This is a genomic window from Mycobacterium sp. BK086, assembly GCA_004362315.1.
GTDB lineage: Bacteria > Actinomycetota > Actinomycetes > Mycobacteriales > Mycobacteriaceae > Mycobacterium.
The window spans coordinates 56012-168394 of record SNWL01000004.1 but is presented as its reverse complement, the minus strand read 5'-3'; the positions used below and the strand labels follow the sequence as shown (position 1 = coordinate 168394).

The following is a 112383-nucleotide window of genomic DNA, read 5'->3' as shown; positions in this document are numbered from 1 at the left end:
GGAGGCCCGCCTTGCCGTGCGTGCGCTGGCCGGGCTGCACGGTCCGACGTGGTGCGATCCGCAGTGGCAGACCTTTCCCGGCCTGGCGATGTCGGTCGTCGGGGAGGACGCCATCCGCGGTCTCGGCGACATCTCCAAGATGGCCGCGGGTATCACGGTCGAGAAGCTCGGGTCGCGGCTGAATGCCGAGGATGCCGAAACCCTGGTCGCCGCCATGGATTTGGTGACGCCATGGCTGCTGAACGCGCCCGAGCGGTTCGCGTTGCTGCATGGTGACTACCGGCTGGACAATCTGCTCTTCGACGGCGAGCGGGTCAGCGTCGTCGACTGGCAGACGCTCGGTGTCGGGCTGGCCGGCCGCGACCTGGCGTACTTCACCGGCACGAGCCTGGAACCCGCCTTGCGGGCGCACGCCGAGAAGGACCTGGTCGCCGAATACCATCGAGCGCTGCTGGACACCGGCGTGAGCGGCTACGACGCCCAGACCTGTTGGCATGACTACCTGTTGGGCATGATCCAGGTTCCGCTGATCTCAGCGCTGGGCTGCGCGTTCGCGGTGGAGACCGAACGTGGCGACGACATGATGGCGGCGATGCTGCGCCGAGGCTGTGCGGCCATTCGCGATCTGGGCACCCTGGAACTGATCACAAGCTAGGAGCACACGTTGGGAGAATCCCTGCCGCGCACCGCGATCATCGGCGCGGGCATCAGCGGGCTGACCTCGGGCAAGATGCTCAAGGACTACGGCGTGCCGTACACCACCTTCGAGCTGTCCGACCGCATCGGCGGTAACTGGGCGTTCGCCAACCCCAACGGAATGAGCAGCGCCTACCGGTCCCTGCACATCGACACCTCCAAACAGCGGCTGTCGTTCCGGGATTTCCCGATCCCCGAACACTTTCCGTCGTTTCCGCACCACAGTGACATCAAGACCTACCTGGACTCCTACGCCGAGACGTTCGGACTTCTGGAGAACATCGAGTTCAACAACGGCGTCCAGCACGCCGCGCGCAACGGTGACGGGCGATGGGACATCACCGACCAGAAGGGGACGACCCGAGAGTTCGACCTTCTGGTCGTCGGCAACGGCCACCACTGGGATGCCCGGTACCCGAATTTCCCTGGCGAATTCACCGGCGAGACAATCCATTCCCATCACTACGTCGATCCGCAAACCCCGCTGAACCTGACCGGTAAGCGGATCCTGGTCGTCGGTATCGGCAACAGTGCCGCCGACATCACGGTGGAGCTGTCGTCGCGGACCCTGCAGAACACGGTGACGCTGTCGACGCGCTCGAGTGCCTGGATCGTGCCCAAGTACATCGCCGGGCGCCCCGGTGACAGCGTGTGGCAGACGTCGCCGCACATCCCGTTGTCGTGGCAGCGCAAGGCGGTTCAACTGCTGGCGCCCGCGATGGGCATCAATCCGGAGCTGTACGGCCTGCCCGCGCCGAATCACAAGCTGTTCGAGGCGCATCCGACCCAGTCGGTGGAACTGCCGCTGCGCCTGGGTTCCGGTGACGTGATCCCGAAGCCGAACGTGAGCCAGCTCGACGGGGACACGGTCCACTTCGATGACGGCACCAGCGGACAGTTCGACGCGATCGTCTACGCCACCGGCTACAACATCACGTTCCCATTCTTCGACCCCGACTTCATCAACGCGCCCGACAATGCCATCCGGCTGTACAAGCGAATGTTCAAGCCGGGCATGGACAATCTGGCATTCATCGGTTTCGCCCAGGCTGTGCCGACCCTTTTCCCGTTCATCGAATGCCAGGCGAAACTGCTGGCCGCCTACGCGGTGGGCCGCTACGCCCTGCCGCCGGCCGCCGAGATGGAGCGGGTGATCGACGCCGACCAGAAGCTGTACACCGGGCACTGCACCGACCGTCCGCGGCATACCCAGCAGGTCGACTACTTCCACTACGACCACGACATCCGGACCAGGGAACTGCCGGCCGGGATGAAGCGGGCCGAACTTCGCCGCCACCGGGTTAAGGAAACCGTATGAGCCGCAACGACATCACCTTCGACTCGTCCGGGGTGCGGTGTAGCGCATGGCACTTCCCCGGGCAGGGCGATGCCTTCGCAGGGCCGGCCGGGCGCCCGATCGTGGTGATGGGCCACGGCTTCGGCGGAACCAAGGACTCCGGGCTGGAGCCGTTCGCCGAGCGGATCAGCGCCGCAGGCGTCGACGTGCTGGCCTTCGACTATCGCGGCTTCGGGGCATCGGAAGGCACACCGCGGCAGACGGTTTCGGTAGCCGCCCAGATCGGTGACTTCGAGGCCGCGGTCACCGCGGCCAAGCGGCTGCCCGGCGTCGATCCGAATCGGATCGTGCTGTGGGGGTCGTCGATGTCGGGCGGTCACATCTTCCGGGTCGCCGCCGACCGCGACGACATCGCGGGCGTGATCGCCATGACGCCGCTGACCAGCGGCGTGGCCGTCAGCCGCGCGGCCGTCGAACACCGCGATGTCGGGCAGGCACTGAAATGGACAGCGGTGGGCCTCAAGAGCCGTATCGACGTGGCCCGCGGCCGTCGCCCGACGCTGATGCCGCTGGTCGCCTATCCCGGTGAGCCCGGTGCGCTGGCGTTGGACGGGGCCTACGAGAGCTACACCGCGATGGCCGGACCGACCTGGCGTAACGAGGTCGACTCGGCGGTCGGCCTGCAGATCGCCTCGATCCGAACGGCGGACGCCGCCAAGCGGTTACGGTGCCCGCTGCTGGTGCAGATCGCCGACTTCGACCGGTACGTGCCCGCCGAGTCGGTGGTCAAGACCGCCGTGCTGGGCAGGGGAGAAGTGCACCACTACCCGTGTGACCACTTCGACGTGTGGCCCGGGCATGACTGGTTCGAGAAGGCCGCCGGTGACCAGGTGGCCTTCCTGACCCGCCACCTCAGTACTTCGTCGAGCCCTGATCCACGGAAATCGCTTCAGCGGTAATCAGTTTCGCATCATCGCTGGCCAGGAAGCAGACCGTGTCGGCGATGTCCTCGGGCTCGGCGATGTAGACCGGCAGGAACGGCATCATCATCTTTTCCAACGCCGGGTTGGTCTCCATCGCCTTGCCCAGCGCCGCCACCATGTCGCCGGTGCCCATATCGCTGTTGACCGGGCCGGGGTGCACGCTGTTGACCCGGATGTTGTGCTTGCCGAGTTCGGCGGCGAAGGCCCGGGCCATGCCGGTCACCGCGTGCTTGCTCGCGGTGTAGTGCACCATGAACGGCTGCAGCTTGATACCGGCCGCCGAGCTGATCAAGATTACCGATCCACCGCGCCCGGCCTCGACCATTGTTGGCGCCCCGGCCATCACGGTGTTCCACGTCCCGGTCACGTTGACGTCCATGACATCCCGGAACGCCTCCGGGGTGATTTCATCCCACGCGGCCGGCGAGGTGATACCCGCGTTCGCGACGATGATGTCGAGGCGGCCCAGCTTGGCGACACCGTCGGCAACCACGTCCTTGAGGCCTTCGAGGTCGCGGGTGTCGACGACGGCCGACACGATCCGCTGCCCGGTGGCCTCGACAAGGCGCACGGTCTCGGCGAACTCTTCGGGGGTGGCCGGGTTGTAGGGGACGCAGTCCGGCAGCTTGCCCGCGATGTCGACGGCGATGATGTCGGCGCCTTCGGCGGCCATCTTCACCGCGTGCGCGCGGCCCTGGCCGCGAGCGGCTCCGGTGATGAATGCGACCTTGCCGCTGAGCTTTCCTGTCATGCTTTGCGCTGCGCTTCCTTGACTAGTCCGCCGCCCACGATGAGGCGCTGAATTTCGCTGGTGCCCTCATACAGTCGTAGCAGACGCACTTCGCGATAGATCCGCTCGACCGGCACACCGCGCATGTAACCCGCTCCGCCGTGCACCTGAACCGCGAGATCGGCTACGTTGCCTGCCATTTCGGTGCAGAACAGCTTGGCCACCGACGGGGCGATCCTGCGGTCCTCGTTGTCGACCCACTTGCGTGCGGCGTCGCGCACCAGCGCGCGCCCGGCCATCACCCCGGTCTGCTGATCGGCTAGCATCGCCTGCACCAGTTGGAAATTGCCGATCGGGGTGCCGCCCTGCGTCGCGGTCGCGGCGTAGGCGACCGACTCGTCGAGCGCCCGCTGGGCGGAGCCGACGGCCAGCGCGGCGATGTGGATGCGGCCGCGCGCCAAGGATGTCATAGCCGCCCGGTAGCCGATGTCCTCGCTGCCGCCGACCAGGGTGTCGTCGCCGACCCGGACGTCGGTGAAGTTCACATCCGACGTCCAGGCGCCCTCCTGGCCCATCTTCGCGTCCTTGGCCCCGATTTCGACGCCCGGCGTGTCCGCGGGCACCAGGAACACCGCGATGCCCGCGCCGTTCTCGTCTGCGGGCCGGGTGCGGGCGAACACGATGAACAGGTTGGCCACCGGCGCGTTGGTGATGTATTGCTTGCGTCCGTTGATCACCCAACTGTCGCCGTCGCGAACGGCTTTCGTCTTCAGGCCGGACGGATTGGAGCCCGCGCCCGGCTCGGTGAGCGCGAACGACGCGACGACCTCGCCCGACGCGATCGGCTCCAGCCAGCGTGCCCGCTGTTCGTCGGTGCCGAACCCGACCAGCACCTGGCCGGCGATGCCGTTGTTGGTGCCGAACATCGACCGCAGCGCCAGGCTCGTGTAGCCCATTTCCATCGCAAGCTCGACGTCCTGAGCGATGTTCAGGCCCAGCCCACCCCAGTCCTGGGGGATCGCGTAGCCGAACAGGCCCATCTTCTTGGCCTGGTCGCGCAGATCGTCGGGGACCTTGTCCTCGGCCATGATCTCCGCCTCCCGTGGCACCACGGCCGACCGCACGAAGTGGCGGGTCTGGGCCAAAATCTCGCGGAAGTCGTCGTCGCTGACGTCAGTCATCAGGCTCCTTGGGTCGGGGGCACTGGCTCCGGCGATCATATATGAAATATGATGTTGCCAATTCGGGGGTCCGTCGAAGGAAGAGGGAGATCAGATGTCGTTGCTGGCCGGCCAGACCGCGGTCATCACCGGTGGAGCGCAGGGCCTCGGCTTTGCGATCGCCGAGCAGTTCATCGCCGAGGGTGCCCGTGTGGTGCTCGGCGATCTCAATCTCGACGCGACCCAGGAGGCGGTCAACAAGCTCGGCGGCGCCGACGTCGCCCGCGCCTTTCAGTGCAATGTCACCGCCTACGCGGATGTCGACGCACTCGTCGACTCGGCCATCGAGCAGTTCGGCAGTTTCGACATCATGGTGAACAACGCCGGGATCACCCGCGACGCCACCCTGCGCAAGATGACCGAGGACGAGTTCGACCAGGTGATCTCGGTACACCTAAAGGGCACCTGGAACGGCCTGAAGAAGGCTTCGACGGTGATGCGTGAGCAGAAGCGCGGCGCGATCGTGAACATGTCCTCGATCTCCGGCAAGGTCGGCATGATCGGGCAGACCAACTATTCGGCAGCCAAGGCCGGCATCGTGGGTATGACCAAGGCCGCGTCCAAGGAACTCGCGCATCTGGGTGTGCGGGTCAACGCCATTCAGCCGGGCCTGATCCGCTCGGCGATGACCGAGGCCATGCCGCAACGCATTTGGGATTCCAAGGTGGCCGAGGTGCCGCTCGGCCGCGCCGGCGAGCCGTCCGAGGTCGCCAAGGTCGCACTGTTCCTGGCTTCCGACCTGTCGTCCTACATGACCGGCACCGTTCTGGAGGTCACCGGCGGACGGCACCTGTGACCACCGAGGTCGTCATCTGCGAACCGGTACGGACTCCGATCGGCCGCTATGACGGCATGTTCAAGTCGCTGACCGCGGTGGATCTCGGCGTGGCCGCGTTGACCGGTCTGCTGCAGCGCACCGGTATCCCGGCCGACGCGGTCGAAGACGTGATCGTCGGGCACTGCTACCCGAGCATGGAGGCGCCGGCGATCGGCCGGGTGATCGCGCTGGATGCCGGTCTGCCGGTGACGGTTCCGGGCATGCAGCTCGACCGGCGCTGCGGGTCGGGACTGCAGGCGGTCATCCAGGCCTGCATGCAAGTGGCAAGTGGCAACAACGATCTCGTCGTCGCTGGCGGCGCCGAGTCGATGAGCAACGTGGTGTTCCACTCGACGGATATGCGGTGGGGTGGAGCCCGCGGCGGAGTCAAGGTGCACGACGCGCTGGCACGGGGACGCACCACAGCGGGCGGTAAGCATTACCCGGTCCCCGGCGGAATGCTCGAGACCGCAGAGAATCTGCGTAAGCAGTACGACATCGGCCGCACCGAGCAGGACGAGCTCGCGGTCCGATCGCACCAGCGTGCGGTCGCCGCCCAGAAGGACGGACTGCTGGCGGAGACCATCATTGGAGTCACCGTCACCAGCCGTGCTGGCGACGAGGTGATCGAGACCGACGAACATCCCCGCGCCGACACCTCTGTGGAGACCTTGGCGAAGCTCAAACCCGTTCTAAGTAAATCGGATCCGGACGCGACGGTGACGGCAGGCAACAGCAGCGGGCAGAACGACGCGGCCTCGATGTGCGTGGTGACGACCCGGGACAAGGCCGCCGACCTCGGGCTGACCCCGTTGGTCCGGATGGTGTCGTGGGGTGTGGCCGGTGTTGCCCCGAACGTGATGGGCATCGGGCCGGTCCCAGCCACCGAGGTCGCGCTGGCCAAGGCCGGCCTGACGCTGGCCGATATGGACCTCATCGAACTCAACGAGGCGTTCGCCGCGCAAGCTTTAGCGTGCACACGCGAATGGAATTTCACCGCAGCGGATTTCGAGCGCACCAACGTGCACGGGTCCGGGATCTCGCTGGGTCACCCGGTGGGCGCCACCGGTGGGCGAATGCTGGCGACGCTGGCCCGCGAGCTGGTTCGTCGGGATGCCCGCTACGGGTTGGAGACGATGTGCATCGGCGGCGGCCAGGGCCTGGCCGCGGTGTTCGAAAGGGTGGGCGCATGACCCGTATTGCTCAAACGCTCGGCCTGACCGAGGTCCAGACCGAAATCGTCTCCACCGTACGGCAATTCGTCGACAAGGAGATCATCCCCAACGCCCAGGAGCTCGAGCACTCCGACACCTATCCGCAGGCCATCGTCGACCAGATGCGGGAGATGGGCCTGTTCGGCCTGATGATTCCCGAAGAGTACGGCGGGCTGGGGGAGTCGCTGCTCACCTACGCGCTGTGCGTCGAGGAGCTGGCCCGCGGCTGGATGAGTGTGTCCGGGGTGATCAACACCCACTTCATCGTGGCCTACATGATCCGGCAGCACGGCACCGACGAGCAGAAGCAGCGCTTCCTGCGCCGGATGGCCACCGGCGAGATTCGGGGTGCGTTCTCGATGTCGGAGCCCGAGTTGGGTTCTGACGTCGCCGCGATCCGCACCAAGGCGAAGAACAACGGCGACGGCACCTACACGATCGACGGCCAGAAGATGTGGCTGACCAACGGCGGCAGCTCGACTCTCGTCGCGGCGCTGGTGCGCACCGACGAAGGTGCGGACAAGCCGCACCGCAACCTGACCGCCTTCCTGATCGAAAAGCCGTCCGGCTTCGGCGAAGTCGCCCCGGGCCTGACGATCCCCGGCAAGCTCGACAAGCTCGGCTACAAGGGCATCGACACCACCGAGCTGGTCTTCGACGGCTATGTCGCCAGCGCCGACGACGTGCTGGGCGCCAAGCCGGGGCAGGGCTTCTTCCAGATGATGGACGGCGTCGAGGTCGGCCGTGTCAACGTCTCGGCCCGCGCCTGCGGGGTGGGCATTCGCGCGTTCGAGCTGGCGGTCCGCTATGCCCAGCAGCGCAGCACCTTTGGCAAGCCGATCGCCGAGCATCAGGCCATCGCCTTCCAGCTGGCCGAGATGGCCACGAAAGTCGAAGCGGCACATCTGATGATGGTCAACGCCGCGCGGCTGAAGGACTCCGGTGAACGCAACGATGTGGCCGCCGGTATGGCGAAGTACCTGGCCAGTGAGTTCTGCGCGGAGGTCACCCAGCAGAGCTTCCGCATCCATGGCGGCTACGGATACTCCAAGGAGTACGAAATCGAGCGGCTGATGCGCGACGCACCCTTCCTGCTCATCGGCGAGGGCACCAGCGAGATCCAGAAGAACATCATCAGCAAGCGGCTGCTTGCCGACTACCGGATCTGACATGAGCGCGCCCGATTTCGCGCCACGCCCGCAGCTGGCCGAGGACGTCGCCCGGTTCGTCCGGACCCGGATCTTCAACGGCACCTACCCGGCCGGTGAGTACATCCGGCTGGATCAGCTGGCGGCCGAATTGGGTATCAGTGTCACCCCGGTGCGCGAAGCGCTGTTCGAGCTGCGCGGCGAAGGCCTGCTGGATCAATTGCCGCGGCGCGGTTTCGTCGTCCTGCCGTTCACCGACCGGGATATCAACGACGTCTCGAACCTGCAGGCGTACGTCGGCGGCCAGCTGGCTGCCCGGGCAGCGCTGAACATCACCGACGAGCAGCTGCGGGAGTTGTCCGCGATCCACGACGAGCTGGTCGAGGCCTATGCCGCCGACGACGCCCGCGCGGTGCGGTTGAACCACGAGTTCCACCGGGCCATCAACGTCGCGGCGGATTCCCCGAAGCTCGCCCAGTTGATGTCCCAGATCACCAGGTACGCACCGGAATCGGTGTTCCCCACCATCGAGGGATGGCCGGCGAAATCGATTGCCGACCACAAGCGGATCCTGGCAGCCCTCAAGGCACACGACGAGGATCGCGCCAGAGCGGCGATGTCACAGCATCTGGCGGCCGGGGCCGCACCCCTGATCGAACACTTGGTGAAACAAGGTGTGGCGCAGCGGTTTCACACTACCGAATAGCCGGCCGGGAACTGGCCACGGCCGGTGAGCGCACACATCAGCGCCTGACCGTCACCGCGGCGCTGCGCCACCTGGACAGCGAGACCCAGGATGCTGTCGACGATCTCGGGCGGCAGTGTTTCGGCGACACCGATGGCCCGGGCCAGGTCCACGCTGTGCAGCCCGAGTTCGAAGATGCGGGTGGGCAGGTAGTCCGACAGTCGCATCCCGCCGGCGATGGTCGCGATGACCCGATCGTCGGTCACCAGTGCGGTGGCCGCGCCATCCTGCAGTTCCCGAAGGGCGGTCACAGGGTCATCGCCCAGCGCCAGCCCGGCCTGCACGGCGCGGGCGTCGATCGCCGCCGGGTCGGTCAGCATCGGGGCGATCGCCAGGTAGTACTGCGCCGAGTCCGCAACGTCCACGCGATCGGCCGGCCGAGCCGAGTAGTCGACGACGGTGGTGAACGACCGGCCGATATGACCGACCAGCGTGCGCACCGTCCACGTGCCGAGGGCAGGGGTGTCCCACCGGTCCGTGGGTACCTGGGCGGCCACCGCGATGGCGTGGTCACCGGCGAGCCGATAGAGGTCGATGCGCTCGGCGAGGGTCACGCCATGAAAGTTACGCCTCTCCGGCCAGCAACTCACGCAGGCGCTGGACGTCGACCTTTCCTGTGGCGCCACGGGGAACGTCCTCGTCGGAATCGAGCAGCAGCCAGACTGTCGGCACCTTGAACGAGCTCAGCATCGACCGCGCCTGGGTGCGCAACTCGTCGGTCGAGTGACGGCTGATGACGGCAGCGCCGACCCTTCCGCCGACGTCGGTGACGTACGCCGCCCGCACACCGTCGATCTCCCGGAGCGCGGCCTCCACCTCGCCGGGGTAGACGGTGGCGCCGCTGACCTTGAACATGTGGTCGGATCGGCCGTGGTAGAACAGGAACCCATCGTCGTCGAGGTGCCCGAGGTCGCCGGTCGGGTAGAAGCCGTCGGCGGTGAAAACCTCCTCGCGGCCGCGCCGGCAGACACCGCGCAGCGTGTGTGGTCCGCGGATCTGGATCATGCCGATCGCGCCCGACGGGACCGGAGCGCCTGTGCCCGTATCCACGATGCGAACCTCCATGCCGTCGAACGGCTTTCCGCAGCTGCCCCATGCCGACCGTGGCATATCGGTGTCGGCGCGGTAGCCGCAGTACGGCCCGAAGGCCTCGGTCATCCCGAAGAGCTTGGCTCGTGCCCCTGCCTCGGCGCGCTGGTCGGCGGGCAGCAGCGCCTCGAGGCTGCCCGGCCTCAACGCGGACAGGTCGGCCCGTACGTCGGCGGCACGGCGGGCCAGGGTCTCGGCCTGATCGGGCCATCCGCGGAACAGAGTGACCTTCTCGCGCTCCAGGAGTCGCAGGGTGGCAACGGGAGAGGGGATCTCCTCGGTCACGAGGGTGGCCCCGGCAATCAGAGCGGACAGGATGCCGCCGGCGAAGCCGCCGACCCAGAAGAACGGCATCGGCAGGTACAGCCTGGTGCCGGCGTCGATGCAACGGGCGGCCAGGCCGGATCGGACGGCCGCCAGTGCGCTGCCGTGCGAGTGGATCACTCCCTTGGGCGGACCACTGCTACCGGAGGTGAACATGATGGCCATCGGGTCGGCGGGTACCACGGTGCCGGCCAGTTCGCCGATGCCGGAAACGGGAGTGCCGGTGGGCAATTCGTCGGCACGCCAAACCTGCCGCAGCGCCGGGAGCCCGGACAGATCGTCCAGGTATCGGTGGCCGCGGAACTCCTCGACGGCGATCAGATACTGCACCGAGGCCGTCCGGAGCTGGGCGGTGAGTTCGCGTGCGGTCAGCAGTGTGCTCAGCGGAACCAACACCGCGCCGACGCGGGTCAGCGCCAGGGCCAGCTGTACCCACCGCACGTTGTTGGGCATGATCAGCCCGACCCTGCTGCCTTTGCCGATTCCGGCTCCGACCAGTTCTCTGGCGAGAGTGGCTGTCACGGAATCGAGTTCGGCGTAGCTCATCCGGCCCGTGGTGTCGATGACGAACGGCTTGTCGCCGAGGGTCGCCTGGATCCGGATCAGAGCGTCGACGGTCTCAGGCATCGAACACCGCCGCGAGCCGGGCGAGGTCGACCTTGCCGCTGGATCTCAGTGGCAGCTCGTCCGGCCTGAGGGTGGCGAACCGGCGGGGGATCTTGTACGACGAGAGTTCGGTCTTGAGCCTGTCCCGCACGGCGGCTTCGTCGAACGTGCCGCCGTCGGGAACGAGCACCGCCGCGGCGACGAGTTGGCCGCGCCCCGGGTCGGGGAGTCCGAGCACGTGGGCCACCAGTCCACCGGTGACGGTGGCGATGGCCTTCTCCACCTCTGCCGGAAAGACATTGGCCCCGGCGGTTTTGATCATTGATCCGCTTCTGCCGACGAAGTAGAAGAACCCGTCGTCGTCGGTCCGGAACAGATCACCGGTGTGGAACCAGCCGTCGGCGTCGAAGCATTCCTCGCGGCTGCGCTTGTAGTACCCCTGCATGAGATAGCGGCCCCGGAGGCACAGCTCACCGTCGACGATCGTCGCCTCGAACCCCGGCGCCGGCTTGCCGAACGACCCGCGGCGGTGCTCGGGCTGGTCGGTCTCGTCGCCGCTGAGCAGGACGACACTGCCTGCCTCGGTCATCCCCAGCATGTTGTGGCGCAATTCCGGGTCGGCCGGGCGGGCGGCGGGTGCCATGATGGGATAGAGGTTGCCCCGCCGCATAGACGACAGATCCCGGTCTCCGAAGCTCTCGTGGCGTGCCAAATGCTGTATGCCGGAAGCAAATCCGTTGGTCATCGTCGGGCGCACCTCTTCCAGCAGGTCGAGGGTCGCGCCGGCGTCGGCGTTGGAGCACACCAGGGTCGCACCCGCGACCAACGTCGCGAGCAATCCGAAGCCCAGGCCACCGATCCAGAAGAACGGTGAATTGCAGAACAATCTGTCGTCGGCGGTCAGTCTGCGAATCGCGTTGAGGTTGCGCTGATGTCCGACCAGCGCCTCGTGGGTGTGGACGACCCCTTTGGGCGTACCGGTGGATCCCGAGGTGTACACGATCACCAGCGGATCGCAGCCGTCGACGTCGTCCTCGATACCCGCGGCCAACTCCGGTGCGGCGGTATCGGCGATCTGGTTGTCGAATACCACATGACGCAGCCACGGGGTCGTCATTCCGTCGAGTCGCGCGACGTAGTCGTGTCCACGGAAGGACGTTGTGGCCAGCAGGATCTCGGCATCGCTGTGCACGAGTTGGTCGCGAAGCTCGCGTTCGGTGGAGAACGTGGAGAACGGGACCACGACGGCGCCGATGCGCGCCGCGGCCAGCATCGCCACCACAAACGCCGAGCCGTTGGGGTAGAGCAGTCCGATGTGGGTACCCTTGCCGGCTCCCAGTGCGATCAGTCCCCGCGCCAGCACCGCCGAACGCTGCTCTGCCTCGCGGTAGGTGAGCCGGTCGGTGTCACACACCAGCAGGAGATGATCGCCGCGGGTGGTGGCCCGCTCGCGCAGCAGCTGCCCGACGGTGTCAGCGGTCACGGCCGGAGAAGTGTTGCCGGACCGCGGTCAGGTCGGCCTTTCCGGACGGCGTCCGCGGAATTGTCTCGACGATCGCGATCTCCGAGGGAATCTCATACGGCGCCAACCGGCTTCGCAGGTAGTCGGCCAACTCGATATCGCCGACCGAGCCGCTGTCACGCAGCTCGACCATCGCGACCGGGGTGTCACCAAGACGCTCGTCCGGCCGGCCCACCACCGCGGCTCCCAGCACGGCGGGGTGGCTCTCCAGCGCGGCACGCACATCGTCTGGCAGGACCTTGAACCCGCCGCGGATGATGGCCTGATCGGCCCGCCCGAGAATCCACAGGAAGCCGTCGGCGTCGATGCGGGCAAGGTCGGTGGTGCGCACCCAGTCCGCATCACGGCCGAGCTGGCCCGGCTTGACTTCGAGCAGGCCCTGCTGGTCCGGCTCCAGCGGCGTGCCGTCCTCGGACACCACCCGCAGTTGGGCGCCCAGGCTCGCCCGGCCGACGCTGCCTCGCTTGGACTTCCAGTACGTGCGGTGGTCGGCGAAGGTCCAGCCGGCCACGCCGCCACCGAATTCCGTTGCCGCGTATGACGTCAACACCGGAATACCGAACTTCTCGGTGAACGCGTCGGCGTCCTCGGCGGACAGCGGCGCGGTGCCGGAGGTGACGGCCCGTACGCCGTCGAGGTCGTCGGGACCCAGATCGGAGTGCAGCACCATCCGCAACGCGGCGGGCACCAGTGACACCGCCTTGGGCCGATAGCGGCGCACCGCCTCGGCCCACGATGTCAGTTCGAAGCGTGGCAACAGCACGAACGGCCTTGCCTCACAGACGCATTGCAAGACCCGGTACACCCCACCGATGTGGACCAGCGGGGCGTTGACGATAGCCACGCTGCCCGATACCCCCGACGGCGCGGGGGTATCGGTGAAGTCGGTACCGATGACCGACACGGCCAGCATGTCGTAGGTGAGGTCGACCCGTTTGGGCGGACCGGTGGTGCCACTGGTCAGCATCCGGACGGCCACCGTCGCGACCCCGGGGTAGCGCGGCACGCCGGCACGGATCTGCGGGATGTCGTCGAGATTGCCGATCGTCACCACGGTGGTGGTGTCGGCGGGCTCGGCCAGCTGGGTGATGTCGTCGGCGGTTCCGATGATCACCGGCAGGTTCAGCGCGGCGATATCGGCCCGGATGCGTTCGTCACCCCGTGATGGGTTGATGACGACCACGCATGCACCGGCTGACAACACACCCAGAAGTGTCGCCACGTGGGCGGGGGTGTTGCGTAACAGGATTCCGACCTGGGCGCCCGGCTGCACCGTTGCGGCGATCTGACGGCTCAGTGTGCCGAGCTGGTCCCAGCCGAACCACACGCCCTCATACTCGATCGCCCTCGCCTCGGGGTCCAGCTCGAGGACCTCGCCGATGCGCCGGCTCAGTGGATGCATCAACGAACCCGAGGGGTGGTCCGGGTCTTCTCTTGCGCGGCCAGCTCGGCCTGCCCCAGCGGATTGCCCAGCCGGGTGTAGATCAGGTTCTGCTCCATCGCCGCCCGGTACGGCTTGTCCAGTGACTCCCAGATCGCCTTGACCGTGCCCTGAGTCGCCGACGGCGGTTTGGCGGCGATGGTGGCGGCGATCTCGTGCGCACGCGACCAGAGGTCATCGGGTGCGGTGACTTCCGAAACCAGCCCGATCCGCAGCGCGGTGTCGGCGCTGACCCGTTCGTCATTGCCCATCAATGCGATTCGCAGCGACTCGCCGAGGCCGATCTTGCGCATCAGCCCGATCGGCTCGAGCGCGCACACCAGGCCGGCGCTGACATGGGAATCGAAGAACGTGGCCTCTTCCGAGCAGATCACCACATCGGATTCGTTGATGAAATAGAACGCCCCGGCCGTGCACATGCCGTGCACCGCGCACACGACGGGTTTCCACATCTTCTGCCACTTCGGGCTGAGCAGCTCGCCCGGATCTTCGTGGTTCCAGACGTTCTGCGGCTGCCCGTACGGGGTCTTGATGTCGAGACCGGCACTGAACGCCCGATCCCCCGCGGCGCGCAGCACCACCGCGTTGATCGCGTTGTCGTTCTTCACGATCCGCCAGGCGGCAGCCACCTCTTCGCACATCGTGCGATTGAACGAGTTGAGCTGATCGGGCCGGTTCAGCGTGATAGTGGCGACGTGATCGGTGCGATCGAAGTCGAGAAGGATGGTCTCGAACGCGGCGGTCATCGGCACAGCCATTCGGGGGCGCGCTTCTCGACGAAGGCCTTGGGGCCCTCCAGCGAATCCGCGGTGTGCAGGTTGCGCTCGCGGAAGGCCTCGGCGAGCATCTCGGCCTCGTGCATCGGGATCTCCCGGCCCTTGATGATCGCCAACCGGGTGCCCCGAACGGCCAACGGCGCGTTGCGGGTGACGATCTCGGCGATCTCGTGGGCTCGCTCGAGCAAGCGGTCGTGCTCGACGATCTCCGTGATCAGCCCCAAGTCGTAGGCGCGTTGAGCGTCCATCCGTTCGTGCTTGCCCATGATCGCCATCCGCAGGGCCACCGTGCGGGGGAGCACCCGGGCCAGCCGCACCATCTCGCGCCCCGCAACGAGGCCGATCGACACGTGCGGGTCGAAGAACGTCGCCTTCTCGGAGGCGATCACGATGTCACCGGTGGTCACCCAGTCAAGTCCTGCGCCACAACAGATTCCGTTGATCGCCACGATCACCGGCTTGGCCATCCGCCGGAACGGCGGGGTGCCCTCCTGTGGCGCCTCCCACTGCTCGTAGGTGGACAGGAAGGGCCGTTCGTTGATCACCTTGCCGTCTTCGGGGATCTCCTTGACGTCGGCGCCGGTGCAGAATGCGCGCCCGACCGCCGTGACGATCAGCAGCCAGATGTTGTCGTCGTTCTCCGCCTCGTCGTAGGCCGCCCGCAGTTCGGTGATCATGTGCGGGCTGAGCGCATTGAGCGCTTCCGGACGATTCAGCGTGATCGTGGCCGTGTGACCCTCGACCTCATAGCCGATGGTGTCGTATGACATCGTGTGTTCCCTCATCTCTCAACGACCGGTGAAGTCGGGGGCGCGGCGTTCCCGGAACGCCGCCAGTCCCTCTTTGAAATCGGATGTCCGGCAGGATAGTTCGAGGTTAAAGAGTTCCTGCATCATGGCCTGGTTCAGGGTGGCGTGCTGGCTGTGGTTGATCGCCTGCTTGGCCAGGCCGATCGCCACGGTCGGACCCGACGCCAGCTTCTCCAGCAGGGCGGCGACGGTGGCGTCGAGATCGGCGTCGTCGGCAGCGCGATGGATCAGGCCCCACTGTGCTGCCGTCGCGCCATCGACCTTCTCGCCGAGCAGCAGCATCTCCTTGGCGCGGGCCATGCCCACCAGCCGGGGCAACAGCCACGTCGAGCCGGAGTCCGGGCTGAAGCCCCTGTCCAGGAACGGCTCCCAGAACACGGCGTCGGATGCGGCGACGGTGAAGTCCGCGGCCAGTGCCAGGTTGGCACCCATGCCCGCGGCCCAGCCGCGTACCGTGCACACCACCGGCAGATGCAGGGTATGTACCAGCTCGATGACCCGGTGCGCGGTGTGTGGAATGCGGCGGACCAGGTCGCCGGTGCGCGGACGGCCGCCGGCATTGTTGGAGCCCACCCAGTCCACGCCCGCGCAGAAGTCCGAGCCCGCTCCGCGCAGATGCACCGCGCGCAAGTTGTCGTCGCTCGCCGCTTTGGCCAGCACATCGACAAGGGTGTCGATCATGCTGTGGCTCAGTGAATTTCGCCGACCGGTGCGGTCGAGCATGATGTGCAGTATGGCGCCGTCCCGTGATGTCGTCACGACACCATCGGCCGACTGGGCCTCGTCACCCACCGAAGAATCCGCCCTTCCGCCACTTTACGGATAGCCATACAGTAGTGCTATCTTGTACAAGATAGCAAGGATAGGTCGGCGAGGGGACACATGGGCGACGGTGAGGACCGACGGTTCGGTGAACTGCCGCTGCCGCAGACGGTCGAGGCTGCGGCAGCGATGCGCCGGCTGACCACCATGATGGTGTCGCTGGAACAGCCTCACGCCGTCGTCGATGCCATGGTCGCGCAGTTCGCGGACTGGGAGCGTGAGCTCGTGCCCGCGCTGCCTGCGGACCCGGCGCCCCGAATGGGCACCGATGACGATTCGAAGCGGATCTATGTGCAGCGGGCCTTCGACATCGGCAGGTACAACCCGTGCTTCCCCGAGTATCAATTCGAGCAGATGGGCCCCGACGCAGCCTCGGGCCGGGTCAATTTCCCGGTGGCGTACGAGGGTCCGCCGGGCCTGGTGCACGGTGGCTTTCTCGGGGTGTTCTTCGACTGCGTGATCCAGCAGCACAGCTGCGCGGTCGGGCGGGCCGGCGAGACCCGGTCGCTGACCGTGAGCTACCGCAAGCCGACCCCGCTGAACACCGAGTTGACTTTTGACATCGCGCGTACCGAGGGGGAGCGCGGGATCACCGCCACCGCCCGGCTGGTACTGGGCGACAAGGTGCTCTGCATCGGCGAGGCCGACACCGTGTCGAGGCACCAGGATCGGCTGGCGGCCAGCCGGTTCGGCCAGCGCAGGACCGATTGACGATGGCCACCCCCCGCATCCGCCAGCCCCGCGTCGCCGAGATCGTCGCGTCCCGGTTGCGTGACGACATCCTGTCCGGACGGCTGCGTGAAGGTGATGTGCTGCCCTCGCAGGAGAGCCTCTTCACCGAATTCGGGGTGAGCCCGCCCGCGTTGCGGGAGGCGATCCACATTCTCGAGATCGACGGCTTGGTGTCGGTGCGCCGCGGCAACATGGGCGGCGCTGTCGTGCACCTGCCCTCGGCCGATCGCACGGCCCACATGATCAGCATGGTGCTGCAATCGCGTTCGTCGACACCGGCCGACGTGAGTGGGGCACTGATGCACCTCGAGCCGATCTGCGCGGGCATGTGCGCCGCGCGCGAGGACCGGCTGACCGAGGTCGTTCCGTACCTGCAGGCCGAAATAGACCGGCAGGAAGAACAATTCGAGGACACCACGCAATACGTTCCCAACGCCCGGCGCTTCCACGAGGCGCTGGTCTCCCGCTGCGGCAACGAGCCGATGATCCTGCTGATCGGGTCCCTGGAGCTGATCTGGTCGGCACATGAATCGTCGGTGTGGAGCGACGAGCCGGACCCCATGCGACACAAGACCATGCGAGCCGCCCTGCGCGACCACCACAAAATGCTCGACGCGATCCGGGACGGCAACGCCGACCGTGCGGTGCGGCTGGCCCAGGACCACCTCGCCGCCGCGCGGCGCAACACCCTGGCCTTCGGCCGGGACAGAACCATTGAGGCCAAGCTCATTTCCAATGCAGACCCCAGATGAGGAAAAGACGATGACAGACGACGATCGGGTGTTGTTCGAGGTCGACCGCGACAAGCGGATCGCCACGATCACGCTGAACAACCCCGCCCAGCGCAACTCCTACGACGCGGCCATGCGCGAGACCGTGGGTCGGTACCTCGATGTGGTGGCCGAGGACGACGACCTCACCGTCGTGCTGTTGCGCGGCGTCGAGGGCGTGTTCTCCACGGGGGCGAATATGAACAACGCGTACGGCTGGTACGGCGACAAGTCCGAAGAACAGGCCAAACGCCGCCCCAGTCAGCGTCGTCGACTGACGGTGGACCGCAAGTCATTCGGCTTCTATCACAACCTGATGGGCTTTCCGAAGGTCACTGTTGCGGAGATCAACGGGTACGCGCTCGGCGGTGGATTTGAGATGGCGCTGATGGCTGACATCTCAGTTATCGCGCGCGACACCAAGATCGGGATGCCGGCCACTCGATTCCTCGGGCCCGCGCTGGGCAGCCTGCACATGTTCTTCCACCGGCTCGGCCCGGTGCTGGCCCGGCGCATGCTGCTGACCGGCGACATCATCACCGCGGGGGACGTCGAGCACCTCGGCGTCTTCACCGACACCTGCGATGCTCAGAAGGTGACCGCACGGGCGCAGTACTGGGCGGAGAAGACGGCCAAGATGCCCGCCGACGGCGTCGTCATCGCCAAAGAAGCTTTCCGCTTAGTTGAGCAGAGCCAGGCCTATCAGGGCGAAGAGGTGGCCAGCTACATCTTCCATGCGTACGGCACCAACCTGCAGTTCTCGCCGGGGGAGTTCAATTTCGTCAAGACCCGGGCGCAGGTCGGAACCAAGGAGGCGTTCCGACTGCGAGACGAGCATTTCCACGTGCCCGAACCGGAGTGACGCGGACCACTTACCGTCAGCGCTACAGTTCCTGCTACTTTTGTAACGTCTCAACGTCGAAGTGAGGTCGTAATGCCCGAGCCAGTCATTGTTGGTGCCGTCCGGACCGCGATCGGTCGTTCGTTCAAGGGCACGCTCGTCAACACGCCGCCCGAGGTCCTGCTCGGCGCCGTGCTGCCCGAGGTCGTGCGCCGCGGCGGCATCGACCCGAACGCCATCGACGACATCATCATCGCCGAATCGCACTACGGCGGCGGCGATCTCGCTCGCTATGGCGCGCTGGTCGCGGGCTTCGAGAACGCACCCGGCCAGGCCGTCAACCGGCACTGCGCAGGCAGCCTGACGGCGATCGGTAACGCCTCGGCACAGATCGGCTCCGGTATGGAGAAGGTGCTCGTCGCCGGTGGTGTGCAGTCGCTGTCGATGACGCCGCTGATGAACCAGCGCATTCCCGGCCCCGAGCTGAAGTTCGAAGAGCGCTGGCTGCCGCCCATCCACGTCGAGACCCCGGATGCACCGGCCCGCGACATGTCGATCACGGTCGGCTGGAACACCGCGCAGTCGTACGGCATCACCCGTGAGCAGCTCGACGAATGGGCCGCCCGCTCACACCAGCGTGCCGTCGCCGCCCAGGACGCGGGCAAGTTCGCCGACGAGATCATCCCGCTGAAGGTGGAGCAGTTCGACGGCTCGGTCACCGAGTTCTCCGTCGACGAGCACCCCCGTCGCGACACCACCGTCGAGAAGCTCGCCGGCCTCAAGGTGCTGCACCCGGAGATCGAGGGCTTCTCGATCACCGCGGGTAACAGCAGTGGCACCAACGACGCCGCCGCCGCCGTCGCCCTGACCGAGCGCGACTACGCCTCGGCCAACGGACTCGATGTCATGGCCACCGTGAAGGCGTGGGGAGCCGCGGGCGTGCCCGCCCGCGACACCGGCCTGGGTGCGGTCGCCGTCATCGGCAAGGTGCTCGACCGGGCAGGCCTCAAGCCGTCCGATGTCGCGCTGTGGGAAATCAACGAGGCCTTCGCCTCGGTGCCGATCGCGGCGTGCAAGGAGTACGGCATCGACGAGGAGCTGGTGAACTTCTCCGGCAGCGGTTGCAGCCTGGGCCACCCCATCGCGGCGTCCGGCGCCCGGATGATCACCACCCTGATCTACGAGCTGCGTCGTCGCGGCGGCGGCATCGGTGTCGCGGCGATGTGCGCCGGCGGCGGTCAGGGCGGCGCCGTCATCATCGAGGTCTAGGGCCTCGACACACTAGGCCTTGCGGCGCGCCTTCGCGGCGGGTTTCTTCCCGTCTTCGATGAGCGCGGCCGCGTGGTCGAGGATGCACTCCAGGCCGAACTCGAAATTGCGCTCGTCGGCGGCACCGATCCGGTGCCCTTCACCGCTCACCTTGGCCAGCAGCGGTGTGCTCTCGGCGTTACCGATGATCGCGTCCTCCAGGGGATGCGCATCCTCGTTGGCGGCCACGTTCTTTTCGTAAAGCCGGTGCAGCACAACCGAACCCCGCACATGCACGGACACCGCGGAGTAGGTGTCGAACGCATCCTCGGTGGACAGCCCCGCCTCGACCAGACTGGAGATCGCCTTCTCCACCTCGAGCTCGCCGGCGCGCACGGCCCGCGGGGACAGCGCCGAACGGATCAGGATCAGATCGCACAGGATCGGGCTGCCCATGAAGGTCTTGCGCATCGCGCGCGCGTGGTTGGCCAGGGTCGTCCGCCAGTCGGCGGCTTCGACGTAGGGCGTGGCGAAGACGTACTGGCTGAGCGCCCGGTCGGTCATCGCGTTGAGCAGGTCGTCCTTCTTGCGGAAGTACCAGTAGATGCTCGTGACGCCGACACCGAGATGCTTGCCCAGCAGCGGCATGCTCAGGTTGTCGATCGACACCTGTTCGGCGAGTTCGAACGCGCCGGCGATGATGTCGTCAGGATTGATCGACCCACGCTCGCGCCGGGGGCGCTTGGTGGCGGTCGCTGGCTTGGCCACTGCTATCCACCTTCCGTTCGGATTTCACGCCCAGTATTCACAATCGGCCGGAGCGCAATCTACCGGGCATTGCGGTGTGAACTGCGTCTCCGCTCCGTATCCGTTGGTCCCTAGCCGTTACTGTAAACCCTATAGTAGGTTTTACCGATACCAGCGAACATAGAGGAGCACGGGTGTCGGACGCAGTGTTGCGCGAACGTCAAGGCCGGATTCTGGTCATCACGATCAACCGCCCCGAGGCGCGAAATGCAGTGAATCTTGCTGTGAGCCAAGGACTTGCCGACGCTGTCGACGAGCTCGACAACGATCCCGACCTGACCGTCGGTGTGATCACCGGCGCGGGCGGTAACTTCTGCTCCGGCATGGACCTCAAGGCATTCGCAGCGGGCGAGGTCGTGGCCATTCCCGGGCGTGGCATCGGTTTCACCGAACGTCCCCCGCGCAAGCCGCTGATCGCGGCCGTCGAGGGCTACGCCGTGGCCGGCGGTACCGAGGTGGTGCTGGGCACCGACCTGGTGGTTGCGTCCAAGACGGCCAAGTTCGGCATCCCCGAGGTCAAGCGTGGTCTGGTGGCAGCCGGTGGCGGTCTGCTCCGGTTGCCTCAGCGCATCCCCTACCAGAAGGCCTTCGAGCTCGCGCTGACCGGCGAGACCTTCTCGGCCGAGCAGGGTGAGGCGTGGGGATTCGTCAACGTCCTCACCGAAGAGGGCGGGGCGCTTGCCGGGGCGATCGAGCTCGCCGGGAAGATCAGCGCCAATGGCCCGCTTGCGGTCGCCGCCACCAAGGACGTGCTGATCCAGTCCGCGGACTGGAGCCAGGCCGAGATGTGGAAGAAGCAGTTGGAACTCATTATCCCGGTCTTCTCCTCCAACGACGCCCGCGAAGGCGCCGTCGCGTTCGCTGAGAAGCGCGCGCCGAATTGGACCAACACGTAGGCCAAGTCGGCCGTGGATCTCGGACTCGGTCACGCCACCGCCGTCGTGGTCGGCGGTGGTCGCGGAATGGGATTGGCCGCCGCCCGGTGCCTGGCCGACGACGGCGCCCGCATCGCACTCGTCGGCCGCACGGCGGCGCTGCTGGATGCTGCGGCCGACGAACTGGCTGGACGCGGCAGCCCCGATGCCGTCGGCCTGGTAGCCGACACCGGCGACGATGCGCAGGTGCAGCGGGTGTTCGAGCAGATCGGCGAGCGCTGGGGTGGCCGGCTCAACATCCTCATCAACGCTGTCGGGCCAAGCGTGCAAGGCACTTTCGACGACCTGAGCGACGATCTGTGGCGCACCGCCATCGACGAAGGCGCGATGGGCATGGTGCGCTGTGTGCGCGCGGCGCTGCCCCTGTTGCGGGCCGCGGAGTGGGCGCGCATCGTCAACTTCTCCGCGCAGTCCACCCAACGGCAGAGCCCGCGGCTGGCGGCCTACACCGCGGCCAAGGCGATGGTCACCAGCGTCTCCAAGAATCTGTCGCTGTCGCTGGCGCCCGACGAGATCTTGGTCAACGTCGTATCGCCGGGCAGCATCGCGTCGGAAGGGCTGACCGGCTGGGCCGCATCCGTCGGAGTCGACGGCTCCGACCCCTACGCTCTGATGGCCGCGATCGACGAGCATTTCGGCCACCCCGCACATCTGCCGCGGGCCGGGCTGCCCGAGGAGATCGGACCGGTCGTCGCTTTCCTTGCCTCCAAACGCAATTCGTACATGACCGGCGCCAACATCAACGTCGACGGCGGCAGCGATTTTACTTGAGCTTGAGACCAAGGAGCAGTGATGGCGACAGCGCGCGATGCCCGGGAGTGGGCGCGAACCTCATTGCGTGGAATCGGCAACAGCCTCTACACGCCGTTCGCCGGAACCGACGGCGACGATATCGACTGGGACGCCTACCGGACGTTGGTGCGGTACTGCGTCGGCGAGCTCAAGCACCCGATGCTGTGGTGCACCAGCGGTATCGCCGAGTTTTGGTCGCTTACCCTCGATGAGCGAAAGCGGTTGCTGGAGATCGCAATCGAGGAAGCGCGGCGGATCAATCCCGACGTCGTCGTCCAGGCCTGCACCGCGGCCACGGCCGCCAAGGACTGTCTTGAGCTCACCCGGCACGCTCAAGAAGCGGGCGCCGACATCGCCTACATCCAGACACCGATGATGGAGACCCACGGCGGCGAAGGGGTATTGCGCTTCTACCGGTACGTCGCCGATCGCACCGATATCGCGCTCGGCATGTTCAACTCGCCGTCGTCGGGCTACGTGCTGACCCCGGCCGAGGGGGCGCGCATCTACGCCGAGATCCCCGCGGTGTGCGCGACCAAGGAGGGTGCGTTCCGTCCGGGCAGCAGCCGACTGCTGCATGAGCTGGCACCCGGGCTGGTGATCTGGGAGTGCGATCTCACGGTCTACCGCGCGGGATGGTTGCGGGCGGGGATCGTCGGTCCCGCCCAACTGGGCACCGCGGGCTACCTGCACGAGACCCCGCAGCAGCCGATCATCTCCGAATACTGGGAGCTGGTCTGGGCCGACAAGCTCGTCGAGGCGATGGACTACGCGCAGAAGTCCGGGCTGGACCAGTTCGGCATCGACATGGGCTCGTGGTTCACCTGCTACCCGGGGCGACCGGACTATTTCACCCACTGGGGCAGTGCCTTTAAATACGCCGCCTCGCTGCTCGGACTTCCGATCGGCGACTATCCGCATTCGCGCCCGCCGCAGACGGAATTGCCCGACGCTGGAAAGGCCCAGATTCGGCAGGCCTACCAGCGGCTCGGGCTCATCGCACACTAATTGCGGAAGGTGATACCGATAGGTGTACAGTATGGACATATCCGCATGCTGGCGCGCCATTCCGGGAGGTACGCGTAGGTGACCGACACCCAAGCTGATGTCACCGCGAATTCCGCTGCGGCACCGGCCGTTCTCTACGAGGTTCTCGATAGCGGCGTCGCGGTCTTGACGTTCAACCGCCCGGAGCGAATGAACGGCTGGGGCGGTGGCCTGGCCGCCGGCTTCTACGCGGGCATGGACGCCGCCGAAGCCGACCCGGATGTCCGGGCGATCGTCGTCACCGGATCGGGCCGCGCGTTCTGCGCCGGCGCCGACATGGGTGACCTGTCGTCGATCAGCTCGGCCACCGTCGACAGCGACGGCGAGACCGACATCAGCAAGATGGTGGGGGAGCGGCATCCGCTGTTCGTCACGACCGTGAGCAAGCCCGTCATCGCCGCGATCAACGGTGCCTGCGCCGGCATCGGGCTCACCCAGGCCCTGATGTGCGACATCCGGTTCGCCGCGGCAGGGGCCAAGCTCACCACCTCCTTCGCCCGTCGCGGCCTGATCGCCGAATACGGAATCTCCTGGATCCTGCCGAAGGTCGTCGGATGGGGCGCCGCACTGGACCTGCTGATGACCGGCCGGGTGTTCTACGCCGAGGAGGCGCTCGAACTCGGCATGGTCAAGGAAGTGGTCGCACCCGACCAATTGCTCGATCGCGCAATCGAATACGCCGCGGACATTGCCGCCAACTGTGCGCCCAGCTCGCTGGCCGTCATCAAGCGGCAGGTTTACGGCGACGCGCTGCGCGAGGCGGCTGACGCGAGCGGGCGGGCCGAGGCACTCATGCACGAATCCATGCAACGCCCCGACTTCATCGAGGGCATCACCGCTTTCTTCGAGAAGCGGCCACCGAACTTCCCGCCCCTGAGCTGAGAGGACGACTCCGATGACTTTGGATTACAAGGCGATTGACGTCGACAATCACTACTACGAGCCGACCGATTCGTTCACCCGCCACCTGCCCAAGGAGTTCAAGCGCCGCGGCGTGCAGATGCTCACCGAGGGCAAGCGCACCTTCGCCGTCATGGGCGGTGTCATCAACCAATTCATCCCCAACCCGACGTTCGATCCGATCATCGAGCCGGGCTGCCTGGACCTGTTGTTCCGCGGCGAGATCCCCGACGGCGTCGACCCCGGGTCGCTGATGAAGGTCGACCGGTTGGCCGATCACCCCGAATACCAGAACCGCGACGCCCGGGTGAAGATCCTGGACAAGCAGAACCTCGAAACCGTCTTCATGCTGCCGACATTCGCGTGCGGTGTCGAGGAAGCCCTCAAACACGACATCGAGGCCACCATGGCCTCGGTGCACGCCTTCAACCTGTGGCTGGACGAGGACTGGGGCTTCGACCGGCCCGACCACCGGTTCCTCTCCGCACCGATCATCTCGCTGGCCGACCCGGACGTCGCGCTGGAAGAGGTCGAGTTCGTGCTCGGCCGGGGCGCCAAGATCGTCTGCGTTCGACCGGCACCGGTACCGGGGCGGGTCAAGCCGCGCTCACTCGGCGACCCGCTGCACGACCCGGTATGGGCGCGGCTGGCCGAGGCCGGAGTACCGGTGGTCTTCCACCTGTCCGACAGTGGCTACCTTGCCATTTCGGCGCTGTGGGGTGGCACCGGGACCTTCGAGGGCTTCGGGAAACGGGATCCCCTCGACAGTGTCCTGCTCGACGACCGCGCCATCCACGATTCGATGGCGTCGATGATCGTGCACCAGGTCTTCACCCGGCACCCCAAGCTGAAGGTGGCCAGCATCGAGAACGGTTCGTACTTCGTCTACCGCCTGATCAAGCGGCTCAAGAAGGCGGCCAACACCGCGCCGTACCACTTCAAGGAAGACCCGGTCGAGCAGCTCAAGAACAACGTCTGGATCGCGCCGTACTACGAGGACGACGTGAAGCTGCTGGCCGACACCATCGGCGTGGACAAGATCCTGTTCGGTTCGGACTGGCCGCATGGCGAGGGCCTGGCCGATCCGATGGCGTTCACCGCGGACATTCCCCAGTTCCCCGAGTTCAGTGCCACCGACACCCGAAAGGTCATGCGGGACAACGCGTTGGACCTGCTCGGCATCTCGGTACCCTCGGTGGCCTGAGCGATGCCCGAATGGACGATCGGCGCGGTGCTCGACGCCATCGCCGAGGTTATCCCCGACCGGCCGATGACGATCTGCGGTGACCGCACCAGCACCTACGCCGACTCGGCAGATCGCACGCGCAGGCTGGCGAACTTCCTGGCCGGCAAGGGTTTCGGGGCGCACCGTGAGCGTGACGAGCTCCGCAACTGGGAGTGCGGCCAGGACCGGATCGCGCTCATCATGCACAACGACCTCTACCCCGACATGGTCATCGGGTGCCTCAAGGCGCGGGTGGTGCCGGTCAACGTCAACCATCACTACACGCCCCGCGAAGTCGCCGAACTGCTCGACTACGTCAAACCGCGCGGGGTGATCTACCACCGGTCGCTGGGCGCCAAATTCGCCGACGTGCTGCCGCCGGAGAGCGCCGAGCTGCTGATCTCGATCGACGACGGCAGCGGCGCTGCCGACCTCTCAGACGCCGTCGATCTGGAAGACGCTCTGGCACAGGGCGATCAGGACGCCGATATCGCGCCCTCACCGGACGATGTGCTGATGATCTGCACCGGCGGGACGACGGGCCGACCCAAAGGGGTCATGTGGCGCCAGGCCGACACCTATGCCATCTCGATGAACGGTGCCGACCACGAGTCGGTCACCGAAATCCACGACAAGCTCGGCACTCCGGGTGCGCCGTGGTTCGCGGTGTCCCCGCTGATGCACGCGGCGGGGATGTGGACGGCGTTCGCCGCCGTGCTCAACGGGCAGACCGTCGTGCTCTACGACTCACCGAAATTCGACCCGCAGCGGGTGCTGTCCACCGCGCAGCGGGAGAAGGTCGGCATGATGACGATGGTCGGCGACGCCTACGCCGCCCCGCTCGTCGAGGAGCTGCAGCGCGGCGACTACGACCTGTCCTCGTTGTTCGCGCTGGCCACCGGGGGAGCGGCCACCAACCCCAAGCATCAGCACGCACTGCTCGAACTGCTGCCCAACATCATCTTGATCAACGGCTATGGGTCGTCGGAGACCGGCAATGTCGGCTTCGGCCGCAGCATGCGCGGCGAACACAAGGACACCTTCGAATTACGCGAAGGCGCACTGGTTCTCGCCGAGGACTACAGCCGATTCCTGGACGCCGGTGAGGACCAGGTCGGCTGGGTGGCCCGCGCGGGGCGGATCCCGCTGGGCTATTTCGACGACGCGGATGCCACACAGAAGACGTTCCCCGAGGTCGACGGCGCGCGGGTGGTGATCTCCGGTGATCGCGGCTCGCTGGCACCGGACGGCACGTTGCGCCTGTTCGGTCGAGATTCACTAGTGGTGAACACCGGTGGGGAGAAGGTCTTCGTCGAAGAGGTCGAGGAAGTGCTGCGCGCCCATCCCGGTGTCGCCGACGCCCTGGTGGTGGGCAGGCCCAGTGAGCGATGGGGTCAAGAGATCGTGGCGCTGGTCGCACTGCACGACGAGGTTGCGCACGGCGACTTACATGATCACTGCACCGAGCAGCTGGCCCGGTACAAAGCACCGAAGGAGTTCATCGTCGTCGAACAGGTCAAGCGCCTCGGTAACGGCAAGGCCGACTACCGCTGGGCCAAAGAAACTGCCGCCAGCAAGGTTTCGCTCTCATGACGCACCGAGTCATAGATTGTCTGGCCAACGTTCACTTCGGCGAGACGGAGAACCAGCCCACCTTCATGAAGAAGGTGCGCGACGATTACTTCAAGGGGCCGGCGTCGATGTACGACCCGATCGATCTGGCCGCGCTCCTCGATGAGATGGACACCCACGGGGTCCAGCGGGCCATTTTGATGGACTCACTGGTGAAGCCGTCGGTGACAGCGCGCAAGTTCGTCGACGCGCACCCTGACCGCTTCGCGCTGGCGATGGGCGGGGTCAACCTGCTGCGGCCCATCCCGGCGCTGCGCGAGCTGGCCGCGATCGCTGCCGACCTGCCGGTCGCCTATGCCGTTGTAGGGCCGAGCTTTTGGGGAGACGGTCAATACCCCCCGAGTGATGCCGTGTACTACCCGCTCTATACCAAGTGCGCGGAGCTGGAACTGCCGCTGTGCGTCAACACCGGGCTGCCGGGGCCGCCGATCCCCGGTGAGGTGCAGAACCCGATCCACCTCGACCGGGTATGCGTGCGGTTCCCCGAGCTGCGGCTGTGCATGATTCACGGTGCCGACCCCTGGTGGGACGTCGCGATCCGGCTGATGATCAAGTACGAGAATCTCCGACTGATGACATCGGCGTGGTCACCGAAACGCCTGCCGGACAGCCTGTTGCACTACATGCGCACCCGCGGCAAGAACAAGATCATCTTCGCATCTGACTTCCCGGTGCTGCGGATGCAGCGGGTGGTGCCCGAGGCCCTGGCCCTGGACCTGCCTGCCGACGTGATGGACAACTATCTCTACAACAACGCCAACGAATTCTTCTTCAGGGAGCGCTGAATGGACCGTTACGAACTGCGCAGGCTCGACTACAGCCTCTCGGAGGATCATAAGGATCTGCAGAACGCCTACCGGCAGTTCTTCAAGACCCACAGCCCGATCGACACCGTGCGAGCCGCCGAGGCCACCGGATTCGACAAGAGCCTGTGGGAACGCCTGTGCGCCATGGGTGCAACCACGATGGGCGTGCCGGAGTCGGCCGGAGGCGACGGTGCCACCCTGGTGGACCTGACCCTGGTCGCCGAGGAGCTCGGCCGTTCGCTGGCGCCGGTGCCGTGGATCGACCACGTCTGTGCCGCCCGTCTGCTCGCCGAGCTGGGTGCCTTGTCCGACGAGATCATGAGTGGTAGCCAGATCGTCGGACTCGACGCATCTCTGGACAGCGCCGCAGGGACGCGGCTGATCCCCACCGGTTCGATCGCCGATCACATCGTCGTCCGGGATGGCGACGATGTGGTTCTGCTGACCTTCGGAACCCGGCCTGCGAAGGTTGACAACATCGGTCGGCTGCCGATGGCCTGGGTGGATCCCGCGGCCGCGGACACCCGCACGGTACTCGGTAGTGGAGAAGCAGCCCTCGCCAAATATGGCCGGGCACTGGATGAGTGGCGCCTGTTGACCGCGTCGGCCCTGGTCGGGCTGGTCGAGGAGACCATGACCATCGCCGCCGAGTTCGCCAAGTCGCGCTACACGCTGGGTGTGCCCATCTCGACCCTGCAGGCGATCTCCCACCCGTTGGCCAACATGGTGATCACCGTCGAGGGCGGCCGCAACCTGTCCCGGCGGGCCGCATGGTTCCTCGACAACGAGCCCGATGCGCGCCGTGAGCTGGCTCCGTCGGCGTTCGTGTTCATGGCCGATGAAGCATCGAAGGCGGCCACGATGGCCGTGCACATCCAGGGTGGTCTCGGGGTCTCGTCGGAGGCAGCCGCGACCGCCTACCTGGTGCGGGCGCGCGGTTGGCCGCTGGCCGCCGGCGATCCGGGTGCCAGCGCCAAGCAGATCGCGCACATCCTTGCCGACCGCGAAACTGCCTAGGAGACAACCGCAATGGATTTCTCACGCGTCGAGCTCGACGCCGGGGATCAAGGCTTCCTCGACGAGGTCCGGGCCTTTCTGACGGAGCACGTCACCGACGAAGTGATCCGGCACGACCGGGAGACCGGTGACAACTTCCACGAGGCGGTGCACCTGGCGCAGGGCGCCGCCGGATACCTCGAGGCGGAGTGGAAGACGCAGGCCGAGGGCGGGTTCACTCGGACGCGAAGGCGCATCTGGGAGCTGGAGAAGCGGCGCTTTCATGTCCCGTGGGTCACGTGGGGCACCACCGCCATGGTGGCGCGCTCGGTCAACAGCTTCGGTTCCGAGGAAGTCAAGGCCGAAGTGCTGCCGAAGGTTTTCAGCGGACAGGTCCGGCTGTGCCTCGGCTACACCGAGCCCGAGGGTGGTTCGGACATGGCCACCTGCAAGACCCGTGCCGTGCGGGACGGCGATCACTGGATCATCAACGGATCGAAGATGTTCACCACTGGCGCGCACAATTGCCAGTACGTCTTCTTGTTGACCAATACCGACCCCGAGGCGCCGAAACACAAGAGCCTCACCATGTTCCTCGTTCCGCTGGACACCCCGGGGATCGAGATCCAGGGCATCCGCACAGTGGACGGTGACCGCACCAACATCGTCTACTACAGCGACGTGCGGGTGGAGGACAAGTATCGCCTGGGCGAGGTCAACGACGGGTGGACCGTGCTGCGGGAACCGCTGTCCGTCGAGCACGGTGCGGTCGCCGCGGCCGCCGACGGGCTGGCCGACGTGTCGATCATGATGCACCAGGCCAATTTCATGGCTACCGCCGTCGACAAGGTGGCCGCCAACGTCGGCCGGCCCGGCCCGAATGGCAGCCGTCCCGTCGACGACGGTGCAGTGGCCTACCGACTGGGTCGCAGCGCGGCTCGGATGGAAGCCGCCCTGAGCTCGCAGACCCTCTACGGGCGGGTCGCCATCGCGCAGACGATGCGGGATATCTCCCCGGACCTGATGGACATTCTCGGTGCGGCGGCCGCACTTCCGGTGGAGACCGACGGTGCCGCCGACGACGGGGCGTCCGAGTACGTATACCGCTTCGCTCCGCTGTCGGGCATCTACGGCGGCACGCTGGAGGTGTTCCGCAACATGATCGGCCAACACGTTCTCGGGCTGGGCAAGCCGGCCTACGCACCCCAGGTGAAGAAGGCATCATGACCGACCCGCAGCTGCGCGATGTGCCGATCTTCGATGCAGATCAGCACATGTACGAGACGCCCGAAGCGCTCACCCGGTATCTGCCCGAGCGCTACCGGTATGCGGTGCAATATGCGCAGATGGGTAGGCAGACCCGGCTGGTGATCAACAACCGGGTCAGCGATTTCATCCCGAACCCGACGTTCGAACGGGTCGCCGCTCCGGGTGCGCACGAGAAGTTCTTTGCCGGCGAGAACACCGAAGGGCTGACGCTGCGCGAAATGCAGGGCCCCGCAATCGAAGCGCCGACTGCCACCAAGCACCCGGCGGACCGGATCGCCGAACTCGACCGCCAGGGTGTCGTCGAAGCACTCAACTACCCGACGCTGGCCAGCCTCGTCGAGCATTCTTCGGCCGACGATCCCGAGCTCACGCTGGCCATCATCCACGCCCTCAATCAATGGATGGCCGAACACTGGTCGTACGTGTACGACGACCGGGTGTTCTCGACTCCGATCATCAACCTCTCCGAAGTCGATGGCGCGCAACGGGAACTCGAGTACATCCTGTCCCAGGGGGCCAAGGTCGCGCTGATCAAGCCCGGGCCGGTCCGCGGTGTGCACGGCTGGCGTTCGCCGGCGCTACCGGAGTTCGATCCGTTCTGGCGCGATGTCGAGGCCGCCGGCCTGCCGATCGTGCTACACGCCAGCTACCCGCCGCTCGACGACTATGTCGGCAAGTGGGAGCCGCCGCACACGCAGAACTTCATGGCGATGAGCGCGTTCCGGTGGATGGTGCTTGGCCATCGCGAGATCGCCGACATGATCACCAGCCTGATCTGCCACGGCACGCTGACCCGGTTCCCGCGCTTGCGGATCGCCAGTGTCGAGAACGGCAGCTCCTGGATCTTCCCGCTGTTCAACGACTTCGAAGACCTGGCCAAGAAGATGCCGCAGAACTTCCCCGAGCACCCGCACGACGTGTTCCGGCGCAACATCTGGGTCAGCCCGTTCTGGGAGGGCAGCGTCTCGGATGTGGTGAACACCGTCGGCTGGGACAAGGTTCTGTTCGGGTCGGACTATCCGCACCCCGAGGGACTCGCCGAGCCACGCGGCTTCTGGAAGTACGCCGAAGGCATGGACGAACGCCGGACGTATGACTTCATGGGCGACAACGCCCGCCGCTTCATGGGGCTGCCCCTGGCCAACCCGGACCCGGCCGCCGCCGAGCCGCCGGTGCTAGCCGTCCCGTCCTGATCCGAGGAGCCGTCATGGATTTCACCGAAGTCGAGCTGAGCGCCGACGATGCAACCTTCCAGCGCGAGCTGCGGGCATTTCTCTCCGACCTGGTCACGCCCGAAGTCATTCTGCGAGATCGGCAGACCGGGGACAACTTCGACGAGGGTGTGCACCTGGCTCTGGGCGCCCGCGGATATCTGGAGCAGGAATTCAACACCGGCACCGACGCCGGATTCAGTCGCGTTCAGCGTCGCATCTGGGATCTCGAACGTCGCCGGGCACATGTGCCGTGGGTGACATGGGGGACCACGGTGATGGTGGCCAGGGCGGTCGCCGCCTTCGGTAAACCGGAACTGGTCGCCGAGGTGATGCCCAGGGTCTTCGACGGCACCGCGCGAATGTGCTTGGGCTACACCGAACCTGAGGGCGGCTCGGATGTCGCGACCTGCAAGACGCGTGCCGTGCGCGACGGCGACCACTGGGTCATCAATGGGTCCAAGATGTTCACCACCGGTGCACACAACTGCCAGTACGTCTTCCTGCTGACCAACAGCGATCCCGATGCGCAGAAGCACAAGAGCCTGAGCATGTTTCTGGTGCCGCTCGATACGCCGGGTATCGAAATCCAGGGCATCCGCACGGTCGACGGCGATCGCACCAACATCGTGTACTACACCGATGTCCGGGTGGATGAGAAGTATCTGCTCGGCGAAGCCAACGGGGGCTGGACGGTGCTGCGCGGACCGCTGGACGCCGAACACGGTGCGGCGCCCACGGAAGCTGACGGGCTCTCCGACGTGTCGATCATGGCCCATCAGGCCGGCGTGATGGCGGCCGCCGTCGATGCCGTCGCCGCCCGGGTCGGACAAACCGGTCCGTCGGGAACACGGATGGTCGACGACGGGGCGGTCGCCTACCGGCTCGGTCGCGCCGCGGCTCGGCTGGAGGCATCCCTCTCTACGCCAAGCATTTTCGGCCGGGTGGCGCAGGCGCAGGCCATGCGTGACATCGCACCGGATCTGATGGATCTCGCCGGTGCGGCGTCGGTATTGCCCGTCGACACCGATGGGGCGGCCGACAACGGCGCATCCGAGTACGCCTTCCGGTTCGCGCCGCTGTTCGGGATCTATGGCGGCACGCTGGAGGTGTTCCGCAACATGATCGCGCAGCACGTCCTCGGACTCGGGAAGCCGAACTATTCACCGCCGGCGAAGAAGGTCTCGACCGCCACATGACGACGACATCGGTGGTCTTCGATCCGTTCTCGGAAGACTTCTTCGTCAGCCCGTACGACACCTACCGGCGGATGCGCGATGAGGCCCCTGTCTATTACAGCCAGGAGTACGACTTCTACGCGCTGACCCGGCATGACGATGTTGCGGCGGCGTTCAAGGACTTTGAAACCTACTCCTCGGCATACGGCGTGGACCTCGGTCAGGTGCGCACGGGCGAGGTCACCAAGCACGGATCGATCATCGCGATGGACCCGCCCGCGCACCGGCGGATGCGCAGCCTGCTCAACAAGGTGTTCACCCCCAGGGCGATCGAGGCGCAGCGCGCGCTGGTCATCGAGCTGGTCGACAAGCATCTTGCCGCCGTCGACCCGTCCGGGTTCGACTTCGTGCAGGACTTCTCGGCGCTGTTCCCGGTCGACGTCATGACCTCCATGCAGGGGGTTCCCGCCGAGGACCGCCAGCAGATCCGGCTATGGATCGATGAACTGCTGCACCGCGAGAACGGCGACGTCGAGATGACCGAGGCGGGTCAGAAGGCCGCCGTCGACATGGCCATCTACTACTTCCGGCTGATCAAGAAGCGCCGTGATGATCTGGGTGACGATCTGCTGAGCAAGCTGATCTGTGCCGAGATCGAACGCGAAGACGGCCAGATGGAGCCGCTGGACAATATCGAGATCACCGAATTCGCAACATTATTGGGTGGCGCCGGTGCGGAGACTGTCACCAAGTTGATCGGCAATGCCGCGGTGGTGTTCGCGCAGAACCCCGACCAGTGGGAGATCCTGCAGCGCGACCGCGGCAAGATTCCGCTGGCTGTCGAAGAACTCCTGCGCTACGAGGCTCCGGCCCAGTACAACGTTCGCTGCTCGCTGCGCGAGGTCACGCTGCACGGCGTCACCATTCCGGCGGGCAAGCCGGTCTTCCTGGTCGGCGGATCGGCAAACCGGGACGGCGCGGCGTGGACCGACCCGGACCGCTTCGACATCGATCGTGACCGCACCCAGGCCCAGAATCTGGGACTGGGCTACGGAATCCACAGCTGCCTGGGCGCGGCCCTGGCACGCCTGGAGAGCGCCATCGCACTGGACAAGATGCTCGACTTCATGCCCCGCTTCGAGGTGGACTTCGCCGGCTGCAAGCGAGTCAACATGCAGAACGTCGCCGGTTGGAGCAACGTGCCGGTCAAGGTGTTGAGCTGACCCCGTATCTCTGTGGAATTATCAAGGTACACTGTAGTTTTCAGTATTGACCGCTAGGCGGCATCGTCGAGTCGCATGGTGCGCCGGTTGTATGCGGGCAATGGTGTTCGCTCTCGGTCGACCGTTGCGGGCGGGATGAGCCACGGATGTTTGTCGTAGCCGAGGATGACGTTCCAGCCGTTGTGGTGGACATCTGTGTGGCAGCCCGGGCAGAGTAGGCAGCCGTTGTTCAGGCTGGTTTCGCCTTGGTGGCTCCAATGCTGAATATGGTGACAATGGGTCCTGCTGGCAGGGGCACCGCACTTGATACAACACCGATCCCGCAGATACAGCGCCTTGCGCAGATTTGCTGGGAAGAGGCGTTTGTCATGCCCCATGTCGAGGGGCACCTGGTGTCCGTCCACGATGATCGTGGTGACGCTGGTATCGCAGGACAACCTGCTCAGGCTGGCGAGGCTGATCGGTCCCATGAATTCGAGCTCTGCAGCATCGGGGGTGTTGGCAGGCACGGTCAACAACAACTGCGTGCGCGGCGGTGAGGCGCTGTCACCGGCGCGCGAGGCGGTGTCGAGTACCGCTTCCAGGGCATCGGCGCGGCGTCGCTCGGCAGGCCGGAGATCGGGTGTGCCGTCGGGCTCGGGGCGTGGTGCCGACCCCTCCTCCAAGGCGGCGGCGAGTTTGACGCCCACTTCGGCGTCCAGATCCCCTCGTACCCGCCAGCGCCCCTCGCTCGTTTTGACGCAGTGGATTTCGTTGGTCGAGCGGTCCTCGGCCGCCGGTAACCCATCCTGCTCCTCGGCGAGTTGGTTGCCCAGCTTCCTTGCCCGATCAGCGATCTCGGCCGGAGTGGCCCTGGACAGAGCTTGGCCCAACAGGTCGACCTGATGTCGATACCGGGCGTCCTCATCGACCGGCTCTGCCGACCGTGTCCGAATATGGTTGGCGCCCTTGACCACTGCATCCACATGTTCGCCGGACAACGCTCCATCAGCGGCGTGGGCCATTACCACCGGCAACGTCTCGGCAGCAGCGCCGACACGGAGCATCCGCAGGGCTACCGACGGTGCACACCCCAACGCCATCAGGACTTCTCGCGGTCGTCTCCCGCCGCGGGCCGCGACATCCAGACGTGCCAGAGCGCCGGCCAGCATTGCAGCTCGGTGATCGGCGAGATGAACCACGGCGAGTGCTGCCCGTAGTTCACTGATCACGTCACCATCATCGAGCTCCAGATCACGCAGTTCCTCGGCGATCCGGATGAGTTCCGCGGTTGCGGCGTTCATGCATTCAGATTATTCGAACATATGTTCGATGTCAAGTGTGGCACGCAACTGATTGCCCACCTGCCAACATCCCCCTAGCTCACCGCTGGGATGCGATCGCCGCCTTGAGTGCGGCGTTGGGATCGGACGCGCCGTGGTCGTGCTTGCTCAGCGCCTGGATCGACACATCGTGTCCCTCAGCGGCTTTGCGTAGCGCACCGACATTCGCCTGTTCCTTCGAGATGTGGGTGAAGGGGTCCCAGTGGTACCAGCGCATCGCGTTCTCGTAGGTCATCTTGTTGATGTCGTCGTCGGGCACGTTGTGTTCGCGCAGCACCTCGTCGAGCTGCTCAGGCGCGCCGGGCCACATCGAATCCGAGTGCGGGTAGTCGGCTTCCCAGCAGATGTTGTCGATGCCGACGTCGTTACGTAGTTGCACGCCAACGTGATCGGAGATGAAGCAGGTCAGGAAGTGGTCGCGGAACACCTCGGAGGGCTTCTTGCCCTTGAAGTCCTGCCCGGTCCAGGTCGAGTGCATCTCGAAGGTGCGGTCGGCGCGCTCCAGGAAGTAGGGAATCCAGCCGGTGCCGCCCTCACTCAGGGCGATCTTCAAATCGGGGTATTCCTTGATCGGGCGCGACCACAACAAGTCGGCGGCGGCCTGCACGATGTTCATCGGCTGCAGCGTGATCATCACGTCCATCGGCGCATCCGGCGCGGTGATGGCGAGGCGGCCCGAGGACCCGATGTGCACGTTGAGCACGGTGTCGGTATCCACCAGGGCGTCCCACATCGGCTTCCAGTGGTCGAAGTCGTGGAAGCTCGGATAGCCCATGGCTGCCGGGTTCTCGCTGAACGTCAGCGAGTGCACGCCGCGGGCGGCGTTGCGTCGGATCTCGGCGGCACAGGCCACCGGGTCCCAGATCACCGGCAAGGTCATCGGGATGAACCGGGCCGGATAGGCGCCGCACCACTCCTCGACATGCCAGTCGTTGTAGGCCTGCACCAGCGCCAGCGAGAACTCCGGATCCTCGGTCGCGAACAGCCGGCCGGCGAAACCGGGGAACGACGGGAAGCACATCGAGCCGAGGATGCCCCCGGCATTCATGTCCTTGACCCGCTCGTCGACGTTGTAGCAGCCCGGCCGGATCTCATCGAGACCCTGGGGCTCCAGGCCGTACTCCTCCTTGGGCCGACCAGCCACCGCATTCAACGCGACATTCGGGATCACCACATCGCGGAACTGCCAGCAGTCCGACCCATCGGGGTTGTGCACCAAGCGAGGAGCCTCGTTGATGTACTTCTTCGACAGATGGTTGGCGAACATATCGGGCGGCTCGACAATGTGGTCGTCGACGCTGACCAGGATCATGTCCTCTTTGCGCATGGCCGTTCCTTTCGTCAGATGATGCCGTCGCGGCGTAGATCCGCGATCTCGGAAGTCTGGTAACCGATTTCGGCCAGCACCTCGTCGGTGTGCTCGCCGAGCAAGGGGGCGCGGCGCCGAATCGAACCCGGGGTGGCCGAGAGCCGGAAGGGTGTCTCGATGAGCGGCACGGGTTTCGACGCGCCGGGAAACGGCACCCGCTTGAGGTAGCCCATTGCCTCGACGTGCGGATCGTCGAGGACTTCTTGCGGCGAATTCAGCGGCGCGGCAGGTAATTTCGCGGCCTCGAGCTGGCCGAGCACCTCGGCCTTGGTCTTGCCCGTGCACCACTGCTGCATCAGATCGTTGAGGACATCGCCGTGCTGCCAGCGGGAGTCGTCGTCGGCGAAGCGTGGATCGTCGAACAGATCCTCCCGGCCGATCAGCCGGCACCACCGCTTGAACATCGGCTGGCCGGCGATCTGAAGGAGGACCCAGCCGTCACTGACCTCGTACAGATCACAGGGGGCCACCGACGTGCCGCGGTTGGCCGCCCGGGGCTTGTCCACACCGAGCAGCTCACGTTCGATGAGGAACGCGTTGGACAGCATCAATGCCGTTGGCAGCAGCGCGCCTTCGACGTGCTGGCCCTGGCCGGTCTGGCTGCGGTGGTAGAGCGCCATCATGACGCCGATGGTCAACGTGAGTGCGGTGCCGAAGTCGGCTTGGGGGACCACGGTACGAATCGGCAGGTCGGGCAGGCCCTGTCGGTAGACCGCACCGGACATCACCTGGCCGGCACCGTCGAATCCGATGCGGTCGCTGTACGGTCCGCCTTCGCCGTAGGCGGTTGCGCTGGCCAGGATGATGTCGGGCTTGACGGCGCGCAGCGATTCGTAGTCCAGCCCGCTGGCCCGCATACCCGCTGCGGGCATGTTGGCGATGACGATGTCCGACCGGGCGACCAACCGGCGGGTGATGTCGGCGCCTTCCGGCGTCGTCGAATCGAGGGTCAGCGAGCGCTTGTTGCGGTTGCACTGCAGGAAGGTGCCGCCTTCACCGCCATCGGTGACCGACTGCACCCAGCGGTCCTCGCCGCCTTCCCGCTTCTCGACGCGCAGGACGTCGGCGCCCATATCGGCGAGGATCGCACTGCACCAGGGCGCGGCGATGAACCGGCCGTAGTCCAGCACCCGTACGCCGTCGAGAACGCCCATCGATCTACAGCGTCAGCACGGTGGCCGCTGCGGTACCCGGGGCGCCGTAGAGCTGGGTGAAACCGACCTTCGGCTCACCGGGCACCTGGCGATCACCGGCCTCGCCGCGCAGCTGGCGGACGATCTCGTGGATCTGCCGCAACCCGGACGCGCCGATCGGCTCACCGTTGGCGATCAGGCCGCCGTCGGTGTTGATCGGCATGGAGCCGCTGATCTCGGTCTCGCCGTCGGCCAGCAGCCGCTCCTGGTCGCCGTCGGCGCAGAACCCGCACTCGGCCATGTGGATGATCTCGGCGCCGGCGTCGGTGTCCTGCAACTGGATCACGTCGACGTCTTGCGGTGACACACCGGACTTTTCGAACGCGGCTCGGGCCGCATGCACGGTGGGTGCGACGTCCTCGTTGACCGGGCCGAAGGTGGTGTTGACCTCGTACGCGCCGTAGCGGCGGGTGCGGACCTCGACGGCCTTGAGGTATACCGGCTTGGACGTGTAGCGGTGCGCGATGTCGGCGCGGCACATGATGACCGCGGCGGCGCCCTCGTCGGGAGCGCAGAACATGTACTGCCGCAGCGGGTAGTTCAGCACCGGCGAGGCCATGATGTCCTCGACGGAGATCTCCTTGCGGCGGAACGCATTCGGGTTCAGCACCCCGTTGCGGAAGTTCTTGTTGGCCACCTTCGCGAGCGTTTCCTCGGAGATGCCGTGATCGTGGATGTAGCGGTTGGCCTTCATGCCGAAGAACTGGGTGGTGAGGTACTGGCCGTTCTCGGCGTACCAGCGCGGCATGCCGACCAGCGCGGGGTCTTCGGTGAAGGCGCCGCGGGGATGCTTGTCCAGGCCGATCGCGATGCCGATGTCGTAGTCGCCCAGCCGGATTCCGTCGGCACAGGCCTTGGCGGCGCTGGCAGCTGTCGCGCAGGCGTTGAACACGTTGGTGAAGGGGATCCCGGTCAGGCCGACCATGCCGACGATCGCGTCGGGGTTGGCGACGGTCCAGCTGCCGCCGGTGGCGAACTGGACGTCCTTCCACTCGATGCCGGCGTCGGCAACGGCGGCGAAGATGGCGTCGACGGCCATCGCCATCGCGGATTTACCTTCGAACCGGCCGAACGGGTGCAGGCCGACGCCGATGATGGCGACATCGTTCATGTGCGCGGATCCCCTCTGTAGACCGGCACGAGCATATACGAACTGTAATTCTTACAGTAGACCCTGCAGTTCGGGCGTTCGGCCGCGTCGATTCTGGGGTGAACTCCTCGGTACACGGAGATGTCCTTCCACTATCCTTATGGCGTGGATCACAGCGACGGCGCCGAGCTCGTGTCGTCGCTGTCGGATGCGCAGGTGCAGGCTCTGCTGGCCGGATTGCGATCGCTCATCCGCCCGACCTCAACCGACGCGCGCGCCGTGGTTTCCGACGCATGGTCATTGCTGGCCGACGCGCTGTCCGAGGCCCCCACGGCGGAGACCGCGTTGACCGCGTTGCTGACCGTACGCCGCGCGGACGCATCCTTGCGGGCCGCGCAGGACAGCTCGCGCCGGCTTGGCGCTGTGTTGGGTCGTCTGGAGGCAGCGCCCTGTACCGTCGCCGGCCTGGCCGACGTGGCCCCGCGGCTGGTGGTGGACCTCGGCTTCGACCGGGCGATCTTCTCCCGCATCGTCGACGGCGTCTGGGTGTCGCATTCGGTGTGCATACCGGAGGATCCGCAGTGGGCCGCCGAGATCAACCGGGTCGGTCAGGAGCAGCCGCAGCCGTTGGTGCCCGGCTTGCACGAAACCGAAGTCGTCCGTCGCCGGGAGGCCCGGATCGTCACCGATGTCCAACATGACCGACGCGTGCACCGGCCGATCGCGGATGCCTCGCGGTCGACGTCCTATGTCGCGGCGCCGGTGATGTCCGGCGGCCGGGTTGTCGGACTGCTGCACGGCGACTGCTATCTGCACGACCGGGACATCGATGCCGCCGATGTCGAACTGCTCGCAGGCTATGCCAACGGGTTGGCGCTGGCGCTCAGTCGCGCCCGTGCCGTCGAACAGCTCGACGCGTTGGGGTCCGCACTTCGGTTGGCCGCCAACGACTGCGAGGAGGCCGTCGCAGGCGCGCACGAGTTCACGCTGGACGACGATGCGCAGACCCAGGCCGATATGCCGTCGGCGCCCAGAGTTGTTCGCCGGGCGCTGAACTCGATCAGAGATGTCCTGACGCCACGGGAAACCGAGATCCTCGAGCAGATGGCACATGGCCGGACCAACGCCGCCATTGCCGCGAAGCTGTTCATCTCAGAGGGCACGGTCAAACAACACGTGAAGCACATCCTGCGCAAGGTGGGTGCGGAGAACCGGGTCGAAGCGGTGTCGTTGCTCTACCAGTCGGACCAGGCCTGACTCAGGCGAGCGCCTCGACTGTGAGTGACTGAGTCGGGCAGTTGGCGACGACGGCGTCGAGCTCGGCCAGTCGTGAGGCGTCCACCAGATCGCCGATCAGGTGCGCGCGACCGTCGTCCCCGACCTCGAAAAGATCGGGTGCCAAGCCCTCACAGATCCCGATTCCCGCGCACCGGGTGGCGTCGATCGTCACCCGGCACCGGCTCACCGGTTCTCCCCGGGGTCGAACGGCATGCTCAGGACACCGCGAATGAAGTTGGTGCGCACCAATTCCGGCTCACCAGTCGTGAAATTCGGAGTCTGATCCCGCAATTCCCGGAACAGTGAACGCAGCATCACCTTGGCCAGCTGGCTGCCCAGACAGTAGTGGATCCCACCGCCGCCGAACGCCATGTGCGGATTCGGATTGCGCTGCAGGTCGAAGGCGTTAGGGTCGGTGAACACCGTCTCGTCGCGGTTGCCCGAGGCGTACATCATGACGACCTTGTCGCCGGGCAGGATCTGTTGGCCCGCCAGCTCGTAGGGAGTCACACACGTGCGGCGGAAGTTCTGCACCACCGAACCCCAGCGCAGGAATTCCTCGGTCGCAAGGCCGATGCGGCCGTCGAAATCATCCCACAGCCATTGCCGCTGATCGGGAAAGTCGTTGAGGGCTTTGGCCGCAAGACTCGTTGTGTGGCGGGTGGTGTCGTTGGCGGCCACCGAGAACAGCACCATGGTGGCGCCGATTTCGAAGTCCGACAACTGTTCGCCGTCGATCTCGGCCTGCACCAACGCGGTCAACAGGTCTTCCGCCGGCTCGGCGCGGCGCAATTCGATGATCTCTTCGGTGATCTCGTGGATCCGCAGCGCCGCCTCGACTTGCACCTCGGCCGGATCCCTGCCGGCCAACAGCACCGGGTCGGCCCAGGCCTGTGTCTCGTCGGCGGCGTGCACCACCGTCGCACGCAGTTCTTCGGGGAAACCGAACATGTAGCCGAACATCTCGGTGGGCAGGTGCCGGGCGATATCGTCGACGAAGTCCACCTCGGCGCCATCGCGGGCCTTGTCCACGGCGGCGGCGACGATCCGTTGTGCGCGTTGCGCGATGTCGGATTCGATGCGGCGCACCTGTCGCGGGGTGAACACCGATGACACCAGCCGGCGCACCTTGTGGTGCTGCGGGTTGTCCATCGCGAGGAAGGACATGGCCATCTCCAGGAAGACGGGCGGCAGCATGTCGAACATCACGCCGTAGCGGGAGACGAAAACGTCTGAATTCTGGCTGATCTCGACGATGTCCTTGTGCCGGGTCACCGCCCAGAAACCGGGGTCGTCGGGATCGGGGGACACCGCGGTCTCGATCGGTGGCTGCCAGCTGATCGGCCGGTCGCGCCGCAGTTCGGCGAAGATCGGTTCCCGCTCGGGCAGGTCCAGGTCCCAGAACGCATCTGACGATACGTTGAGCGGATCGTAACGACGGTTGGCCGCAACGTCATTGGTGGGCGGCAGATCGACGCTGTCGTCGTCCTCGTCGAAAGACAGGTCAGCGCAGAAGAGTTCGTTTTCTGTGGTCATCAGATCGCCGGATCCAGGATGATCTTCGTGGCTTCGCGGGCTTCGAACATGCGGTAGGCCTCGGCCGCCTGGGACAGTCCCATCCGGTGCGAGATGATCGAACTCGGCGTCAGCTTGCCGGCTACGGTCAAGGCGATGACCTCGTCCATGTACTCGGTGATGTGCGAGACGCCCATCTCGAGTGTGATGCCCTTGAGGTAGAGCTCGCCGAACGGGATCGTGATCGCGTCCTCGGTGTACACCCCCGGGATGGACAGCGTGCCGCCGGCGCGCACCAGTGAGATGGCGGACAGCAGTGCCGATTCGTGGCCGACGGCATCGACGACGACATCGGCGCCGCGCCAATCGGTCAGGTCCAGCACCACGTCGGCCGGTTCGACCTGACCGGCGTCGACGGTGATGGCGCCGTGATTCGCGGCTTCCTTCAAGCGGGTGTCGACCTTGTCCACGACGATCACCTGAGCCGCCCCCAGTGCGGTGGCGGCCATGGCCGCGCACAGGCCGACCGGGCCGGCACCGACAACTGCCACGGTGTCACCCGGCCGCATGGCCCGCGCCACCGCTTCGTATCCGGTGGTCATGATGTCGCCCGCGAACAAGATGTCCTCGTCGATTCCCGCGTCGGGGACGCGGCGCGCGGTCAGGTCGGCGTTGGGTACCGCGACGTATTCGGCTTGCCCGCCCATCAGATCGCCGAGGGCCAGACCCAGACCGAAAATCCTTGAACCCGCACAGTTTCCGGGCTGATGACGTCGGCACTGATAGCAGGATCCGCAGCTGACCACACACGAACTCACCACGCGGTCACCGACGGAGAACTGTCCCACCGCATCCCCGGCGGCGACCACGGTCCCCAGGAATTCGTGTCCGAGCACGATGTCGGGCTCGACCTCCAGGCGGCCCTCGTACGGGTGCAGATCGGTCCCGCAGATGGCGGTCTGCTCCACGCGAACGAGGACGTCGGTGGGGTTGGTGATCGTGGGGACCGGGACCTCGGCCACCTCGACCTCATGCGGTGCTCGCAGCACCGCGGCTCGCATGACGTCAGGCATTGGCGGCGGCGTCCTTCTCGGCGATCTTGCTGCGGTACATCGGAAACAGCGGCTTGGTGAGCGGAACGAGCTTCAGGATCTTGTTCACCGGCCCCTTGGCCTTGACCTGGCCCTTGGCCAGTCCGATCGCCAGGTTGTAGTCGCCGCGCCAGAACTGGTCTGCGGTATCCCCGCGCATCAGCAGTGTGACATCGGCCTTGACGTCGGTGGGGCCGGAGATGACCTGGTAGTCGTCGCGAAACGCCATCGTCATCTCGCAGTCCGGGTCGGTGTAGATCACTCGCATGACGATGTTGGCGGCCTTGAGCTTGGGACCCGATTCCGGGTGTTCGCCGGCCTCGCGGAACACCCCGCCGATGTATGTGTCGAGTTCTGCCTGATCGGTGAAAAAGCCCATGGTCCCAGTCGCTTTCAGCTCGGTTGTCGCGATGCTCACGATGCAACCACCGACCGTGGCCTCCCGGTCAGACCCGAGTGGGGACTGTTTGTATCCCCGAAGGGGTACGGAGGCCCTCCTGTCCGAAAAAGAGAGAACAACTGTAAGACTCACAGTATTGTCGGGAGTGTGGCGTCGAACATCGAGCACAAGACCACGTTCTGCCGGATCTGCGAGCCGCTGTGCGGCATGGTGGCCACCGTCGAGGACGGCCGTCTGACGGCCCTGCGCCCGGACAAAGACCACCCGCTCTCCGCGGGTTTCGCCTGCCAGAAGGGCATCGCGTTCACCGAGGTGCAGAACGATCCGGACCGGGTCACGACGCCCCTGCGCAAGACCCCGAACGGGTATGTGCAGGTCAGTTGGGACGAGGCACTCTCGGATATCGCCGCCCGGCTGACCGCGATCCTCACGGCCCGCGGATCGGGGGCGGTCGGCTGGTACATGGGCAACCCAGGGGCCTTCAGCTACGCGCATACGTTCGCGGCGCTGGGCTTCATCAAGAGCCTCGGGCGCGACAGCCACTACTTCACGGCATCGTCTCAAGACACCAACAGCAGGCTGATCGCCAGCCAGATGCTGTACGGTGCGCCGACGTCGGTGCCGATTCCCGATCTGACCCGCACCGAGCTTCTGGTGATGATGGGAGCCAATCCCGTTGTCTCCCATGGCAGTTTCCTGACCGCGCCGCGGATCAAGGACCGCATGCACGATATCGTCAAGCGGGGCGGACGAGTCGTCGTGGTCGATCCTCGCAAGACCGAGACCGCGGCCCAGTTCGAATGGCTGGGTATCGTGCCCGACGCCGACTCCTTCCTGCTGCTCTCGCTTCTGCAGGTGATGTTCGCCGAGGGCCTGGTCGACACCGCGCGGGTGAAAACACAGGCCGACGGCCTGGAATGGCTACAGTCGCTGTGCGCGCGGTTCACCCCGGAGTTCACCGCGGCCCACACCGGCATCGACGCGGACAGTGTCCGCGCGCTCGCGCGGGACTTGGCGCGCGAACCGCGAGCGGCCGTCTACGGCAGGCTCGGGACCTGCGTCGGCCGGTACGGCACGCTGACCACCTACCTGATCGATGCGGTGAACCTCGTCGCGGGCAATCTCGATGCTCCTGGCGGGTCGGTGTTCAGTTCGATGGAGACCGTCGGCGGTCGCTGGCAGGCCACGATGATGGGCCTTGCGATGCGCCGGTCGTATCGCAACAGGTCTCGGATCGGCGGGATCCCCATCTCCGTCGCGATGGAACCGGCCGCGCTGATGGCCAAGGAGATCGCCACGCCGGGCGATCGGCAGATCCGGGCGATGTTCGTCTCAGCGGGCAACCCGGTGTTGTCGGTGCCCAACGGTGACGAGCTCGAAGCGGCCTTCGATTCCCTGGAACTGTCTGTGGCCCTTGACTTCTACGTCACCGAGACGACCGGCCGATGCGACTACATCCTGCCGGTGACCACGATGTACGAACGCGACGACTTCCCGTACACATTCCAGGCCTTCCAGGCCACGCCGTTCCGGCAGGCCACCGAAGCGGTCGTCGCGCCGGCCGGCGAGGCCCGTTCGGAATGGGACATCGTCTCCGATCTCATGGTCCGGATGGCCAGCGATGTGCGCGCGTTCGCAGTACTCGGGGGCATGCGAAAGATATTGGGCCGCTTCGGGGTAGCTCTCAAACCTCGACTGATGATCGACGCTCTGATCAGGACGTCACAGGGTGGCGACCTGTTCGGGCTGCGTCGCGGCGGCCTCACGCATCGCCGACTGACCGAGGAACACCCGCACGGTGTGGTCGTGGCACCGCATATCCGCACCGGGGTGCTGCGCAATTCGGTGGCCTACCTGTCGCGCCGTATCCGGCTGCGCCACAGCGGGATAGCCTCCGAGGTCGACAAGCTGTCGCGCGCAGGCCATCCCGACGGCTATCCGTTGCGGATGATCGGTATGCGGGAGCCGCGCTCGGAGAACTCGTGGATGCACAACTCGCCGCTGCTGATGCGGGGCGAGCGCGGGCACCGCGCACTCATCCACGCAGACGATGCGGCCGAGATGAGCATCGCTGACGGTGATGTGGTGCGGGTGTCGTCGCCTTACGGCGAGATCACCGTCGAGGTGATGATCACCAAAGATCTGATGGCCGGTGTGATCGCCGTGCCGCACGGCTGGGGGCACACCGGAACCGGGACGTGGAAACTGGCCAACCGGGCGGGTGGCTCCAACGTCAACCGGCTGACGTCGAGCGCGCCCGAGGACGTCGAGGCGTTGTCGGGCATGGCGTGGCTGACCGGCGTCCCGGTTCGCGTCGAGAGGGTCCGTGAGGCCGTGACCAGCTAAGCGATCGCGCCCGACTCCTTGAGCGCCTCAATCCGGTCCCAGTCGATGCCGATCTCCATCAACACGATCTCGGTGTGCTCGCTGGCCTGAGGCGCGCGGGTGGTCTCCAGCGGCTCGTGGTTGAACTGCACAGGTCCGCGGACCACCTTGAACGGCGCCCCGCCGTCGGCGGACTCCACTTCGACGATCATGTCGTTGGCGATGGCCTGCTCGTCGGTGGCCAGATCGACCAGGCTTTGGAAGGGCGCCCACTGACCCTTCATCGTCTTGAGGTGCTGGCGCCAGTACTCGAACGGCTTGGCGGCGATCGCCTCGGCGATGAGTTCCACGCCGGCTTCGGCATTCTGGATCAGCGGCATCACATCGGAGAACCGTGGGTCGTCGGCGAGTTCGGGCAGGCCGAGATGCTCCCACGTGTCCCGGATGTATCCGGTCGGGCTGACGATGCACAGGTTGATGGTGCCGCCGTCCGAGGTCAGGTAGTTGGCCATGAACGGGTTGACCGATGTGGTGGTGCCCGGCATCAGCGACCGCATGGTCTCCCCGGTCTCCATACCCTGGGTGACGCTGGCACCCGCGGCCCACCACGCGGTGCTCAGCAGCGACACGTCGAGCTCGACCGCTTCGCCGGTGCGTTCCCGGTGGAACAGTGCCGCGGAGATGCCGCCTGCGATGTTCATGCCGCCGATCGAATCACCGAACGCCGGAATGCCTTGGGGGAGTGCGCCTCCGAGTTCCTCTGGAGTCAGGGCATGGCCGACGCCGCTGCGCGTCCAGAATGCGGTGCCGTCGAAGCCGCCCACCCCTCGCTCGGGGCCCTTGTCGCCGTAGGCGCTGCCGCGGGCGTAGATGATGTTCGGATTCACCGCGCGGATGTGCTCGATATCGAACTTGTTCTTCTGGCGCTGCGCAGGCATGTAGTTGGTCAGGAAGACGTCGGCCGTCTTGGCGATCTCGTAGAGCACCTCCTGACCCTCTGGCGTGGACACGTCGATGCCGACGCTGCGCTTACCCCGGTTGGGGTGCTCGATCAGGGGGTGCCGGTTGGGGTCGAGCTGAAAGCCGCCCATGTTGATGAAGCCGCGCTGGGTGTCCCCGCGAACCGGGTGCTCGATCTTGATGACGTCGGCGCCCCAGTCGGCCAGGATCGCCCCTGCCGCCGGCACGAACGTGAACTGCGCGACCTCCAGTACTCGGATGCCATCCATCACCTTGATCAACGCGATCTCCCATTCTCGTGCGGTGGTAACCACATTCTCACACTCCGGCTTCCGCGGGCCGGGGAATGGGCCCCGAGACTGCTGCAGTTTCCTACTGTAACCTTTACAGTTGACCGTCCCAGAACATGAAGGTGGTGCCTGTAGTGGGCGAGCAGGGTGCGACGAGCGTCGAGCTCGGGTTGCGTGCGGCGCAGCGGGCCGAGACCCGGATGCTGATCGACGGAAAACTGTCCGCGGCGCAGGACGGCGCGGAGTTCGACAATCTGAGCCCCGCCACCGGCCGGGTGCTCGGGGTCGCCGCCGCCGCCGGGCCCGCCGATATGGACCGTGCGATCGGCGCGGCCCGACGCGCCTTCGACGAGACCGACTGGTCCACCAATGCCGAGCTGCGCAAGAGGTGCCTGGCCCAGCTGCAGTCCGCGCTGGAAGCCGAGAAGGAAGATCTGAGAGAAGAACTGGTCGCCGAGGTCGGTTGCCCGGTGATGTCGACGGGCGACGCCCAGCTGGAGTGGCCGCTGGCCGAGTCGCTACGCTACCCGGCCCGTCTGATCGACGAATTCGACTGGGAGCGAACCCTCGAGGGCGGCGGGTTGTTCGGTGAGCGCAATGTGCGCACCGTGGTCAAGGAACCGGTCGGGGTCGTCGCCGCAATCACACCGTCCAACTACCCCGTCGAGGTCATCCTCAACAAGCTGGGTCCCGCGCTGGCCACCGGCAACACCGTCATCCTCAAACCGGATCCCAACACACCATGGAACGCCACTCGCATCGGCCGGCTCGTCGCCGACCACACCGACATTCCGGCCGGCGTCCTGAACGTCGTCCCCACGCCATCCAACGAGGTCGCAGGCCAGCTGGCGACCGACCCACGGGTGGACATGGTCTCGTTCACCGGTTCCACCGCAGTCGGTAAGCAGCTGATGCGCGACGGCGCCGACACCATGAAGCGCACCTTCCTGGAGTTGGGCGGTAAGTCCGCGCTGATCGTGCTCGAGGACGCCAACCCGGCCCACGTCATCGGCGGTGCGGTCGGGGTGTGTGTGCACGCCGGGCAGGCCTGCGCGCTGACCACCCGACTGGTGATCCACGAATCGCTCTACCCGGAGGCACTGGCCGCCATCACCGCGGCCTATCAGGCCATTCCGGTCGGAGATCCGGCGCTGCCGGGGACCTTCGTCGGCCCCGTCGTCAGCGCGAAGCAGAAGCAGCGCGTTCTCGACGCCTGCGATCGGGCTCGCCGCGACGGCGCCGAAATCGTGGTCGGGGGAGGAGCTTTCGACGGCCTGTCCGACTATCTGGCCGGCGGACATTTCGTTCAGCCGACGGTGATCATCGGCGCCGAACCGGATTCCGCGATCGCCCAAGAGGAGATCTTCGGGCCCGTCCTGGTGGTCCTGACGTTCCGGGACGACGACGAAGCCGTCCGCATCGCCAACAACAGCGCCTACGGACTGGCAGGCGCGGTGCTGTCGGGATCGATCGACCGCGGCATGTCCGTCGCACGCCGGATCCGGACCGGGTCGATCGGTGTCAACGGGGGAATGTTCTACGGTGCCGACGCGCCGTTCGGCGGCTTCAAGAACAGCGGTGTCGGACGCCAGTGTGGCATCGAGGGTTTCCAGCAATACCTGGAAACCAAGACCGTCGCATACCGCGCTCCGCGCACGTCCTGACTTTTGAAAGGAACCCCAGTGGGCAAGTTGGACAACAAAGTCGCCGTCGTGTCGGGAGCCGCGCGGGGACAGGGCCGTTCGCACGCGATCGCGCTGGCCGCCGAGGGCGCCGACGTCATCATCTTCGACATCTGCGCCGATCTCGACGGCAACACCTACCCGCTGGCTCGGCCCGAAGACCTCGACGAGACCGCCCTGTTGGTGGAAAAGGAAGGTGCGCGGGTCTTCTCGACGATCTGCGATGTCCGTGAACGCGGTGCGGTGTGGCAGACGATCGCCGAGGCGGTCGAGGAGATGGGCCACCTCGACATCGTGGTCGCCAATGCGGGCATCTGCCCGATGGGCAAGGGCCAGACCCTGCAGTCGTGGTCGGACACCATCGACACCGACCTGGTCGGGGTGTTCAACGTGATCCAGGCCAGCATGCCGCACCTCAACGACGGTGCGTCGGTGATCGCCACCGGATCGCTTGCCGCGCAGTTGGGGAGCGCCAGCAACCAGGGCCCCGGCGGATCGGCCTACAGCCTGGCCAAACAGATGGTCGCCCACTACGTCAACGATCTGTCAATCCAATTGGCCAAGAGGATGATTCGGGTCAACGCGCTGCATCCCACGAACGTCAACACCGATATGCTGCACAACGAGGGTATGTACCGGGTGTTCCGGCCAGACCTGGCCTCGCCGACCCGGCTCGATGCCGAGCTGTCCTTCCCGGCAATGCAGGCGATGCCGGTGCCCTACATCGAGCCCTACGATGTGTCGGCCGCCGTGGTCTTCCTGGCCAGTGACGACGCCCGCTTCATCACCGGTACCCAATTGCGTATCGACGCGGGCGGATTCGTCAAAGCCAAGCCTTGGAAAGGTTAGCGAACGGCGTCGAAGGTCACCGGAAGCGATGTCGGTGACCGGAACGGTTGCCCGTGAATGTGTGGGTCGTCGTCGGCGAGCAGCGTGATGTTCGTCAGCCGGTCCAGCAGTGACTCGATGGCCACCCTGGTCTCCATCCGCGCTAGGTGCAGACCCATGCAGGTGTGCTCGCCCGCGGCGAACGAGATGTGGGGCGTGTGCTTGCGGGAGATGTCGAAATCCTCGGAGTTCGGCCAGCGGTTCTGATCGCGGTTGGCCGACCCGATGCACAGGTCGATGACCGAACCAGCCGGTATCGCAACACCTTCCAGCTCACTGTCCTCGGTGGCGAACCGTTGCACCGTGGTCAGCGGCGTCTCGTAGCGCAGACCCTCCTCGATCGCGGGTCCGATCAGATCCCGATCGGCTTGGACTGCGGCGAACTGTTCGGGGTGGGTGAGCAGCAGGTACAGCAGGTTGCCCGATGACCGGTAGGTGGTCTCCAGGCCGGCGGGCAGCAACAGTCGCAGGAATGAATAGATGGCCTCGTCGGAGAGCTTCTCGCCGCCGATGTCGGCGGTCACCAGATCGCCGATGATGTCGTCGGTGGGCTTCGAGCGGCGCTTGTCGATCTGGTCCATGAAGTATTCCTTGAGTGCCGCCGACGCCTCGAATGCCTTCTTGTAATTGACCGCATAGCTGATCAACTGGACCGCTCGCCGCCGGAAGTCGGCCAGATCCTCCTCGGGCAGCCCGAGCAGTCGGGTGATGACACGGGTGGGGAACTCAAAGGTGAATGCCTTCACCAGGTCGGCCTGCCCGTCGGCGATGAACTCGTCGATGAGCCCGTTCACGATCGGACGCACGATCTCAGGCTCCCAGCGCGACAACGACTTCGACTTGAACGCCGCCGAGACCAGGTTGCGGTGGTCCCAGTGCGTCTTGCCTTCCATCGCGAGCAGCGACGGGCCGATGAACAGGCCGATGGTGGCGTCGTAGATCTTGGAGTTGAACACCTTGCCGTCGCGGAACACCTTGTTGACAGCGTCGAACGACACCGCGGCGAAGGTGTTCGTGGGACGCAGCGACTCGGGTGTCTTCGAGTAGTCCATGACGGTGCCGCGGAAAACCCCAGGGCCGTCGCGCATCTCGGCGAAGAACGGGTACGGGTCACGCTGGTAGCCGGTGGGCAGTTGTGGCACGGCGGTGTCGGTGTCCATCATGCCTCCCAGGCAGCGATCAGCTCGTCGGTGGTGGTGAGGGTGGTCAGCAGTCCCAGCGTGTTGTCGATGATCGCCGCGCCGTACTCGGCGGGGACGCCGGCCACCGCATCGCGCGGCAGGACGACCCGGTACGCGGCGTTAACGGCGTCCATGACGAGGTTGGGGATCGCGACGTTGAGGGACACCCCGACGGCGACGATCGTTGTCACGCCGAGGTTGCGCAGGATCGCATCGAGGTCGGTGCCGCCCATCGGGCCGAGACCGTGCCAGCGGGCCAGCGTGAGATCGCTGGGCTCCGGCCCGAATTGGGGAAGCAGTGTGGCACCCGGGCTGCCCGGTGCGATGTCCACGCCGCTGGCGCCGATCGCGAACAGCTTGGCGTTGTGGTTGGCGCCCAGCCCGTCGGGGCGACGCTGCACCAGGCAGTGCACCACCTTCACCCCGGCCGCGCGTGCGACCGGGAGCAGGCGTGCGATATTGGGCAGCGCCTCGCGCTCGGCCTCGCGGGCCAGCGCGGCCAGCCCGGCATTGGGCCCGACGACCGCGCCCTGCAACTCCTGGGTCACGATCGCGGTGTGTGCCGGGTTTACCAGATTGGTCTTCATACCGGTGCTGCTGCCGTCACGTCGTAGAACTGCAACGCCCACTTCCGCATCGCCATATAGGGTTTCGCGTCGATCTTGGCCAGTGCGGGGTGCTCGACGTACTTCTGGTAGCGCCAGATCTCGAGGTCGTCCCACACCGTGCCGAGGTACTGCTTCTCCACCCGCTCGCGGACGTCGTCAGGCGGAATATCACTGGTGTCACCGTCTTTTCGCGGCCACCAGATCGAATAGAACATGTTGGACACCTCGTCGTCGACGGGTGTGCAGGCGAAGATCAGCCGGTGGTTCGACGAGCCCTCGAACACACTGATCGCGAAACCGAGCCCGGAGAAGTGGCTGTGGATGCGCAGCGCCATCTTGTTCGGGTCGTCGCTGCGGGCGTCGGGCCAGCCGGTGAGGAACCGCCATTCTTCGTCGACCGCCTCCCACTCCAGGCACACCGGCGTGACCGTCGCCTTGTGGACGTAGTGGAAATGCGCACTGTCCGGGCCATTTTCGGCCACGATCTGCGGATGCACCGGCTCGTTCTCGGCGAACCGGGAGAATTCGGGGTAGGGCCGGTAGTACGCGTCGGGGGCGGCGGTGAATTGCGGGAACTTGGTGAACATGTCGGGCAGCTCCCACCGTGGTGGCTCGCCACCGGGGTGATGCCACATGAAGATGCAGCCATGCTGCTCTTGAACCGGGTAAGCCCGCAGCCGCAGACCCTTGTTGGGCCGGTCCGGCTGATAGGGGATGTAGGTGTTGGCGCCGTCGGGGCCCCACCGCCAGCCGTGGAACGGGCATTCGACGCAGTCGCCGACCACGGTGCCGCCGTGCCCGATGTGCGCGCCGAGGTGCTTGCAGTGGCCCTCGAGCAGGTGCAGTTCACCGGCCTGGTCGCGGTAGATGACGAGGTCCTCGCCGAAGTAGCGCAGCGACCGGACGTCACCGACCTCGTACTCAGCTGACCAGCCGATCATGAACCAGCCGGTGACCTTCCAGGTGAACGGGACCTTCACGTGGATCCTCCTCGAACTCAGGGCCGTACTAAGAGTATTACAGTAGTGCTTTCCGGCTGATGCTAATGGGAGGCGTTCGATGGGCGATGGCAGTGACGAGCTCGAGGCGATTCGCCAGCTCAAGGCGCGATATTGCCGATTCCTGGACACCAAGGATGTCGAGTCGTGGCGCAGTGTCTTCGCCCCTGATCTGACTGTGCTGCTCGACGGCGCGGTATCGACCGGCGGGGCGGACCCGAAGACCGGCCCGCCCATCCAGGGCGTCGACGAGTTCGTGCCGATGGTGATCGGGACGCTGGAGGGTGTGGCGACGGTGCATCACTGTCACACGCCGGAGCTCGCGCTCACCTCGGCGACCACGGCCAGCGGCATCTGGGCCATGGAGGATCTGCTGTTCTTCCCCGACGGCACGCAACTGCACGGCGCCGGCCACTACCACGAGACCTACGAGAAGCGGGACGGCCGATGGCAGATCGCGTCGCTGCATCTGACCCGCACCCTGTTGCGGTTCAGCTGACCAGATTGCCGGCGATGACGGCCTCGCCGAACGCGTCGATGTAGTCTTTCGCCTCGCGCGGGGTGGGCGCTTGGACGTGGGCGACGGCCCAGTTCGCGCCGTGCTCGGCCAGTTCGCCGAGCACGTCCTGTGCCTGCCGCAGCGAGGCGTCGTCGTCGAGGTCGATGAACGGGCAGATCACCTGGACGTCGAGGGACAGCGGATCGCGCCCGGCATCGGCGAGCGCGTCCCGCAGCCGCGTGAGCTGGGCGCCGAACTGCGCGGCTGTCTCAAGCGCCGCGGTGCCGATCGCCGATGCCATGCCGGCTGGCGCGATGAGCGGCATCCAGCCGCTGCCGTACTGGACTACCCGGCGCACCGAGGCCGCGGTGTTGCCCCCGATCCAGATTGGCGGATGCGGACGCTGTACCGGCGGCTGCAGCCACATCGGGCTGGTCGCGCTGAAACCCTTTCCGCTGACCGGTGTCTCAGGGTCGGTCCAGATCGAGGTCAGTGCTGCGAGCGCTTCGTCGAGCAGCTGGGCGCGGTCGTCGACGTCGACGCCGAGCGCGGCGAACTCCGAACGCAGGTAGCCCGCTCCCACGCCGGCGATCAACCGTCCCGCCGACAGGATGTCGAGGCTGCCCAGGGACTTGGCGGACAGGTACGGGTTGCGGAACGGCAGCACGTACAGGTTGGTCATCAGCTTGATGTCGGTGGTCACCCCGGCCATGAAGCTCAATGCCGCGATCGGGTCGAGGGTGTCGTGGCCGCCGTTGCGCCGCCATTTCAGCGAGGGTGCCGGATGTTCGGACAGCGCGATCGCGGAGAACCCCGCAGCCTCGGCCCGCGTCACGACATCTCGGATGACGTCGGGTTCCAGGAATTCGTCGGGCGCGGTCGGTAGCTCGCTCGGATATTCCAGGGTGTACCGCAATTGGCCTCCAATACTGTAATAGTTACAGTAGCATCCGCTGTGCGAGGAAGAGAAGGGTCCGTGAATGGACAATGCTGATGTGCTGGTGATCGGTGCCGGGTTCTCCGGTCTCTACATGCTGCACCGGTTGCGCGAGCTCGGCATGCGGGTCCAGGTGCTGGAGAAGGCCGAAAAGGTCGGCGGCACTTGGCTGTTCAACCGGTACCCGGGCGCGCGCTGCGATATCGAGAGCATCGAATACTCCTACAGCTTCTCCGAGGAGATCCAGCAGGAGTGGGTCTGGACCGAGACCATGCCGGCCCAGCCCGAGATCGAGGCGTATCTGAACTTCGTCGCCGATCGGCTCGACCTGCGCCGCGATATCCGCTTCAACACCGATGTCACGGCGATGACCTTCGACGAGGACAGCGCGACGTGGACACTACAGACCGACACCGGCGAGACGTTCGTCGCGCCGTTCGTCGTCGCGGCCTCGGGCATCCTGTCGGTCCCGCTGGAGCCCGACATTCCCGGCATGGCAGCCTTCGCGGGGGAGTCACTGTTCACCAGCCGGTGGCCCGAGGGTGGGTTCGATCTCTCCGGCAAGCGTGTCGGCGTGGTCGGGACGGGTTCGACCGGCGTACAGATGATTCCGGTGATCGCCCGGGATGTGGAGCAGCTCTACGTCTTCCAGCGTTCGCCCGCGTTCACGCTGCCATGGGAGGTGCGGCAGTTCGAACCCGGTGAGCTCGACGAGATGAAGGCGAACTACGCCGAGATCCGCGACGCCCAGCGGCAGCATCCGGTGGGTGCGGCCCGGCTGTCGGCATTCTCGGTCCTGATCGACATGCTCGTGAGCCCGCCGATCAAGTCCGCGACGCCGGAGGAGAAACTGCGCGCGGTCGAGGAGCGCGGGGTGATGGGCGCACTCAACTGGGGCGACATCTTCTTCGACATCGAGGCCAACCGGATGGCCACCGAACTGTACGGCGAGGCGATCGCGCGGATCGTTGACGATCCCGAGACGGCGGCGGCGCTGGTGCCCAGCCACCCCTTCGGCTGCAAGCGCCCGATCATTGACCAGGGCTACTACGAGACCTACAACCGCGACAACGTGACTCTGGTCGACCTGCGCACGGACCCGATCACGTCGGTGACCCAGGATGGCATCGACACGTCGGCGCAGCACTACGACCTCGACGTGATCATCTACGCCACCGGGTTCGACGCCATGACCGGTGCGCTCACCCGCATGGATGTGCGGGGCCGTGGTGGGGCGTTGTTGCGTGACGTGTGGGCCGACGAGGGGCCGGTGTCCTACCTGGGGCTTGCGGTCGCCGGGTTCCCCAATCTCTTCACGGTGCAGGGTCCGGGCAGCCCGGCCGCGGCCACGAATTTCGTCTCCGCGCTCGAGCAGCACATCGAGTGGATCGGCGCCTGCATCGCGTACCTGAAGGCGAACGGTTACCGCAGCATCGACGCGCTGCCTGATGCGCAGCAGGACTGGATCGAGCTCACCACATCCCTTGTGGCGCCGACTGTCCTGGTGCACCCGAGCTGCAATTCGTGGTACAACGGCGCCAACGTTCCCGGCAAGAAACGGATGTACATGGGCTTCACGGCAGGTATTCCCGAATACCGTCGGCGCTGCGACGAGATCGCCGACGGCGGTTACGTCGGCTTCAAGCTGGCGTGATGCGGCTGAGCAACGCGCACCGGCTGGCCACGCAGCTCGGGGGAGTCTTGCCGCGGTCGGTGTCCGCGCTGCAGGGTGAGGACTGGAATCCACTGTCCGGGCGTGGCATGCGTCAGGTCGCCGAGGTCGCGCTCGACGAGCTGGTGGTCACCGGCATGACCCTGATGTCGTCGCCGCCGAAGATGGAGCGGCAGGTCGACGACTACGCAGGAATGGCCGCGGAGTTGTCGTCCCTCGGGGTCACCGGTGTGCATCACGATCCGGAGCCATTGCAGGTCAAGGGGATTCGTCCGGTCAAAGCCGGGGTGCTCTCCTACGAGCGGATGAGCTACGACCACGACCCCAAGCTGGTGCCGGTGCTGGCCGAGGAGCACGACGGGCCCGCGGGTGCGGAGGTGGTGTTGTTCCGCCACGACGACGGGCCGCGGCCGTGGCTGGTGTGGGTACACGGTGCCGGCCAGGGCGGTATGTCGGACATCCTGGTGGCCAGGGTCGGCCGCATTCATCGGGAGCTCGGCTTCAATGTGGCCCTGCCGGTCCAGCCCGGGCACGGGCCACGTCGTGACCGCTGGCCCGCCTATCCCGGAACGGATCCGGTGGCCAACGTCGCGGGCATGGTTCGGGCCGTCTCAGAAGTGCGGGCGGTGATCGGCTGGATCGAGCCCGACTCGACGGCGATCGCGGTCTCCGGATTGTCGTTGGGCAGTGCGGTCGCGGCATTGGTCGCCGGCCTGGACGAGCGAGTCGACGCGGTTGCGCTGTACACGCCGATCCTCGGCCTCAACGGGATGATCGCCCGGCATCTGCATCGGTGGGGTCCGAGGGCCGATACCGTCGGCGCGGCAATGGCATCCGACATCGTGTCGGATCTGACGTCGGTGATCGATCCTCTGGCGCTTGACCCGTTGCCGCCGCCGGAGCGCCGGCTGATCGTCGGTGCCTGGCACGACCAGATGGCGTACCGGCAGTGCGCACTGGCCATGCACGAGCGCTGGGGCGGTGAGTTGTACTGGCACGACGGCGGTCACGTCGGGCACCTGTTCTCGGGGGCCGTGCAGGCGGAGACCGAACGGTTCCTTGGCGCGCTCACTCAGGCGCCGTAGTCCCGCACGATCTTCTGGCGGGCGTGCGCCAGCTCGGCATCCAGGTCGAAGCCGGACGGGAGCGCGACCCACAGGAACGCGATACCAAAAAATACCGCGGTGATATCGCTGACCGCGCGATCCAGGTCGATACCCTTGCGAACCGACTTGTCCCGCTGACCCTTTCGCAGACCATCGGCAACATTGGCGATCCCACCCTGCAGTTGGTCGGTCATCCGTTCGCGCAGTGGAGACGTGGTCTTCATGGCCTCGAAGCTGGAGACGAACATGGCCCGCAGCACGTCGGGGTCATGGGCGTACAGATCGCGGATGCGGTCGAAGTGGGCGACCACCTGGTCCATCCCCGTGGCCTTGGGGTTGGGGTGCGGGTTGAGCCTGCCGACATACTCTCCGAGGAAGTCCTCCAGGATGGCTTCCTTGCCGCCGAAGCGGGCGTGCACCATCGTGCGGCTGTACCCGGCCCGGCGGCCGATCTCGGCGGCGGTGGTTGCGTCCCAGCCCTTCTCGACGATGAGCTCGGCGGCGGCCTCCATCAGCCGGCGACGGGAGGTCTCGACCCGTTCGGGTTGCGTCAATCCGCGTGCGGGAGAAGGCACCCTTGCATATTAAACACACGACAACTATCTTTGCGAGCGTGACTTCAGCCACGGCAGCGGTGCCGTCCGGCATTGACGCCGTCGATCCGGCGTGGCTCACCGACGCGCTGGGCGTGACCGTCACCGCGGTCGTCGCCGAACAGATCGCCCAGGACAGCGGATTCTCGTCGCTGCTGTATCGCCTGCACCTGACCGGTGAGGGTGTTCCGGAGACGATGATCGCCAAGCTGGCTGCGCAGTCGGAAGCGCGTGGCGCCATGGAGCTGCTCGGCGGCTACCGTCGCGAGCTGGCGTTCTATCGCGATATCGCCGGCCGGGCGCCGATGGACGCCCCGCAGGTCTACGCCGCTCGGATGGCCGAGGACTCCGCGGACTTCGTGCTGTTGTTGGAGGACTTGAAGGACTGGGACAACGCCGACCACCTCGCCGGCTTGTCGCTCGAGCGCGCGCGATTGTGTATTGCGCAGCTGGCGGGCCTGCACGCCTGGTCGGTGCTTCCAGCGAACAGCCCAGTGCTGCAGGCATTTCCGAGCTTCGACATGCCCGCGGTGCGTGATCTGCTGGTGCCGGCGTTCGGTCCCGGGTGGGATATCTACCGCACGCATTCGCGGCAGCCTGTTCCCGATGCGATCGCGGGGTTCGCGGAACGATTCACCGAACACGCCGCCACCGCGCTGGATGGCCTGACCGAACGGTCGATGCTGCTACACGGCGATATCAGGGCCGACAACATGTTCTTCGCCGGTGACCGGATGAAGGTGGTGGACTACCAGTTCGCCTGCGTGGGCGCGGGTGCGGCCGATATCGCGTATCTGGTGAGCCAGGGACTGCCCACGGACGTGCGTCGGGGCCAGGACGAAGCACTGCTCCGCGACTATCTGAACAGCCTTGGTGACATAGGGTATTCGTTCGACGAAGCGTGGCGGCACTACCGCTTGGCGGCTGGCTTCCTGATGGTGCTTCCGGTGATCACGCTGATCGGCTGGGACGCGCTACCGCAACGGTCACGTGACCTGTGCCTGACGCTCACCGACCGGGCGGTGGCCACGATTGCCGATATCGACGCACTGGAGGTGTTCTGATGAGCCGCACGGCGCGCGAAGTCGTCGAGCTGTACAACCTGGTGGTCTGGAATACGCGCGACGTGGCGCTCGCCGAAGAGTTGCTGGGCGACAGCGTGATTCGCCATGAGGTCGGCGAGGCAGTGGTGCTCACCCACGACGAGGCCGTCAAGCGTGTGGTCGACCACTTGGAGATGTTCCAAGAGATCCGGTTCGATCTGAATCTCGTAGTGGCGGGTGACGACGGTGTGCACGTTGCGATCGTCTACCAGTCGCCGATGACTCTCAACGACGGCACGAAGGTGGACGTCGGCAGCATGGAGATCTTTCGGGTGATCGACGGCAGGATCACCGAGGTCTGGAATTGTGGCTACAAACAAGGAGTTTGGGCATGACCCGGGTATTGGACGAACTTGGCTATTACCTATTGGCCGGCGCGGGCGGTGAAGGGCCCGCCACTCTCATGGACGAGGCGCGGCGCGGTGAGGAACTGGGTTTCGGCACCGGGTTCATCTCCGAACGCTGGAACGTCAAGGAAGCGTCCTCACTGGTGGGTGCGGCCCTCGCGGTCACCAATCGCATGCAGATCGCCACGGCGGCAACGAATCACAACACGCGCCATCCGCTGATCATCGGCTCGTGGGCCACCACCATGCACCGGCTCTCCGGCGGCCGGTTCACCCTGGGTATCGGCCGGGGTATCGCGGCGATCTACGGGGCATTCGGCATCCCGCCGGTCACCACCGCGCAGATGGAAGACTTCGCCCAGGTGATGCGCCGGCTGTGGCACGGCGAGCTGATCTTCAACCATGATGGGCCGCTGGGCAAGTACCCGATTTTATTCCTTGACCCGGACTTCAACGAGGACATCCGGCAGGCCATCGTGGCGTTCGGCCCCGAGACCCTGAAGCTGGGTGGGCGGGAGTTCGACGACGTCATCCTGCACACGTACTTCACGCCCGAGACGCTGACGCGTGCGGTCAAGACCGTCAAGGATGCCGCCGAACAGGCCGGCCGTGATCCGAACAGCGTGCGGGTGTGGTCGTGCTTCGCGACCGTGGGAGACCACCTGCCTGAGGAACTGCGGTTGAAGAAGACCGTTGCACGCCTGGCCACCTATCTGCAGGGTTACGGCGATCTCCTGGTAAGCACCAACAACTGGGATCCCGCTGTGTTGGAACGTTTCCGGGCGGATTCCGTGGTGCAGTCCGTCGGTGGCGGTATCGATCACAAGGCGACCGCCGAGCAGATCGAGCACATCGCGACGCTGATCCCCGAGGAATGGCTGGAACCGTCGGCGACGGGTTCGGCGCAACAATGTGCCGACCGGATTCGCAAGGAATTCGACTACGGTGCCGACGCGGTGATCCTGCACGGCGCCACACCCGACGAACTGGAGCCGGTCGTCGCGGCTTATCGCCAGTCCGACAAATAGCCGAATTGTCCCGTCTGCGTGTGGGTCTGATGGACCCGGTGATGGCCGCGCGCGCGAGGGCCGACGCGTTCAGCCGGGCCAACTATCTGTCCGCGGTGGCGGGCCGGGTCGATTCGTACTGGGTGCCCGACCACATCAATGGTCAGACCCCGCGACCCCTGTGGGATCCGAAATACACAGCGGCGGCACGGCTTCTGCAGTCGCCCGACGCCGCGATGGAGGCCTGGACCCTGCTCGGCAGCCTCGCGGCACGCCGACGATTCAGCCGGATCAGCCTCGGGATCGGAGTCACCGACACGGGCAAGCGTCACCCCGCCGTCACCGCACAGTCCGCCGCGACGCTGAACCTGCTGACCCGCGGGCGTGCGGTGCTCGGCATCGGTCCGGGGGAGCGGGTCGGCAATGAACCCTACGGGGTGGACTGGTCCAAGCCGGTCGGCAGATTCGAAGAGGCGCTGGCGACCATTCGTGCGCTGTGGGATTCCAAAGGGGATGTGGTAAACCGGGATTCACCCTTCTTTCCACTACGTGACGCGATCTTCGACCTGCCGCCCTACAAGGGAAAGTGGCCGCCGATCTGGGTGGCCGCCCACGGACCGCGGATGCTCCGGGTAACAGGTCGTTATGGCGACGGCTGGTTTCCCGGGTTCGCGCACCGGCCGCAGGATTACGCACAGCGCCTCGAGGTGATCCGGTCGGCCGCATCAGATGCCGGGCGTGACCCCATGTCGATCACGCCCGCGTTCTGGATACCGGTGTTCGCAGGCCGGAGCCGAGCCGCGGTCGCCGAGGGTCTCGACACCACGGTGGTCAAAGCGTGGGCCCTCAATACGCCGGCCCAGTTCTTCGCCGACCACGGGGCATCACATCCGCTGGGGCCGGATTGCACGGGCATGCAGGATCATTCGAACTTCACGATGGACGAGGCCGCGGTGCACACGGCTGCCGCGCAGGTTCCGCTATCGGTCGTGAAGGCGATGATGCTGACCGGCACCGTCGACGACGTCGTCGAACAGGCCGCGGTATGGCGCGACCACGGCGTGCGCCACCTCGTCGTCGTGAATTTCGGCCCCATGCAACCGAATGTGCGCAAGGGAGTGGCTACCATGCTGCCGTTCAGCAAGGTGCTGCGCGGGCTGCGGCGGCTCTAGGGCGTGATGACGGTCCGGCTCACGGGCTCGGCGACTTCCTGACGGCTGAAGATGCCGCGCTGCAGTGCCAGCAGCAGGGCGTTACGGGTCTCCTCCGGTGAGATCAGCTCGTCGAAGCCGAGGTGCCCCGCCGAGCGGTACGACGCCTCGAGTTCCATGTTCTTCAGGATCTCGGTGACATCCTCGTCGGCATGGGAGGCGCGACTCAGCGCGGCAGCGCTCATCGCCCCCATGGTGGCGCCGGGGAAGGCGAATGTCGCCAGTTGGTTGTCGAATCCCAGCAGTGACATCACCATCGAGCCAAAGCCGAAGGCCTTGCGCAAGGTGACATGCAGCTTCAACGTCGTCGCCGCCGTTTGCGCGGCGAACATCCGTGCGCCGCTTCGCAATACGCCGTCGCGCTCGGACTGGCTGCCCGGCAGCATGCCCGGGTTGTCGGCGAGGAACACCAACGGCAGGTGGAACGAGTCGGCGACCATGATGAAATGCGCGGCCTTGTCCGCGGCGTCGGAGTCGATCGACCCCGCGATCTGGGTGGGCTGGTTGGCGACGACCGCGACCGGATAGCCACCCAGGTGAGCCAGCGCGCAGATGATGGCCTGGCCGTACTTCGGCTGGATCTCGAGCCAGTCGGTGTCGTCGAAGACCACGTCCAAGACGGTGCGCATGTCGTAGATGTTGCGGTTGTCCCGCGAGATGATGTCGAGCAACTCAGGGGTGGGACGCAGACCGGCCTCGTCGTCGTACAGCCGGGTCGGGGGATACGACCATGCGCTGGAAGGGAAGTAGGACAGGTAGCGCCGAATGTCGTCGAGCACCTCTTCGTCGGTCTCGGCGACGTTGTGGATGACGCCGCTGGGCAACGCAACCGTCGGCCCGCCGAGGTCCTCCTTCGAGATGTCCTCTCCGGTGGCCTCTTTCACGACCGGGGGGCCTGCGGTGAAGATGGCGCCCTGGCTGCTCATGACGGAGAAGTCGCAGACCGGTGCGACGAGGGCACCGTGACCGGCCGACGGGCCGAGGACCGCGGAGATGGTGGGGACCTTGCCGGAACACTGTGCCTGCGCGATCAGGTCGGTCGGGGTGCGGCCGTAGTGCTCACCGCCCGCGGCGCGGAAACCGGCGCCCTCCAACAGCATCACCAGCGGGATCTTGTTGCGCAGGGCCAACTCGGCAAGTCGATAGCGCTTGGCGTTGCCGCCCGGGCCGATGCTGCCGGCCAGGGTGGTGAAGTCCTCGGCGCCCACCATGACCGGTGTTCCGTTGATGCGGCCCGCGCCCGAGACGAGTCCGTCGGAAGCGATGTCCCCGCCGACCAGGGTGCCGAACTCCTGGAAGGTGCCCGGATCGAGGAGATGGTCGATTCGGCCCCGGGCGTCGAGCTTTCCCTTGCCGTGGTGCTTGGCGACGCGCTCCTCACCGCCCATGCCGTGCGAGTGCTGACGCCGCCGGCTGAGGTCGTGGAGCGTCTCCTGCCAGTCCTGCGCGTTGCTCATCGACGTGTCCTAACCGTGGCGGCGTTGACCATACTGAAGTGCTTACTGTAGCGTCTGCCGCCATGGGCGAGGTCGGCGGTCTCAAGGTCGACCGGGGTGTCATCAGCAGGCTCGGCGCCGTCGCAGACGCGGCGCGTGAGGTGGAGCGGCTGGGCTACGACGGCTGCTGGACCGCCGAGATCAGCCACGACCCATTCCTGCCGCTGACGCTGGCCGCTGAGCACACCACGCAGGTCGAATTGGGCACGTCGATCGCGGTTGCCTTTGCGCGTACCCCGATGACCGTGGCCAATATCGGCTGGGATCTGCAGGACTTTTCGCAAGGGCGTCTGCTGCTCGGCCTGGGCACGCAGATCAAGCCGCACATCGAGAAGCGATTCAGCATGCCGTGGAGCCAGCCGGCACGGCGGATGCGGGAGTTCGTCCTTGCGCTGCATGCCATTTGGGATTGCTGGCGGGACGGCACCAAGCTCAGTTTCGACGGGGAGTTCTACACCCACCGGCTGATGACGCCGATGTTCGTGCCGGAGCCGCATGGCTACGGGTCGCCGAAGGTCATGATCGCGGCGGTCGGTGAGCTGATGACGGAGATGTGCGGCGAGGTCGCCGACGGCCTGATCGCGCATGCCTTCACCACCAAGCGGTATTTCGACGAGGTGACGATCCCGACGCTGCAGCGGGGGATGGCCAAGTCGGGGCGTTCGCGAGACGACTTCCAGGTGATGGCGCCGGTGTTCGTGGTCACCGGCTCGGACGAGGCGGAGCTGGCCACTGCGGCGGCCGCCTCGCGCAAGCAGATCGCCTTCTACGCGTCGACTCCCGCGTATCGGAAGGTGTTGGATCTGCACGGCTGGGGTGATCTGCAGACTGAGTTGCACCGGCTGTCGCTGGAGGGCCAGTGGGACACCATGGCCACGCTGATCTCCGATGAAATCCTGGAAACCTTCGCCGTCGTCGCGCCGTTGGACGGACTGGCCGGCGCGTTGCGGGAACGCTGCGACGGCATCATCGACCGGGTGATGGTCGGGCTGCCGTCGTCGGCCTCGGAAGACACCGTGCGCGCCTTCTTGGATGAGGTTCGCGCGGTCTGAGTTCGGTTGGGGGGATTGGGTTTATCCCCAGACTCCGATTCATCCACAGATTTGATCCCGCTGCCGCTTTTTGTCAGTTGTTCGAACTAGTGTTCGATACATGGGTTCGATCGATGTGGCACTGGATGCGCTCGATGCCGCGGTCGAACTACTGGGTGCCGCTGATATCGAGGAGCTGCCCGCGCCGAAGCGCTTCGCGGTGATCGAACGGCTGGAACGTGCGGTGCGTCGTCAGGTTGCGGTCTCGCACGATCAGATCACCCATCTGGAGTGCTACGAGGGCTGCCCGCCGATCCCGATCGTGTTGGCTGACGTGTTGAGGATCAGCCGGGCGGCGGCCAAGCGCCGGGTTCGTGATGCCGAGCAGTTGACGCCGCGCATCACGTTGACCGGTGAGTCGCTCGCACCGCCGTTGCCCGAGACTGCCAAGGCGTGGGAGGCCGGTCATCTCGATGGTGAGCATGTGCGGGTGATTCAGAGATTCTTTCGCGAGCTACCCGATCATGTCGGTCCGGTCGAGATCGAGAAGGCCGAACGCGCCCTGGCCGAGCATGCGCAGACCATGCGGCCTGATCAGTTGGAGAAGGTGGCGGACCGGCTTGCGACTCATCTGAATCCCGACGGGACCTTCTCGGAGGAGGACCGAGCACGCAAGCGCGGCTTCCAGTGGTGCGGGGGTCAACGACCGGACGGCATGAGCGTCGCAAAGCTGATCGCTGATCCACTGCTGCGAGCGCAACTGGATGCGTGGTTCGCGAAATTCGCCGCACCGCAGCCCGACGATCTGCGCAGCCATGCCCAACGCCAGCACGATGCGTTGACAGAGTTAGTGGGCAGCCGCCTTGGCGATCCGAAACTGGGGCAACACAACGGACTTCCGGTCACCATGATCGTCACCACCACGCTGCAAGACCTTCAGAAGGGCGCCGGACAGGCCGTGACCGCGGGCGGGACGCTCATCCCGATCACCGACCTGATCCGAATGAACGCTCCCTCGAACAACTACCTGGCGGTGTTCGACGGCATCACCGGACAGTCGCTATGGCTGGGGCGCAGCAAGCGGCTGGCGTCGGCGGATCAGCGAATCATGCTGTTGGCCAAGTATCGTGGCTGCACCGCACCGGGGTGCACGGTCAACGGCTACAACAGCCAAGTGCACCATGCTGCCAAAGACTGGAAGCACGGTGGTGCCACCGACATCGACGACCTGACCCTCGCCTGTAAATGCGACAACCTGTTGGTCGAGAACGACGGGTGGGCCACCCGCCAACTCGCAGATGGCCAGACCCAATGGATCCCGCCATCCGACGTCCCGCTACGCGGTGGCACCAACGACTACCACCACCCTGAACGTTTCCTGCCGAAGGACGACGACCCGTGACCCGAGGGAATGAATCGGCACGGTCGTGCAGTTCCAAGCAAGCATGACGTTCACGCTGACCGACGACTCAGCCCTGCTCCAGCCGATCACCATCGGGGCCAACACCGCCCGGAATCGGCTGTTCATGGCACCGCTGACCCGCTCGCGTGCGCAGGCGGACGGCACCCCCAGTGACCTGCAGGTCGAGTACTACTCACAGCGTGCATCGGCCGGCGTGATCATCACCGAAGCCACCGCCATCTCGCAGGTCGGCAACGGCGCCTACGTCAACACCCCGGGCATCTACACCGACCGCCACCAGGAGAAGTGGGCCGAGGTCGCTGCCGCCGTCCACGCTCAGGACGGGCTGATGTTCATGCAGATCTGGCACGTCGGCCGGATGGCGCACCCGGACATCAACGGCGCTGAGTCGGTGGCTCCCTCGCCGATCGCGGCGAAGATGCTCGCCCACACGCCCGACGGCAAGAAGCCGCTGCCGGTGCCGCGGGCATTGGGTGCCGACGAAATCGCCGGCGTTGTGGGCCAGTTCCGCAAGGCCGCGCGCCGCGCCATCGATGCAGGGCTCGACGGCGTCGAAATCCATTCTGCCAACGGCTATCTCCTGCACCAGTTCCTCTCCGACACCACGAACACTCGCACCGATCGGTACGGCGGGTCTGCGGAGAATCGTGCGCGGCTGGCCGCCGAGGTCGTCGAGGCGGTGGCCGACGAGATCGGTCCTGATCGCGTCGGGCTGCGTATCTCGCCGGGAAACTCCGCGGGCGATATGCACGAGATCGACACCGTCTCGGCCTATGAGGCTCTGCTGCAACGGATCTCGCATCTCGGACTGGCCTACCTGCACGTCTTGATCGACCCGGACGCGCCCGAGTTCGGCGTTGTGCGGGCGCTGTGGCCCGGGCCGTTCGTCCTGAACACCGGCCGCGATGTCGACACGACGTTCTGCCAGCTGGAGAACATGACCGACTGGGGTGCCATCAGCGCGGCAGCAGTCGGGCGGGCCTACCTGGCCAACCCCGACCTGATCGAGCGGTTGCGCACCGGCGCCGAGTTGACCGAGCCCGATGTGGCCACGTTCTACTCGCCGGGTCCCGCCGGCTATGTCGACTACCCGACGCTGGCGCCGATCGGCTGACCCGACTTCTCATGCAGCCGCTGGCGTTCCACGGTGGCGAGATAGAACGCCCAGGCGAACGCGAAGCTGGTGAACAGGCTGGACACGAAGAACAGCCACGGCCGGCGAATCCCGCGCCGGTAGCCGTCGATGATCGTGAACAACGGCAGCAGGATCACATTGCCGATCGTGTAGTCCTGACTGGCTGATGCCGCGGCCGGGTTGGCGTACCCCAGCGTGATGAACTGCCACCAGCTGCCTGCGCCCGTGAAGACGTTGCCGCTGCCATCGGCGTACTGGTGCACGAACTGGATATTGAAGTACCAGCCCAGAGCGATCGACGCCAGGCCGACGACGTAGTAGAGGATCTCGAGCGCACTGACGGCGGGTCCGGTGGCCGGCCGTTTGAAGATCGACGAGTTGGATCCGATGATCCACGCGATGACGAGCACAGCCAGCACTGCATGAACGAGAAGCGTCATGGCTTCGCAACTGTAGTGAAGATCGGCCTACGTTTTGTCAATTTTGACAATTAATTGTGCGGTACGTTACCCCCGTGGTTCGGCCTGCTCAGACGGCGCGCAGCGAGCGCACGCGCGATGCGCTGCGCCGTGCTGCTCTCGTGCGCTTCCTCGCCCAAGGCGTGGAGGACACCTCCGCCGAACAGATCGCCGATGACGCCGGGGTCTCGCTGCGCACGTTCTATCGGCACTTCACCTCCAAACACGACCTGCTGTTCGCCGACTACGACGTCGGCCTCGAGTGGTTCCGCGCCGCGCTGAACGCCCGCGCGCCGGGGGAATCGATCATCGAGTCGGTGCAGTCGGCCATCGACGCCTCGCCCTACGACCCCGAGGCCGTCGCGCAGATCGCTTCGCTGCGGGCCAAGGAGCTCGACCCCGGCCGTATCGTGCGGCACACCCGGCAGGTGGAAGCGGAGTTCGCCGATGCGATCGCCGACCAGCTGTCACTGAGCACCCCGCCGACCACTCCCGACGAGCGCCTGCGTGTCATCGTCACGGCCCGGTGTATCGCCGCGGCCGTCTTCGGCGCGATGGAGCTGTGGATGGTCGGCGAAGACCGGTCGCTGGCCGAGCTGGCGCGGCTGTGCCGCACCGCGCTCGAGTCGCTGCGTGGCGGGATCATCGAAGGGTAGATCGGCCCCGTGGCATGCTGAGGCCATGCATGCTTTTCGCGCCGCCGTCGAAGCCGGTGATTTCGATGCTCTGCCCGCCCTGTGCACCGAGGACGTCGTCTTCCGCAGCCCGATCGCCCACAAGCCGTACCAGGGCCGCGATCAGATCGGCGTCATCCTGCGGGCAGTGTCGCGGGTCTTCGTCGATCTGACTTACATCAAGGAGATCGGTGGCGAGGGGCAGGCCGACCACGCGCTGGTCTTCACCGCCAAGGTCGGCGGCCTCGACATCAACGGCTGCGACTTCCTGCACGTCCGTGAAGACGGCCTCATCGACGAGTTCACCGTGATGCTCCGCCCGCTCAAGGCCGTGACCAAGTTCGCCGAGCTGATGGCCGTGGAATTTGAAAAGGAAATGGCCGCGGCCGGATTGGCGTAAATCCCGGCGTGTGCTTCCGCACTTCGGCCGCCGACCGGAGGACGATCTAATGCATGGCGAGGATCGGTGACGACACCCTGATCGTCTGCGGGGAGCAGCGTCCTGACGGCACTTGGCTTTTCACCATCCGCTATATCGTGTACTTCGAGCCCGGCGAGCTCGGCACCCGCTTCGCGGACTCGGTGCAGATCTGTGCTGACAACGGAGCGACCCCGGTGCCGTTCATCGCGTGCGGTCGCTCGGTGCTCCGCAAGAAACGCATCATCGTCGACGACGACTTACTGACCGACAACGCGTGCGCCACGGTCTGTGTGCGCAGCGGCGCACATGCGCTGACTCAGTCGGCGCGGTTGCGTAGGAGCTCGGCCCAGTCGGCAGGTACCCGCCCGCGTGGGCCCGGCGTGGTCTCCTCGGCCGGGCGGCTCTCGGGCGGCGCCAGGTCCGGCCCGTCGTAGTACTGGCCAGTCTGGTAGTCCCAGAACCAGTCCTCGCCCGGTTCGAACGACCGGATGATCGGATGCCCGGTCTCCCGCCAGTGCGCGGCGGCGTGCCGCATCAGCGAATCGTCGCAACAGCCGATGTGACCGCAGGCCGCACAGCGTCGCAGGTGCACCCACCACCCGCCGTTGGCATCGCATTCGACGCAACCCGTGCCGCTCGGTGGAACCGATGGATCGACCGCTTCACCCATGTCTGTGAGCTTAGAACCCGTATACGGGTCTGGTTCGGCAACTAGGGTCACGCCATGGCAACTAAAGATTCCCGTGAGGTCGTGATCGAGGCCAGCCCTGAGGAGATCCTCGCGGTGGTCGCCGACGTCGAGTCGACGCCGGTCCGCTCACCGCAGTACCAGAGTGCGGAGGTGCTGGAGGCCTACGACGACGGCAAGCCGCACAAGGTCAAGGTGAAGATCAAGGCCGCCGGTCTGACCGACGAGCAGATCGTCGAATACCAGTGGGCCGACAATGTGGTGACCTGGACACTGGTCAAGGCCAGCCAATTGCGTTCCCAGGACGGCAAATACACGCTGACGCCCGACGGCGACAAGACCAAGGTGCGCTTCGACCTGTCCATCGACCTGGCGGTGCCGCTGCCCGGATTCGTCGTCAAGCGCATCATCAAAGGCGCGATGGAAAGCGGTACCGACGGACTGCGTAAGCAGGTGCTGGACCTGAAGAAGAACGGCTGAGTTACCTTACGGCCGTGACGAATACCGGACCCCTGGCCGGGGTGAGGATGATCGAGCTGGGTGGGATCGGCCCGGGGCCGCACGCCGGCATGATCCTGGCCGACCTCGGCGCCGACGTGGTGAGGGTGCGCAGGCCCGCCGGTGGACTGACCATGCCCGCCGAGAACATCGATCTGCTACACCGCGGCAAACGAGTGGTGGACCTCGACGTGAAATCCGAACCGGCTGCCCTGCTGGACCTGGCGGCCAAAGCCGATGTGCTGCTGGACTGCTTCCGGCCCGGCACCTGTGAGCGACTCGGCATCGGGCCCGACGACTGCGCTGCGGTCAATCCGCGGCTGATCTTCGCGCGGATGACCGGGTGGGGGCAGGACGGCCCGTTGGCCTCGACCGCCGGCCACGACATCAACTACCTGTCCCAGACCGGTGCATTGAGCGCCATCGGATTCCGCGACCGCCCGCCGGTCGCGCCGCTGAACCTCGTCGCCGACTTCGGTGGCGGCTCGATGCTGGTGGTCCTCGGTATCGTCGCCGCCCTCTACGAACGGGAGAAGTCCGGCCAGGGCCAGGTGATCGACGCCGCCATGGTCGACGGGGTCAGCATCCTGTCGCAGATGATGTGGACGATGAAGGCGACGGGAAGCCTGAAGGACCAGCGCGAGTCCTTCCTGCTCGACGGCGGCGCGCCGTTCTACCGGACCTATGAGACCGCCGACGGCGGATACCTGGCGGTCGGTGCGATCGAACCGCAGTTCTTCGCCCAGTTGCTGAAAGGACTCGGGTTGTCGGCGGACGAGGTACCGGGCCAATCCGACGTCGCCCGCTACCCGCAGATGCGGGAGCAATTCACCGCGGCGTTCGCCAGCAAGACCCGCGACGAGTGGACAGCGGTCTTCGAGGGCACTGACGCCTGCGTCACGCCAGTGCTGAGCTGGGCCGAGGCCGCCTCCAACGAACACCTTTTGGCCCGCCGAACGCTCGTCGACGTCGACGGCACCCGGCAGGCCGCGCCCGCGCCGAGGTTTTCCCGCAGCGCCGCCGGACCCGTCGGAGCGCCGCCACAGGAAACAACTCCACTGGCCGAGATCGGCTGGTAATCGGCGAACTGCGTCAAAGCCGACACGGTCGGCCGTTTCGGTGGTTATGTTTGCTGGTATGGCGGTTCGGGCATCGCGGGAAATCGTGATCGACGCCCCGCCGGAGGCTGTTCTCGACGCGCTCGCCGATGTCGAGTCAGTGCCGACGTGGTCGCCGATTCACAAGCATGCCCATGTCGTGGATCGCTACGACGACGGCAGGCCGCGGCGCGTCAAGGTCACCATCCGCATGCTCGGGTTCCTGGATCACGAGATCCTGGAATACCACTGGGGCCCGGACTGGGTCGTCTGGGACGCCGATCGCACCGTGCAACAGCACGCCCAGCACGTCGAGTACACCCTGCAGCGTGAGGGAGACGCCACGCGCGTCCGCTTCGACGTCACCGTCGAGCCGTCCGCGCCGCTGCCGCAATTCCTGGTGAAGCGGGCCAAGAAGACGGTGCTCGCCGCCGCGACCGAGGGTCTGCGCCGGTTCGTCCTCAACGGCAGAACGTCAGCCGCGCCGGGGTAGATCGGCCGCACCGAGGCGCCGGATCGCCTCGTCGAGGGTGTCGTCGCGTTTGCAGAAAGCGAAGCGCACCAAGTGATTCCACGCCCCGATGTGCGGAGACGACGGGTCGCAGAACGCCGACATCGGGATGGCAGCCACCCCGGCCTTCTCCGGGAGTTCGGCGCAGAACGCGGTGCTGTCGGAGTAGCCCAGCGGTCGCGGGTCTGCGCACAAGAAGTAGGTGCCCGCACTGTCGTGAACCCCGAAGCCCAAGTCCGCCAACGCCGCCGCCAGCCGGTCGCGCTTGGCCTGCAACGAAGCACGCAGCGAGTCCACCCACGCCTCTTCGGCGTTCAGCGCGTAGGCCACCGCGGGCTGGAACGGAGCACCGCCCACATACGTGAGGTACTGCTTGGCGGCGCGCACCCCAGCGATCAAATCCGGAGCGCCACAGGCCCAGCCGATCTTCCAGCCGGTGCAGTTGAACATCTTGGCCGCACTCGAGATCGTCACCGTGCGCTGCGCCATCCCGGGGTAGGCCGCCAGCGGCAGATGCTTCTTGTCGTCGAACACCAGGTGCTCGTAGACCTCGTCGGTGATCACCAGCAGGTCGGCTTCGACGGCCAGTGCCGCCAGGGCCTGAAGGTCGCGATCCGCCAGCACCATGCCCGTGGGGTTGTGCGGTGAGTTGACGATCAGCGCTTTGGTCTTCGGTGTGATCGCGGCCCGGAGCGCCTCGATGTCGAGGGCGAAACCGCGTCCGTCGGGCACCAACGGCACCGCCACCCGCTGGCAGCCGGCCATCGCGACGACGGGGGAGTACGAGTCGTAGAACGGCTCGATCAGCAGCACCTCCGAGCCCGGCTCGACAAGGCCGATGACGGCGGCCGCGATCGCTTCGGTGGCGCCGACGGTCACGATCACCTCGGACTCGGGGTCGTACTCCACGCCGTAGCGCCGCTTGCGCTGACCGGCGATGGCCTCGCGCAGCGGGGCGATGCCCAACCCCGGCGGGTATTGGTTGACGCCCTCGGCGATCGCCTTCTGCGCCGCCTCCAACATGCCGGCCGGGCCGTCCTCGTCGGGGAAACCCTGGCCCAGGTTCACCGCGCCGATGCGCGCGGCCAGCGCCGACATCTCGGCGAAGATGGTGACCGCGTACGGCTGCAGCCGTTGGACCGTCATAGCGCGCGAGCTTAGCGGGACACCGATTATCTGCAGGTTGGTCAATTACCATCGCCCGATGGCTTCACTTCTGCGCTCGGGTGTGGCGGTGATCGTCGCGGTACTGGCGATCGTGCTCGGGCCCGGTATCGCACAGGCCGATCCGTCCGGTTCCGACAGCGGCGTCTACGGCGACCCGGCGGCGGCTGCCCCGTATTGGCAGGCGCAGTCCCTCGAGGACAACTGCGGGGCCATGTCGGTGGCCGATATCGTCGGCCAGCTCACCGGTGACCGGCCGACCGAGGCGCAGGTCCTGATGAAGGCCGAGCAGACGCCCTCGGAGATGAATCCCGGCACCAAGATCTACACGCCCAACACCGGCGGTATCTCGGTCGGCGATCTGCCGGTGCTGTTCAAGCAGTACGGCATCACATCGGTGAACAGCGACACCTCGGGCCCGGAGGCGACCGGCCTGAATGCCCTGGAGAAGTACCTCGGCTCGGGCCGCAAGGTCATCGCCTACGTCAACTCCGCGATCATCTGGGACACCAGCGATCAGCGGACGGCCGCCGATCATTTCGTCGTCGTCACCGGGGTGGACACCAATAAGAACGTCGTCCACCTGAACGACCCGGGCGCCGACGAGGCGAATACCAAGATCCCGGTCGCCACCTTCATGAAGGCCTGGGACACCTCGAACGACGGGATCATCGTTACCGCCGCTTCCTGACCTGAGCGACTGCCCAACCATCCGGTTGGCTGGCCTTGGTAGGCTTCGCGTTCAGAGGACGACCGTCGCACGGATCGTCACACCCAATTCCGAACAGGACCTGGAGAAAACACACATGTCCGAAGAAGCCTTCATCTATGAGGCCATCCGCACCCCGCGCGGTAAGCAACGCGGCGGTTCGCTGAACGAGGTCAAGCCTCTCAACCTGGTCGTCGGGCTGATCAACGAGTTCCGCTCGCGCTTCCCCGACCTCGACGAGAACCTGATCAGCGACGTGATCCTGGGCTGCGTCTCCCCGGTCGGCGATCAGGGCGCCGACATCGCCCGCACCGCCGTGATCGCGGCCGGCATGCCCGACACCGTCGGCGGCGTGCAGCTCAACCGCTTCTGCGCCTCGGGCCTGGAAGCCGTCAACACCGCCGCACAGAAGGTCCGCTCCGGCTGGGACGATCTGGTCATCGCCGGTGGCGTGGAGTCCATGAGCCGCGTCCCGATGGGCGCCGACGGCGGTGCGATGTTCACCGACCCGGCGACCGTGTTCGACAACTTCATCGTTCCGCAGGGCATCGGCGCCGACCTGATCGCCACCATCGAGGGCTTCTCCCGCGAGGATGTGGACCGCTACGCCGAGCAGTCCCAGGAGCGCGCGGCCGCAGCATGGTCCGGCGGCTACTTCGCCAAGTCCGTCGTCCCGGTGAAGGACCAGAACGGCCTGGTCATCCTCGACCACGACGAGCACATGCGCCCCGGCACCACGGTCGAAAGCCTCGGCAAGCTGAAGTCCGCCTTCGAGGGCCTGGCCGCGATGGCCGGCTTCGACGATGTGGCGCTGCAGAAGTACCACTGGGTCGAGAAGATCAACCACGTCCACACCGGTGGCAACAGCTCCGGCATCGTCGACGGCGCCGCGCTGGTGCTGATCGGTAGCGAGGCTGCAGGCAAGTCGCAGGGACTGACGCCGCGGGCCCGCGTCGTGGCCACCGCCACCAGCGGCGCCGACGCCACGATCATGCTGACCGGCCCGACGCCGGCCACCAAGAAGGTGCTCGACCGCGCCGGACTGACGGTCGACGACATCGACCTGTTCGAGCTCAACGAGGCCTTCGCGTCGGTGGTGCTGAAGTTCCAGAAGGACCTGAACATCCCCAACGAGAAGCTGAACGTCAACGGCGGCGCGATCGCGATGGGCCACCCGCTGGGTGCCACCGGCGCCATGATCACCGGCACCATGGTCGACGAGCTCGAGCGCCGCGGCGCCAAGCGCGCGCTCATCACGCTGTGCATCGGCGGCGGCATGGGTGTCGCCACCATCATCGAGAGGGTTTAAGGAAAAGTCATGGCAGAGAACACGATTGCGTGGGACAAGGATGCCGACGGCATCGTCACGCTGACGCTGGACGACCCGACCGGTTCGGCCAACGTGATGAACGAGCACTACAAGGAATCCATGCACAAGGCCGTAGAACGTCTTGTCGCGGAGAAGGATTCGATCACCGGTGTGGTGATCACCAGCGGCAAGAAGACCTTCTTCGCCGGTGGTGACCTCAAGGCCATGATCACCGCGGGTCCGGAGAATGCCGGCGAGATCTTCGCCGAGGTGCAGGACATCAAGGCTGACCTGCGGGTGCTGGAGACCCTGGGCAAGCCCGTCGTGGCCGCCATCAACGGCGCCGCACTCGGCGGTGGCCTGGAGATCGCGCTGGCGTGTCACCACCGGATTGTGGCTGACGTCAAGGGCGTTCAGATCGGCCTGCCCGAGGTGACGCTGGGCCTGCTGCCCGGCGGCGGTGGCGTCGCCCGCATCACGCGGATGCTGGGTATCCAGAACGGCTTCGTGAACGTGCTGTCGCAGGGCACCCGCTTCAAGCCCGCCGCGGCCAAGGACAACGGCCTGGTCGACGAACTCGTGGGCAGCGTCGAGGAATTGGTTCCGGCCGCCAAGGCGTGGATCAAGGCCAACCCGGAATCGTTCACCCAGCCGTGGGATGCCAAGGGCTACAAGATGCCTGGCGGCACCCCCGCCACCCCGGCGCTTGCGGCGATCCTGCCGTCGTTCCCGTCGCTGCTGCGCAAGCAGCTCAAGGGCGCGCCGATGCCGGCCCCGCGGGCCATCCTGGCCGCTGCGGTCGAGGGTGCGCAGGTGGACTTCGAGACCGCGTGCCGCATCGAGAGCCGCTACTTCACCGAGCTGGTCACCGGGCCGATCGCCAAGAACATGATCCAGGCGATCTTCTTCGACCTGCAGACCATCAACTCCGGTGGTTCGCGGCCCGAGGGTATCGGCAAGACCCCGATCACCAAGATCGGCGTGCTGGGCGCGGGCATGATGGGCGCGGGCATCGCCTACGTCTCGGCCAAGGCCGGATTCGACGTTGTGCTCAAGGACGTTTCGCTCGAGGCCGCGCAGAAGGGCAAGAGCTACTCCGAGAAGCTGGAGGCCAAGGCCCTCGAGCGTGGCAAGACCACGGCCGAGAAGTCGGCGGCGCTGCTGGGCCGCATCACCCCGACCGGTGACCCGGCCGATTTCAAGGGTGTGGACTTCGTCATCGAGGCCGTCTTCGAGAACCAGGAACTCAAGCACAAGGTGTTCCAGGAGATCGAGGACATCGTCGAGCCGAATGCCATCCTGGGCTCCAACACCTCGACCATGCCGATCACCGGCCTGGCCAGTGGGGTGAAGCGTCAGGAAGACTTCATCGGGATCCACTTCTTCTCACCGGTCGACAAGATGCCGCTGGTGGAGATCATCAAGGGCGAGAAGACGTCTGACGACGCGCTGGCCCGGGTGTTCGACTACACGCTGGCCATCGGCAAGACCCCGATCGTGGTCAACGACAGCCGCGGCTTCTACACCAGCCGCGTCATCGGCACCTTCGTCAACGAGGCCCTGGCGATGCTCGGTGAGGGTGTCGAACCGGCGTCGATCGAGCACGCTGGCACCCAGGCCGGCTACCCGGCTTCGCCGCTGCAGCTGTCCGATGAGCTGAATCTCGAGCTGATGCACAAGATCGCGCTCGCGACTCGCAAGGGCGTCGAGGACGCCGGTGGCATCTACGAGCCGCACCCGGCCGAGGCCGTCGTCGAGAAGATGATCGAAATCGGGCGTCCCTCACGGCTTTCCGGCGCCGGCTTCTATGAGTACGTCGACGGCAAACGCACCGGCCTGTGGCCGGGGCTGCGGGAGACCTTCAACTCCGGCACCTCGACCCCGCCGTTGCAGGACATGATCGACCGGATGCTGTTCGCCGAAGCGCTGGAAACCCAGAAGTGCTTCGACGAGGGCGTGATCACCTCGACGGCCGATGCCAACATCGGCTCGATCATGGGCATCGGCTTCCCGCCGTGGACCGGTGGTGCCGCCCAGCTGATCGTCGGCTACCCGCACGGTGGCAAGGCCGGGTTCGTGGCGCGGGCCAAGGAACTGGCCGCCAAGTACGGTGATCGGTTCAACCCGCCGGCATCACTGCTGTAACTGTTCTGTACGCGTGGGCCCGGAGAATCGTTGATTCTCCGGGCCTTTCGCGTCAGCCCTCCTGGATCACCTGGTTGGAGTCGTCGAAGTTGGTGACGGCGGGCGAGCCGGTCGCGTAGGTGACGACGTTGTGCTCACCGGACGTGCGGACGCTGTCCGCGGTTTCCAGCGTGACCGAGTTGTCGTCGCCGGAGACCCGCACCTTGCGGCAATGGCCGGTGACGGTGACCGCGTTGTCGTTACCGACGATGTCGATATCGCCGCCCGCGCAGGCATAGGTGCTCATCTGGTCGTTGCCGATGACGTCGACCCCGTGACTCGGTGTGGCGCTGGGCGCGGTGTCGCTCTGGTTCTTCGCCGCGACCGCCACGAACCCGGCCAACGTCAGCCAGCCGATCATCACCACCAGCCAGACGACCATGCCGACCACCAGCCGGGGCCGAAGGCGCCCAACCCAATTGCCGGACTCGTCACGATCCAGGTCGTAGGCGAACGCGGTGACGCACAACGCCCGGCTGGGCTTGCGCGGGTCGGCCAGTACGACTCCGTCGGTGTATTCACGGCCGCGCACGACGATCTCACCGTGATAGCCGTCCAGCCGGTAGCCGACCTTGGTCTTGGTGCTCGGGCCGCTGTAGCGGGGTCGCTGCACGGTCCAACCGCTGGCCACCGGCAGATAGGCGTTGTACCACGTGGTGCCGCTGTAATACGTTCCCCGGGTGAGGGTTTCGGCATTGTCGACGGTCGCCACCTCGCCCCATTTCAGCAGTGCCAGCCGCTGGGCGGCGCCGTAGAGCTGATAGGCGTAGATGGCCACGAGCGCCGCCACCGCAGTGATCGTGAAGGCCAGCGGGAATGCGCCCCAGAGCGCGATCAGCGCGACCGCGATCATGAACATGCCCCAGAGGTACCACCAGCGAAACGGCAACAGCTCGGCGAGCAGGAAGCTGGCGGGTACCCGTCGCGGGGCGGCCGCGAGCCGGGCATCGGACGGCGACATCGGCAGATCGTCACACAGCTGCGAGGCGGCTGTGTGTCGATGAGCTGGGGGTCTGCTGTGAACCCGCGCGCTACGGAGTGCGGCGGAAGCGGACGATGTCCTTCCACCGGGATTGCACGGACCGGTCCAGAACGAACCCGGCCGGCTCGCACAGCTCCCGCAGCTCGGTGACGCTGAGGCGATCGGGATCGGGGAAGGCCTCGTGGAACACCAGCTTGCCGCCGGGTTTGAGCACGACCGCGAGCGAGCGAACGCAAGCCTGCTTGTCCGGCACCTCGCCGATGACTTCGGCGAGGAACGCGGCGTCGAAAGTGCCTGCGGGGAACGGCAATGCCGCACCGGCCTGGCCCGCGGTGTAGCCGACATCATGGTGGCCGGCCGCCTCCAGCTTGCGTCGGGCCTTCGCCAGCATCTGCGGTTGGATGTCGAAGAGGTCCAGCTGTCCCGAGCCCAGGCGCCCGGCCAGCTCGACACTGAAAAAGCCTGGGCCCGGTCCAATTTCGAGGACACGCTCGGTACCGGTCAGCTCGATCACGTCGATGGTCTGGGCCGGGTTCTCCATTCTTCTGCGCAGCGGATTGTCCAGCAGCGCCGCGGCCTGATGGGGATACGGGAAGGTGCCGATGCCGGCGCGGGCGCGCCGCAGCATCGTGTCGAGGATGGTTGTCGGCATTCGCACTCCTAAGTTAGGTAACCCTAACTATGGCCCACGCGGCGTCTCCTGTCAGAGCCACGGTTAGCGTGGGGCCCGTGAGCGATGCCGCCGCGACGATCAGCAGCACACTGGCTGCCAGCCTGGCTGGATACGGCTCCGCGCCGTGCATCGAGTTCGGCGGCCGCTGGTACACCGGCGACGAGATCGCCGCCTATGCCGACGGCATCGAGGAGGCACTGCGTGCGGCCGGCGTCGCCGATGGTGCGGCGGTGGGGGTGGTGGCCCGAAATCGGCCACCGCACGCGGCGGCCGTGGTGGGCTTGCTCGGTGCGGGCCGGTGGGTGTCGATGATCTATTCGTTTCAGTCGCCGGAGGCGATCGGGCGCGATATCGAAGCGCTGGAGCTGGCCGCGGTGGTCGCCGATTCCGAGGACTGGACCGAGCCGGCGATCGCGGCGGCGCAACGCGTGGGCACGGCGGGTATCGCGGTGTCGCTGAAACCGCCCACCGTGGAACTCGTTTCCGGACTCGAGCGGGTGTCGGACCGGCTGCGCGCGGCCGGCCGGGACGGCTCGACCGGTCTTCAGGTGCTCACCAGCGGGACGACCGGACCGCCCAAACGGCATGTCATCCCCGCGTCGGTGCTGGAGCACACGGTGGCCAGCGTGGCGATCGGGGGTGCCCGCGCCGACGATCCGCCCGAGCTGATGTATTGGCCGCTCGGTGGTATCGGCGGGGTATGCCAGGTGATCACCGGCGCCTACCTCGGTAAGCGGATCGCCCTGCTGGAGAAGTTCAGCGTTGCCGAATGGGTGCGGGTGGTGAAGACCTACGGCATCGCCCGGTGCGGCCTGCAGCCTGCGGCGGTGCGGATGCTGCTCGACGCCGATCTGCCGCGCGAGGACCTGGCATCGCTCGAGTACGTGATCAGTGCGGCCGGCCCGCTGGATTCCGAGACCCGGGATGCCTTCGAGGAACGCTACGGTGTGCCGGTGCTGTTAGCGTACGGCGCAACGGAATTCGCCGGTTCGGTGTGCACATGGACCCCCGAGCTCTACCGTGAGTTCGGTGCCGTCAAGCGGGCGAGTTCGGGACGTGTCATGCCGAACACCGAGGTGCGCATCATCGACCCGCAGACCGGTGACGAGGTGCCTGTCGGCGAGCACGGCGTGCTGGAAGCCAGGATCGCGGCCATCGGGCCGGACTGGATCCGCACCAACGACCTCGCCGCCATCGACGTCGACGGCTTCATCACGCTGCACGGCCGCGCCGACGGAGCGATCAACCGCGGCGGATTCAAGGTGCTGCCGGAGGCCGTCCGCCGGGTGCTCGTCTCGCATCCGTCGGTACGCGATGCCGCGGTGGTCGGCGTGCCCGATGCCCGGCTGGGCGAGGTGCCGTTCGCGGCCGTGGAAGCGATCGCGGGGTGTCCGGCCCCCGACCCGGCCGAGCTTGTCGGTATGGTTCGCGATGCGCTGCCCAAGCACTGCGTGCCGGTCGCCGTGGTGGTCGTCGACGAGTTGCCACGAAACCCGTCGCTGAAGGTCGCCCTTCGGGAAGTGGCCGCGATGTACGCCGGCGGCACGTCGTAGCCGACACCCCCTGTCAGGTCATTGCCAGGGCAGCGGCGCAAGCGCCGGCCGCCGGCGTTGAGGCCGATGCCTGCCGCCGACTAAGCGCCGCAAAGTCGCAAATCCGCTATGCGGACTTTTGTTGCATCATGAGCTGCGACAAACGTAGAGCCAGACGGGATTGGCAAACATCGATGCGTCACGTGCGTTGCCAATTCGAGACCTCAGTTGCTGGGTGAATAGCCCTGTTGCTGCGTTGGTGCATGATTTGCCGTCGTCAAAGATTCGGGTAAGTGCTTCTGATCTCGACATTTGTCAAAATCGGATAACTGGACAACCGTCCGGAATGCATTTGCCTAGCCGTCGAAAAATTTTTGCTGAATTGATGCATCTCAGGTTGTTCTCAGCTATATTTTCCTTTGTTGCAGCCTTACGCCAGGGGATATGAGGAGGCAAGGGGGAGCATTGGCCCCTCCCAGACGGGAGGGGCCGATTGCCGTCCAGGGCGCGGGTTCTTCGGGCAAACCGGGGAAGTCGCGCCCTTTGCGTATCACCATTGCGGGCATGGCCGACCTCTGTCACCTGCCCGCGCATGAGCTCGTCCGCCTGATGACCACCGGCGCCGTGTCCTGCCGCGAGGTTCTCGACGCCCATCTGGCCCGCATCGATGCCGTCAATCCCGGTCTCAACGCACTGGTTGCCGCGGCTGACCCGAAGGCGCTGCGGCGGTCCGCCGACGAGGCCGACCAGCGGGTTGCCCGGGGCGAACCGGTCGGCCGGGCACATGGGCTGCCGGTGGTGGTCAAGGACGTGATGCTGGTGTCCGGACTGGTGTGCTCGGGAGGCAGCCCCGCGCTGCAGGCGGTTGCCGACCGGGACGCGACCGTGGTGTCCCGGCTCCGCGTGGAAGGCGCGATCGTGCTGGGCATGACCAATGTGCCGGAGATGGGACGTGGCGGTGAGTCCAACAACAATCTGTATGGGCGCACCAACAATCCGTTCGATCCCGCCCGGACCCCGGGCGGTAGCAGCGGCGGCTCGGCCGCCCTCATCAGTGCCGGCGGGGCGGCGTTGAGCGTGGGCTCAGACGGCGGTGGCAGCATCCGCCAGCCGTCGCACAACTGCGGTATCGCGGGCCTCAAGCCGACGCACGGGCGCATTCCCCGGACGGGCAGTGTGTTCGGCGACGCCCCGGGAATCTTCAGTCCCTTCAACTGCTATGGGCCACTGGCCCGTTCGGTCGCCGACCTGGCGCTGGGGCTGTCCATCATGAGCGGACCGGATCTCGGCGACCCGTATGCGGCAGCCGCGCCGGTCGACGATCCCGGCGACGTGGACGTCGCCTCGCTTCGGGTCGCGGCCTATCTCGTCGACGGCATCTCCGAGCCGGAGGCCCAGGTCGCCGCCGTCGTCACCGCGGCAGCACAGGCGATCGCCGACAGCGGCGCGGCCGTCCGCTGGGATCAGCCCGACTGTCTGGACCGGACCATCGAATTGCTCTGGAAATCGGTGTTTCTCGGCGGTGACCGGGGCCAGGGCTTCGAGGCCGACCTAGTCGCCATCGGCGCCACCGATCCCTCCGAAGAGCTGGCCGAGTTTCTGCGGCAGGCCCGCGATGTCGAGTTCACGTTGACTGAAGCCAGGAATCGGCTGGTCGATATCGATACGTTCCGACTCGACATGCTGGCCTTCATGGCCGACTACGACGTGATCATCGGACCGGCCATGCCCGGCCCGGCCAAGCCGCACCACCACGGGCTGGTGGAGATCAGCGACTTCTCCCACCTGATGGCACACAACCTCACCGGCTGGCCCGCCGTCGTCGTCCGGTGCGGAACGTCGCCGGAAGGGCTGCCGATCGGGGTCCAGATCGCGGCCCGGCCATGGCAGGACGCCACGGCCCTGGCGGTGGCCGCGCATCTCGAGGCGGCCCTCGGCGGATGGCGCCCGCCGCCGTAGAGTCGGCGCTATGCGATTCGGACTCTTCATTCCCCAGGGTTGGCGATTGGATCTGGTCGGCATCCCCACTGAAAACCACTGGCAGGTAATGCGTGATCTCGCCGATCACGCCGACGCGGGCCCGTGGGACTCGCTGTGGGTCTACGACCATTTCCACACCGTGCCGATGCCCACCGACGAAGCCACCCACGAGGCGTGGACCCTGATGGCCGCCTATGCCGCGAGCACCTCGCGGATCAAGCTCGGCCAGATGTGCACCGCGATGAGTTACCGCAATCCCGTCTACCTCGCCAAGGTCGCGGCGACCACCGACATCATCTCCGGCGGCCGCGTGCAGATGGGTATCGGCGGCGGCTGGTACGAGCACGAGTGGCGTGCCTACGGCTACGGGTTCCCCTCCGCGGGTGTGCGGCTGGCCCGGCTCGACGAGGGCGTGCAGATCATGCGCGACGCGTGGCGGGACGGCAAGGTGAGTTTCGCCGGCAAGGAGTATCAGGTCGACGGCGCAATCGTGGCGCCCAAGCCGTTGCAGGAGAAAGGAATTCCGCTGTGGATCGCGGGCGGCGGCGAGAAGGTGACGCTCAAGATCGCGGCGAAGTATGCGCAGTACACCAACTTCACCTCTGAGCCCGAGGGCTTCGAGCACAAGTCGAAGGTGCTCGCCGAGCACTGTCGGACGGTGGGCACCGACTTCGATTCGATCGTCCGCTCGGCCAATGTCAACGCGATCATCGGCACCTCGGCCGACGACGTCGCGCAGCGGGTCAAGCGGGTGCGCGACCGGCTGGCCGGCCACTGCGGGGACGCTGCGGCTGACGCGATGATGGCGAACGCCACCGGGCCGGGCTCTGCCGCGGGTACGCCCGAGCAGGTGGTCGCGAGCCTGACAGCGCTGCGCGACCTGGGCTGCGAGTACGCGATTCTGTACTTCCCGGAGGCTGCCTACGACCGATCCGGTATCGAGCTGTTCGAGCGTGAGGTGCTGCCCGCGCTCACGTGAAAAGGGCGTGCATTCAGATGAGAATGCGGTTTCCATCTCTTGCCAAGGGTGTTGTACGATCCGGTCACCGACTTGGAAGGATGCCGCTATGCAAAAGGCCCTGGCGCCCGAAATCTCCACTTGGCCGGAGGAGAACCCGCAGCTGATCGGCAGCGAATGCGCGAGCTGTTCGGCCGTGGTCTTTCCCAGTCAGGACCGCTGCCCGCATTGCAGTGCGGCCGGTATGAGCGAGGTCAAGCTGCCTCGGCGCGGCACCCTGGTGGCCTGGACCACCCAGGGCTTCCCGCCGGGAGCGCCCTACATCGGCCCCACGGGTAAGGACTTCGTCCCGTTCGGTGTCGGCCTGGTGCAGCTGGACGACGTGGTGCGCGTCGAGGGCCGGCTCACCGAGAACGACCCGGAAAAGCTGAAGTGGGGCATGGACGTCGAGCTCACGATGATCCCGTTCGCCACTGACGCCGAGGGCAACGAGGTCGTCACCTTCGCCTTCGCACCTGTGGGGGCCTGAGCATGAGTAACGACGTCGCGATAATCGGTGTCGGCCTGCACCCGTTCGGCCGGTTCGAGAAGACCGCCATGGAGATGGGTGCCGAGGCAATCGCGCTGGCGCTCAAGGACTCCGGCGCGGAGTGGAAAGACATCCAGTTCGGTTTCGGTGGCAGCTACGAGGTGTCGAACCCTGACGCGGTGACCCGACTGGTCGGCCTCACCGGCATCACGTTCACCAACGTCTTCAACGCCTGTGCCACCGCCGCCAGCGCGATCCAGCAGACCGCCGACACCATTCGGCTCGGCAAGTACGACATCGGTATCGCGGTCGGCCTGGACAAGCACCCGCGCGGGGCGTTCACCGACGACCCGGCGAAACTGGCTCTGCCGCAGTGGTATGCGCAGAACGGTCAGTTCGTCACCACCAAGTTCTTCGGTATCAAGGCCAACCGGTACATCCACGATCACGGCATCTCCGAGGAGACGCTGGCGCGGGTGGCCAACAAGAACTTCCGCAACGGCGTGCTGAACCCGAATGCGTTCCGCCGCAAGGAGATCTCCGTCGAGGAGATCATGGCCTCGCCGGTGCTGAACTACCCGCTGCGGCAGTACATGTTCTGCGCCCCCGACGAGGGTGCCGCGGCGGTCATCATGTGCCGCGCCGAGATCGCCCATCGGTTCACCGACAAGCCGGTGTACGTGCGGGCCAGCGAGATTCGCACCCGGACGTTTGGCGCCTACGAGGTGCACGGCACGTCGGCACCGCTGGATGAGGATGTGTCGCCGACCGTCTACGCCGCCAAGGCTGCCTACGAGGCGGCCGGGATCGGGCCCGAGGACGTCGACATCGCGCAGCTGCAGGACACTGACGCCGGCGCCGAGATCATCCACATGGCCGAAACCGGTCTGTGCGCCGACGGCGAGCAGGAGAAACTGCTGGCCGATGGTGCCACCGAAATCCACGGCTCGTTGCCGATCAACACCGACGGCGGACTGATCGCCAACGGCGAGCCGATCGGCGCGTCGGGCCTGCGGCAGATGCACGAGCTGGTGCGTCAGCTGCGCGGTGAGGCAGGGGAGCGTCAGGTGCCGGGTAACCCGCGCATCGGGCTGGCCCAGGTTTACGGTGCGCCCGGAACCGCCTCGGCGACAATCCTTTCGCTCTAGACGTTGGTCTCCTGGCCCAGGAATCCCTGGGCGGCCTGAATCAGGACGAGCACCTCGATCAGGCCGGCCGTGGTGACCAGCCCGGCGGCGGCTGCGATCGGCAAGCCGATCGCATTGACCAGTCCGTTGATCACGTCGCCGGACAGCGCTTGGGCAATCCCGCCGAGGAACAGGTTGATTCCGTAGGCCGGCAGCATCGTGACGATCGCGTTGACGATGTCCACCGTCGGCAGCACGGCTGCATACAGCGCCGCGGTGGAATTGGAGATGTTGTAGGCGATGTCGGTGGTCAGCGTCTGCAGCGTCGAGATGATCCCCGTCGGGGTGGGCAGGACGGGCGCCGGTCCCGGGGTCGGGAGCTTCAGCGCGGCGAGCTCTTGCCACATGATTCCGCCGGGGCTGACGTCGGTCACGAAATCCTGGACACCCTGTTCGATGCCCGCGAGAAACTGCTGAACAACGCTGCCCCAGTTGACATCCGGCAGAATACCGAACGTCGTCTGCTGGTTGGCGAATCCCTCGTTGGACCAGCCGTACTGCGGGTCGCCATAGCCCAGGTTGACGATGACCTTCAGTGCCGGCTGCAGAAGATCGGCGATCGGGTTGCCGATCACCGGGATCAGGCGCAGCGGCTCCAGTAGCGGCAGGTTCTCGGTCGGGATGATGTAGTACTTCTGCGTCGGGTCCGTGGTGGGCAAGGCGATGGCCGTGTCGACCTGCTGTTGGGTGAGTTGGGCGTATTTGGTGTGGACGAAGATGATGCCCATGCCGGCGTTGAGCACCGACAGGACATTGAGCGGGTAGCGCGGGAAGTCGGCGAATCCGTCGTACTCGAGGGTGTAGTTCGTTGTAGGGAAGGCATTTTCGGGTGTCGCACCGTAGAAGGGCAGCCCGAGGCTCGGTAGGTTCAGGCCGGGGAATCGCGAGAGCATTCCGCCGTTGGGGTTCATCTCGTTGCCGACCAGGACGAAGTTCACCGGAGTGTCCGCGGGCAGCTGACTCATGATCAGCGACGAGATGATGGCGCTCTGCGAGTAGCCGAACACGGTGGCGGTGTTGCCCGCCGCGACCTGTTCGGCGATGGCCGCGGCGAGGATGTCGATGCCTTGCTGCACAGAGACGTTCAGCGGCAGGCTCTTGACGCCGGTGATCGGGTAGAGCCCTTCGGGGGTGTCGAGCTGAAACGGGATCGAGCCGGGGTAGCTCGGGCTGATGTAGAGATTGAAAACGCTCTGGATGTACGTCGGCTTCGGGATCGGAACACCGCTGGGCCCCATGATCAGTGCGGTGTTCTGGGCGGCGAGCGTCTGGACGGAGCCCTCCGCGGCGAGCGATACCCCGGCGGCCGGGCGCGCCGAGAGGCCCGTGTCGCGCCGGCTGTAGGCCAGCGCCGCCAACTCCACCGATGCGTCGGCAGGGGGTGCCTCGGGTGCTGACGGGTCCGCGGCGGCTGACTTGGCGGTGGCCACGGAGGTGACGGACTGCGCCCGCACCGTCGTGGTCGGACGGGTGCGCGCCGACGTCGCTTTGGGCGCCGACTTCTTCGGGCCGGTGGTGGACGTGGCGTCGTTCGGCGTCGAGCGGGCGGATGTCGCATGCGACGAGTCGCCCGGGCCGGCGCTGTCGGCCCAGGCCACCGCTCCGCTGAATGCCGCCGCGCCGACCCCCAGCGCAACCGCCAACCCGCCAACCCGACCGATGAAGCCTGCTGCCCTCACGAACGCCCCTTTGTCACCCGACCACGTGTTGTGGCGAAGACTAGCGGGTCCGTCAATAGTTCGCTGTCACATTTGTTTCCCGAGCCCGGCGTTCACCTAATCGCGAGGTGAACTTTTGCTGCCCGGCAGGGGTGGCAACGTCAGATCGCAGGCCCGAGCAGGTCGTCGGCGTCCTGGATGATGTAGCCGTAGCCCTGCTCGGCCAGGAAGCGTTGCCGATGTGCGGCGTACTCGGCGTCCAGGCTGTCGCGGGAGACCACGGAGTAGAACACCGCGCCGCCGCCGTCGTGTTTGGGGCGAAGCAGCCGGCCCAGCCGCTGCGCCTCTTCCTGCCGTGAGCCAAACGTTCCCGAAACCTGAACGGCCACTGAGGCTTCCGGAAGATCGATGGAGAAGTTCGCCACCTTGGACACGACCAACGTCTTGATCTCGCCCCGCCGGAACGCGTCGAACAGCTCCTCGCGCTCGGCGTTCTTGGTCGAGCCCTGGATCACCGGTGCATTGAGCTCGGTGCCCAGTTCGTCGAGCTGGTCGAGGTAGGCGCCGATCACCAGCGTCGGCTCGTCTGGGTGTTTGGCCAGAATCGATTTCACCACCGCGATCTTGGAATGCGCCGTCGAGCACAGCTTGTAGCGCTCCTCGGGTTCGGCGACCGCGTACAGCATCCGCTCGTTGTCGGTCATCGTGACGCGAACCTCGATGCACTCCGCAGGCGCGATCCAGCCCTGAGCTTCGATGTCCTTCCACGGCGCGTCGTAGCGCTTGGGGCCGATCAGGCTGAAGACGTCGCCCTCGCGGCCGTCCTCGCGGATCAGTGTCGCGGTGAGACCGAGCCGGCGACGCGACTGCAGGTCGGCCGTCATCCGGAACACCGGTGCGGGCAGCAGGTGCACCTCGTCGTAGATGATCAGGCCCCAGTCGCGGCTGTCGAACAGCTCCAGATGCCGGTACTCGCCCTTGGTACGCCGGGTGATCACCTGATAGGTCGCGATGGTGACCGGCCGAATCTCCTTGCGCTCGCCCGAATACTCGCCGATCTCCTCTTCGGTCAGCGATGTCCGGGCGATCAGCTCGCGCTTCCACTGCCGCCCCGCCACCGTGTTGGTGACCAGGATCAGCGTCGTCGCCCCGGCCTTGGCCATCGCGGCCGCACCGACCAGTGTCTTGCCCGCCCCGCAGGGCAGCACGACAACACCTGAGCCGCCGTCCCAGAACGAGTCGGCCGCCATCTGCTGGTAGTCGCGGAGCTCCCAGCCGTCTTGCTGAAGGTCGATCGGGTGGGCCTCGCCGTTGACGTAACCCGCCAGGTCCTCGGCCGGCCAGCCGATCTTGAGCAGCATCTGCTTGACCCGGCCACGCTCGCTGGGGTGGACCACCACGGTGTCGTCGTCGATGCGGGCGCCCAGCATCGGGGCGATCTTCTTGTTGCGCAGGACCTCTTCGAGGACCGCCCGATCGAGGCTGACCAGGGTGAGACCTTGCGTCGGATGCTTGACCAGCTGCAGGCGCCCGTAGCGGGCCATCGTGTCGACGATGTCGACGAGTAGCGGCTGCGGCACGGCATAGCGGGAGAAGCTGACCAGCGCGTCGACCACCTGCTCGGCGTCGTGGCCGGCGGCGCGGGCGTTCCACAACGCCAGGGGAGTGATGCGGTAGGTGTGGATGTGCTCGGGCGCGCGCTCCAGCTCCGCGAACGGGGCGATCGCGGCCCTGGCCGCACCGGCCAGTTCGTGGTCGACCTCCAGCAGCACCGTCTTGTCGGACTGCACGATCAAGGGGCCTTCAGAACTCATAACGCTCCATTATCCAGCGTCGGCCGACATCACCGACGTCACGCGATGTACCGCGAACTCGCGCGGGCGGCCCTGCGTGGGATCCCAGGCCAGCAGCTGCCCGCCGCTCACTGTGAGTGGGCGCACCACCCGCTGGGTGGCCACGCCCGCGGCATCGACATAACCGATGACGACGTCCTTCTGTTCCATGGCGGCCTGCTGCAGCAGCGCCATCGACACCGCGGGATCCAGGCGGACGTTGGCGAACGGAGTGGTGGAGGCCATCCGGCGAAGCACTGAGACCACCGACGCCAGTGTCTCGTGGCTGGGCTTGGGCAGTGCGCGGAACAGGCGCCGGTGTTGTGGGGTGGACACTCGCGCGCCGCGCTGACGCAGATCGACGATCGCTCCGGAGGAATCCTCGGCGGCCGGCGCGAAGCCCGCCGCCCGCAGCGCGGCGAGCAGCTCACCGATCGGTGCCTGGGACACCGCCACCGTCGGTGCCAGCAACCGCACCTCGAGATGCTCGAGAGCCTGCGCCGCCACCGCGTTGGCGAGCAGCGTCGGGTCCTCGCAGCGCAGGAACGACGATGCCATGCCGACGCGCAGCTGCCCGTGCCGACGGGCCACATCGTTGATCAAGTACGTCAAACCTTGGGGGACAGACGTTTTCGAATGCCGATCGAAGAACGCGTGCAGCGCGCCCGCGGTACGGCCGGTGTCCAGTGCGTGCCGGATCGACGCTTCGCTGACCCGGTAGACCATCGCCGCACCCGCGGATTCCACTGACGCCACCGCCGCGAGCTCGTCGGCAAGGTCGCGTTGCAGCGGCCCGGGAACCACCACGGTCAGGTCGGCCTGGACCAGGAAGTGGTCGATCGGCGCGGGCAGGACCTTGTCCATCGCGTCGGCGCCGGCGTCCTCGTCGCCGGCCAGCAGCACCCGTGCCGGTGTACTCAAGGCGCCGCGGCCGACCAGGCCCAGGGTGTGCGCCTCGTCGAGCAGATGTGCGACGGGCTCCGGCTGCAGCCGCGCCGCCCACCGGGGCCGTCGCCAGATCAACGCCTGTGAGGCGTGCAGCGCATCCACACCCGAACCGGGCGGCAGGTCGGCCAGCAGGTCCAACAGCAGTCGCCGGTCCAGCGGCGCGGCCGTGGAGTACAACGAATCAGACAGTGCCGCATAGGGTTTACCGTCCGGACCGCGGCTGCCGATGAGGCCGGGGCGTGATGGTAGCTCCAGCCAGGTGGTGGCCAGCAGGTGCCAGCGCGCCGCGGTGGGCGTCTCGAGGAACCGGTCGGCTGCAACCGTCGGTGTCCAATACGGGCCCGAGCCGTCCGGCGGCTCGGGATCGGGTGTGCCGCTGGCGATCAGGCCGGCCGCCGAACTGATCTCGAGCACCAGCCCGAGGCGTTGTTCGTCGATCCCGGTGAGCTTGCTCAGCCGCTTGGCCTCGCGCACCCCGAGGCCTCCGCTGCGCAGCTCGGGAACCGGTGCGGCAGAGAGGGTTTCGATAATCAGCTCGATCTCGCGGATCAGGTCCAGCAGGGCGCCGGCCGCGGCGGCGTCGACGTCGGCGACGGTGGTGGTGCTTGCCACCGGGTCGGGCGCGCGCAGATGTACCGGGCCGGGTTCCTCACCGCGCAGGACCTGACCGACCTGACGCGGCAGGATCACCGTCTCGGCGTCCAGCTGGCGCAACAGACCGGCCGCCAGCAGCCTGGGCACCGGCCGGTCGGCCGGCGCTCCCGGCGCGGCATCGCGGGTGCGGCCCACCGGCGAGCCCGACAGCAGTCGCTCCAGTAGTTCGGTCTGGGGCTCGTCGAGCGCATCGATGGCCGCCGAGATCTCCGCCCCCGTGCGAGAGGAGTCCTCGAGGATGGCCTGCCCGGGATACCAGGGCAGCCCGGACGCGGCCTCGGCCGACACCCGCACCCCGGTGTCGTCGCCCCACGCCAGGGCGCGCTCGCGCAGATCGTCCAGCGCGACCAGCACCGACTGCTCGTCCGCGCGCTCACCGATGAGGGACACCAGCTTGGCCGCCGGCACCGCCGTGACGTCGGCATGCAGCACCAGCAGCCCGTCCAGAACCGCGAGCCGCAGGAAGTCCAGCTCGTCGGTGGCGGCCTTGACCGACTGCCGGGCCACCGCCCGGGCGGCCAGGGCCGCAATGCTGCCCGGCGCGGGTTGGGCGAGATCCGGCCGCAGCTCCAACAGGCGGATCAGCCGCTCGTCGGGCAGATCGGCCAGCCAGGCGCCCAGCGGCAGGGACGGTTCACTCATTGTTGACCAGCGTAAAACAGCCGCCTGTGTGCACAAGCCGGCCGTGGGAATGTCAGAATGTTGCCGTGGCTGAGAAGAAGACTAGGTATGTCGACAACGGCTGGCCGACCACCGATCCCGACGACCACGCCGTGAGCGAGCTGGCCGCCGACCGGGTCGGCGCGCTGTCCCCGTTCGGCGACGTCACGTTCCCGCTGGATGCCGCCGAGCTGCCGTACCTGCACCCGGTCACCGTCGTCAACAAGTAACCGGTGACCAGCGGACCGCAGCCCCGCCTCTCGCACCTTGACGAGCACGGTGCGGCGCGCATGGTCGATGTCACCGAGAAGGCCGCCACCACGCGCACCGCGGTGGCGGCAGGCACCGTTCACACCACCGCCGAGGTGGTCACCCTCATCGCGTCCGGCGGTCTGCCCAAGGGCGATGCTCTGGCCACCGCCCGGGTGGCCGGAATCCTGGCCGCCAAACGCACCAGTGACCTCATCCCGCTGTGTCATCACCTCGCATTGACCGGGGTCGACATCGACTTCGCGATCGGCGAGGCCGAAGTGGGTGTCACGGCATCGGTGCGCACCACCGATCGCACCGGTGTCGAGATGGAGGCGCTGACCGCCGTCAGCGTCGCGGCCCTGACCGTCTACGACATGATCAAGGCCGTCGACCCCGCCGCCCGCATCGAGAACATCCGGGTGCTGCGCAAGGAGGGCGGCAAGACCGGCCTCTGGGTGCGCCAGACGTGAGCCGATCCGCCCGGGTCGTGATCGCGTCCACTCGGGCCGCGACGGGTGTCTACGAAGACAAGACCGGCCCCATCATCGTCGCCTGGCTCGCGGATCGTGGCTTCAGCGTCGGTGACCCGATCGTGGTGGTCGACGGCGCCGCGGTCGGGGACGCCCTGCGCTCGGCGATCGACGCCGAGTCCGATGTCGTGATCACCTCCGGCGGGACCGGGATCTCGCCGACCGACGCCACCCCTGAGGAGACGCTCGGCGTCCTCGACTACCAGATCCCCGGGCTGGCCGACGCCATCCGCCGGTCGGGCCTGCCGAAGGTGCCGACGTCGGTGCTCTCCCGTGGCGTGTGCGGCGTCGCGGGGCGCACGCTGGTGGTCAACCTGCCTGGGTCCACCGGCGGGGTACGTGACGGCCTTTCGGTGCTTGCCGACGTTCTCGACCACGCATTGGACCAGCTGTCCGGAGGAGATCACCGCTCATGACACGCATCCTGCGGGCCGCGCTCACCGACGGCCCCATCTCGCTGACCGAACACGAGGAGCTCGTCGCCAGCGACGCCGCCGGTGCGGTGGTCGGGTTCTCCGGGGTGGTGCGCAACCACGACGGCGGTCGTGACGTGGTGCGGCTGGAGTACTCCGCACACCCGCAGGCCGAACAGACGCTCTTTGAAGCGCTCGCTGAGGTGGCGGCTCAATCCACCGGCGTGCGGGCGATCGCGGCCAGCCATCGGGTCGGCACACTGCACATCGGGGATGCCGCCCTGGTGGCCGCCGTGGCGGCCGACCACCGCGGGGCGGCGTTCAAGGCGTGCGAGTTGCTCGTCGATACCGTCAAAGCGCGGCTACCGGTGTGGAAGCACCAGTTCTTCGCCGACGGAACCGACGAATGGGTGAACTCGGCCTGAGCTGACTACTGCGCGGGTGCCGGGGCGGGAGCGTCCGGTGCCAGGATCGGCGCCGGAGCACCGGGAGCAGGCAGCGGCGCGTTCGGATCGGCACCCGGTCCCGGCGGCGTACCCATGCTCGGGTCGTTGGTCACCGGGGTGTTCAGCGGACGCTGGGTCAGAGCCAGAAGCGCGTCGCCACGGCTGACCTGCTGGGTCTGGACCGCATGCCACAGTTCCTTGAGGTACGTGACGTTCGGGCCGTCCTGCGGGCCTTCGGGCTGGTCGCTGGTTCCCGGCGGCAGGTTTTCCGGGCTCGTCAGGTGCGGGATGCCGTCGGGCAGCTGCGCGGCGGGGCCGGCGGCGACCACATCGGCGCCCGGAGCGGGTGCCGCGGCGGGATCGGCCGGGGCGGGCGCCGGCGGCAGGACCGGGGGAACCGCCGGATCGGCCGGGTCGCCCGGGGCCTGCGGCAGGAAGTGGATCGACGACGCCTGCACCGTGACGGTCTGCTCGTCGGGGAGTGCGGGCGCGTCGGGGGCGGGCACCTGAAGAGCGGCGTCGACGACGGGCTCGGCGGCCGGCGGGGCGATCTCCTGCGAGACCGCGACGACGTCGGGCTGTGGGGCCGGCGGCAGATCGGCCGGGGCTGGGGCCAGATCGGCCGGGGCCGGGGGCAGATCCTGCGGGGCCGGTGCCAGATCCTGGGGAGCCGGCGGGAGGTCCTGCGGGGCCGGCGGGAGATCAACCGGAGCCGGGGCCAGATCCTGCGGAGCGGGCGGCAAGTCTTGCGGAGCGGGCGGCAGGTCGGCGGGAGCGTCCGGAGCCGGAGCGTCGGGTGCCGGCGCGTCGAACGCGGCGGCTTCGACCGGCAGTGCGTCCGGAGCGGGCTCGCTCACCACGTTGCGCGGCGTCGCGCCCGACAGGCCACGACCGCACACCGGCCACGCACCGCGGCCCTGGCTGGCCAGGACGCGCTCGGCGATGGCGATCTGCTGGTCTTTGGTGGCCTGGTTCGCGGCTGAGGCGTACTGGCCGCCACCGTGCGCGGCCCACGTGCCGGGGGAGAACTGCAGACCACCCTGGTAGCCGTTGCCGGTGTTGATGGCCCAGTTGCCGCCGGACTCGCAGCGGGCTACCTGATCCCATTCGGCATCGGGAGCCGCTTGAGCCTGGCCTGCGAAGGCGATGCTGCCGCCTCCGATGACCGCACCCGTAACCGCGATCTTGGCGACACTGACAGACGATGAAGTGGGCTTGCGATGCCGTCCACTCATATGGCGATGTATTCCTCTCGTCAATGCGCCTGCGAGGTCAGCTGTCGGGTTCGGGCTGGAGAGGTCGCCCGGCCGTCGTCGTCTCTGGTGGAAACGATCTCGGCTTCACCCCAAGGAATCGCGAGCGATCCCTGGTCCTAACTCGGTGGACCGGTGGGTCCCCCGCCTCCATCCATGGTTTTCGTTGGTCTCTTCGCTCCTTGGATGGAGCTAAGCGCTAGAAGCGAAGAGGGTCTTTCCCCGGGGGGAGGGGTTGACCTGGCAGAGACGCTAACCGCAAGCGAGAGTGCCGTCACCTTTTGCAAATTCGGGCGTTTCTGCTAGTGGCAAACCTTAAAAAAGCTTAAAGCCCCATGACATTTCGGCGTTCGCCCAGGTAATTCCGGCGGTAAAACTGGCGGTGGCCATCTCGTTACCTGATCGTGATGTGACGTAAATCACGATCATCCGCCAGCGAAAGGGGGAAGCACGTCGAGCGTTTGGCCGTTCAGCAGCTCGGCGCCCTGATTTCGGACCGCGATCCCGTCGCACAGATACGAACACCGTTGTAACACCCGTGCCAATTCGTCACTGCGGCAACATAGTTCGCTCACCACATCGGCGACTGTCGCACCCTGGCGCACGCTGAGCAGATCGGAGTCCGCGCCGGCCGCGGCGCGGGCCGCAGCGAAGAAACGCACAGTTACTTCCATCTCAGCCACCGATGGCGCTCATCGGCCGTTGCGGCTGAACGAATCCCGGGTCGTTGATGCCGTGTCCGGCGGCCTTGCGCCACATCGCGGAGCGCCAGGCCAATTCCAGCGCGTCGTCGTCGGCGCCACCCCGCAGCAGCGCCCGCAGGTCGGTTTCGTCGGCGGCGAACAGGCAGTTCCTGATCTGGCCGTCGGCGGTCATGCGGGTGCGGTCGCAGGCCGAGCAGAACGCATGCGACACCGACGCGATGATGCCGACCGTGGCCGGCCCGCCGTTGACCTGCCAGAGCTGAGCTGGAGCCGATCCACGTGGCGTCGGGTCGGTGGTCAGATCGAAGCGCGCGGCCAGTGCCGCGAAGATCTCGTCGGCGCTCAGGCTGGCGTCTCTGCTCCACAGGTGGCCGGCGTCCAGCGGCATCTGCTCGATGATGCGCAGTTGGTAGCCGTAGCGCAGGCAGTACTCCAGCAGTTCGACGGCATCCGACAGCCCGCTGACGGGGTCCAGGACGGCATTGACCTTCACCGGTCCCAAGCCGGCGGCGGCCGCGGCGGACAGGCCGTCCAGAACATCGGTGAGCCGGTCACGGCGGGTGATGGCGGCGAAGTGCGCGGCGTCGAGGCTGTCCAGTGAGACGTTCACCCGATCCAGTCCCGCGTCGGCGAGAGCCTGGGCCCGCCGGGCCAGGCCCACCCCGTTGGTGGTCAGCGCGATCTCGGGGCGGGGGCGCAGCGCGGCCACCGCGGCCACAACATCCTCGAGCCCCCGGTAGAGCAGCGGCTCCCCGCCGGTGAAGCGGACGCTGTCGATTCCGAGCCGGGTGACGGCCAGCGTCAGCAGCCGGACCAGCTCGTCGCGGCTCAGCAGCTCGTCACCGGGCAGCCAGTCCAGGCCCTCGGCTGGCATGCAATAGGTACAGCGCAGATTGCACCGGTCGGTCAGTGAGACCCGCAGGTCCGTCGCGACTCGGCCGAAGGTGTCGACCATCGGGCCGCTGCGGGGCATGTCGGCCGAAAGGACTTCGGCGTCGCGACGGATCGCAGGCAGGCCGAGCGAGGTCATCGTCATGCCGCCACCCGAGGCTGGCCGGCGGGGACGATCTCTTTGCCGAGTGGCACCAGCGAGACCGGAATGAGCTTGAGATTGGCCAGCGCCAGCGGGATACCGATGATCGTGACGGCCATCGCGGCCGCGCTGACGACATGGCCGATCGCCAGCCAGATTCCGAAGAGCAGCACCCAGATGACATTGCCCACGAGGGCGCCCGGGCGAGGACCCGGCTTGTCGACGATGGTCCGCCCGAAGGGCCACAGGGCGTAGTTCGCGATCCGCAGCGCGGCGAAGCCGAACGGAATCGTGATGATCAAGAGGAAGCTGATGAGCGCGGCCAGCAGGTAGCCGAGGGCAAGCCAGAGCCCGCCGAACAGCAACCAGACGACGTTCAAGATCAGGCGCATGTCCCCTCCAGCGGTTTGCCCAGCCTACAGAACTAAACAGGGGTGCTGAGCACACCTGTTCCCGAGTAGGATCACCGACGCGCGTCCTGCACCGGCGGGACGCTTCGTCATGTTGTCACGAACCCGTTAGACAAGCAGGTGAGACCAGTGCCGACCGGCAAGGTGAAGTGGTACGACGCCGAGAAGGGATTCGGCTTCCTGTCCCAGGAGGACGGCGAGGACGTCTATGTCCGTGCGTCGGCACTGCCCGAGGGGGTCGAGGGTCTCAAAGCCGGCCAGAAGGTCGAATTCGGTGTTGCCTCGGGGCGGCGCGGCCCGCAGGCGTTGAGCGTCAAGCTGATCGACCCGCCGCCGAGCCTGACGCGGACGCGGCGCGAGGCCACCCCCGTCGAGCGCAAACACACCCCCGACGAGCTGCACGGCATGGTCGAGGACATGATCACGCTGCTCGAGGGCGCGGTGCAGCCCGAGCTGCGCAAGGGCCGCTACCCGGATCGCAAGGTGGCCCGGCGGGTTTCGGAAGTGGTCAAGGCCGTCGCCCGGGAGCTCGACGCCTAGCTTCCGGCGCGCAAGACTGGACGCGTGGGTGCCTATGTCGCCGGCGGCGGCGAGTTCAAACGCGATACCAACTACATCACCACGCGAATCACCGCTGACGGTGCCGACGGGTATCCCGTCGAGCCCGGTCGCTACCGGCTGATCGTCGCGCGGGCATGTCCGTGGGCGAATCGGACGATCATCGTGCGCCGCCTGCTCGGCCTGGAGGACGTGTTGTCCATCGGGTTCTGCGGGCCGACACACGACGAGCGCAGCTGGACGTTCGATCTCGACCCCGGCGGCGTCGACCCGGTGCTCAAGATCCCGCGGCTTCAGGACGCCTACTTCGCCCGGATCCCCGACTATCCCAAGGGCATCACCGTCCCGGCGATCGTCGAGGTGGCCACCGGCCAGGTCGTGACCAACGACTTCGCGCAGATCACACTGGACTTCTCCACCGAGTGGACTGCCTATCACCGCGACGGCGCGCCCCAGCTGTATCCCGAGCCGCTGCGTGACGAGATCGACGAAGTCGCCAGGCGGATCTACACCGAGGTCAACAACGGCGTGTACCGCTGCGGCTTCGCGGGGTCACAAGAGTCGTACGAGGCGGCCTACGACCGGTTGTTCACTGCGCTGGACTGGCTTTCGGAGCGGCTGGCCGATCAGCGTTACCTGGTCGGCGACACGATCACCGAGGCCGACGTCCGGCTGTTCACCACGCTGGCCCGTTTCGATCCCGTCTACCACGGCCACTTCAAGTGCAACCGGTCCAAGCTGGCCGAGATGCCGGTGCTGTGGGCTTATGCCCGAGACCTGTTCCAGACACCTGGATTCGGCGACACCACCGACTTCGTCCAGATCAAGCAGCACTACTACATCGTGCACGCCGACATCAATCCGACTCAGATCGTGCCGAAGGGACCTGACCTCTCCGGCTGGCTGACACCGCATGGACGAGAAGCGTTGGGCGGCAGGCCTTTCGGAGATGGCACCCCGCCGGGGCCGACGCGCGAGGGCGAACGGGTCCCGGACCAGTTCTAGCGCGCGAACACCGCTTGTACGGCGGTCCGGTCGCCCTCGACGTCGATCTGGGCGGCAACGTCGTCGAGTGTCAGCAGGCCGGTGGCGAGTCCGAGAGCGATCTGGGCATCGGTGCGCAGGCTGGCGTCGAACTCGCGCCCGTCGGGCAGGCTCACCACGACACCGGACCGGCTGCTTCTGAGCTGAATCACGTCGCCATCGATGTCGATACCCACTGTGGCCGAACGGGTCGGCTTGTGGCCGGCGAGCACTGCGGGCAGGGCCAGCAGCAGCCATTCGGCGCGGAAGTCGTCGCCCTGCGCGCCGCGGATCATCAGCGGCGTGGACCAGCGGATCAGCCCCTCGATGGGCTCGCGCAGTTGTGCGCCCCACTCGGTGAGGGCATAGGTGGTCGCATTGCCCTCGGTTGACAGCCGGCGTTGCAGGACGCCCGCGGTTTCGAGATCGCGGAGCCGATCGGTCAACAGATTGGTGGCGATGCCAGGCAGCCCGTCCTGCAGCTCGCGGTAGCGAGCCGGTGCCACCAACAGCTGACGCACGATCAGCAGGTTCCAGCGATCGCCCACCACATCCAGGGCCCGGGCCAGCCCGCAGTACTGCCCGTAATCTCGACTCATCGACACTCCACTTGATAATTTAAAGTTAGCTTGATTATATCAACCAAACAGTGTCGGACAGGGGTAGATATGAGGGTTGCGGAAAGGCCGGCGTGGGTTGACGGCACGCTGTTCCCATTCGAGAGCAGGTTCGTCGAGATCGACGGCCACAGCGTGCACTACGTGGACGAAGGATCGGGGCCGGTGTTGTTGTTTCTGCACGGCAATCCGACGTGGTCGTTCGTCTACCGCGGGGTAATCGAGGCGCTGCGTGACGAATTTCGTTGTATCGCAGTCGATTACCCGGGTTTCGGGCTGTCGGCGGCCGCCCCTGGTTATCGGTATCTACCGACCGAGCACACCCAGGTCATGGGCGCCTTCATCGAGGCTCTCGGGCTGAGCCGGGTGACGCTGGTCGCCCACGACTGGGGAGGTCCCATCGGGCTCGCACTGGTTGAAGAGCACCCGGGCGTGTTCGACCGGCTGGTGCTGGCCAATACCTGGGCCTGGCCGGTCAGCGCGCCGCACGTCCAGGTGATGTCCCATGTGATGGGCGGGCCCCTCGGTCGTCTGCTGATCCGACAGTTCAACCTGTTCGTGAACCTGATGGTCCCGGCCGGGCACCGGCTGGCCAAGCCCAGCGACGTCGAGATGAGGCATTACCAGAAGGCGCTCGACACCCCCGGCCGGCGCAACGCGTCCGCCATCTTCCCGCGTGAGCTCACCGCGAGCCGAGCCTTTCTGGCCGACGTCGAGGCCGGGCTCGACCGAATCGCGGACCTGCCCGCGCTCATCATCTGGGGTGACGCCGATATCGCCTTCGGCGACAACGAGTTACGGCGCTGGGAACAGACCTTCACCGACCACAAGACCGTGATCGTCGAAGGTGCGGGTCACTTTGTCCAGTCCGATGCGCCTGAACAATTCGCCGCAGCGATCCGGGACTGGCGCTAGGGCCAGACCAGGCGTACCGACCACTCGGCGTGCGGCGCGTCCTGCAGCTCGCCGTTCTGGTCTTGCACCAGGGTGAGTAGCTGCACCACCACGCCGGTGAGCTTGCCCCGTTGTGGATCGACCGTCGGAATCGTCACGGCCAGTTCGGTATCGGGCCGGTAGATGGTGGTCGTCGAATTGCGCTCATCCTCGTACACCCGGAGCAGCCGCCACGGCGCCCGGCTGATCGCGGTCGGCACGGACAGCTGGACCGGGTTGTGCTCGTTGACCGCGAGTTCGCCTTGGGTCTGCGGGTTCTGGCAGTCGTTGAGGTTCACCACGTTGCAGTACACGAACGGGCCGACCCGCACCGTTCGTCCATGCGAGTAGGCACTGATCTCGGGCAGCTGCGAACCGGTGTCGCGGGTCAGTGCCCACGCGCCGACCCCGGCGCCGATCGACGCCAGTACGACGAGCACCACCAGGAGCCAACGGACCAACCGAGTCACTGGTTGGTCACCGTTGAGGCCCCTTCAGGTTCAGCCAGCACCGGACGGTTACCGCCGAAGCCGGGGATCAGTGAATCGCCGCGATAGCTGACGATGGTCTGCGCCAGGCCGATGATCAGCAGGGCGGAGATCGCGGTGAAGCCTACCCACAGATTGGTGGACACCAGCACCCCGAGTGCCCCGCCGAGCACCCACGCCAGCTGCAGCACCGACTCCGACCGGCCGAAGGCCGAGGCCCGGGACTCCTCGGGCAGGTCGTCCTGCAGCGACGCGTCCAGCGACGCCTTGGCGATCGCCGTCGCTCCGGATGTGATCAGCGCGGTCACCGCCACCACGATCAGGTTGCCGGTGACGGCGGCGGCCAAGGCCATCACCGTCACCGCGACCGTGGTGCGCGCGACCAGCATCGCCGGGCGGCCCAGCTTCATCCGGGCGGCGGTGAAGTTTCCCGCGAAGTTCCCGATCCCGGCCGCCGCGCCGATCAGGCCCAGCATGGCCAACTGCTCCCAGCTGTTGCCCTCATGGGACTTGGCGACGAAGGCCGGATACAGGAACAGGAACCCGACCATCGCCTTGATCGTGCAGTTGCCCCACAGCGAGGTGATGATGTTGCGGCCCAACGGCTGTCGCCGGGCGCCCTTCTTGTTGGGCGGTTCGTGGTCGAACCGTCGCAGCGGACCGGTGTCACCGTGATAGGTCAGGGTGGCCGGCACCTCGCCCTCGGTCACCTCCACCCAGCGCGGGATCCGCATCGACCACGACGCGCCCGCGACCGAGACGAAGACGACGACGAACAGTGCGCCGGGCAGTTGGAAGACCGTGGTGAGCAGGTATTCCGCCCCGGCGGCGATACCGCCGCCGACGATCGTTCCACCGATCAGACCGAACATCGTCAACCGGGAGTTCACCCGGACCAGATCGATCGTCGGTGGCATGACGCGTGGGGTCACCGCACTGCGCAGCACGCTGAATGACTTGGACAGCACCATCATTCCGAGTGCGCAGGGGTAGAGCACCCACGACGGGTAGCTGCCGCTGGCGCCGTCGTAGTTCATGATCAGCACGATTCCCAGCGCGGTGCGCAGGATGAACGACATCGCCAACGCCGCCCGCCTGCCGTGCTGCACGCGGTCCAGCGCCGGACCGATGAGCGGGGCGATCACCGCGAACGGCGCGATCGTGATGAGCAGGTAGAGCGCGACCTTGCCCTTGCTCTCCCCGGTCGCGGCGGCGAAGAACAACGTGTTGGCCAGGGCGACCGCCATCGCGGAGTCCACCGCGAAGTTGGCGACCACCGGCCAGGTGAGCGCGGTCAGTCCGGACTTGTCGGCGCCGTCGGCGGTGGCCGCCCGATGGACCATCGAATACATCCGCGACCCCATCTCGCGGCTGCGCATGGCCGCCGCGCGGGTGACCGTGACCCGTTCGCCGTTGCCGGCACCGCGCGAGCCCGGCGGTGGGGTCGACAGGTTCTCGGTGCGCTGGTTCTGATCGCCAAGTGGCGGCAGGTAGCGGTTGGAACTGGGAATCGGATTGGACCGCCGGGTGGCTCCCGGACGGTGGAGGCCCTCGCCGTCGCTGGGGTAGTTGGCCATGCCGGGGTGTTCGTCGGATGGACCGGTCGACGAGCGCCGATCCGGCCCGAAAGCCGGATTCCCGCGGGGTTCGTCACGCCGGCTTGCAGACACGCCACGATTGTCCCCCATACCGGCATGCGGGGCGCGCACGTGACCGGTGTGGCTGCGCATACCGGGCGTGAGGCAAGATTGGTGACGATGGACAGCTCGATCGACTCCGCAGAACACAGCGCGCCGGCCCCACTCGGCGTGCCGTCGGACGCAGCTGCCGCCGTATTGAGCGGCGCGGTGGAGCAGGCACGGCAGGCGATCGTCGAGTTCAGTGGCGACACGGTGGGCGATTACCTCGGCGTTAGCTTCGAGGACGAGAGCGCGGCAACCCATCGCTTCCTGGCGAACATGCCCGGTTATCAGGGCTGGCAGTGGGCGGTGGTCGTGGCGGTCTGCCCCGGCGCCGATCACGCGACGGTCAGCGAAGTCGTCCTGGTGCCCGGCCCGACGGCACTCCTGGCGCCGGCCTGGGTGCCGTGGGAAGAGCGCATCCAGCCGGGTGACCTGAGCCCCGGTGACCTGCTTGCGCCGGTGAAGGACGATCCGCGGCTGGCCCCCGGCTACGCCGGGACGGGTGATCCCGCGATCGATGACGTCGCCTACGAGGTCGGGTTCGGGCGCAGGCAGGTGCTGTCCGCATGGGGCCGCGACGGTGCCGCTCAGCGCTGGCATGACGGCGACTTCGGTCCCGACGCTCCGATGGCCCGCGGCACCAAGCGGGTGTGCCGCGATTGCGGATTCATGGTCCCGCTTGCCGGTGGGCTCGGCGCGATGTTCGGGGTGTGCTGCAACGAGATGTCGGCCGACGCCCACGTCGTCGATTTCCAGTACGGCTGCGGTGCGCACTCGGACACCCCACCGCCTCCGGGCAGCGGGTCGCCGATGTACGACCCCTACGACGACGGCGTGCTCGAGGTCGTCGAGGCTCCGGTGGTTGTCGAAGTCGAGGCTGTCGTCGAGACTCCGGAACCGGCCGAGACTGCCGAGGCTCCGGAACCGGCCGAGGCTCCGGAACCGGCCGAGGCTCCCGACGCCGTCGAGGCCGTCGAGAATCCCGAAACAGCAGAGCAGCCTTAGCTTTCCGCGGCCGCCTTGATGCGCGCCAGCGAGGTGTTCATGCCGTCGACGAGTTCCTTCTCGAAGTTCGGCACCCCACCCATCACCGCGTTGACCGTCATCGTCGACACGGCCTTGACGCCGTTCTCGGCATGGCGGGTCTCGATGACGCGGGTGCCGGTGGCGGTCGGCTCGAGCTCATAGCTCCAGACGGTGTTGTTGGCGTTGACGCGGAACGCCAGCTTGCGCTCCGGGATCAGCTCGGTGATCGTCGATGTCGTCGGCCAGAACAAGTTGTTGCGCCGATTCAGGTTGACGGTGCGAGTGCCCGGCTTGACCTGACCGAGCGGCCTCATCATCCGGCACTGCGGGCTCCACTTGGGCATGTTGCCCAGATCCGAGATCAGGGACCACACCCTGCTCACCGGCGCGTCGATGTCGATCTCGGCTTGCAATAGCGGCGCTGCCATCACTTCTCCTTGTTGTTGTCGAGGTAACGCTCGAGGCCGGTCTGCGCACCCCGGGCACCGCGTCGGGCCGCGGTGCGCTGCCACAGGAATATCGACGTGCCGACCACGCCGGTGCCCAGCCCCGCGATCGCGATCGGGCGCCACGACTCCAGCGCGCCGATCGTGAAGGCCGCGATGGTGACCAGCAACCACAGGACGGCTCCGGCGACGATCACCGGCCACGGATCCAGCAGGGCCGCGGGCAGCGCCGGCGGCTCGGGTTCAGGCTGATCGGAAGGCATTGTGGTCCAACCTAACCGATCCAGGAGCCGGGGCACCCCGCACCTCGACACTTGCCCGGTTCATCATTGATCGGATGATGTCGTGTCGTACTGTTTGCGATGTGAACGACGGTGACCTGCGGCTTGCCAGTGATTTGTCGCTGGCCGTCATGCGGCTGGCCCGTCAGCTGCGCTTCCGCAGGCCCGAATCACCGGTCACGCTTTCGCAGTTGTCCGCCCTTGCCACGCTGGCCAAAGACGGGGCGATGACGCCCGGTGCACTGGCCGTCAAGGAACGCGTCCGGCCGCCCTCGATGACCCGGGTGATCGCCTCGCTGGTCGAACTCGGTCTGGTGGTGCGCACCTCGCATCCCGCCGACGGGCGTCAGGTCTTGGTGGCGGTGTCGCCGGCCGGGGCCGGGCTCGTCGACAGTGAGCGCCAGGCCAGTCAGGAATGGTTGCGCGGCCGGCTGGCGACACTGGACAGCGAGGATCGTGGCACCCTGCTGCGGGCGGCAGATCTGATGACCGTGCTCGTCGACGAAGACGCGTGAGCGACAAGGCTTTCGGGGCGTTCGACGTAATCGACATCACCGATCCCGGTGATCCCCGCGTCGACGACTTCCGCGACCTCAACAGTGTCGACCGCCGACCTGACCTGCCCAGTGGCAAGGGGCTGGTGATCGCCGAAGGCGTGCTGGTGGCCCAACGCATGATCGCCTCGCGGTTCACCCCGCACGCCTTCCTCGGCACCGACCGTCGTCTGGACGAACTGCGTGACGACCTCGCGGGAGTGCGAGCCCCGTTCTATCGCGCCTCGCCGGAGGTGATGGCCGACGTGGTCGGCTTCCACCTCAACCGCGGTGTGCTCGCCGCAGCGCGGCGTGCCCCCGAACTGACGCCCGCCGACGTACTTGACGGCGCCCGCACCGTCGCCGTCCTCGAAGGCGTCAACGACCACGAGAACCTCGGATCGATCTTCCGGAACGCGGCCGGCCTCGGTGTCGACGCGGTCATCTTCGGCACCGGCTGTGCCGATCCGCTGTACCGGCGCGCAGTCCGGGTGTCGATGGGCCACGCGCTGCTGGTGCCGTTCGCCCGTGCGCAGCAGTGGCCCGCCGACCTCGACGAGCTGCGCCGGCGCGGATTCCGGCTGCTGGCCATGACCCCCGATCCGGCGGCGCAGACCCTGGCCGATGCGATGGCCGGCCTGACCGGTGAGCGGGTTGCGGTGCTGGTCGGGGCTGAGGGCCCGGGGCTGACCGAGACCGCGATGCGGGCCAGCGATGTCCGGGTTCGCATCCCGATGTCGCGGGGGACCGATTCGCTGAATGTCGCGACCGCCGCGGCGCTGGCGTTCTACGAGCGGGTTAGGTTTACCCAGTGAATGAGGAGACGACGCCGTGGGGGACCGGCCTGACCGTGGCGGCATTCGTCGCGGCGATCACCGGCGCCGCGATCGTGGTGCTGAGCCTGGGCATGATCCGGGTGCATCCGCTGGTGGCGATCGTGCTCAACCTCATCGCGGTTGGCGGACTGGCACCCACGCTGTGGGGCTGGCGGCGCATTCCGGTACGGCGGTGGTTCGTCCTGGGCGCCGGCATCGGCGTCGCCGGCGGTTGGGTGACGCTGCTGGCGTTGGTCGCCGCGCAGTAAACGCTTAGCGCTCGCCGCTGGAGCGCACGCCCAGCAGCACGTCTTCCCAGCCGGGCACCGCGGGCTTGGCCTTGGCGCGTCGCGCGCGGGGTGCCGGAGCCGGGCTGGGAGCCGCAGGCGCGGGGGCCGGCGTTTCCTCGACCGGCGCCGGGGCCGGAACCGGCGCGACCGGCTCCTCGAGTTCGAGCTGCGCGACCGCGGCGACCGGCCGCAGGACCGGCCGTTCGAACTTCGGGTCGATCAGCTCGCTGGCGGCGTCGTCGAGCGCAGAGACCGTGCCGCCGTGCGCGCCGGGGCTGAAGCGGAAATGTGCGACGTTATCGGACAAGCCGGCCTGCCATGCCATCTGCACGACCCAGCGGCCGTCGTCGCCGCGCCAGGCGTCCCATTCCGTAGCTTCGGGGCTCAGACCCCTCGCGACGAGGGCGTTGGTGATGGTTTCCTGCAACGTCGTCACGGAAGGCCCGTCGGCGAGCACCGGATGGGCGGCCGACGCCAGCTCCGCAGCCCGGGCGCGCTCCAGCAGCACCGGGTGGGCGAACCGCTCGACCTTGCTGATGTCCATACCGGACGAACTGGCAACCTGCTCGACGGATGCACCCGCACGGATGCGCGCTTGAATATCCCTGGGCCGCAACACGCCTTTGACCTCTTTGTCCCTCAGGGTCTGGCCCAGCGACCGGTCGCCGCGTACGGCGGCGCGCAGTCGGTCGTCGACCTGCAGGGTGAACTTGTCGGCCGGGTCGGGACCTTCACAGATGATGTGCCTGCCGTCGACATCGAGTCCGATCACCCTGAGTTCTCGCATGTCGACCTCCTTGTTCGTCCGGAATTTAACCCAGGCGACGGAATATAACGGTTAGGACACGCCGGGAGACCTCAGAGGCGTTCGACAACCCAGTCCACACACTGCGTCAATGCCGAGACGTCATCAGGCTCGATCGCCGGGAACATCGCGATGCGCAGCTGGTTTCGGCCCAGCTTGCGGTAGGGCTCGGTGTCGACGATGCCGTTGGCGCGCAGCACCTTGGCCACCGCCGCGGCATCCACCGCATCGTCGAAATCGATCGTCCCCACCACCTGCGAACGCAGTGCGGGATCGGTGACGAACGGGGTGGCGTACGACGACGCCTCGGCCCAGGAGTACAGCCGTTGCGAGGAGTCGGCGGTGCGCTTGACCGCCCAGTCCAGCCCGCCGTTGCCGTTGAGCCAGTCGACCTGCTCGGCCATCAGCACCAGCGTGCCGATCGCCGGGGTGTTGTAGGTCTGGTTCTTCAGGCTGTTGTCCACCGCGATCGGCAGCGACAGGAAGTCGGGCACCCAGCGGCCGGCGGCCGCGATCGACTCGATCCGGGCCAGCGCGGCGGGGGAGACGACGGCCAGCCACAGCCCGCCGTCGCTGGCGAAGTTCTTCTGCGGCGCGAAGTAGTAGGCGTCGACGTCGTTGACGTCGACGGGCAGACCGCCCGCGCCGGAGGTGGCGTCGATGAGGACCAGGGCGTCACCCTCAGGCCGGGTGACCGGCACCGCGACGCCGGTCGAGGTCTCGTTGTGCGCCCACGCGACGACGTCGACCGAGGGATCGGACTGCGGTTCGGGGGCGCTGCCCGCATCGGCCTTGATGACGATCGGGTCGTCGATGAACGGGTTGGCCGTGGCGGCCGAGGCGAACTTCGAGGAGAACTCCCCGTAGGTGAGGTGCAGCGAGCGCTTCTCGATCAGGCCGAATGCGGCGGCATCCCAGAACGCGGTCGCGCCGCCGTTGCCCAGAATGACCTCGTAGCCGTCGGGCAGGGAGAAGAACTCACGCAGGCCATCGCGGACCCGCCCGACCAGGTTCTTCACCGGCGCCTGGCGGTGCGAGGTGCCGAACAACGCCGCCGACGCCTGCAGGGCTTGCAGCTGTTCGGGGCGCACCTTCGACGGGCCGCAGCCGAAGCGGCCGTCGGCGGGCTTGAGATCGGCGGGGATGGTCAACTCGTCAGCCATGCCCATAAGCCTAGGAGCCCCAGCGATCGCTTTTCGCACCGAGGCGTTCAGCAAACCCGGAGTAGGGTATGGACAAGTATGCGATACCCGCGGTACTGTTTGGACAACACCCGCCCTAATGTAAACCTCGTTGAGGAGACTGTCATGGCGAGAACCAAGATCATCCGGCGCTGGCGTCGCAACATGGACGTCCAGGACGACATCGCTTACGTCGAGAAGCTGATGACGCTCTCCGAAGGATCGGTGCGGCGCAACTTCAACCCCTACACCGACATCGACTGGGACTCGCCCGAGTTCGCGGTGATCCCCAATGACGAGCGCTGGATCCTGCCCGCGACCGATCCGATCGGGCAGCACCCCTGGTACCAGGCGCAGACCAAGGAGCGCCAGATCGAGATCGGCATGTGGCGTCAGTCCAACGTCGCCAAGGTCGGACTGCACTTCGAGTCGATTCTCATCCGCGGCCTGATGGAGTACGCCTTCTGGACGCCCAACGGCTCGCCGGAGTACCGGTACTGCCTGCACGAGGCGGTCGAAGAGTGCAACCACACGATGATGTTCCAGGAGATGGTCAACCACATCGGTGCCGATGTTCCCGGTATGCCGCGCCTGCTGAAGTGGATCCAGCCGGCCATTCCGCTTGTCGCCGGGCCGCTGCCGATCCCGTTCTGGTTCGGCATTCTCGCCGGCGAAGAACCCATCGACCACACGCAGAAAAACGTTCTGCGCGAAGGCAAGACGCTGCATCCGATCATGGAGCGCGTGATGGCGATCCACGTCGCCGAGGAAGCCCGGCACATCTCGTTCGCCCACGAGTACCTGCGCAAGCGGGTGCCGCACCTGCCGCGGCGCAAGCGGTTCTGGCTGTCGCTGTTCGTGCCGGTGGTGATGCGCGTGCTGTGCTCGGCGATCATCGTGCCGCCGCGCGCGTTCTGGAAGGAGTTCGACATCCCGCGCTCGGTGCGCAAGGAGATTTTCTTCAAGTCGCCGCAATCGCGACAGATGCTGCGCGACATGTTCGGCGATGTCCGGATGCTGGCCCACGACACCGGGTTGATGAACCCGCTGTCGAAGTTGATCTGGCGGATCTGCCGGATCGACGGCCCGCCGAGTCGCTTCCGCAGCGAGCCGGCCCGCCAGCACGTGGTCGCCGTCGCGTAAGCAAAGGACTCACGCCTGTGCCCCACGTCATCACCCAGTCGTGCTGCAGCGACGGGTCCTGCGTCTACGCCTGCCCGGTCAACTGCATCCATCCCAGTCCCGACGAGCCGGGTTTTGCGACCGCCGAGATGCTGTATATCGACCCGGTGGCCTGCGTGGACTGCGGCGCCTGCGTCAGTGCCTGCCCGGTCGGCGCCATCGCGCCCGACAGCAAACTCACCGACAAGCAGCTCCCGTTCATCCCACTCAACGCCGGCTTCTACCCGGAGCAGCCCGCCGGGGTGAAGCTGCCGCCCACCTCCAAGCTCGCCCCGGTGCTGCCCGCGCCGCAGGTGCGCCGCGGCGGAGCGGACCTCACGGTGGCGGTGGTCGGCTCTGGTCCCGCCGGCATGTACGCCGCCGACGAGCTGCTCACCCAGAAGGGCGTGCGCGTCAATGTCTTCGACAAGCTGCCCACCCCGTTCGGGCTGGTGCGCGCCGGCGTCGCCCCCGATCATCAGAACACCAAGGGTGTGACGGGACTGTTCGAGCGGATGAGCCGTCACCCACGCTTCACCTTCTACCTCAATGTGGAAGTAGGACAGCACCTTTCACATGATGAGCTGCTGCAACACCACCACGCCGTGCTCTACACCGTCGGCGCGCCGCACGACCGCAGGCTCGATATCCCCGGGATGGACCTGCCGGGGACCGGCACCGCCACCGAGACCGTGGCCTGGATCAATGGGCATCCCGACTTCGCGGGGCTGACCGTCGACCTGCATCACGAACGCGTCGTGGTGATCGGCAACGGCAATGTCGCCCTCGACGTGGCGCGGGTCCTCACTGCCCATCCCGATGACCTGGCCCGCACCGATATCTCCGATACCGCTCTGCGCGCGCTTCGGGGCTCGGCGGTGCGCGAGGTCGTCGTCGCGGCGCGGCGCGGGCCGATCGATTCGGCGTTCACCCTGCCTGAGCTCATCGGCCTGACGTCGACGGCGGAGGTGGTTCTCGACGCCGACGACCACGCGCTCGTCCAGCAGGATCTGGCCACCGCCACCGACCCGCTGACGGTGGGCAAGCTAGAGATCCTGGCCAAGCTGCCCGTCGCCTCCGAGATCGCGGCGCGACCGCGAATCCGGTTGGCCTACCGGCTGACTCCGCACCGCGTGCTCGGCGCCGAGCGGGTCAGCGGAATCGAGTTCCACCGCACCGGGACCGAGGAGGCGGTGCAGCTCGAGGCCGGGCTGGTGCTGACGTCGATCGGATACCGCGGCGCGCCGATTGCCGGCCTGCCCTTCGACGACGCCGCTGCCGTGGTGCCCAACCGGGACGGCCGGGTGATCGATCCCGTCACCGGTGAGCCGGTCGTGGGCGCGTACGTCGCGGGTTGGATCAAGCGGGGCCCGACGGGCTTCATCGGCACCAACAAATCCTGTGCCATGCAGACCGTCTCGAACCTGGTCGACGATTTCAACGCCGGCCTGCTCGACGACCCTGCCGTGCGACTGACATTGCTGGACAAGCTGATCCGGTCTCGGCAGCCCGCCGTGATCGACGAGGCGGGCTGGCGTGCGATCGATGCCGCCGAGACCGCCCGCGGTGAGGCCGAGGGCCGACCGCGGGTCAAGTTCACCGACGTGGCCGAGATGGTCGCGGTCGCCGCCAGCGCGCCGGAACCTCCGCTGGCCAGGCGACTGCTGGCCGGGCTGCTGCGTTAAGCCTTGTCCCGCAAGTAGTTCAGCACCGCGGCCCAGTCGGGAAACTCGGCGGAGGCGAAGTGGATCCACTCACCCTCGAAGTGCTCGGCACCGTTGTTCGGCCGGTCGTCGACGAGGAAGTCGCCGCGGTTGAGGTCCTTGTGGTGGGTGAGGATGAGCCGCTTGTAGGCAGGCGAATCCTCGTCGGCGCCAAGGTGCTCGTGCACCCACTCGACCTTGTGCTGCCAGCCTGACGGATTGCGCCACGGCGCGGTCGACAGAAGATAGGTATCGAACAGGGTCGAGAGCTCGGTGAAGGCGTCGATCGCGCCGGGCATCGATCGCATCAACGCGAAGATGCCCGGCGCCTCGTCCATTCGGCCGCGGTATTTCTCGACCACGACCGCATCGAGGCCCTCGATGCGATGGCCGAAGTCGACCATCGTGTTGTCGAGGTCGATGTAGAGGATCTTGCGGCGGTTCTGCGTCACCTAAGCATCATGCCTGGCTCATGGCCTGTTGGATCTCCTCGATGCTGACCTCGCGGACCGGTTGGCCCAGCGACCACTGATGTCCGAACGGGTCGACGACCATGCCATAGCGATCGCCCCAGAACTGATCTTCGAGCGGCATCACCACGGTGGCACCCGCGTCGACCGCCTGCTGGAACTTCGTGTCGACGTCGGTGACGGTCAGGTGGATGGTCACCGGTGTGCCGCCGAGTGCGGGCGGGGTGGTCGACTTACCGCCGGACATCTCCGGGAAGTCGTCGTTGAGCATCACCGTGGACCCGTTGATCTCGACGGCGGCGTGGATCAGCTTGCCGTCGGGACGCGGGACCCGGCCGAGCTCGACGGCGCCGAATGCCTTGACATAGAAGTCAATTGCCGCGGGCGCGTCGTCGACGACCAGGTGCGGGATCACTGCGGGTTGTACGTCGATTGCCATGGCGGTCTCCTGTCGTTTCGCGGCGGCCCGGCGGACCGCCTCGGAGGTGTAGACATCACGGGCGAGCAGAACTCATCGCCCATGGGTCATAGAACCATCGGGGACCGACAGAAATGGAGTACGGTTCGGGCTGACACAGGGAGGCCGACGATGACCACCACGACAGTGCCGCGGTCGAGCGCCGCTGAAACCCGGCGGGCGATCTGGAACACGATCCGAGGGTCGTCGGGCAACCTGGTCGAGTGGTACGACGTCTACGTCTACACCGTGTTCGCAACGTATTTCGAGGGCCAGTTCTTCGACGAGTCCGAGAAGAACTCGACGGTGTACGTGTACGCGATCTTCGCGATCACCTTTGTGATGCGCCCCGTCGGATCGTGGTTCTTCGGCCGGTTCGCCGACCGGCACGGCCGACGCGCCGCGCTGACGGTCAGTGTGTCGCTGATGGCACTGTGCTCGTTGATGATTGCGCTGGTGCCGTCGCAAGCGGTGATCGGGATGGCGGCGCCGATCATCCTCGTCGTCGCTCGACTGGTGCAGGGCTTCGCAACCGGCGGCGAGTACGGCACGTCGGCGACCTACATGTCGGAGGCCGCGACCCGGGAGCGCCGCGGGTTCTTCTCGTCGTTCCAGTACGTGACGCTGATCGGCGGGCACGTGCTGGCGCAGTTCACGCTGCTGATCCTGCAGTCGTTCCTCACCGATGACCAGTTGCGCGAATTCGGTTGGCGCATCGCGTTCGCCGTCGGTGGCGTCGCGGCGGTGGTGGTGTTCTGGCTGCGGCGCACCATGGACGAGTCGCTGTCCGAGGACGTCATCGAGGCGGCCAAGGCAGGCGAAGACAGCGGCGCCGGGTCCATGCGGGCGCTGTTGACGCAGTACTGGCGGCCGCTGCTGCTGTGCTTTCTCATCACCCTCGGCGGCACGGTGGCGTTCTACACCTACAGCGTCAACGCGCCGGCGATCGTCAAGACCGCCTTCAAGGGTGAGGGCATGACGGCGACCTGGGTGAACCTGACCGGGCTGATCTTCTTGATGGTGCTTCAGCCGGTGGGCGGGATCATCAGCGACCGGATCGGGCGCAAGCCGATGTTGGTGTTCTTCGGCGTCGGCGGCGTGCTCTACACCTATGTCCTCATCACGTACCTGCCCCAGACACGCTCGCCGCTGGCATCTTTCGCGCTGGTCGCGGTGGGCTATGTGATCCTGACCGGATATACCTCGATCAACGCGCTGGTGAAGTCGGAGCTGTTTCCGGCGCAGGTGCGCGCGCTCGGTGTCGGGGTCGGCTACGCGCTCGCGAACTCCATCTTCGGTGGGACGGCGCCGCTGATCTATCAGGCGGCCAAGGAGCACGGTCAGGTACCGCTGTTCATCGCCTACGTCACGGTCTGTATCGCAGTGTCGCTGGTGGTGTACGTGTTCTTCCTGCGCAACAAGGCCGAGACGTACCTGGATCGCGAACGAGGCTCGGCCTTCGCGCGCTAGACGTGCTTGATCTCGTTCCAGCCCTCGACCGAATCCACCGAGCGCGGCTCGGGCCCCACATAGATCGCCGACGGGCGCACCAGCTTGCCGAGCCGCTTCTGCTCGAGGATGTGGGCGCACCACCCCGCGGTGCGGCCGCAGGTGAACATCGCGGGCATCATCTTGGCCGGGACCTGCGCGAAGTCGAGGATCACCGCGGCCCAGAACTCCACGTTGGTCTCGATGGCCCGGTCCGGACGGCGCTCGCGTAGCTCGGCCAGCGCCGCCTGCTCGAGCGCGATCGCGATCTCGTAGCGCGGTGCCGCCAGCCGCTTGGCCGTGGCACGCAGCACCCGCGCGCGGGGGTCCTCGGCCCGGTAGACCCGGTGACCGAAGCCCATCAACTTCTCGTTGCGATCCAGGACGCCCTTGACCACCGCGCGGGCATCTCCGGCGCGCTCGACCTCTTCGAGCATCGGCAGCACCCGAGCCGGCGCGCCACCGTGCAGGGGACCGCTCATCGCGCCGATCGCACCCGAGAGTGCGGCGGCGACGTCGGCCCCGGTCGAGGCGATCACCCGCGCGGTGAACGTCGAGGCGTTCATGCCGTGCTCGGCCGCCGACACCCAGTAGGCGTCGATCGCCTCGACATGCCGCGGATCGGGGTCGCCCTGCCAGCGGGTCATGAAACGCTCTGTGACAGTGGAGCATTCGTCGATGACGCGTTGCGGCACCGCAGGCTGATAGATGCCGCGTGCGGACTGCGCCACGTAGGACAACGCCATCACGGATGCCCGGGCGAGGTGATCGCGGGCGGTCTCGCCATCGATGTCCAGCAGCGGGGCGTAGCCCCAGATCGGCGCGAGCATCGCCAGGCCGGCTTGGACGTCCACCCGCACATCGCCGGTGTGAATCGGCAGCGGGAACGGCTCGGCGGGCGGCAGGCCGTCACCGAACCGGCCGTCGACCAACAGGGCCCAGGCGTCGCCGAAGGTCACCCGATTGCCGACCAGATCCTCGATGTCGACCCCGCGGTAGCGCAGCGCACCACCGTCTTTATCCGGCTCGGCGATCTCGGTGGTGAAGGCCACCACACCTTCCAGGCCGGGTACGAAATCGTCGGGCACCACAGTCATGTTCTGGATTCTCCCACTCGCCGATCGGGGCCCCGCTACCGGTCGGTAACAGGCGCTCAGCAGCACGCGGCGTACCTTTGATCCGTGGAAATCCCCGATCGAGATCACCTGGCGGCGATGCGCGTGGAGTACGGCTCGGTGGAGAAGGACGGCAGCACCGACCTCGACGCCGACTGGCTCGCCGACGGCTGGCTTGCCTTGCTGCACAGGTGGATCGCCGATGCCGAGGCCGCCGGGATCTCCGAACCCAACGCCATGGTGCTCGCCACCGTCGATGCGGGAAGACCGGTCAGCCGGACGGTGTTGTGCAAAAGCGTGGACGAGACCGGGATCACCTTCTACACGAACTACGACTCCGCCAAGGGCGAGCAACTCGCGGCGACGCCGCACGCCTCGGTGACGTTTCCCTGGTTCGCCCTTGGCAGGCAGGTGCACATTCGCGGTGCGGTGACCAAGGTCACCGCGGAGGAGACCGCCCAGTACTGGGCATGGCGGCCGCGCGGTTCACAGCTGGGCGCGTGGGCGTCGGCGCAATCCCGCCCGATCGGCTCCCGCGAGGAGCTGCTGAGCCAGCTCGCCGAGGTCACCGAACGCTTCGCCGGTGACGAGCACGTCCCGGTGCCGCCGCACTGGGGTGGCTACCGGATCGCCCCCGAGGTCGTCGAGTTCTGGCAGGGCCGGGAGAACCGGGTGCACAACCGGATTCGGGTAACTGAAGGAAGCCGCATCGAGCGGCTTCAGCCCTAGGTGGCGCGGCTTTTCGCCGACACCACCCCACTGAAAACGCCGGACTTCCGGCGGCTGTGGGTGGCCGGCATCGTCACGGTCATCGGGGCCAACCTCACGATCTTCGCCGTCCCCGTCCAGCTGTACGCACTGACGCAGAACTCGGCCTACGTCGGTCTGTCCGGGGTGTTCGCCCTGGTTCCGCTGATCGTGTTCGGTCTCTTGGGTGGCGCGTGGGCCGACGCCATGGACCGGCGCCTGTTGCTGATCATCACCTCCTGCGGGCTGGGGCTGTCCTCGGTCCTGCTGTGGCTGCAGGCCGCGCTCGGGATGAACAACGTGTGGGTGGTGCTGTGTCTGCTGTCGGTGCAGCAGGCGTTCTACGCGATCGACAGTCCCACCCGCTCGGCCGCCATCCCGCGGATGATCCCCGGTGACCAGCTGCCCGCGGCCAACTCGCTGAACTTCACGGTGTTCCAGTTCGGCGCGATCGTCGGCCCGCTGATGGCCGGCGTGATGCTCAAATGGGTCGACCTGTCCACGCTCTACCTGATCGACGCCCTCACCTGTGTGGTGCCCATCTGGGTGGCCTGCCGGCTCGCGCCGATACCGCCATCCAACGGCGGCAGCGGCAAGGGGATCGCGGCTATCCGCG

Annotated in this window: 114 protein-coding genes and 1 riboswitch (2 of these 115 only partly in view); of the genes, 67 read left to right on the top strand and 47 right to left on the bottom strand. The window is 66.6% G+C overall.

The genetic code is table 11. From position 1 onward, the window contains the following. The 3 genes in view from EV580_RS11425 to EV580_RS11415 are tightly spaced (at most 9 nt apart) and all read left to right on the top strand, a layout consistent with a single transcriptional unit that may run on beyond the window. Positions 1-655, top strand: the 3' portion of a protein-coding gene (locus EV580_RS11425; RefSeq protein ID WP_133691302.1) for a phosphotransferase family protein. The gene continues 416 nt to the left of window position 1, outside the view; the window shows 655 of its 1071 coding nt (coding positions 417-1071); its start codon lies beyond the left edge, outside the window; its stop codon occupies positions 653-655. Positions 656-664: 9 nt separating this feature from the next. Beyond that, positions 665-2014, top strand: coding sequence for a flavin-containing monooxygenase (locus EV580_RS11420; RefSeq protein WP_133691301.1), 1350 nt, complete (start codon positions 665-667; stop codon positions 2012-2014). After that, positions 2011-2952 carry an alpha/beta hydrolase gene (locus EV580_RS11415; protein WP_133691300.1) on the top strand — a complete coding sequence of 314 codons (942 nt, stop codon included), beginning with the start codon at positions 2011-2013 and terminating at the stop codon, positions 2950-2952. Before EV580_RS11420 ends, EV580_RS11415 begins: the two co-directional genes overlap by 4 nt. Here EV580_RS11415 and EV580_RS11410 read toward each other — a convergent pair. Both EV580_RS11410 and EV580_RS11405 read right to left on the bottom strand, forming a co-directional pair. Continuing rightward, on the bottom strand, positions 2906-3727 hold the full coding sequence (locus EV580_RS11410) for a mycofactocin-coupled SDR family oxidoreductase (RefSeq protein ID WP_133691299.1): 822 nt from the start codon (positions 3725-3727) through the stop codon (positions 2906-2908). The genes EV580_RS11415 and EV580_RS11410 overlap by 47 nt on opposite strands. Continuing rightward, on the bottom strand, positions 3724-4887 hold the full coding sequence (locus tag EV580_RS11405; RefSeq protein WP_133691298.1) for an acyl-CoA dehydrogenase family protein: 1164 nt from the start codon (positions 4885-4887) through the stop codon (positions 3724-3726). The genes EV580_RS11410 and EV580_RS11405 overlap by 4 nt, the downstream gene beginning before the upstream one ends. Positions 4888-4981: 94 nt before the next feature. On the opposite strand from EV580_RS11405, the gene fabG reads away from it, so the two are divergent. From fabG to EV580_RS11385, 4 genes are read left to right on the top strand one after another with little or no spacing between them, the layout of a single operon-like run. Beyond that, on the top strand, positions 4982-5722 hold the full coding sequence (gene fabG, locus EV580_RS11400) for a 3-oxoacyl-ACP reductase FabG (protein WP_133691297.1): 741 nt from the start codon (positions 4982-4984) through the stop codon (positions 5720-5722). After that, a complete protein-coding gene (locus EV580_RS11395; RefSeq protein WP_133691296.1) occupies positions 5719-6936 on the top strand; it encodes an acetyl-CoA C-acetyltransferase in 1218 nt (405 codons plus the stop codon). Before fabG ends, EV580_RS11395 begins: the two co-directional genes overlap by 4 nt. Further along, entirely contained in the window at positions 6933-8126 is a 1194-nt protein-coding gene (locus EV580_RS11390; RefSeq protein WP_133691295.1) for an acyl-CoA dehydrogenase family protein, read from the top strand. Before EV580_RS11395 ends, EV580_RS11390 begins: the two co-directional genes overlap by 4 nt. A 1-nt stretch (position 8127) precedes the next feature. After that, positions 8128-8811 (top strand): GntR family transcriptional regulator, encoded by a 684-nt coding sequence (locus EV580_RS11385; protein WP_133691294.1) that lies wholly within the window; start codon positions 8128-8130, stop codon positions 8809-8811. Here EV580_RS11385 and EV580_RS11380 read toward each other — a convergent pair. Genes EV580_RS11380 through EV580_RS11350 form a run of 7 tightly spaced genes read right to left on the bottom strand, consistent with a single transcriptional unit; the run spans position 8796 to position 16209 of the window. After that, a complete protein-coding gene (locus tag EV580_RS11380) occupies positions 8796-9404 on the bottom strand; it encodes a maleylpyruvate isomerase N-terminal domain-containing protein (protein ID WP_166654670.1) in 609 nt (202 codons plus the stop codon). The two genes, EV580_RS11385 and EV580_RS11380, sit on opposite strands and share 16 nt — an antisense overlap. Before the next feature lie 10 nt (positions 9405-9414). Continuing rightward, positions 9415-10890, bottom strand: a complete 1476-nt coding sequence (locus tag EV580_RS11375) for a class I adenylate-forming enzyme family protein (RefSeq protein WP_133691292.1) — start codon at positions 10888-10890, stop codon at positions 9415-9417. After that, complete coding sequence (locus EV580_RS11370) at positions 10883-12352, bottom strand: class I adenylate-forming enzyme family protein (RefSeq protein ID WP_133691291.1); 1470 nt, start codon at positions 12350-12352, stop codon at positions 10883-10885. Before EV580_RS11370 ends, EV580_RS11375 begins: the two co-directional genes overlap by 8 nt. Continuing rightward, positions 12342-13793 (bottom strand): class I adenylate-forming enzyme family protein, encoded by a 1452-nt coding sequence (locus EV580_RS11365; RefSeq protein WP_133691290.1) that lies wholly within the window; start codon positions 13791-13793, stop codon positions 12342-12344. Before EV580_RS11365 ends, EV580_RS11370 begins: the two co-directional genes overlap by 11 nt. Further along, entirely contained in the window at positions 13793-14578 is a 786-nt protein-coding gene (locus tag EV580_RS11360) for an enoyl-CoA hydratase/isomerase family protein (protein ID WP_133691289.1), read from the bottom strand. Before EV580_RS11360 ends, EV580_RS11365 begins: the two co-directional genes overlap by 1 nt. Continuing rightward, a complete protein-coding gene (locus tag EV580_RS11355; protein WP_133691288.1) occupies positions 14575-15378 on the bottom strand; it encodes an enoyl-CoA hydratase/isomerase family protein in 804 nt (267 codons plus the stop codon). The genes EV580_RS11360 and EV580_RS11355 overlap by 4 nt, the downstream gene beginning before the upstream one ends. Before the next feature lie 18 nt (positions 15379-15396). After that, positions 15397-16209 carry an enoyl-CoA hydratase/isomerase family protein gene (locus EV580_RS11350; RefSeq protein ID WP_133691287.1) on the bottom strand — a complete coding sequence of 271 codons (813 nt, stop codon included), beginning with the start codon at positions 16207-16209 and terminating at the stop codon, positions 15397-15399. Positions 16210-16299: 90 nt separating this feature from the next. Between EV580_RS11350 and EV580_RS11345 the strand changes: the two genes are divergently transcribed. The 4 genes from EV580_RS11345 to EV580_RS11330 all read left to right on the top strand — a co-directional run bounded on the left by EV580_RS11345 (position 16300) and on the right by EV580_RS11330 (position 19851). Next, a complete protein-coding gene (locus EV580_RS11345; protein WP_133691286.1) occupies positions 16300-16950 on the top strand; it encodes a hotdog family protein in 651 nt (216 codons plus the stop codon). Between the two features lie 2 nt (positions 16951-16952). Continuing rightward, a complete protein-coding gene (locus EV580_RS11340; protein ID WP_133691285.1) occupies positions 16953-17723 on the top strand; it encodes a FadR/GntR family transcriptional regulator in 771 nt (256 codons plus the stop codon). Between the two features lie 10 nt (positions 17724-17733). Continuing rightward, the gene (locus EV580_RS11335) at positions 17734-18603 is read left to right on the top strand and encodes an enoyl-CoA hydratase/isomerase family protein (RefSeq protein ID WP_133691284.1); all 870 of its coding nucleotides are present in this window, start codon (positions 17734-17736) and stop codon (positions 18601-18603) included. Positions 18604-18675: 72 nt separating this feature from the next. Continuing rightward, the gene (locus EV580_RS11330; protein WP_133691283.1) at positions 18676-19851 is read left to right on the top strand and encodes a thiolase family protein; all 1176 of its coding nucleotides are present in this window, start codon (positions 18676-18678) and stop codon (positions 19849-19851) included. Positions 19852-19863: 12 nt separating this feature from the next. On the opposite strand, the gene EV580_RS11325 is transcribed toward EV580_RS11330, so the two are convergent. Then, entirely contained in the window at positions 19864-20598 is a 735-nt protein-coding gene (locus EV580_RS11325; RefSeq protein ID WP_133691282.1) for a TetR/AcrR family transcriptional regulator, read from the bottom strand. 173 nt (positions 20599-20771) lie between these two features. Between EV580_RS11325 and EV580_RS11320 the strand changes: the two genes are divergently transcribed. The 12 genes from EV580_RS11320 (at position 20772) to EV580_RS11265 (ending at position 33851) form a co-directional block, all read left to right on the top strand. Continuing rightward, complete coding sequence (locus EV580_RS11320) at positions 20772-21533, top strand: crotonase/enoyl-CoA hydratase family protein (protein ID WP_133691281.1); 762 nt, start codon at positions 20772-20774, stop codon at positions 21531-21533. Positions 21534-21545: 12 nt separating this feature from the next. Further along, positions 21546-22343 (top strand): SDR family NAD(P)-dependent oxidoreductase, encoded by a 798-nt coding sequence (locus EV580_RS11315; RefSeq protein ID WP_133691280.1) that lies wholly within the window; start codon positions 21546-21548, stop codon positions 22341-22343. Positions 22344-22364: 21 nt separating this feature from the next. Continuing rightward, positions 22365-23372 carry a dihydrodipicolinate synthase family protein gene (locus EV580_RS11310; protein WP_133691279.1) on the top strand — a complete coding sequence of 336 codons (1008 nt, stop codon included), beginning with the start codon at positions 22365-22367 and terminating at the stop codon, positions 23370-23372. A gap of 78 nt (positions 23373-23450) precedes the next feature. Next, positions 23451-24293: an enoyl-CoA hydratase gene (locus tag EV580_RS11305; RefSeq protein WP_133691278.1), complete on the top strand. Its 843-nt coding sequence runs from the start codon at positions 23451-23453 to the stop codon at positions 24291-24293. Between the two features lie 13 nt (positions 24294-24306). Further along, entirely contained in the window at positions 24307-25515 is a 1209-nt protein-coding gene (locus tag EV580_RS11300) for an amidohydrolase family protein (RefSeq protein ID WP_133691277.1), read from the top strand. A gap of 3 nt (positions 25516-25518) precedes the next feature. Then, on the top strand, positions 25519-27129 hold the full coding sequence (locus tag EV580_RS11295) for an acyl-CoA synthetase (protein ID WP_133691276.1): 1611 nt from the start codon (positions 25519-25521) through the stop codon (positions 27127-27129). Then, positions 27126-27953 (top strand): amidohydrolase family protein, encoded by an 828-nt coding sequence (locus tag EV580_RS11290; protein WP_133691275.1) that lies wholly within the window; start codon positions 27126-27128, stop codon positions 27951-27953. The genes EV580_RS11295 and EV580_RS11290 overlap by 4 nt, the downstream gene beginning before the upstream one ends. Further along, complete coding sequence (locus EV580_RS11285; protein ID WP_133691274.1) at positions 27954-28991, top strand: acyl-CoA dehydrogenase family protein; 1038 nt, start codon at positions 27954-27956, stop codon at positions 28989-28991. Between the two features lie 12 nt (positions 28992-29003). Beyond that, positions 29004-30197 carry an acyl-CoA dehydrogenase family protein gene (locus tag EV580_RS11280; RefSeq protein WP_133691273.1) on the top strand — a complete coding sequence of 398 codons (1194 nt, stop codon included), beginning with the start codon at positions 29004-29006 and terminating at the stop codon, positions 30195-30197. Next, positions 30194-31432 (top strand): amidohydrolase family protein, encoded by a 1239-nt coding sequence (locus EV580_RS11275; RefSeq protein WP_133691272.1) that lies wholly within the window; start codon positions 30194-30196, stop codon positions 31430-31432. Before EV580_RS11280 ends, EV580_RS11275 begins: the two co-directional genes overlap by 4 nt. A 14-nt stretch (positions 31433-31446) precedes the next feature. Next, positions 31447-32649, top strand: coding sequence for an acyl-CoA dehydrogenase family protein (locus EV580_RS11270; RefSeq protein ID WP_133691271.1), 1203 nt, complete (start codon positions 31447-31449; stop codon positions 32647-32649). Next, positions 32646-33851 (top strand): cytochrome P450, encoded by a 1206-nt coding sequence (locus EV580_RS11265; protein ID WP_133691270.1) that lies wholly within the window; start codon positions 32646-32648, stop codon positions 33849-33851. The genes EV580_RS11270 and EV580_RS11265 overlap by 4 nt, the downstream gene beginning before the upstream one ends. 53 nt (positions 33852-33904) lie before the next feature. Here EV580_RS11265 and EV580_RS11260 read toward each other — a convergent pair whose 3' ends face one another. From EV580_RS11260 to EV580_RS11245, 4 genes are all read right to left on the bottom strand, one after another. Beyond that, on the bottom strand, positions 33905-35134 hold the full coding sequence (locus EV580_RS11260; RefSeq protein ID WP_133691269.1) for an HNH endonuclease: 1230 nt from the start codon (positions 35132-35134) through the stop codon (positions 33905-33907). Positions 35135-35213: 79 nt separating this feature from the next. Next, positions 35214-36500 carry an amidohydrolase family protein gene (locus tag EV580_RS11255; protein ID WP_133691268.1) on the bottom strand — a complete coding sequence of 429 codons (1287 nt, stop codon included), beginning with the start codon at positions 36498-36500 and terminating at the stop codon, positions 35214-35216. A 14-nt stretch (positions 36501-36514) separates the two neighbouring features. Next, positions 36515-37696: a CaiB/BaiF CoA transferase family protein gene (locus tag EV580_RS11250; RefSeq protein ID WP_133691267.1), complete on the bottom strand. Its 1182-nt coding sequence runs from the start codon at positions 37694-37696 to the stop codon at positions 36515-36517. 4 nt (positions 37697-37700) lie between these two features. After that, a complete protein-coding gene (locus EV580_RS11245; protein ID WP_133691266.1) occupies positions 37701-38846 on the bottom strand; it encodes a thiolase family protein in 1146 nt (381 codons plus the stop codon). Positions 38847-38990: 144 nt separating this feature from the next. On the opposite strand from EV580_RS11245, the gene EV580_RS11240 reads away from it, so the two are divergent. After that, the gene (locus EV580_RS11240; RefSeq protein WP_166654669.1) at positions 38991-40082 is read left to right on the top strand and encodes a LuxR C-terminal-related transcriptional regulator; all 1092 of its coding nucleotides are present in this window, start codon (positions 38991-38993) and stop codon (positions 40080-40082) included. A 1-nt stretch (position 40083) separates the two neighbouring features. Here EV580_RS11240 and EV580_RS11235 read toward each other — a convergent pair whose 3' ends face one another. The 4 genes from EV580_RS11235 to EV580_RS11220 are packed head-to-tail and all read right to left on the bottom strand — an operon-like array spanning position 40084 to position 43088. Continuing rightward, positions 40084-40290, bottom strand: a complete 207-nt coding sequence (locus EV580_RS11235; RefSeq protein WP_133691264.1) for a ferredoxin — start codon at positions 40288-40290, stop codon at positions 40084-40086. Next, positions 40287-41639, bottom strand: coding sequence for a cytochrome P450 (locus tag EV580_RS11230; protein ID WP_133691263.1), 1353 nt, complete (start codon positions 41637-41639; stop codon positions 40287-40289). Before EV580_RS11230 ends, EV580_RS11235 begins: the two co-directional genes overlap by 4 nt. Continuing rightward, positions 41639-42691 carry an alcohol dehydrogenase catalytic domain-containing protein gene (locus EV580_RS11225; protein ID WP_133691262.1) on the bottom strand — a complete coding sequence of 351 codons (1053 nt, stop codon included), beginning with the start codon at positions 42689-42691 and terminating at the stop codon, positions 41639-41641. Before EV580_RS11225 ends, EV580_RS11230 begins: the two co-directional genes overlap by 1 nt. Then, positions 42684-43088 (bottom strand): SCP2 sterol-binding domain-containing protein, encoded by a 405-nt coding sequence (locus EV580_RS11220; RefSeq protein WP_133692195.1) that lies wholly within the window; start codon positions 43086-43088, stop codon positions 42684-42686. Before EV580_RS11220 ends, EV580_RS11225 begins: the two co-directional genes overlap by 8 nt. A gap of 168 nt (positions 43089-43256) precedes the next feature. Between EV580_RS11220 and EV580_RS11215 the strand changes: the two genes are divergently transcribed. Next, complete coding sequence (locus EV580_RS11215; RefSeq protein ID WP_133691261.1) at positions 43257-45455, top strand: molybdopterin-containing oxidoreductase family protein; 2199 nt, start codon at positions 43257-43259, stop codon at positions 45453-45455. On the opposite strand, the gene EV580_RS11210 is transcribed toward EV580_RS11215, so the two are convergent. Next, positions 45452-46663, bottom strand: a complete 1212-nt coding sequence (locus EV580_RS11210; RefSeq protein ID WP_133692194.1) for a CaiB/BaiF CoA transferase family protein — start codon at positions 46661-46663, stop codon at positions 45452-45454. The two genes, EV580_RS11215 and EV580_RS11210, sit on opposite strands and share 4 nt — an antisense overlap. A 137-nt stretch (positions 46664-46800) precedes the next feature. Between EV580_RS11210 and EV580_RS11205 the strand changes: the two genes are divergently transcribed. Both EV580_RS11205 and EV580_RS11200 read left to right on the top strand, forming a co-directional pair. Then, entirely contained in the window at positions 46801-48348 is a 1548-nt protein-coding gene (locus EV580_RS11205) for an aldehyde dehydrogenase family protein (RefSeq protein ID WP_133691260.1), read from the top strand. An 18-nt stretch (positions 48349-48366) separates the two neighbouring features. Continuing rightward, complete coding sequence (locus EV580_RS11200; RefSeq protein WP_133691259.1) at positions 48367-49215, top strand: mycofactocin-coupled SDR family oxidoreductase; 849 nt, start codon at positions 48367-48369, stop codon at positions 49213-49215. On the opposite strand, the gene EV580_RS11195 is transcribed toward EV580_RS11200, so the two are convergent. Genes EV580_RS11195 through EV580_RS11185 form a run of 3 tightly spaced genes read right to left on the bottom strand, consistent with a single transcriptional unit; the run spans position 49212 to position 52023 of the window. Further along, complete coding sequence (locus EV580_RS11195) at positions 49212-50414, bottom strand: cytochrome P450 (protein WP_133691258.1); 1203 nt, start codon at positions 50412-50414, stop codon at positions 49212-49214. The two genes, EV580_RS11200 and EV580_RS11195, sit on opposite strands and share 4 nt — an antisense overlap. Continuing rightward, positions 50414-51022, bottom strand: coding sequence for a cysteine hydrolase family protein (locus EV580_RS11190; protein WP_133691257.1), 609 nt, complete (start codon positions 51020-51022; stop codon positions 50414-50416). The genes EV580_RS11195 and EV580_RS11190 overlap by 1 nt, the downstream gene beginning before the upstream one ends. Next, positions 51019-52023, bottom strand: coding sequence for an aromatic ring-hydroxylating oxygenase subunit alpha (locus tag EV580_RS11185; protein WP_133691256.1), 1005 nt, complete (start codon positions 52021-52023; stop codon positions 51019-51021). Before EV580_RS11185 ends, EV580_RS11190 begins: the two co-directional genes overlap by 4 nt. A 79-nt stretch (positions 52024-52102) precedes the next feature. Here EV580_RS11185 and EV580_RS11180 point away from each other — a divergent pair, with 79 nt between their 5' ends. Next, positions 52103-52540 carry a nuclear transport factor 2 family protein gene (locus tag EV580_RS11180; RefSeq protein WP_133691255.1) on the top strand — a complete coding sequence of 146 codons (438 nt, stop codon included), beginning with the start codon at positions 52103-52105 and terminating at the stop codon, positions 52538-52540. Here EV580_RS11180 and EV580_RS11175 read toward each other — a convergent pair. Then, positions 52533-53456 carry an LLM class F420-dependent oxidoreductase gene (locus EV580_RS11175; protein WP_133691254.1) on the bottom strand — a complete coding sequence of 308 codons (924 nt, stop codon included), beginning with the start codon at positions 53454-53456 and terminating at the stop codon, positions 52533-52535. The two genes, EV580_RS11180 and EV580_RS11175, sit on opposite strands and share 8 nt — an antisense overlap. A gap of 64 nt (positions 53457-53520) precedes the next feature. Between EV580_RS11175 and EV580_RS11170 the strand changes: the two genes are divergently transcribed. Then, a complete protein-coding gene (locus EV580_RS11170; RefSeq protein ID WP_133691253.1) occupies positions 53521-55131 on the top strand; it encodes a flavin-containing monooxygenase in 1611 nt (536 codons plus the stop codon). Beyond that, positions 55131-56234, top strand: a complete 1104-nt coding sequence (locus tag EV580_RS11165; RefSeq protein ID WP_133691252.1) for an alpha/beta hydrolase family protein — start codon at positions 55131-55133, stop codon at positions 56232-56234. Before EV580_RS11170 ends, EV580_RS11165 begins: the two co-directional genes overlap by 1 nt. On the opposite strand, the gene EV580_RS11160 is transcribed toward EV580_RS11165, so the two are convergent. Next, positions 56222-56830, bottom strand: a complete 609-nt coding sequence (locus tag EV580_RS11160; RefSeq protein ID WP_166654668.1) for a TetR/AcrR family transcriptional regulator — start codon at positions 56828-56830, stop codon at positions 56222-56224. The two genes, EV580_RS11165 and EV580_RS11160, sit on opposite strands and share 13 nt — an antisense overlap. 38 nt (positions 56831-56868) lie before the next feature. Between EV580_RS11160 and EV580_RS11155 the strand changes: the two genes are divergently transcribed. From EV580_RS11155 to EV580_RS11140, 4 genes are read left to right on the top strand one after another with little or no spacing between them, the layout of a single operon-like run. Continuing rightward, entirely contained in the window at positions 56869-57912 is a 1044-nt protein-coding gene (locus tag EV580_RS11155; protein ID WP_133691251.1) for a phosphotransferase, read from the top strand. After that, a complete protein-coding gene (locus tag EV580_RS11150; RefSeq protein ID WP_133691250.1) occupies positions 57912-58286 on the top strand; it encodes an ester cyclase in 375 nt (124 codons plus the stop codon). The genes EV580_RS11155 and EV580_RS11150 overlap by 1 nt, the downstream gene beginning before the upstream one ends. Further along, positions 58283-59326, top strand: a complete 1044-nt coding sequence (locus EV580_RS11145) for a TIGR03857 family LLM class F420-dependent oxidoreductase (protein ID WP_133691249.1) — start codon at positions 58283-58285, stop codon at positions 59324-59326. Before EV580_RS11150 ends, EV580_RS11145 begins: the two co-directional genes overlap by 4 nt. A gap of 29 nt (positions 59327-59355) precedes the next feature. Continuing rightward, a complete protein-coding gene (locus EV580_RS11140) occupies positions 59356-60477 on the top strand; it encodes an LLM class flavin-dependent oxidoreductase (RefSeq protein ID WP_255525339.1) in 1122 nt (373 codons plus the stop codon). Here the strand turns inward: EV580_RS11140 and EV580_RS11135 are convergent. Continuing rightward, on the bottom strand, positions 60474-61973 hold the full coding sequence (locus EV580_RS11135) for an acyl-CoA carboxylase subunit beta (RefSeq protein ID WP_133691247.1): 1500 nt from the start codon (positions 61971-61973) through the stop codon (positions 60474-60476). The two genes, EV580_RS11140 and EV580_RS11135, sit on opposite strands and share 4 nt — an antisense overlap. A gap of 62 nt (positions 61974-62035) precedes the next feature. On the opposite strand from EV580_RS11135, the gene EV580_RS11130 reads away from it, so the two are divergent. From EV580_RS11130 to EV580_RS11120, 3 genes are all read left to right on the top strand, one after another. Further along, positions 62036-63064 carry an LLM class F420-dependent oxidoreductase gene (locus EV580_RS11130; protein WP_133691246.1) on the top strand — a complete coding sequence of 343 codons (1029 nt, stop codon included), beginning with the start codon at positions 62036-62038 and terminating at the stop codon, positions 63062-63064. A 100-nt stretch (positions 63065-63164) separates the two neighbouring features. Then, positions 63165-64445, top strand: a complete 1281-nt coding sequence (locus EV580_RS11125) for an HNH endonuclease signature motif containing protein (RefSeq protein ID WP_133691245.1) — start codon at positions 63165-63167, stop codon at positions 64443-64445. A gap of 43 nt (positions 64446-64488) precedes the next feature. Beyond that, the gene (locus EV580_RS11120; protein ID WP_133691244.1) at positions 64489-65580 is read left to right on the top strand and encodes an alkene reductase; all 1092 of its coding nucleotides are present in this window, start codon (positions 64489-64491) and stop codon (positions 65578-65580) included. On the opposite strand, the gene EV580_RS11115 is transcribed toward EV580_RS11120, so the two are convergent. After that, positions 65553-66041, bottom strand: coding sequence for a DUF2834 domain-containing protein (locus EV580_RS11115; protein ID WP_133691243.1), 489 nt, complete (start codon positions 66039-66041; stop codon positions 65553-65555). The genes EV580_RS11120 and EV580_RS11115 overlap by 28 nt on opposite strands. A gap of 74 nt (positions 66042-66115) precedes the next feature. Here EV580_RS11115 and EV580_RS11110 point away from each other — a divergent pair, with 74 nt between their 5' ends. The 3 genes from EV580_RS11110 to EV580_RS33690 are packed head-to-tail and all read left to right on the top strand — an operon-like array spanning position 66116 to position 67588. After that, positions 66116-66715 carry a TetR/AcrR family transcriptional regulator gene (locus EV580_RS11110; RefSeq protein WP_133691242.1) on the top strand — a complete coding sequence of 200 codons (600 nt, stop codon included), beginning with the start codon at positions 66116-66118 and terminating at the stop codon, positions 66713-66715. Positions 66716-66740: 25 nt separating this feature from the next. Continuing rightward, positions 66741-67133 (top strand): nuclear transport factor 2 family protein, encoded by a 393-nt coding sequence (locus EV580_RS11105; RefSeq protein WP_133691241.1) that lies wholly within the window; start codon positions 66741-66743, stop codon positions 67131-67133. Between the two features lie 53 nt (positions 67134-67186). Then, the gene (locus tag EV580_RS33690) at positions 67187-67588 is read left to right on the top strand and encodes a hypothetical protein (protein ID WP_166654664.1); all 402 of its coding nucleotides are present in this window, start codon (positions 67187-67189) and stop codon (positions 67586-67588) included. Here EV580_RS33690 and EV580_RS11100 read toward each other — a convergent pair. Next, positions 67471-67824 (bottom strand): UBP-type zinc finger domain-containing protein, encoded by a 354-nt coding sequence (locus tag EV580_RS11100; RefSeq protein ID WP_133691240.1) that lies wholly within the window; start codon positions 67822-67824, stop codon positions 67471-67473. The genes EV580_RS33690 and EV580_RS11100 overlap by 118 nt on opposite strands. 54 nt (positions 67825-67878) lie before the next feature. Here EV580_RS11100 and EV580_RS11095 point away from each other — a divergent pair, with 54 nt between their 5' ends. Genes EV580_RS11095 through EV580_RS11085 form a run of 3 tightly spaced genes read left to right on the top strand, consistent with a single transcriptional unit; the run spans position 67879 to position 69930 of the window. Continuing rightward, the gene (locus EV580_RS11095; RefSeq protein ID WP_133691239.1) at positions 67879-68322 is read left to right on the top strand and encodes an SRPBCC family protein; all 444 of its coding nucleotides are present in this window, start codon (positions 67879-67881) and stop codon (positions 68320-68322) included. Between the two features lie 14 nt (positions 68323-68336). Continuing rightward, positions 68337-69419 carry a CaiB/BaiF CoA transferase family protein gene (locus EV580_RS11090; protein ID WP_133691238.1) on the top strand — a complete coding sequence of 361 codons (1083 nt, stop codon included), beginning with the start codon at positions 68337-68339 and terminating at the stop codon, positions 69417-69419. A 58-nt stretch (positions 69420-69477) separates the two neighbouring features. Then, the gene (locus EV580_RS11085) at positions 69478-69930 is read left to right on the top strand and encodes an SRPBCC family protein (protein WP_166654667.1); all 453 of its coding nucleotides are present in this window, start codon (positions 69478-69480) and stop codon (positions 69928-69930) included. Here EV580_RS11085 and EV580_RS11080 read toward each other — a convergent pair. Further along, a complete protein-coding gene (locus EV580_RS11080) occupies positions 69913-71094 on the bottom strand; it encodes a pyridoxal phosphate-dependent aminotransferase (RefSeq protein ID WP_133691237.1) in 1182 nt (393 codons plus the stop codon). The genes EV580_RS11085 and EV580_RS11080 overlap by 18 nt on opposite strands. A gap of 58 nt (positions 71095-71152) precedes the next feature. On the opposite strand from EV580_RS11080, the gene EV580_RS11075 reads away from it, so the two are divergent. From EV580_RS11075 to EV580_RS11065, 3 genes are all read left to right on the top strand, one after another. After that, positions 71153-71803, top strand: a complete 651-nt coding sequence (locus tag EV580_RS11075) for a C39 family peptidase (protein WP_133691236.1) — start codon at positions 71153-71155, stop codon at positions 71801-71803. A gap of 115 nt (positions 71804-71918) precedes the next feature. Beyond that, positions 71919-73130 (top strand): acetyl-CoA C-acetyltransferase, encoded by a 1212-nt coding sequence (locus tag EV580_RS11070; protein WP_133691235.1) that lies wholly within the window; start codon positions 71919-71921, stop codon positions 73128-73130. Positions 73131-73139: 9 nt separating this feature from the next. Continuing rightward, entirely contained in the window at positions 73140-75275 is a 2136-nt protein-coding gene (locus EV580_RS11065; protein ID WP_133691234.1) for a 3-hydroxyacyl-CoA dehydrogenase NAD-binding domain-containing protein, read from the top strand. A gap of 52 nt (positions 75276-75327) precedes the next feature. On the opposite strand, the gene EV580_RS11060 is transcribed toward EV580_RS11065, so the two are convergent. Then, positions 75328-76275: a DUF3060 domain-containing protein gene (locus tag EV580_RS11060; protein WP_133691233.1), complete on the bottom strand. Its 948-nt coding sequence runs from the start codon at positions 76273-76275 to the stop codon at positions 75328-75330. A gap of 70 nt (positions 76276-76345) precedes the next feature. Next, positions 76346-76948, bottom strand: coding sequence for a class I SAM-dependent methyltransferase (locus tag EV580_RS11055; protein WP_133691232.1), 603 nt, complete (start codon positions 76946-76948; stop codon positions 76346-76348). Positions 76949-77025: 77 nt separating this feature from the next. Between EV580_RS11055 and EV580_RS11050 the strand changes: the two genes are divergently transcribed. From EV580_RS11050 to EV580_RS11030, 5 genes are all read left to right on the top strand, one after another. Next, positions 77026-78522 carry a class I adenylate-forming enzyme family protein gene (locus EV580_RS11050; RefSeq protein ID WP_286171541.1) on the top strand — a complete coding sequence of 499 codons (1497 nt, stop codon included), beginning with the start codon at positions 77026-77028 and terminating at the stop codon, positions 78520-78522. A 543-nt stretch (positions 78523-79065) separates the two neighbouring features. After that, a complete protein-coding gene (locus tag EV580_RS11045) occupies positions 79066-80460 on the top strand; it encodes an amidase (RefSeq protein ID WP_133691230.1) in 1395 nt (464 codons plus the stop codon). Between the two features lie 10 nt (positions 80461-80470). Continuing rightward, positions 80471-81460 carry an LLM class F420-dependent oxidoreductase gene (locus EV580_RS11040; protein WP_133691229.1) on the top strand — a complete coding sequence of 330 codons (990 nt, stop codon included), beginning with the start codon at positions 80471-80473 and terminating at the stop codon, positions 81458-81460. Between the two features lie 88 nt (positions 81461-81548). Beyond that, positions 81549-81968 (top strand): Zn-ribbon domain-containing OB-fold protein, encoded by a 420-nt coding sequence (locus tag EV580_RS11035; RefSeq protein ID WP_133691228.1) that lies wholly within the window; start codon positions 81549-81551, stop codon positions 81966-81968. 2 nt (positions 81969-81970) lie between these two features. Further along, on the top strand, positions 81971-83116 hold the full coding sequence (locus EV580_RS11030) for a thiolase family protein (RefSeq protein WP_133691227.1): 1146 nt from the start codon (positions 81971-81973) through the stop codon (positions 83114-83116). Here EV580_RS11030 and EV580_RS11025 read toward each other — a convergent pair. From EV580_RS11025 to EV580_RS11015, 3 genes are all read right to left on the bottom strand, one after another. Further along, positions 83113-84834 carry a PE-PPE domain-containing protein gene (locus tag EV580_RS11025; protein WP_133691226.1) on the bottom strand — a complete coding sequence of 574 codons (1722 nt, stop codon included), beginning with the start codon at positions 84832-84834 and terminating at the stop codon, positions 83113-83115. The genes EV580_RS11030 and EV580_RS11025 overlap by 4 nt on opposite strands. Positions 84835-84974: 140 nt before the next feature. Further along, positions 84975-86627, bottom strand: coding sequence for a DNA repair helicase XPB (locus EV580_RS11020; protein WP_133691225.1), 1653 nt, complete (start codon positions 86625-86627; stop codon positions 84975-84977). Between the two features lie 9 nt (positions 86628-86636). Then, the gene (locus EV580_RS11015) at positions 86637-88889 is read right to left on the bottom strand and encodes a helicase-associated domain-containing protein (RefSeq protein WP_133691224.1); all 2253 of its coding nucleotides are present in this window, start codon (positions 88887-88889) and stop codon (positions 86637-86639) included. Positions 88890-88954: 65 nt separating this feature from the next. Between EV580_RS11015 and EV580_RS11010 the strand changes: the two genes are divergently transcribed. From EV580_RS11010 to EV580_RS10995, 4 genes are read left to right on the top strand one after another with little or no spacing between them, the layout of a single operon-like run. After that, positions 88955-89137: a hypothetical protein gene (locus tag EV580_RS11010; RefSeq protein WP_208114601.1), complete on the top strand. Its 183-nt coding sequence runs from the start codon at positions 88955-88957 to the stop codon at positions 89135-89137. Between the two features lie 60 nt (positions 89138-89197). Beyond that, entirely contained in the window at positions 89198-89629 is a 432-nt protein-coding gene (moaC, locus tag EV580_RS11005; protein ID WP_183518001.1) for a cyclic pyranopterin monophosphate synthase MoaC, read from the top strand. Continuing rightward, the gene (locus EV580_RS11000; RefSeq protein WP_166654666.1) at positions 89626-90105 is read left to right on the top strand and encodes a MogA/MoaB family molybdenum cofactor biosynthesis protein; all 480 of its coding nucleotides are present in this window, start codon (positions 89626-89628) and stop codon (positions 90103-90105) included. The genes moaC and EV580_RS11000 overlap by 4 nt, the downstream gene beginning before the upstream one ends. Continuing rightward, positions 90102-90527 carry a molybdenum cofactor biosynthesis protein MoaE gene (locus EV580_RS10995; RefSeq protein ID WP_133691221.1) on the top strand — a complete coding sequence of 142 codons (426 nt, stop codon included), beginning with the start codon at positions 90102-90104 and terminating at the stop codon, positions 90525-90527. Before EV580_RS11000 ends, EV580_RS10995 begins: the two co-directional genes overlap by 4 nt. A gap of 5 nt (positions 90528-90532) precedes the next feature. Here the strand turns inward: EV580_RS10995 and EV580_RS10990 are convergent, their stop codons facing one another. From EV580_RS10990 to EV580_RS10975, 4 genes are all read right to left on the bottom strand, one after another. Next, the gene (locus tag EV580_RS10990; protein ID WP_133691220.1) at positions 90533-91783 is read right to left on the bottom strand and encodes a transglycosylase family protein; all 1251 of its coding nucleotides are present in this window, start codon (positions 91781-91783) and stop codon (positions 90533-90535) included. Between the two features lie 9 nt (positions 91784-91792). Beyond that, positions 91793-91980: riboswitch (cyclic di-AMP (ydaO/yuaA leader) on the bottom strand. 246 nt (positions 91981-92226) lie between these two features. Next, entirely contained in the window at positions 92227-92475 is a 249-nt protein-coding gene (locus tag EV580_RS10985) for a MoaD/ThiS family protein (RefSeq protein ID WP_133691219.1), read from the bottom strand. A 1-nt stretch (position 92476) separates the two neighbouring features. Further along, positions 92477-93541, bottom strand: coding sequence for a GTP 3',8-cyclase MoaA (moaA, locus tag EV580_RS10980; protein WP_133691218.1), 1065 nt, complete (start codon positions 93539-93541; stop codon positions 92477-92479). Then, on the bottom strand, positions 93538-93930 hold the full coding sequence (locus tag EV580_RS10975; protein WP_133691217.1) for a YccF domain-containing protein: 393 nt from the start codon (positions 93928-93930) through the stop codon (positions 93538-93540). Before EV580_RS10975 ends, moaA begins: the two co-directional genes overlap by 4 nt. Positions 93931-94077: 147 nt before the next feature. On the opposite strand from EV580_RS10975, the gene EV580_RS10970 reads away from it, so the two are divergent. Continuing rightward, positions 94078-94488, top strand: coding sequence for a cold-shock protein (locus EV580_RS10970; protein ID WP_108052128.1), 411 nt, complete (start codon positions 94078-94080; stop codon positions 94486-94488). Positions 94489-94512: 24 nt separating this feature from the next. Beyond that, entirely contained in the window at positions 94513-95511 is a 999-nt protein-coding gene (locus tag EV580_RS10965) for a glutathione S-transferase family protein (protein ID WP_133691216.1), read from the top strand. Here EV580_RS10965 and EV580_RS10960 read toward each other — a convergent pair. Then, positions 95508-96128: a winged helix-turn-helix transcriptional regulator gene (locus tag EV580_RS10960; RefSeq protein ID WP_133691215.1), complete on the bottom strand. Its 621-nt coding sequence runs from the start codon at positions 96126-96128 to the stop codon at positions 95508-95510. The two genes, EV580_RS10965 and EV580_RS10960, sit on opposite strands and share 4 nt — an antisense overlap. 69 nt (positions 96129-96197) lie before the next feature. Between EV580_RS10960 and EV580_RS10955 the strand changes: the two genes are divergently transcribed. After that, a complete protein-coding gene (locus tag EV580_RS10955; RefSeq protein WP_133691214.1) occupies positions 96198-97061 on the top strand; it encodes an alpha/beta fold hydrolase in 864 nt (287 codons plus the stop codon). Here the strand turns inward: EV580_RS10955 and EV580_RS10950 are convergent. Together EV580_RS10950 and EV580_RS10945 are read right to left on the bottom strand one after the other, a co-directional pair. Continuing rightward, on the bottom strand, positions 97058-97549 hold the full coding sequence (locus tag EV580_RS10950; RefSeq protein WP_133691213.1) for a DUF2771 domain-containing protein: 492 nt from the start codon (positions 97547-97549) through the stop codon (positions 97058-97060). The two genes, EV580_RS10955 and EV580_RS10950, sit on opposite strands and share 4 nt — an antisense overlap. Continuing rightward, positions 97546-99255 carry an MFS transporter gene (locus EV580_RS10945; RefSeq protein WP_502703929.1) on the bottom strand — a complete coding sequence of 570 codons (1710 nt, stop codon included), beginning with the start codon at positions 99253-99255 and terminating at the stop codon, positions 97546-97548. Before EV580_RS10945 ends, EV580_RS10950 begins: the two co-directional genes overlap by 4 nt. Positions 99256-99324: 69 nt before the next feature. Here EV580_RS10945 and EV580_RS10940 point away from each other — a divergent pair, with 69 nt between their 5' ends. Further along, positions 99325-100254, top strand: a complete 930-nt coding sequence (locus EV580_RS10940) for a DUF3027 domain-containing protein (RefSeq protein WP_133691212.1) — start codon at positions 99325-99327, stop codon at positions 100252-100254. On the opposite strand, the gene EV580_RS10935 is transcribed toward EV580_RS10940, so the two are convergent. Both EV580_RS10935 and EV580_RS10930 read right to left on the bottom strand, forming a co-directional pair. Further along, the gene (locus EV580_RS10935) at positions 100251-100703 is read right to left on the bottom strand and encodes an SRPBCC family protein (protein WP_133691211.1); all 453 of its coding nucleotides are present in this window, start codon (positions 100701-100703) and stop codon (positions 100251-100253) included. The two genes, EV580_RS10940 and EV580_RS10935, sit on opposite strands and share 4 nt — an antisense overlap. Beyond that, entirely contained in the window at positions 100703-100984 is a 282-nt protein-coding gene (locus EV580_RS10930) for a DUF2530 domain-containing protein (protein WP_133691210.1), read from the bottom strand. The genes EV580_RS10935 and EV580_RS10930 overlap by 1 nt, the downstream gene beginning before the upstream one ends. A gap of 101 nt (positions 100985-101085) precedes the next feature. On the opposite strand from EV580_RS10930, the gene EV580_RS10925 reads away from it, so the two are divergent. The 3 genes from EV580_RS10925 to EV580_RS10915 are packed head-to-tail and all read left to right on the top strand — an operon-like array spanning position 101086 to position 102619. Beyond that, positions 101086-101517 (top strand): Rv0880 family HTH-type transcriptional regulator, encoded by a 432-nt coding sequence (locus EV580_RS10925; RefSeq protein ID WP_133691209.1) that lies wholly within the window; start codon positions 101086-101088, stop codon positions 101515-101517. After that, the gene (locus tag EV580_RS10920) at positions 101514-102350 is read left to right on the top strand and encodes a TrmH family RNA methyltransferase (RefSeq protein WP_133691208.1); all 837 of its coding nucleotides are present in this window, start codon (positions 101514-101516) and stop codon (positions 102348-102350) included. Before EV580_RS10925 ends, EV580_RS10920 begins: the two co-directional genes overlap by 4 nt. Further along, on the top strand, positions 102347-102619 hold the full coding sequence (locus tag EV580_RS10915) for a DUF2537 domain-containing protein (protein WP_133691207.1): 273 nt from the start codon (positions 102347-102349) through the stop codon (positions 102617-102619). Before EV580_RS10920 ends, EV580_RS10915 begins: the two co-directional genes overlap by 4 nt. A gap of 4 nt (positions 102620-102623) precedes the next feature. Here the strand turns inward: EV580_RS10915 and sepH are convergent, their stop codons facing one another. Together sepH and serC are read right to left on the bottom strand one after the other, a co-directional pair. Continuing rightward, complete coding sequence (sepH, locus tag EV580_RS10910) at positions 102624-103427, bottom strand: septation protein SepH (protein ID WP_133691206.1); 804 nt, start codon at positions 103425-103427, stop codon at positions 102624-102626. Positions 103428-103498: 71 nt separating this feature from the next. Beyond that, positions 103499-104608: a phosphoserine transaminase gene (serC, locus tag EV580_RS10905; protein WP_133691205.1), complete on the bottom strand. Its 1110-nt coding sequence runs from the start codon at positions 104606-104608 to the stop codon at positions 103499-103501. A 144-nt stretch (positions 104609-104752) separates the two neighbouring features. Between serC and EV580_RS10900 the strand changes: the two genes are divergently transcribed. Continuing rightward, entirely contained in the window at positions 104753-105769 is a 1017-nt protein-coding gene (locus EV580_RS10900; protein WP_133691204.1) for an AurF N-oxygenase family protein, read from the top strand. 17 nt (positions 105770-105786) lie between these two features. Further along, the gene (locus EV580_RS10895; RefSeq protein WP_133691203.1) at positions 105787-107472 is read left to right on the top strand and encodes an FAD-dependent oxidoreductase; all 1686 of its coding nucleotides are present in this window, start codon (positions 105787-105789) and stop codon (positions 107470-107472) included. On the opposite strand, the gene EV580_RS10890 is transcribed toward EV580_RS10895, so the two are convergent. Then, the gene (locus tag EV580_RS10890; protein ID WP_286171540.1) at positions 107469-107942 is read right to left on the bottom strand and encodes a 5' nucleotidase, NT5C type; all 474 of its coding nucleotides are present in this window, start codon (positions 107940-107942) and stop codon (positions 107469-107471) included. The genes EV580_RS10895 and EV580_RS10890 overlap by 4 nt on opposite strands. A gap of 7 nt (positions 107943-107949) precedes the next feature. Continuing rightward, positions 107950-108399 (bottom strand): VOC family protein, encoded by a 450-nt coding sequence (locus EV580_RS10885; RefSeq protein ID WP_133691202.1) that lies wholly within the window; start codon positions 108397-108399, stop codon positions 107950-107952. 150 nt (positions 108400-108549) lie between these two features. On the opposite strand from EV580_RS10885, the gene EV580_RS10880 reads away from it, so the two are divergent. Next, entirely contained in the window at positions 108550-109887 is a 1338-nt protein-coding gene (locus tag EV580_RS10880) for an MFS transporter (RefSeq protein ID WP_133691201.1), read from the top strand. On the opposite strand, the gene EV580_RS10875 is transcribed toward EV580_RS10880, so the two are convergent. Further along, the gene (locus EV580_RS10875; protein WP_133691200.1) at positions 109884-111002 is read right to left on the bottom strand and encodes a citrate synthase 2; all 1119 of its coding nucleotides are present in this window, start codon (positions 111000-111002) and stop codon (positions 109884-109886) included. The genes EV580_RS10880 and EV580_RS10875 overlap by 4 nt on opposite strands. A gap of 117 nt (positions 111003-111119) precedes the next feature. On the opposite strand from EV580_RS10875, the gene pdxH reads away from it, so the two are divergent. After that, positions 111120-111749 (top strand): pyridoxamine 5'-phosphate oxidase, encoded by a 630-nt coding sequence (gene pdxH / locus EV580_RS10870; RefSeq protein WP_221217759.1) that lies wholly within the window; start codon positions 111120-111122, stop codon positions 111747-111749. Next, a protein-coding gene (locus EV580_RS10865) for an MFS transporter (protein WP_133691198.1) crosses the window boundary here: on the top strand, positions 111750-112383 show its 5' end (the start). It continues 641 nt past the right edge of the window; 634 of the gene's 1275 nt are visible here — the first part of the coding sequence; the start codon lies at positions 111750-111752; the stop codon falls past the right edge of the window.

What these genes read in the sequence shown, in the direction of transcription:
- EV580_RS11415 (WP_133691300.1), top strand. Translation starts at nt 2,011, where the DNA reads ATGAGCCGCAACGACATCACCTTCGACTCGTCCGGGGTGCGGTGTAGC.
- EV580_RS11410 (WP_133691299.1), bottom strand. Translation starts at nt 3,727, where the DNA reads ATGACAGGAAAGCTCAGCGGCAAGGTCGCATTCATCACCGGAGCCGCT.
- EV580_RS11405 (WP_133691298.1), bottom strand. Translation starts at nt 4,887, where the DNA reads ATGACTGACGTCAGCGACGACGACTTCCGCGAGATTTTGGCCCAGACC.
- fabG (WP_133691297.1), top strand. Translation starts at nt 4,982, where the DNA reads ATGTCGTTGCTGGCCGGCCAGACCGCGGTCATCACCGGTGGAGCGCAG.
- EV580_RS11390 (WP_133691295.1), top strand. Translation starts at nt 6,933, where the DNA reads ATGACCCGTATTGCTCAAACGCTCGGCCTGACCGAGGTCCAGACCGAA.
- EV580_RS11385 (WP_133691294.1), top strand. Translation starts at nt 8,128, where the DNA reads ATGAGCGCGCCCGATTTCGCGCCACGCCCGCAGCTGGCCGAGGACGTC.
- EV580_RS11375 (WP_133691292.1), bottom strand. Translation starts at nt 10,890, where the DNA reads ATGCCTGAGACCGTCGACGCTCTGATCCGGATCCAGGCGACCCTCGGC.
- EV580_RS11365 (WP_133691290.1), bottom strand. Translation starts at nt 13,793, where the DNA reads ATGCATCCACTGAGCCGGCGCATCGGCGAGGTCCTCGAGCTGGACCCC.
- EV580_RS11360 (WP_133691289.1), bottom strand. Translation starts at nt 14,578, where the DNA reads ATGACCGCCGCGTTCGAGACCATCCTTCTCGACTTCGATCGCACCGAT.
- EV580_RS11355 (WP_133691288.1), bottom strand. Translation starts at nt 15,378, where the DNA reads ATGTCATACGACACCATCGGCTATGAGGTCGAGGGTCACACGGCCACG.
- EV580_RS11345 (WP_133691286.1), top strand. Translation starts at nt 16,300, where the DNA reads ATGGGCGACGGTGAGGACCGACGGTTCGGTGAACTGCCGCTGCCGCAG.
- EV580_RS11340 (WP_133691285.1), top strand. Translation starts at nt 16,953, where the DNA reads ATGGCCACCCCCCGCATCCGCCAGCCCCGCGTCGCCGAGATCGTCGCG.
- EV580_RS11335 (WP_133691284.1), top strand. Translation starts at nt 17,734, where the DNA reads ATGACAGACGACGATCGGGTGTTGTTCGAGGTCGACCGCGACAAGCGG.
- EV580_RS11330 (WP_133691283.1), top strand. Translation starts at nt 18,676, where the DNA reads ATGCCCGAGCCAGTCATTGTTGGTGCCGTCCGGACCGCGATCGGTCGT.
- EV580_RS11310 (WP_133691279.1), top strand. Translation starts at nt 22,365, where the DNA reads ATGGCGACAGCGCGCGATGCCCGGGAGTGGGCGCGAACCTCATTGCGT.
- EV580_RS11300 (WP_133691277.1), top strand. Translation starts at nt 24,307, where the DNA reads ATGACTTTGGATTACAAGGCGATTGACGTCGACAATCACTACTACGAG.
- EV580_RS11295 (WP_133691276.1), top strand. Translation starts at nt 25,519, where the DNA reads ATGCCCGAATGGACGATCGGCGCGGTGCTCGACGCCATCGCCGAGGTT.
- EV580_RS11290 (WP_133691275.1), top strand. Translation starts at nt 27,126, where the DNA reads ATGACGCACCGAGTCATAGATTGTCTGGCCAACGTTCACTTCGGCGAG.
- EV580_RS11285 (WP_133691274.1), top strand. Translation starts at nt 27,954, where the DNA reads ATGGACCGTTACGAACTGCGCAGGCTCGACTACAGCCTCTCGGAGGAT.
- EV580_RS11280 (WP_133691273.1), top strand. Translation starts at nt 29,004, where the DNA reads ATGGATTTCTCACGCGTCGAGCTCGACGCCGGGGATCAAGGCTTCCTC.
- EV580_RS11275 (WP_133691272.1), top strand. Translation starts at nt 30,194, where the DNA reads ATGACCGACCCGCAGCTGCGCGATGTGCCGATCTTCGATGCAGATCAG.
- EV580_RS11270 (WP_133691271.1), top strand. Translation starts at nt 31,447, where the DNA reads ATGGATTTCACCGAAGTCGAGCTGAGCGCCGACGATGCAACCTTCCAG.
- EV580_RS11265 (WP_133691270.1), top strand. Translation starts at nt 32,646, where the DNA reads ATGACGACGACATCGGTGGTCTTCGATCCGTTCTCGGAAGACTTCTTC.
- EV580_RS11260 (WP_133691269.1), bottom strand. Translation starts at nt 35,134, where the DNA reads ATGAACGCCGCAACCGCGGAACTCATCCGGATCGCCGAGGAACTGCGT.
- EV580_RS11255 (WP_133691268.1), bottom strand. Translation starts at nt 36,500, where the DNA reads ATGCGCAAAGAGGACATGATCCTGGTCAGCGTCGACGACCACATTGTC.
- EV580_RS11250 (WP_133691267.1), bottom strand. Translation starts at nt 37,696, where the DNA reads ATGGGCGTTCTCGACGGCGTACGGGTGCTGGACTACGGCCGGTTCATC.
- EV580_RS11245 (WP_133691266.1), bottom strand. Translation starts at nt 38,846, where the DNA reads ATGAACGATGTCGCCATCATCGGCGTCGGCCTGCACCCGTTCGGCCGG.
- EV580_RS11230 (WP_133691263.1), bottom strand. Translation starts at nt 41,639, where the DNA reads ATGACCACAGAAAACGAACTCTTCTGCGCTGACCTGTCTTTCGACGAG.
- EV580_RS11225 (WP_133691262.1), bottom strand. Translation starts at nt 42,691, where the DNA reads ATGCCTGACGTCATGCGAGCCGCGGTGCTGCGAGCACCGCATGAGGTC.
- EV580_RS11220 (WP_133692195.1), bottom strand. Translation starts at nt 43,088, where the DNA reads ATGGGCTTTTTCACCGATCAGGCAGAACTCGACACATACATCGGCGGG.
- EV580_RS11210 (WP_133692194.1), bottom strand. Translation starts at nt 46,663, where the DNA reads ATGGATGGCATCCGAGTACTGGAGGTCGCGCAGTTCACGTTCGTGCCG.
- EV580_RS11205 (WP_133691260.1), top strand. Translation starts at nt 46,801, where the DNA reads ATGAAGGTGGTGCCTGTAGTGGGCGAGCAGGGTGCGACGAGCGTCGAG.
- EV580_RS11195 (WP_133691258.1), bottom strand. Translation starts at nt 50,414, where the DNA reads ATGGACACCGACACCGCCGTGCCACAACTGCCCACCGGCTACCAGCGT.
- EV580_RS11190 (WP_133691257.1), bottom strand. Translation starts at nt 51,022, where the DNA reads ATGAAGACCAATCTGGTAAACCCGGCACACACCGCGATCGTGACCCAG.
- EV580_RS11180 (WP_133691255.1), top strand. Translation starts at nt 52,103, where the DNA reads ATGGGCGATGGCAGTGACGAGCTCGAGGCGATTCGCCAGCTCAAGGCG.
- EV580_RS11170 (WP_133691253.1), top strand. Translation starts at nt 53,521, where the DNA reads ATGGACAATGCTGATGTGCTGGTGATCGGTGCCGGGTTCTCCGGTCTC.
- EV580_RS11165 (WP_133691252.1), top strand. Translation starts at nt 55,131, where the DNA reads ATGCGGCTGAGCAACGCGCACCGGCTGGCCACGCAGCTCGGGGGAGTC.
- EV580_RS11150 (WP_133691250.1), top strand. Translation starts at nt 57,912, where the DNA reads ATGAGCCGCACGGCGCGCGAAGTCGTCGAGCTGTACAACCTGGTGGTC.
- EV580_RS11145 (WP_133691249.1), top strand. Translation starts at nt 58,283, where the DNA reads ATGACCCGGGTATTGGACGAACTTGGCTATTACCTATTGGCCGGCGCG.
- EV580_RS11140 (WP_255525339.1), top strand. Translation starts at nt 59,356, where the DNA reads ATGGACCCGGTGATGGCCGCGCGCGCGAGGGCCGACGCGTTCAGCCGG.
- EV580_RS11135 (WP_133691247.1), bottom strand. Translation starts at nt 61,973, where the DNA reads ATGAGCAACGCGCAGGACTGGCAGGAGACGCTCCACGACCTCAGCCGG.
- EV580_RS11130 (WP_133691246.1), top strand. Translation starts at nt 62,036, where the DNA reads ATGGGCGAGGTCGGCGGTCTCAAGGTCGACCGGGGTGTCATCAGCAGG.
- EV580_RS11125 (WP_133691245.1), top strand. Translation starts at nt 63,165, where the DNA reads ATGGGTTCGATCGATGTGGCACTGGATGCGCTCGATGCCGCGGTCGAA.
- EV580_RS11120 (WP_133691244.1), top strand. Translation starts at nt 64,489, where the DNA reads ATGACGTTCACGCTGACCGACGACTCAGCCCTGCTCCAGCCGATCACC.
- EV580_RS11115 (WP_133691243.1), bottom strand. Translation starts at nt 66,041, where the DNA reads ATGACGCTTCTCGTTCATGCAGTGCTGGCTGTGCTCGTCATCGCGTGG.
- EV580_RS11105 (WP_133691241.1), top strand. Translation starts at nt 66,741, where the DNA reads ATGCATGCTTTTCGCGCCGCCGTCGAAGCCGGTGATTTCGATGCTCTG.
- EV580_RS33690 (WP_166654664.1), top strand. Translation starts at nt 67,187, where the DNA reads ATGGCGAGGATCGGTGACGACACCCTGATCGTCTGCGGGGAGCAGCGT.
- EV580_RS11100 (WP_133691240.1), bottom strand. Translation starts at nt 67,824, where the DNA reads ATGGGTGAAGCGGTCGATCCATCGGTTCCACCGAGCGGCACGGGTTGC.
- EV580_RS11095 (WP_133691239.1), top strand. Translation starts at nt 67,879, where the DNA reads ATGGCAACTAAAGATTCCCGTGAGGTCGTGATCGAGGCCAGCCCTGAG.
- EV580_RS11085 (WP_166654667.1), top strand. Translation starts at nt 69,478, where the DNA reads ATGGCGGTTCGGGCATCGCGGGAAATCGTGATCGACGCCCCGCCGGAG.
- EV580_RS11080 (WP_133691237.1), bottom strand. Translation starts at nt 71,094, where the DNA reads ATGACGGTCCAACGGCTGCAGCCGTACGCGGTCACCATCTTCGCCGAG.
- EV580_RS11075 (WP_133691236.1), top strand. Translation starts at nt 71,153, where the DNA reads ATGGCTTCACTTCTGCGCTCGGGTGTGGCGGTGATCGTCGCGGTACTG.
- EV580_RS11070 (WP_133691235.1), top strand. Translation starts at nt 71,919, where the DNA reads ATGTCCGAAGAAGCCTTCATCTATGAGGCCATCCGCACCCCGCGCGGT.
- EV580_RS11065 (WP_133691234.1), top strand. Translation starts at nt 73,140, where the DNA reads ATGGCAGAGAACACGATTGCGTGGGACAAGGATGCCGACGGCATCGTC.
- EV580_RS11060 (WP_133691233.1), bottom strand. Translation starts at nt 76,275, where the DNA reads ATGTCGCCGTCCGATGCCCGGCTCGCGGCCGCCCCGCGACGGGTACCC.
- EV580_RS11055 (WP_133691232.1), bottom strand. Translation starts at nt 76,948, where the DNA reads ATGCCGACAACCATCCTCGACACGATGCTGCGGCGCGCCCGCGCCGGC.
- EV580_RS11045 (WP_133691230.1), top strand. Translation starts at nt 79,066, where the DNA reads ATGGCCGACCTCTGTCACCTGCCCGCGCATGAGCTCGTCCGCCTGATG.
- EV580_RS11040 (WP_133691229.1), top strand. Translation starts at nt 80,471, where the DNA reads ATGCGATTCGGACTCTTCATTCCCCAGGGTTGGCGATTGGATCTGGTC.
- EV580_RS11035 (WP_133691228.1), top strand. Translation starts at nt 81,549, where the DNA reads ATGCAAAAGGCCCTGGCGCCCGAAATCTCCACTTGGCCGGAGGAGAAC.
- EV580_RS11030 (WP_133691227.1), top strand. Translation starts at nt 81,971, where the DNA reads ATGAGTAACGACGTCGCGATAATCGGTGTCGGCCTGCACCCGTTCGGC.
- EV580_RS11020 (WP_133691225.1), bottom strand. Translation starts at nt 86,627, where the DNA reads ATGAGTTCTGAAGGCCCCTTGATCGTGCAGTCCGACAAGACGGTGCTG.
- EV580_RS11015 (WP_133691224.1), bottom strand. Translation starts at nt 88,889, where the DNA reads ATGAGTGAACCGTCCCTGCCGCTGGGCGCCTGGCTGGCCGATCTGCCC.
- moaC (WP_183518001.1), top strand. Translation starts at nt 89,198, where the DNA reads ATGGTCGATGTCACCGAGAAGGCCGCCACCACGCGCACCGCGGTGGCG.
- EV580_RS10995 (WP_133691221.1), top strand. Translation starts at nt 90,102, where the DNA reads ATGACACGCATCCTGCGGGCCGCGCTCACCGACGGCCCCATCTCGCTG.
- EV580_RS10990 (WP_133691220.1), bottom strand. Translation starts at nt 91,783, where the DNA reads ATGAGTGGACGGCATCGCAAGCCCACTTCATCGTCTGTCAGTGTCGCC.
- EV580_RS10985 (WP_133691219.1), bottom strand. Translation starts at nt 92,475, where the DNA reads ATGGAAGTAACTGTGCGTTTCTTCGCTGCGGCCCGCGCCGCGGCCGGC.
- moaA (WP_133691218.1), bottom strand. Translation starts at nt 93,541, where the DNA reads ATGACGATGACCTCGCTCGGCCTGCCTGCGATCCGTCGCGACGCCGAA.
- EV580_RS10975 (WP_133691217.1), bottom strand. Translation starts at nt 93,930, where the DNA reads ATGCGCCTGATCTTGAACGTCGTCTGGTTGCTGTTCGGCGGGCTCTGG.
- EV580_RS10960 (WP_133691215.1), bottom strand. Translation starts at nt 96,128, where the DNA reads ATGAGTCGAGATTACGGGCAGTACTGCGGGCTGGCCCGGGCCCTGGAT.
- EV580_RS10955 (WP_133691214.1), top strand. Translation starts at nt 96,198, where the DNA reads ATGAGGGTTGCGGAAAGGCCGGCGTGGGTTGACGGCACGCTGTTCCCA.
- EV580_RS10945 (WP_502703929.1), bottom strand. Translation starts at nt 99,255, where the DNA reads ATGGGGGACAATCGTGGCGTGTCTGCAAGCCGGCGTGACGAACCCCGC.
- EV580_RS10940 (WP_133691212.1), top strand. Translation starts at nt 99,325, where the DNA reads ATGGACAGCTCGATCGACTCCGCAGAACACAGCGCGCCGGCCCCACTC.
- EV580_RS10935 (WP_133691211.1), bottom strand. Translation starts at nt 100,703, where the DNA reads ATGGCAGCGCCGCTATTGCAAGCCGAGATCGACATCGACGCGCCGGTG.
- EV580_RS10930 (WP_133691210.1), bottom strand. Translation starts at nt 100,984, where the DNA reads ATGCCTTCCGATCAGCCTGAACCCGAGCCGCCGGCGCTGCCCGCGGCC.
- sepH (WP_133691206.1), bottom strand. Translation starts at nt 103,427, where the DNA reads ATGCGAGAACTCAGGGTGATCGGACTCGATGTCGACGGCAGGCACATC.
- serC (WP_133691205.1), bottom strand. Translation starts at nt 104,608, where the DNA reads ATGGCTGACGAGTTGACCATCCCCGCCGATCTCAAGCCCGCCGACGGC.
- EV580_RS10900 (WP_133691204.1), top strand. Translation starts at nt 104,753, where the DNA reads ATGGCGAGAACCAAGATCATCCGGCGCTGGCGTCGCAACATGGACGTC.
- EV580_RS10885 (WP_133691202.1), bottom strand. Translation starts at nt 108,399, where the DNA reads ATGGCAATCGACGTACAACCCGCAGTGATCCCGCACCTGGTCGTCGAC.
- EV580_RS10880 (WP_133691201.1), top strand. Translation starts at nt 108,550, where the DNA reads ATGACCACCACGACAGTGCCGCGGTCGAGCGCCGCTGAAACCCGGCGG.
- EV580_RS10875 (WP_133691200.1), bottom strand. Translation starts at nt 111,002, where the DNA reads ATGACTGTGGTGCCCGACGATTTCGTACCCGGCCTGGAAGGTGTGGTG.
- pdxH (WP_221217759.1), top strand. Translation starts at nt 111,120, where the DNA reads ATGCGCGTGGAGTACGGCTCGGTGGAGAAGGACGGCAGCACCGACCTC.